The 113279-nt window shown below is 59.7% G+C and carries 112 protein-coding genes and 1 tRNA gene; 33 read left to right on the forward strand and 80 right to left on the reverse strand.

Features of this window, described 5'->3' with window-relative positions; translation table 11 throughout:
* The first annotated feature begins 123 nt into the window (after window positions 1–123).
* The 7 genes from ASE04_RS17285 to ASE04_RS17315 all read left to right on the forward strand — a co-directional run bounded on the left by ASE04_RS17285 (window position 124) and on the right by ASE04_RS17315 (window position 6434).
* Window positions 124–756, forward strand: coding sequence for a PAS domain-containing protein (locus ASE04_RS17285; protein WP_056819428.1), 633 nt, complete (start codon window positions 124–126; stop codon window positions 754–756).
* A gap of 100 nt (window positions 757–856) precedes the next feature.
* Window positions 857–1468, forward strand: coding sequence for a PilZ domain-containing protein (locus ASE04_RS17290; protein WP_056819429.1), 612 nt, complete (start codon window positions 857–859; stop codon window positions 1466–1468).
* Between the two features lie 56 nt (window positions 1469–1524).
* A complete protein-coding gene (gene pip / locus ASE04_RS17295; RefSeq protein WP_056819431.1) occupies window positions 1525–2493 on the forward strand; it encodes a prolyl aminopeptidase in 969 nt (322 codons plus the stop codon).
* A gap of 374 nt (window positions 2494–2867) precedes the next feature.
* Entirely contained in the window at window positions 2868–3473 is a 606-nt protein-coding gene (locus ASE04_RS17300) for a transglutaminase-like cysteine peptidase (protein WP_056819433.1), read from the forward strand.
* A 184-nt stretch (window positions 3474–3657) separates the two neighbouring features.
* Entirely contained in the window at window positions 3658–4449 is a 792-nt protein-coding gene (locus ASE04_RS17305) for a hypothetical protein (protein WP_056819434.1), read from the forward strand.
* Between the two features lie 115 nt (window positions 4450–4564).
* On the forward strand, window positions 4565–6043 hold the full coding sequence (locus ASE04_RS17310) for a D-alanyl-D-alanine carboxypeptidase (protein ID WP_200960739.1): 1479 nt from the start codon (window positions 4565–4567) through the stop codon (window positions 6041–6043).
* Between the two features lie 112 nt (window positions 6044–6155).
* Window positions 6156–6434, forward strand: a complete 279-nt coding sequence (locus ASE04_RS17315; RefSeq protein WP_056819436.1) for a hypothetical protein — start codon at window positions 6156–6158, stop codon at window positions 6432–6434.
* An 8-nt stretch (window positions 6435–6442) separates the two neighbouring features.
* Here ASE04_RS17315 and ASE04_RS17320 read toward each other — a convergent pair whose 3' ends face one another.
* Complete coding sequence (locus tag ASE04_RS17320; protein WP_056819438.1) at window positions 6443–6880, reverse strand: DUF1489 family protein; 438 nt, start codon at window positions 6878–6880, stop codon at window positions 6443–6445.
* A 93-nt stretch (window positions 6881–6973) separates the two neighbouring features.
* The gene (locus ASE04_RS17325; RefSeq protein ID WP_056819440.1) at window positions 6974–8380 is read right to left on the reverse strand and encodes an L-serine ammonia-lyase; all 1407 of its coding nucleotides are present in this window, start codon (window positions 8378–8380) and stop codon (window positions 6974–6976) included.
* A 190-nt stretch (window positions 8381–8570) separates the two neighbouring features.
* Here ASE04_RS17325 and ASE04_RS17330 point away from each other — a divergent pair, with 190 nt between their 5' ends.
* On the forward strand, window positions 8571–9335 hold the full coding sequence (locus tag ASE04_RS17330; RefSeq protein ID WP_056819442.1) for a DUF599 domain-containing protein: 765 nt from the start codon (window positions 8571–8573) through the stop codon (window positions 9333–9335).
* On the forward strand, window positions 9336–10319 hold the full coding sequence (locus ASE04_RS17335) for a heparan-alpha-glucosaminide N-acetyltransferase (protein WP_056819448.1): 984 nt from the start codon (window positions 9336–9338) through the stop codon (window positions 10317–10319). It begins immediately after the preceding gene.
* On the opposite strand, the gene ASE04_RS17340 is transcribed toward ASE04_RS17335, so the two are convergent.
* Window positions 10320–10712, reverse strand: a complete 393-nt coding sequence (locus ASE04_RS17340) for a MerR family transcriptional regulator (RefSeq protein WP_056819451.1) — start codon at window positions 10710–10712, stop codon at window positions 10320–10322.
* A 77-nt stretch (window positions 10713–10789) separates the two neighbouring features.
* Window positions 10790–12202, reverse strand: coding sequence for a magnesium transporter (gene mgtE / locus ASE04_RS17345; protein ID WP_056819453.1), 1413 nt, complete (start codon window positions 12200–12202; stop codon window positions 10790–10792).
* A 163-nt stretch (window positions 12203–12365) separates the two neighbouring features.
* Here mgtE and ASE04_RS17350 point away from each other — a divergent pair, with 163 nt between their 5' ends.
* Window positions 12366–12860: a peptide deformylase gene (locus ASE04_RS17350; protein ID WP_056819455.1), complete on the forward strand. Its 495-nt coding sequence runs from the start codon at window positions 12366–12368 to the stop codon at window positions 12858–12860.
* 9 nt (window positions 12861–12869) lie between these two features.
* Here the strand turns inward: ASE04_RS17350 and ASE04_RS17355 are convergent, their stop codons facing one another.
* The 14 genes from ASE04_RS17355 to pcsA form a co-directional block, all read right to left on the reverse strand.
* Window positions 12870–13574: a DUF502 domain-containing protein gene (locus ASE04_RS17355; protein ID WP_056819457.1), complete on the reverse strand. Its 705-nt coding sequence runs from the start codon at window positions 13572–13574 to the stop codon at window positions 12870–12872.
* Between the two features lie 115 nt (window positions 13575–13689).
* Window positions 13690–15516 carry a glutamine--fructose-6-phosphate transaminase (isomerizing) gene (gene glmS / locus ASE04_RS17360; RefSeq protein ID WP_056819459.1) on the reverse strand — a complete coding sequence of 609 codons (1827 nt, stop codon included), beginning with the start codon at window positions 15514–15516 and terminating at the stop codon, window positions 13690–13692.
* 105 nt (window positions 15517–15621) lie between these two features.
* Entirely contained in the window at window positions 15622–16983 is a 1362-nt protein-coding gene (gene glmU / locus ASE04_RS17365; RefSeq protein WP_056819461.1) for a bifunctional UDP-N-acetylglucosamine diphosphorylase/glucosamine-1-phosphate N-acetyltransferase GlmU, read from the reverse strand.
* Between the two features lie 82 nt (window positions 16984–17065).
* Window positions 17066–17806 carry a FadR/GntR family transcriptional regulator gene (locus ASE04_RS17370; RefSeq protein ID WP_443216882.1) on the reverse strand — a complete coding sequence of 247 codons (741 nt, stop codon included), beginning with the start codon at window positions 17804–17806 and terminating at the stop codon, window positions 17066–17068.
* A 26-nt stretch (window positions 17807–17832) separates the two neighbouring features.
* Window positions 17833–18801 (reverse strand): galactofuranose ABC transporter, permease protein YjfF, encoded by a 969-nt coding sequence (yjfF, locus tag ASE04_RS17375; protein WP_056819465.1) that lies wholly within the window; start codon window positions 18799–18801, stop codon window positions 17833–17835.
* The gene (locus ASE04_RS17380) at window positions 18798–19814 is read right to left on the reverse strand and encodes an ABC transporter permease (protein WP_056819468.1); all 1017 of its coding nucleotides are present in this window, start codon (window positions 19812–19814) and stop codon (window positions 18798–18800) included. The genes yjfF and ASE04_RS17380 overlap by 4 nt, the downstream gene beginning before the upstream one ends.
* The gene (gene ytfR, locus ASE04_RS17385) at window positions 19811–21334 is read right to left on the reverse strand and encodes a galactofuranose ABC transporter, ATP-binding protein YtfR (protein WP_056819470.1); all 1524 of its coding nucleotides are present in this window, start codon (window positions 21332–21334) and stop codon (window positions 19811–19813) included. Before ytfR ends, ASE04_RS17380 begins: the two co-directional genes overlap by 4 nt.
* 117 nt (window positions 21335–21451) lie before the next feature.
* Window positions 21452–22414 carry a galactofuranose ABC transporter, galactofuranose-binding protein YtfQ gene (ytfQ, locus tag ASE04_RS17390; protein WP_056819472.1) on the reverse strand — a complete coding sequence of 321 codons (963 nt, stop codon included), beginning with the start codon at window positions 22412–22414 and terminating at the stop codon, window positions 21452–21454.
* Between the two features lie 147 nt (window positions 22415–22561).
* Complete coding sequence (locus tag ASE04_RS17395; protein ID WP_056819474.1) at window positions 22562–23635, reverse strand: BMP family ABC transporter substrate-binding protein; 1074 nt, start codon at window positions 23633–23635, stop codon at window positions 22562–22564.
* 50 nt (window positions 23636–23685) lie between these two features.
* Complete coding sequence (locus ASE04_RS17400) at window positions 23686–24606, reverse strand: ABC transporter permease (protein ID WP_056819476.1); 921 nt, start codon at window positions 24604–24606, stop codon at window positions 23686–23688.
* A complete protein-coding gene (locus ASE04_RS17405) occupies window positions 24603–25688 on the reverse strand; it encodes an ABC transporter permease (RefSeq protein WP_056819478.1) in 1086 nt (361 codons plus the stop codon). Before ASE04_RS17405 ends, ASE04_RS17400 begins: the two co-directional genes overlap by 4 nt.
* Window positions 25678–27285 carry an ABC transporter ATP-binding protein gene (locus ASE04_RS17410; RefSeq protein ID WP_056819480.1) on the reverse strand — a complete coding sequence of 536 codons (1608 nt, stop codon included), beginning with the start codon at window positions 27283–27285 and terminating at the stop codon, window positions 25678–25680. The genes ASE04_RS17405 and ASE04_RS17410 overlap by 11 nt, the downstream gene beginning before the upstream one ends.
* Window positions 27286–27294: 9 nt before the next feature.
* Complete coding sequence (locus tag ASE04_RS17415; protein ID WP_056819482.1) at window positions 27295–28275, reverse strand: quinone oxidoreductase family protein; 981 nt, start codon at window positions 28273–28275, stop codon at window positions 27295–27297.
* 18 nt (window positions 28276–28293) lie between these two features.
* The gene (gene pcsA / locus ASE04_RS17420) at window positions 28294–29022 is read right to left on the reverse strand and encodes a phosphatidylcholine synthase (RefSeq protein ID WP_056819484.1); all 729 of its coding nucleotides are present in this window, start codon (window positions 29020–29022) and stop codon (window positions 28294–28296) included.
* 247 nt (window positions 29023–29269) lie between these two features.
* On the opposite strand from pcsA, the gene ASE04_RS17425 reads away from it, so the two are divergent.
* Entirely contained in the window at window positions 29270–30082 is an 813-nt protein-coding gene (locus ASE04_RS17425; RefSeq protein ID WP_056819486.1) for a ferredoxin--NADP reductase, read from the forward strand.
* Between the two features lie 34 nt (window positions 30083–30116).
* Here ASE04_RS17425 and ASE04_RS17430 read toward each other — a convergent pair whose 3' ends face one another.
* From ASE04_RS17430 to ASE04_RS17450, 5 genes are all read right to left on the reverse strand, one after another.
* Window positions 30117–30731, reverse strand: a complete 615-nt coding sequence (locus ASE04_RS17430; RefSeq protein WP_056819488.1) for a GntR family transcriptional regulator — start codon at window positions 30729–30731, stop codon at window positions 30117–30119.
* Between the two features lie 93 nt (window positions 30732–30824).
* Complete coding sequence (locus tag ASE04_RS17435) at window positions 30825–32033, reverse strand: ABC transporter permease (RefSeq protein WP_056819490.1); 1209 nt, start codon at window positions 32031–32033, stop codon at window positions 30825–30827.
* Window positions 32023–32739: an ABC transporter ATP-binding protein gene (locus ASE04_RS17440; RefSeq protein ID WP_056819492.1), complete on the reverse strand. Its 717-nt coding sequence runs from the start codon at window positions 32737–32739 to the stop codon at window positions 32023–32025. The genes ASE04_RS17435 and ASE04_RS17440 overlap by 11 nt, the downstream gene beginning before the upstream one ends.
* Before the next feature lie 10 nt (window positions 32740–32749).
* Window positions 32750–34048, reverse strand: coding sequence for an efflux RND transporter periplasmic adaptor subunit (locus ASE04_RS17445; RefSeq protein WP_056819494.1), 1299 nt, complete (start codon window positions 34046–34048; stop codon window positions 32750–32752).
* 231 nt (window positions 34049–34279) lie between these two features.
* Window positions 34280–34486, reverse strand: a complete 207-nt coding sequence (locus ASE04_RS17450; RefSeq protein ID WP_056819496.1) for a hypothetical protein — start codon at window positions 34484–34486, stop codon at window positions 34280–34282.
* Window positions 34487–34820: 334 nt separating this feature from the next.
* On the opposite strand from ASE04_RS17450, the gene ASE04_RS17455 reads away from it, so the two are divergent.
* Window positions 34821–34896: transfer RNA gene (locus ASE04_RS17455), tRNA-Lys, on the forward strand.
* Window positions 34897–34977: 81 nt separating this feature from the next.
* Here ASE04_RS17455 and ASE04_RS17460 read toward each other — a convergent pair.
* Both ASE04_RS17460 and ASE04_RS17465 read right to left on the reverse strand, forming a co-directional pair.
* Window positions 34978–35331, reverse strand: a complete 354-nt coding sequence (locus ASE04_RS17460) for a hypothetical protein (RefSeq protein ID WP_056819503.1) — start codon at window positions 35329–35331, stop codon at window positions 34978–34980.
* 160 nt (window positions 35332–35491) lie between these two features.
* The gene (locus tag ASE04_RS17465; protein ID WP_056819505.1) at window positions 35492–36085 is read right to left on the reverse strand and encodes an NUDIX domain-containing protein; all 594 of its coding nucleotides are present in this window, start codon (window positions 36083–36085) and stop codon (window positions 35492–35494) included.
* A 171-nt stretch (window positions 36086–36256) separates the two neighbouring features.
* Here ASE04_RS17465 and ASE04_RS17470 point away from each other — a divergent pair, with 171 nt between their 5' ends.
* The gene (locus ASE04_RS17470) at window positions 36257–36589 is read left to right on the forward strand and encodes a DUF6665 family protein (RefSeq protein WP_056819508.1); all 333 of its coding nucleotides are present in this window, start codon (window positions 36257–36259) and stop codon (window positions 36587–36589) included.
* A 12-nt stretch (window positions 36590–36601) separates the two neighbouring features.
* On the opposite strand, the gene ASE04_RS17475 is transcribed toward ASE04_RS17470, so the two are convergent.
* Entirely contained in the window at window positions 36602–38407 is a 1806-nt protein-coding gene (locus tag ASE04_RS17475) for a diguanylate cyclase (RefSeq protein WP_056819509.1), read from the reverse strand.
* A 154-nt stretch (window positions 38408–38561) separates the two neighbouring features.
* Here ASE04_RS17475 and ASE04_RS17480 point away from each other — a divergent pair, with 154 nt between their 5' ends.
* Together ASE04_RS17480 and ASE04_RS17485 are read left to right on the forward strand one after the other, a co-directional pair.
* On the forward strand, window positions 38562–39311 hold the full coding sequence (locus ASE04_RS17480; protein ID WP_056819524.1) for a cytochrome c biogenesis CcdA family protein: 750 nt from the start codon (window positions 38562–38564) through the stop codon (window positions 39309–39311).
* A gap of 37 nt (window positions 39312–39348) precedes the next feature.
* A complete protein-coding gene (locus ASE04_RS17485; RefSeq protein ID WP_056819528.1) occupies window positions 39349–40299 on the forward strand; it encodes an AEC family transporter in 951 nt (316 codons plus the stop codon).
* Here the strand turns inward: ASE04_RS17485 and ASE04_RS17490 are convergent.
* From ASE04_RS17490 to cysG, 5 genes are read right to left on the reverse strand one after another with little or no spacing between them, the layout of a single operon-like run.
* Window positions 40279–41490, reverse strand: coding sequence for a UbiH/UbiF family hydroxylase (locus ASE04_RS17490; RefSeq protein WP_056819531.1), 1212 nt, complete (start codon window positions 41488–41490; stop codon window positions 40279–40281). The two genes, ASE04_RS17485 and ASE04_RS17490, sit on opposite strands and share 21 nt — an antisense overlap.
* A 39-nt stretch (window positions 41491–41529) precedes the next feature.
* A complete protein-coding gene (locus tag ASE04_RS17495; RefSeq protein ID WP_056819533.1) occupies window positions 41530–42042 on the reverse strand; it encodes a DUF934 domain-containing protein in 513 nt (170 codons plus the stop codon).
* Between the two features lie 10 nt (window positions 42043–42052).
* Window positions 42053–43723, reverse strand: a complete 1671-nt coding sequence (locus ASE04_RS17500) for a nitrite/sulfite reductase (protein ID WP_056819537.1) — start codon at window positions 43721–43723, stop codon at window positions 42053–42055.
* A gap of 8 nt (window positions 43724–43731) precedes the next feature.
* Window positions 43732–44046 (reverse strand): DUF2849 domain-containing protein, encoded by a 315-nt coding sequence (locus tag ASE04_RS17505; protein ID WP_056819540.1) that lies wholly within the window; start codon window positions 44044–44046, stop codon window positions 43732–43734.
* Between the two features lie 2 nt (window positions 44047–44048).
* Entirely contained in the window at window positions 44049–45485 is a 1437-nt protein-coding gene (gene cysG, locus ASE04_RS17510; RefSeq protein ID WP_056820418.1) for a siroheme synthase CysG, read from the reverse strand.
* Window positions 45486–45746: 261 nt separating this feature from the next.
* Between cysG and ASE04_RS17515 the strand changes: the two genes are divergently transcribed.
* Genes ASE04_RS17515 through ASE04_RS17525 form a run of 3 tightly spaced genes read left to right on the forward strand, consistent with a single transcriptional unit; the run spans window position 45747 to window position 48407 of the window.
* A complete protein-coding gene (locus ASE04_RS17515; RefSeq protein WP_056819543.1) occupies window positions 45747–46334 on the forward strand; it encodes a deaminase in 588 nt (195 codons plus the stop codon).
* 6 nt (window positions 46335–46340) lie between these two features.
* Complete coding sequence (gene mazG / locus ASE04_RS17520) at window positions 46341–47174, forward strand: nucleoside triphosphate pyrophosphohydrolase (RefSeq protein WP_056819546.1); 834 nt, start codon at window positions 46341–46343, stop codon at window positions 47172–47174.
* 9 nt (window positions 47175–47183) lie between these two features.
* The gene (locus ASE04_RS17525) at window positions 47184–48407 is read left to right on the forward strand and encodes an FAD-dependent oxidoreductase (protein ID WP_056819550.1); all 1224 of its coding nucleotides are present in this window, start codon (window positions 47184–47186) and stop codon (window positions 48405–48407) included.
* A 45-nt stretch (window positions 48408–48452) separates the two neighbouring features.
* Here ASE04_RS17525 and hflX read toward each other — a convergent pair whose 3' ends face one another.
* From hflX to dusB, 8 genes are all read right to left on the reverse strand, one after another.
* Window positions 48453–49787: a GTPase HflX gene (hflX, locus tag ASE04_RS17530; RefSeq protein WP_056819553.1), complete on the reverse strand. Its 1335-nt coding sequence runs from the start codon at window positions 49785–49787 to the stop codon at window positions 48453–48455.
* 77 nt (window positions 49788–49864) lie between these two features.
* Complete coding sequence (hfq, locus tag ASE04_RS17535) at window positions 49865–50107, reverse strand: RNA chaperone Hfq (protein WP_003539403.1); 243 nt, start codon at window positions 50105–50107, stop codon at window positions 49865–49867.
* A 110-nt stretch (window positions 50108–50217) separates the two neighbouring features.
* A complete protein-coding gene (locus ASE04_RS17540) occupies window positions 50218–51081 on the reverse strand; it encodes a D-amino-acid transaminase (protein WP_056819556.1) in 864 nt (287 codons plus the stop codon).
* Window positions 51082–51145: 64 nt separating this feature from the next.
* The gene (ntrX, locus tag ASE04_RS17545) at window positions 51146–52510 is read right to left on the reverse strand and encodes a nitrogen assimilation response regulator NtrX (RefSeq protein ID WP_056819558.1); all 1365 of its coding nucleotides are present in this window, start codon (window positions 52508–52510) and stop codon (window positions 51146–51148) included.
* Window positions 52500–54764: a sensor histidine kinase NtrY-like gene (locus ASE04_RS17550; RefSeq protein WP_056819563.1), complete on the reverse strand. Its 2265-nt coding sequence runs from the start codon at window positions 54762–54764 to the stop codon at window positions 52500–52502. Before ASE04_RS17550 ends, ntrX begins: the two co-directional genes overlap by 11 nt.
* 190 nt (window positions 54765–54954) lie before the next feature.
* A complete protein-coding gene (gene ntrC / locus ASE04_RS17555; protein WP_056819565.1) occupies window positions 54955–56406 on the reverse strand; it encodes a nitrogen regulation protein NR(I) in 1452 nt (483 codons plus the stop codon).
* On the reverse strand, window positions 56403–57557 hold the full coding sequence (locus ASE04_RS17560; RefSeq protein WP_056819568.1) for a two-component system sensor histidine kinase NtrB: 1155 nt from the start codon (window positions 57555–57557) through the stop codon (window positions 56403–56405). The genes ntrC and ASE04_RS17560 overlap by 4 nt, the downstream gene beginning before the upstream one ends.
* Window positions 57554–58579, reverse strand: coding sequence for a tRNA dihydrouridine synthase DusB (dusB, locus tag ASE04_RS17565; RefSeq protein WP_056819571.1), 1026 nt, complete (start codon window positions 58577–58579; stop codon window positions 57554–57556). The genes ASE04_RS17560 and dusB overlap by 4 nt, the downstream gene beginning before the upstream one ends.
* Window positions 58580–58721: 142 nt before the next feature.
* Between dusB and ASE04_RS17570 the strand changes: the two genes are divergently transcribed.
* Window positions 58722–59936, forward strand: a complete 1215-nt coding sequence (locus tag ASE04_RS17570) for a bifunctional 2-C-methyl-D-erythritol 4-phosphate cytidylyltransferase/2-C-methyl-D-erythritol 2,4-cyclodiphosphate synthase (protein WP_056819575.1) — start codon at window positions 58722–58724, stop codon at window positions 59934–59936.
* 1 nt (window position 59937) lies between these two features.
* Window positions 59938–60438, forward strand: a complete 501-nt coding sequence (locus ASE04_RS17575) for a CinA family protein (protein WP_056819578.1) — start codon at window positions 59938–59940, stop codon at window positions 60436–60438.
* Here the strand turns inward: ASE04_RS17575 and ASE04_RS17580 are convergent.
* The 15 genes from ASE04_RS17580 to ASE04_RS17650 form a co-directional block, all read right to left on the reverse strand.
* Window positions 60429–60872 carry a type II toxin-antitoxin system RatA family toxin gene (locus ASE04_RS17580; RefSeq protein ID WP_056819583.1) on the reverse strand — a complete coding sequence of 148 codons (444 nt, stop codon included), beginning with the start codon at window positions 60870–60872 and terminating at the stop codon, window positions 60429–60431. The two genes, ASE04_RS17575 and ASE04_RS17580, sit on opposite strands and share 10 nt — an antisense overlap.
* Before the next feature lie 9 nt (window positions 60873–60881).
* Window positions 60882–61454, reverse strand: a complete 573-nt coding sequence (locus ASE04_RS17585; protein WP_056819586.1) for an AAA family ATPase — start codon at window positions 61452–61454, stop codon at window positions 60882–60884.
* 73 nt (window positions 61455–61527) lie between these two features.
* Window positions 61528–62502: a lipoyl synthase gene (gene lipA, locus ASE04_RS17590; RefSeq protein ID WP_056819589.1), complete on the reverse strand. Its 975-nt coding sequence runs from the start codon at window positions 62500–62502 to the stop codon at window positions 61528–61530.
* 40 nt (window positions 62503–62542) lie between these two features.
* Window positions 62543–62791, reverse strand: coding sequence for a GlsB/YeaQ/YmgE family stress response membrane protein (locus ASE04_RS17595; RefSeq protein WP_056819592.1), 249 nt, complete (start codon window positions 62789–62791; stop codon window positions 62543–62545).
* A 14-nt stretch (window positions 62792–62805) separates the two neighbouring features.
* On the reverse strand, window positions 62806–63060 hold the full coding sequence (locus ASE04_RS17600; protein ID WP_056819595.1) for a GlsB/YeaQ/YmgE family stress response membrane protein: 255 nt from the start codon (window positions 63058–63060) through the stop codon (window positions 62806–62808).
* A 76-nt stretch (window positions 63061–63136) separates the two neighbouring features.
* Window positions 63137–64582: a dihydrolipoyl dehydrogenase gene (lpdA, locus tag ASE04_RS17605; RefSeq protein WP_056819598.1), complete on the reverse strand. Its 1446-nt coding sequence runs from the start codon at window positions 64580–64582 to the stop codon at window positions 63137–63139.
* A gap of 15 nt (window positions 64583–64597) precedes the next feature.
* Window positions 64598–65179 (reverse strand): GNAT family N-acetyltransferase, encoded by a 582-nt coding sequence (locus ASE04_RS17610; RefSeq protein WP_056819601.1) that lies wholly within the window; start codon window positions 65177–65179, stop codon window positions 64598–64600.
* A gap of 2 nt (window positions 65180–65181) precedes the next feature.
* Window positions 65182–65823, reverse strand: a complete 642-nt coding sequence (locus ASE04_RS17615; protein ID WP_056819604.1) for an SGNH/GDSL hydrolase family protein — start codon at window positions 65821–65823, stop codon at window positions 65182–65184.
* Between the two features lie 19 nt (window positions 65824–65842).
* The gene (locus ASE04_RS17620; protein ID WP_056819607.1) at window positions 65843–67183 is read right to left on the reverse strand and encodes a pyruvate dehydrogenase complex dihydrolipoamide acetyltransferase; all 1341 of its coding nucleotides are present in this window, start codon (window positions 67181–67183) and stop codon (window positions 65843–65845) included.
* Between the two features lie 18 nt (window positions 67184–67201).
* Window positions 67202–68584 carry a pyruvate dehydrogenase complex E1 component subunit beta gene (locus ASE04_RS17625; RefSeq protein WP_056819610.1) on the reverse strand — a complete coding sequence of 461 codons (1383 nt, stop codon included), beginning with the start codon at window positions 68582–68584 and terminating at the stop codon, window positions 67202–67204.
* A 17-nt stretch (window positions 68585–68601) separates the two neighbouring features.
* Entirely contained in the window at window positions 68602–69648 is a 1047-nt protein-coding gene (pdhA, locus tag ASE04_RS17630; RefSeq protein WP_056819613.1) for a pyruvate dehydrogenase (acetyl-transferring) E1 component subunit alpha, read from the reverse strand.
* Between the two features lie 146 nt (window positions 69649–69794).
* Complete coding sequence (locus ASE04_RS17635) at window positions 69795–70115, reverse strand: FtsB family cell division protein (RefSeq protein ID WP_056819615.1); 321 nt, start codon at window positions 70113–70115, stop codon at window positions 69795–69797.
* Between the two features lie 139 nt (window positions 70116–70254).
* Window positions 70255–71529 (reverse strand): phosphopyruvate hydratase, encoded by a 1275-nt coding sequence (gene eno, locus ASE04_RS17640; protein ID WP_056819618.1) that lies wholly within the window; start codon window positions 71527–71529, stop codon window positions 70255–70257.
* Between the two features lie 141 nt (window positions 71530–71670).
* Window positions 71671–72513: a 3-deoxy-8-phosphooctulonate synthase gene (gene kdsA, locus ASE04_RS17645; protein WP_056819621.1), complete on the reverse strand. Its 843-nt coding sequence runs from the start codon at window positions 72511–72513 to the stop codon at window positions 71671–71673.
* Window positions 72510–73394 carry a VOC family protein gene (locus ASE04_RS17650; protein ID WP_056819624.1) on the reverse strand — a complete coding sequence of 295 codons (885 nt, stop codon included), beginning with the start codon at window positions 73392–73394 and terminating at the stop codon, window positions 72510–72512. Before ASE04_RS17650 ends, kdsA begins: the two co-directional genes overlap by 4 nt.
* Window positions 73395–73595: 201 nt before the next feature.
* Here ASE04_RS17650 and lexA point away from each other — a divergent pair, with 201 nt between their 5' ends.
* Complete coding sequence (gene lexA, locus ASE04_RS17655) at window positions 73596–74312, forward strand: transcriptional repressor LexA (protein WP_056819628.1); 717 nt, start codon at window positions 73596–73598, stop codon at window positions 74310–74312.
* Here lexA and ASE04_RS17660 read toward each other — a convergent pair.
* Entirely contained in the window at window positions 74293–76719 is a 2427-nt protein-coding gene (locus ASE04_RS17660) for a ComEC/Rec2 family competence protein (RefSeq protein ID WP_056819632.1), read from the reverse strand. The genes lexA and ASE04_RS17660 overlap by 20 nt on opposite strands.
* A gap of 293 nt (window positions 76720–77012) precedes the next feature.
* Here ASE04_RS17660 and gltA point away from each other — a divergent pair, with 293 nt between their 5' ends.
* A complete protein-coding gene (gene gltA, locus ASE04_RS17665; protein ID WP_056819635.1) occupies window positions 77013–78302 on the forward strand; it encodes a citrate synthase in 1290 nt (429 codons plus the stop codon).
* Between the two features lie 30 nt (window positions 78303–78332).
* On the opposite strand, the gene lpxB is transcribed toward gltA, so the two are convergent.
* The 15 genes from lpxB to ASE04_RS17740 form a co-directional block, all read right to left on the reverse strand.
* Window positions 78333–79514, reverse strand: a complete 1182-nt coding sequence (lpxB, locus tag ASE04_RS17670) for a lipid-A-disaccharide synthase (RefSeq protein ID WP_056819638.1) — start codon at window positions 79512–79514, stop codon at window positions 78333–78335.
* On the reverse strand, window positions 79511–80392 hold the full coding sequence (locus ASE04_RS17675) for an LpxI family protein (RefSeq protein ID WP_056819640.1): 882 nt from the start codon (window positions 80390–80392) through the stop codon (window positions 79511–79513). Before ASE04_RS17675 ends, lpxB begins: the two co-directional genes overlap by 4 nt.
* 3 nt (window positions 80393–80395) lie before the next feature.
* Window positions 80396–81214: an acyl-ACP--UDP-N-acetylglucosamine O-acyltransferase gene (lpxA, locus tag ASE04_RS17680; protein ID WP_056819644.1), complete on the reverse strand. Its 819-nt coding sequence runs from the start codon at window positions 81212–81214 to the stop codon at window positions 80396–80398.
* Complete coding sequence (fabZ, locus tag ASE04_RS17685) at window positions 81211–81678, reverse strand: 3-hydroxyacyl-ACP dehydratase FabZ (protein ID WP_056819647.1); 468 nt, start codon at window positions 81676–81678, stop codon at window positions 81211–81213. The genes lpxA and fabZ overlap by 4 nt, the downstream gene beginning before the upstream one ends.
* Entirely contained in the window at window positions 81671–82732 is a 1062-nt protein-coding gene (lpxD, locus tag ASE04_RS17690; RefSeq protein WP_056819652.1) for a UDP-3-O-(3-hydroxymyristoyl)glucosamine N-acyltransferase, read from the reverse strand. Before lpxD ends, fabZ begins: the two co-directional genes overlap by 8 nt.
* Window positions 82733–82782: 50 nt before the next feature.
* Window positions 82783–85122, reverse strand: a complete 2340-nt coding sequence (bamA, locus tag ASE04_RS17695; protein ID WP_056820422.1) for an outer membrane protein assembly factor BamA — start codon at window positions 85120–85122, stop codon at window positions 82783–82785.
* 195 nt (window positions 85123–85317) lie between these two features.
* Entirely contained in the window at window positions 85318–86451 is a 1134-nt protein-coding gene (gene rseP, locus ASE04_RS17700; protein WP_056819655.1) for an RIP metalloprotease RseP, read from the reverse strand.
* A gap of 28 nt (window positions 86452–86479) precedes the next feature.
* A complete protein-coding gene (locus tag ASE04_RS17705) occupies window positions 86480–87313 on the reverse strand; it encodes a phosphatidate cytidylyltransferase (RefSeq protein WP_056819658.1) in 834 nt (277 codons plus the stop codon).
* Window positions 87313–88059 carry an isoprenyl transferase gene (locus ASE04_RS17710; RefSeq protein WP_056819661.1) on the reverse strand — a complete coding sequence of 249 codons (747 nt, stop codon included), beginning with the start codon at window positions 88057–88059 and terminating at the stop codon, window positions 87313–87315. Before ASE04_RS17710 ends, ASE04_RS17705 begins: the two co-directional genes overlap by 1 nt.
* A gap of 44 nt (window positions 88060–88103) precedes the next feature.
* On the reverse strand, window positions 88104–88664 hold the full coding sequence (frr, locus tag ASE04_RS17715) for a ribosome recycling factor (RefSeq protein WP_056819664.1): 561 nt from the start codon (window positions 88662–88664) through the stop codon (window positions 88104–88106).
* A gap of 51 nt (window positions 88665–88715) precedes the next feature.
* Window positions 88716–89438, reverse strand: a complete 723-nt coding sequence (gene pyrH, locus ASE04_RS17720) for a UMP kinase (protein ID WP_056819667.1) — start codon at window positions 89436–89438, stop codon at window positions 88716–88718.
* 93 nt (window positions 89439–89531) lie between these two features.
* On the reverse strand, window positions 89532–90458 hold the full coding sequence (tsf, locus tag ASE04_RS17725) for a translation elongation factor Ts (RefSeq protein WP_056819670.1): 927 nt from the start codon (window positions 90456–90458) through the stop codon (window positions 89532–89534).
* A 241-nt stretch (window positions 90459–90699) separates the two neighbouring features.
* The gene (gene rpsB, locus ASE04_RS17730) at window positions 90700–91461 is read right to left on the reverse strand and encodes a 30S ribosomal protein S2 (RefSeq protein WP_056819676.1); all 762 of its coding nucleotides are present in this window, start codon (window positions 91459–91461) and stop codon (window positions 90700–90702) included.
* A 198-nt stretch (window positions 91462–91659) separates the two neighbouring features.
* Window positions 91660–92364: a pentapeptide repeat-containing protein gene (locus ASE04_RS17735; RefSeq protein ID WP_443216880.1), complete on the reverse strand. Its 705-nt coding sequence runs from the start codon at window positions 92362–92364 to the stop codon at window positions 91660–91662.
* Window positions 92365–92464: 100 nt separating this feature from the next.
* A complete protein-coding gene (locus tag ASE04_RS17740) occupies window positions 92465–93301 on the reverse strand; it encodes a cell envelope integrity EipB family protein (protein WP_056819679.1) in 837 nt (278 codons plus the stop codon).
* A 136-nt stretch (window positions 93302–93437) separates the two neighbouring features.
* Between ASE04_RS17740 and ASE04_RS17745 the strand changes: the two genes are divergently transcribed.
* The 4 genes from ASE04_RS17745 to ASE04_RS17760 all read left to right on the forward strand — a co-directional run bounded on the left by ASE04_RS17745 (window position 93438) and on the right by ASE04_RS17760 (window position 96371).
* Entirely contained in the window at window positions 93438–93905 is a 468-nt protein-coding gene (locus ASE04_RS17745; RefSeq protein WP_056819684.1) for a RidA family protein, read from the forward strand.
* On the forward strand, window positions 93905–94624 hold the full coding sequence (locus ASE04_RS17750; RefSeq protein WP_056819688.1) for a glycerophosphodiester phosphodiesterase: 720 nt from the start codon (window positions 93905–93907) through the stop codon (window positions 94622–94624). Before ASE04_RS17745 ends, ASE04_RS17750 begins: the two co-directional genes overlap by 1 nt.
* A gap of 78 nt (window positions 94625–94702) precedes the next feature.
* Window positions 94703–95893: a GNAT family N-acetyltransferase gene (locus ASE04_RS17755; RefSeq protein ID WP_056819690.1), complete on the forward strand. Its 1191-nt coding sequence runs from the start codon at window positions 94703–94705 to the stop codon at window positions 95891–95893.
* A gap of 52 nt (window positions 95894–95945) precedes the next feature.
* Window positions 95946–96371, forward strand: coding sequence for an HIT family protein (locus tag ASE04_RS17760; RefSeq protein WP_056819693.1), 426 nt, complete (start codon window positions 95946–95948; stop codon window positions 96369–96371).
* Here ASE04_RS17760 and ASE04_RS17765 read toward each other — a convergent pair.
* From ASE04_RS17765 to ASE04_RS17800, 8 genes are all read right to left on the reverse strand, one after another.
* On the reverse strand, window positions 96355–97290 hold the full coding sequence (locus tag ASE04_RS17765) for a phosphatase PAP2 family protein (protein WP_056819696.1): 936 nt from the start codon (window positions 97288–97290) through the stop codon (window positions 96355–96357). The two genes, ASE04_RS17760 and ASE04_RS17765, sit on opposite strands and share 17 nt — an antisense overlap.
* A gap of 134 nt (window positions 97291–97424) precedes the next feature.
* On the reverse strand, window positions 97425–99926 hold the full coding sequence (clpA, locus tag ASE04_RS17770; RefSeq protein WP_056819699.1) for an ATP-dependent Clp protease ATP-binding subunit ClpA: 2502 nt from the start codon (window positions 99924–99926) through the stop codon (window positions 97425–97427).
* Window positions 99927–99936: 10 nt separating this feature from the next.
* Entirely contained in the window at window positions 99937–100290 is a 354-nt protein-coding gene (gene clpS, locus ASE04_RS17775; protein WP_056820428.1) for an ATP-dependent Clp protease adapter ClpS, read from the reverse strand.
* Window positions 100291–100550: 260 nt separating this feature from the next.
* Window positions 100551–100922 (reverse strand): phasin family protein, encoded by a 372-nt coding sequence (locus tag ASE04_RS17780; RefSeq protein WP_056819701.1) that lies wholly within the window; start codon window positions 100920–100922, stop codon window positions 100551–100553.
* Window positions 100923–101138: 216 nt separating this feature from the next.
* On the reverse strand, window positions 101139–101567 hold the full coding sequence (locus tag ASE04_RS17785) for a DUF3597 domain-containing protein (RefSeq protein ID WP_056819703.1): 429 nt from the start codon (window positions 101565–101567) through the stop codon (window positions 101139–101141).
* A gap of 201 nt (window positions 101568–101768) precedes the next feature.
* The gene (locus ASE04_RS17790) at window positions 101769–101972 is read right to left on the reverse strand and encodes a DUF3126 family protein (RefSeq protein WP_018900022.1); all 204 of its coding nucleotides are present in this window, start codon (window positions 101970–101972) and stop codon (window positions 101769–101771) included.
* A 124-nt stretch (window positions 101973–102096) separates the two neighbouring features.
* The gene (gene cysE / locus ASE04_RS17795; RefSeq protein WP_056819706.1) at window positions 102097–102930 is read right to left on the reverse strand and encodes a serine O-acetyltransferase; all 834 of its coding nucleotides are present in this window, start codon (window positions 102928–102930) and stop codon (window positions 102097–102099) included.
* 121 nt (window positions 102931–103051) lie between these two features.
* The gene (locus tag ASE04_RS17800) at window positions 103052–103837 is read right to left on the reverse strand and encodes an alpha/beta fold hydrolase (protein ID WP_056819708.1); all 786 of its coding nucleotides are present in this window, start codon (window positions 103835–103837) and stop codon (window positions 103052–103054) included.
* Between the two features lie 159 nt (window positions 103838–103996).
* On the opposite strand from ASE04_RS17800, the gene ASE04_RS17805 reads away from it, so the two are divergent.
* Window positions 103997–104242: a zinc-finger domain-containing protein gene (locus ASE04_RS17805; protein ID WP_056819710.1), complete on the forward strand. Its 246-nt coding sequence runs from the start codon at window positions 103997–103999 to the stop codon at window positions 104240–104242.
* A gap of 22 nt (window positions 104243–104264) precedes the next feature.
* Window positions 104265–105416: an FAD-dependent monooxygenase gene (locus ASE04_RS17810; RefSeq protein WP_056819713.1), complete on the forward strand. Its 1152-nt coding sequence runs from the start codon at window positions 104265–104267 to the stop codon at window positions 105414–105416.
* Here ASE04_RS17810 and ASE04_RS17815 read toward each other — a convergent pair whose 3' ends face one another.
* Window positions 105417–106607 (reverse strand): cystathionine beta-lyase, encoded by a 1191-nt coding sequence (locus ASE04_RS17815; protein WP_056819716.1) that lies wholly within the window; start codon window positions 106605–106607, stop codon window positions 105417–105419.
* Window positions 106608–106976: 369 nt separating this feature from the next.
* Here ASE04_RS17815 and ASE04_RS17820 point away from each other — a divergent pair, with 369 nt between their 5' ends.
* From ASE04_RS17820 to ASE04_RS17835, 4 genes are all read left to right on the forward strand, one after another.
* A complete protein-coding gene (locus ASE04_RS17820; RefSeq protein WP_056819719.1) occupies window positions 106977–108002 on the forward strand; it encodes an amino acid ABC transporter substrate-binding protein in 1026 nt (341 codons plus the stop codon).
* A 97-nt stretch (window positions 108003–108099) separates the two neighbouring features.
* The gene (locus tag ASE04_RS17825) at window positions 108100–109302 is read left to right on the forward strand and encodes an amino acid ABC transporter permease (protein ID WP_056819722.1); all 1203 of its coding nucleotides are present in this window, start codon (window positions 108100–108102) and stop codon (window positions 109300–109302) included.
* 1 nt (window position 109303) lies between these two features.
* Window positions 109304–110458: an amino acid ABC transporter permease gene (locus tag ASE04_RS17830; protein ID WP_056819725.1), complete on the forward strand. Its 1155-nt coding sequence runs from the start codon at window positions 109304–109306 to the stop codon at window positions 110456–110458.
* 17 nt (window positions 110459–110475) lie between these two features.
* The gene (locus ASE04_RS17835; RefSeq protein WP_056819728.1) at window positions 110476–111249 is read left to right on the forward strand and encodes an amino acid ABC transporter ATP-binding protein; all 774 of its coding nucleotides are present in this window, start codon (window positions 110476–110478) and stop codon (window positions 111247–111249) included.
* Between the two features lie 119 nt (window positions 111250–111368).
* Here ASE04_RS17835 and ASE04_RS17840 read toward each other — a convergent pair whose 3' ends face one another.
* A complete protein-coding gene (locus ASE04_RS17840) occupies window positions 111369–111803 on the reverse strand; it encodes a hypothetical protein (protein WP_056820431.1) in 435 nt (144 codons plus the stop codon).
* Between the two features lie 222 nt (window positions 111804–112025).
* Between ASE04_RS17840 and ASE04_RS17845 the strand changes: the two genes are divergently transcribed.
* Entirely contained in the window at window positions 112026–113087 is a 1062-nt protein-coding gene (locus ASE04_RS17845) for a class I SAM-dependent methyltransferase (RefSeq protein ID WP_056819731.1), read from the forward strand.
* Window positions 113088–113279 lie beyond the last annotated feature (192 nt).

Genomic DNA, 113279 nt, shown 5'->3' on the forward strand with positions numbered 1-113279 from the left:
CGCTCAACCGTAACCACTTCTTAACCTTAACCGCCGCGATCTGGCATGAAAAACGCATCGGACCTCTTATCGACGGCCATGAGGGCCGTGTTTTGAACCGGAATGAAACAGATCGGCCAATCCATGCGTCTCAGGGCAACCATCGACATTTTTGAGTATTGGAACCGCATTCGCGGCACGGAACTGGCGCCCTTGCGGTCTCAGATAGAGCCTCGGGAAGTCCGCCACATCCTCGCAAATCTCTTCATGCTGGAGAAGACGGAGGCCGGGCGGATCGTCTTCAGGCTGGCCGGAACGAAGATCTGCGACCTTTTCGGTCGGGACCTTGGAGGTGGTGGCCTCGCCGAGCTCTGGGCACATGGCCAGGAAGACATCGAGAGCACGGCCGCCGGAATTATGGACCATGGCATACCGGCCCTGCTGAACGCCACGGGCTACAGCACCGCAGGACACCGTGCGACGTTCGAGATCATTCTCCTCCCGCTGCGTTCGGCAGACGGCGGCAACGACAAGCTACTGGGCGCAATCGCACCTGCAACCGCCGCGAGCTGGCTCGAGGTGGTGCCGCTGCAGTTCCTGGCCCTTGACCGCAGCCGACTGCTTCACGAACCGCTGGCCCGCCAACTCGATACCCTGCAACCGCCTGCCCCGGCTCCGGCCACGCGCCCCGCGTCGATCTCGGCAACGCTGCAGCGTTTGATGTCTGGACTCCTGCACCGTCCGTCGGACGGAGATGTGCCATTTCGGCACTACTGATTGTGCCGCACCGAACGTGCATCCGTCGGGTTGGAACAACCTTCTGTTAATGGATTGCGGATAAAGATCGCGTATAAGTTATTTGCAAAGAAGCCCTTTAATGCACGCGTTCCAGCAAGCTCAGACGCAACGGCCTGCGCCTCGCCCTGAACAAGGTGCTTTTCAGCGCGTCCCTATCAATATGCAGGGACGCTTGATGCTGGCCAATTACGAAGAATATGAGTGCCTCGTGATCGACATGTCACCGGGCGATATGTACGTCACCTGCCAGGGACGTCCGCGCGCCGGTGAACGTGTGATTGCCTATATCGATCACCTCGGCCGCGTCGAAGGCTATGTCCAGACCATCGACGGACGCGGCTTTACGATGTCGATCAACGCTACGGAGCGTAAGCGCGAGAAGCTTGCCGCTCAGTTGACCTGGCTCGCGAACAAGCACGAACTGGGCCTTCCGGAAGATCGCCGCCACGACCGATTGACGCCGAGAGAGACGAAGACCGAAATCACGCTCGAGGACGGCACCAAGTATCTGGGCCGCATCATGGACCTTTCCTTGTCCGGCGCTGCTGTCGATGTCGAAGTGCGGCCGGCGATCGGGACGCCCGTTCGGCTTGGCAACATGCGCGGCCGCGTCGTGCGCCACTTCGTGGAAGGCGTCGCCATCGAATTCCTTTCTGTGCAGTCGCGCGAAACGCTCCGCGAGTTTCTCTAAGCCACGTCATCCCACTGTCATGAAGCGACGCCATCAAGGCCGCCGAAAGGTGACCGATGACATTTCTTTATCCTGAGGCGACGCCCTACGACAGCGGCCTCCTCCCCGTGGGCGACGGACAGCAGATCTATTGGGAGACTTACGGCAATCCTGATGGTGTGCCGGCGGTCTATCTCCATGGGGGGCCGGGGTCCGGCTCGACACCTTCGGCTACGCGATACTTCGATCCTTCCTTCTATCGCATCATTCTCTTCGATCAGCGAAACTGCGGCCGCAGCTTGCCGAACGCAGCGGCAATGACGACCGATCTCGCGGCCAATACGACCTGGCATCTGGTCGATGACATGGAGCGCTTGCGCGTCCACCTTGGAATACAAGGCTGGTTGCTCTTCGGAACCTCGTGGGGATCCACACTGGCGTTGGCGTATGCGCAGACCCATCCGGCCGCCGTGACGGGCGTGATCCTCGGCGGGGTGACGACGACCCGCCGCTCCGAAATCGACTGGCTGACGCGCGGCCTGGCACATCTTTTTCCGGCTGAATGGCACCGGCTCGTCCAGGCGCTTCCAGAGGATCTGCGGACCATCGACGTGGTCGACGCCTATCGCCAGCTGCTCAATGCCCCTGATATCGCGACGCGACTGCAGGCCGCGCGGGACTGGCACGAATGGGAATCGGCTTCGATCCTGCACGCCAATCCGCAAGGATTGCCTCGGCGCTGGAAGGACCCGCTCTATCTCCTGACGCGGGCGCGTATCATCGCTCACTACTTCAGCCACAATGCCTGGCTCGAAGACGGTCAGCTTCTCAGCAGCGCGTGGAGACTCGATGGCATTCCCGGCACGCTGGTTCAGGGGCGCCTTGACCTAGAAGCGCCGCTTGTCACCGCCTGGGAGCTCTCGCGCGCCTGGAAGGACAGCGAGCTGATCGTGATCGAGAATGCCGCACATTCGACTGATCACCACGACATGGCGACAGCGATCGTTGAATCCGCCAATCGTTTTCGTGAAAAAATCAAAAAATAATTTTTGGCGCGATGGCCGATTATTCTGCTGAATCTCGAGTTTGGGCGCCAAACGCCTGTCCAAACGGGCCATCACTGCGCTGTCCAGCCAGGATGGAGAAGGTTAATCCATTGCTACCAGAAGGCCGCTCGCAGTCCGCCACGTTAATACTTCGCGCCGAAATGATGCATTTTCGATCTTGGCCGCTTTCCCCGGACGCTAAAATTTGAATCAAATTTATCGCAAAAGCCGTTCGAATTTTATTCGAATTAAGCGCGTGTTTTAGTCTAATTCGCCTCACGTTTGAATCAACTAAGCCTTTATTTTTACTTCGCAATTTTGCGGCGGATAAAAACGTCTGTGCGAATGTCTCCTCACGAACGGGGAGACGACAAATGACAATAACAACTTTCATCAAGGGCGGTGTGGCCGCCGGAATGATGTTGATGGGCATGACGGGCGTTGGACAGAGCGCCTATCTGAGCATGACGGTTGTGGGCAATGCGAGCCCGCCGATCGGCGCCTATCAGTTCTGCAAGGAAATTCCCGCCGATTGCAACAATCCTGCCGGCGACCAGGGACCGCTTCTCCTCACCGAGGAGCGCTGGAAAGCCATTCTAAAGATCAACTACGACGTAAACTCCTCAATCACGCCAATGACCGACATGGAAGTATACGGCGTGGAGGAACGCTGGGCCTATCCACGCACCGCAGGTGATTGTGAAGACTACGCGCTGCTCAAGCGCAAGAAGCTGATCGACGCCGGCTTCTCGCCGTCGGACCTCCTCATGACGGTCGTGCTACAACCGAATGGCGACGGTCATGCCGTCCTGACCATCCGGACCGATCGCGGCGACTTCGTTCTCGACAACATGCGTAACAAGGTCATGCTCTGGGCCGATACCGAGTACACCTTCCTGAAGCGCCAATCCGCTGACGATCCGGCGCGCTGGGTCAAGCTCCAGGACGGCCGCGCGGTCGCCGTCGGCAGCGTCAAGTAATTCTTCGCCGGACCATTCCGGCGACCACGTCCAAGCGACCGGTCTGTCCCCGCATCCCCGTCCCGACCGGCGCCTGAGAGCCGCTCCTGCTGTCCCAGGAGCGGCTCATCTTTTATGGTGGCTTTACTGTTATTTAACCACACCAAACGGATCATTGCGGCAACAGAATCCCTGCCGGCGGCTCTTGTTCTTCGTGCCTCGGTCGTTCTCTCCGAGGACCGCAATGCATCACTCCGCCGACACCGCACAGCCGCTTCATGAAACACCGCTGCTTTCGATGAGCCTGCTCTTCCGCGCCATGGCCGTCATTGCGACGCTGGCAGCATTGACCCTGGCGATCAGCATAGGCGGCCGCTGGATCGGTGAACGCATTTCGCTCGCCGGCAACACGGACAGCGTCGCACCGGTAACGCTCACAATCGGTCGCGACACGCTTGAGGTCCCCGCAAACACAATCCGCTTTTCCAGCCAGCGCAAGGACGGTGTCGCGGAGCGTGCGGATCTCTATCTCACCTGGCCGCAAATGCAGGGCTATACGAAGGATAGCAGGGACCGTTTCGACGACATCGGCCAGTCCTCCGGCCTGATCTTCATGCAGATCACGCAAAGCACGATGTCGCGTGACATGTCCGGCAGGCTGGAGCCGATCTACAACCACCTGGTGGATGGTCAATCCGAAACCTTCGGCGCAGGCATGACGCTGCATCATTTTCGCGCGGATGCCGGCTATCCGAGCGAAGTGCTGCTGACGGCGCCGCGCGTCAGCGCGGACGATTATGTCGTTCGCTGCATGTTGCCTGCTGCGGCGGAAGCGGCAACCAGCGGCGACTGCCAAAGGGATATCAAGGTCGGACGTGATTTAAGTGTGCTTTACCGTTTCTCGAGTCGGCATTTGCCCGACTGGGACCATATTGATGCCGCTATTCGCCACTTTGTGGAGGCGCGGCTTGTGACCCGTTCCGAGGCGAGCCGCTAGAATGCCGGGAAACGCCGAAACAAACGATTAATCATAAACCGATTGGTAACCCTGCGCCGCTATCTTCAGCCGAGCTGATCGTGCGGGAGGGTGCGCGGTCCCGAGAAAATCTGAACTGCAAGCAAAGAGTGAAATAGTGTCAAGGTCAATTTCCTCCGTATTTCCGATCCGTTCGAGAAGCTTCCTGGTCAAGGCGATCGCTGCCTTCTCGATAGCATTCGGAATCGTAACGGCTGACTCGATTAATGCGGAGGCAGAGGCCGCCAATTCCAGATATGCCGGGATTGTCGTCGACGCCAACAGCGGAAACGTCCTCTATAGTGAGAATGCGGATCGCTTGCAGTATCCCGCATCGCTGACCAAGATGATGACGCTTTACCTTACGTTCGAAGCCTTGGAACAGGGTCGTATTCGCCTCGATTCGGCGGTTCCCTTCTCGGCTCACGCTTCGGCACAAGCGCCGACCAAGCTTGGCGTTCGCCCAGGCGCAACGATCTCCGTCGAGCAGGCCATCCTTGGTCTCGTCACTCTCTCCGCCAATGATGCGTCGACCGCGCTTGGCGAGTTGCTCGGAGGCACCGAAGATCGCTTTGCCCAGATCATGACGGCAAAGGCTCATGCTCTCGGCATGACCCGCACGACCTACAGAAATGCCAACGGCCTGCCGAACACGGCCCAGATGACCACGGCTCGCGATCAGGCTCGCCTTGGAATCGCGCTACGCCAGCATTTTCCGCAGTATTACGGTTATTTCTCCACGCAGAGCTTCAAGTTCGGCAACCGCATCATCCGAAGCCATAACCGCCTGGTCGGCTCGGTCCGCGGCGTCGACGGCATCAAGACCGGTTACACCCGCGCTGCCGGCTTCAATCTCGTCAGTTCCGTCCAGGTTGATGGCAAGTCGATCGTGGGCGTCGTCCTTGGCGGCGCGTCCACTCCTGCGCGTGACACCCAGATGCGCAACCTGATCGCCAGCTACCTGCCGAAGGCTTCCACGCGCGGCGGTTCAGCCAATCTCGTTGCGCAGGCGCCGAAAATCTCGGCCGAACCGGTTATTCCGGTTACCGCTGCCAAGAGCGAAGTTGCCTCCGTCGGCGGCGTTGACCTGCCGCATAGCGGCCCGACACCCGACAGCCGCCAACAGGCTGCTTCGACACAGGTCGCCTACACGGCAACGTCTTCGACAAAATCCGACAATCCACTGCTGCAGGAGATGCCTGCTCCGACCAAGGTGAAGACCCAGCCGATCAAGCAGGCCGCGGTTGCTTCCGTCGCGCCGACGCAGGCCTATGTTCCGCCGGAGCAGGGTGACACTTCGATCGACACTCTGACGACCGCCTCGACCTCTTCCCCGCATCTGAGCGGCTGGGTCGTCCAGATCGGCGTATCGTCGACCAAGGACGGCGCCATGGACCTTCTTGACGGTGCCAAGACCAAGGGCGGCAAGGCATTGCGTTCGGCCAAGCCTCTCGCCGTCGCCTATTCCGGCGGCTACCGCGCTCGCTTCGGCGGTTTCGACGAACAGCGCGATGCCGTCAATGCCTGCAACGCCCTGAAGCGTTCCGGCGTAAAGTGCTGGGCTTCGGCTCAGTAATGCCAATGGCTTGCCGCCCATCTGTTTCAGGCGGCTGCCGGACAAGGCGTGGATCGGTGTTTGCGATCCCGCCTAGTGACCTACTCGATGTGTATTGCGTACGGGGATGACAATGGCGATCAATGAGAACACTCCAGAGTTTCCGCCTCATGGCAGATTGACGGGAAAGAATCCCCGTTCCGGACTGCACCCTCTGCACGAGGCGGCACTTCGCCTCGCCGAGATCGGCGTTCAACGGCAAAAGCCTAAGACGGCCAAGACCAAGGATCTGATCAACCTTCTGCTTTGCCACGGCGCACGCGCATGGCGCTATTCGCAGCCAGAGGCGATGATCCATCTGCACGTGACCTGCTCGGACGGCAGATCGCCGGTGACGCTCCGACTGCGCTGAGGCGCTCCCTAAAGAAGCCCCAACTCCGAGAGCTCGCGGCGAAGGTCCGCGGGCATATCGGCTACGCCTTCTCCAAGGCTATGGAGATCGCGCGGAATGTCTTCATGAGGGTAGTAGCGCCAGCCCTGAAATGCGCGCTTCGGCTGCACGGCCGTCTCGATCACCTCCGGCCCGAGGATCAGTTGGCAGCGTGAGATGCCTTCACCATCGGTGAATGTCTGGATGTCGAGAAGGTTCTGCCGCGCCTGGACCTGCCCCTTGATCACCCAATAAAGCGAACCGCCATCGAGGAGTTCTTCGAGGCGTTTAGGGACCATCCTCGTGGTATGGATCGAGTGAGGTTCAAGGCCGGCAGCGATGGCGCTCATCGCGCGCTGCGCCACCCATTCACGCAGATCGTCGATCGAGTCCGCGCCAACACATAACTTGATAAGATGCAATGCCATGCCGCCGTTGAAATCCTTTTGCGCGGCAGCGTCAAGCAGCGAATTGCGCGGCAGGTCGCCGCGCTGGAAATTTCGCCTTGGAGGTTGACGGTATCAACATTCGACCACGTTGACGGCCAAGCCGCCCGTCGATGTTTCCTTGTACTTCTCACTCATATCGTGGCCCGTCTGCCGCATCGTCTCGATACAGGCGTCAAGCGGTACGAAATGTTTGCCATCGCCCTTGATCGCCAAAGATGCCGCAGTCACCGCCTTGACTGCGCCAAGCGCGTTTCGCTCGATGCAGGGAACCTGAACGAGGCCGGCCACCGGGTCACAGCTCATGCCGAGATGATGTTCGAGGGCGATTTCGGCTGCATTTTCGATCTGTTCCGGGTTGCCGCCCATGACAGCGGCAAGGCCCGCAGCGGCCATCGCGGCGGCCGAGCCGACCTCGCCCTGACAGCCCACTTCGGCACCCGATATCGAAGCATTGTGCTTGATGATCCCGCCAACGGCGGCGGCGGTCAGGAGATAGTCCCTGATGCCGTTCTGGTCCCAATCGTCGTGGAAGTGCTCGTAGTAGCGGATGGTCGCCGGGATGACGCCAGCCGCTCCGTTTGTCGGCGCAGTGACGACCCGGCCGCCGGCGGCGTTCTCCTCGTTCACAGCCATCGCGTAAACACTCAGCCAGTCGTTGGCGAGCAGCGGGTTGATGCGGTTGCTGCGCCATTCCTCCTGAAGCTTGTCATGGATCGAACGGGCGCGACGGCGGACGTTGAGGCCGCCTGGCATGATGCCATCGACCTTCAGGCCTCGTTCGATACAGGAGCGCATAGCTTCCCATATGCGATCGAGCCCCTCGTCAAGCTCCTCCCGGCTTCTCTGGCTTTCCTCGTTGGCGCGCTTCATTTGCGCGATGGACAATCCGGAACGAGCCGCCATGTCGAGCATCTGCTTCGCTGTCGAAAACGGATACGGAACCTTGGCAGACTCAGCGGACGCTTTCTTCTTCGAGCGCATTGCCTCGAGTTCGGTGTCCGTCACGACGAAGCCGCCACCGACCGAGTAATAGATGCGCCTCACCAGCATGCGGCCGTCCTTGTCGAAGGCAGAGAACGACATGCCGTTCGCGTGCCCCGGCAGCGGCTGCTTCTTGTCGAAGACGAGATCGGTCTTCGGCTGGAACTGGTAGGCAGGATGTCCATCAGGGGTGATGCGGCCGGACCGTTCGACACGATCGATGATCGCATCCATCGCGTCGGGATCGACGCTATCAGGCTGCTCGCCCATAAGCCCGAGGACAACCGCCCTGCCCGTGCCATGGCCGATGCCGGTGTGGGCAAGAGAACCATGCAGACTGACCTTGATCGACGCCACCTGGCTGCCCGACGTTGGGCGTGGCCATTCATTCGACAGCAACAGGTCGAGAAAGCGGTTGGCGGCCGTCATCGGCCCCATTGTGTGAGAGCTCGAAGGGCCAACACCGATCTTGAACACGTCGAATACGGAAAGGAACATGCGGATGTCCTGATTTGAGTTTGTCAGGAAAGCTACGCAAAAACGCGGCGCAATCCCTTCGATGTACCGACATAGCATTTCACGCAAGCGACATCATCAAAAGCAAGCATCACCGCGTCACCAGTCATTGCAGCATACGCGGGCATCTGTAGAGTGGCCGCGCATGCATCGGGATTGAATCAATATAGTGATGACGACAGCAGATTACATCGCACTGGTCTTTTTCGCCGTCGTCTGGTTCGGCTACTCGCGGCTGTTGCGGGGTTCGAGCCTGTTCGGCAGAACGAGCCTCACCCACGCCATGGTCGAACGTCGGCGGGAATGGATCTACAATTCCATGCGCCGCGATCTGAAGATGATCGACACGCAGATCATGTCCGGGCTTCAGAACGGCACGGCCTTCTTCGCATCCACCTCGATCTTCGCGATCGGCAGCTGCTTTGCCCTGCTCGGCGCGACGGAGAAGGTCGACGCGGTGTTCGCGGATCTGCCGTTCGTCTTTCACAGCGGTCACGCGGTCTTCGAAATGAAGGTCGGCGGCCTTGCGGCGCTCTTTGGCTATGCCTTCTTCAAGTTCGGCTGGTCGTATCGGCTTTTCAACTATTGCACGATCCTGTTCGGCTCGATCCCGATGATGCGTGACGCCGAACTCGATGTGGTTGCTGCGGAGCGGGCAGCCGAGCGGGTCATCCGCATGAACATCATCGCCGGATCGCATTTCAACGAAGGGCTTCGGGCGATCTTTCTCTCCATCGGTTACCTGGGCTGGTTCATCAACCCCTATGTCTTCATGATGACGACGACCATCGTGATTGTCGTGCTCACGCGCCGTCAATTCTTTTCTGAAGCGAGGCTGGCGATCCTGGACGCCGGCCCGCCATCAAATCTCCACCTTTCTCCTATTCCCCGCGACGGTCCGCCAAACGGCGGAAACGACTCATCCGGGGGATTGTGAATGACGCTCACCGCGACAAGTGCAGACCAGAGCACGAAGCCACCTCGCATCGGCCTGCTCGATACCGTGCGCGGCGCTGCGTTGATCGCCATGGCGACCTATCACTTCAGTTGGGACATGGAGTTCATGGGCTACCTGACGCCCGGAACGGCGGAGACCGGCTGGCTCAAACTCTACGCAAGGGCCATCGCGTCGACATTCCTGTTTATAGTCGGCTTGAGCCTCGTACTCGCGAGCAGCCCCAACATCCGCTGGCGGTCCTTCTGGAAACGGCTGGCGATGATCGTCGCCGCGGCAACCCTGATCTCGGTCGCGACTCTCTATTTCACGCCGGGCGAATGGATATTCTTCGGCATTCTGCACGCCATTGCGGTGCTGAGCCTCGTGGGCGTGCTGGTGTTGCGGCTTCCGTTGGCGGTGACGATTGCATTGACAATCGGCGTTGCGGTAGCGTGGTGCGTCGATACGTGGATCTCGCCAGGTATCCTGCGTTCGCCGCTGTTCAATCCGCGCTATCTTGCCTGGACCGGGTTCGCGGAGATGCCCGAGCGGTCAAATGACTTCGTTCCCGTCTTCCCCTGGGCGCTGCCTTTTCTCGCCGGTTTGACGACAGCGCTGATCGCGCTCCGAAACGGTGTTCTGGCAAAGCTCGCAACGTTCGGGGCCGGATCGACGCTGATTGCCAAGGCTGGCCGCCATAGCCTGGCTTTCTACCTTATCCACCAGCCGGTGCTGATCTCGATCGCCTACGGCCTATCGATCGTCGTGCCGCCCGCAAAGCCGGATCCGGTGGAAAGCTATCTGAAACAGTGCAACGTCGCCTGCATGCAGCAGGAAGGCGAAGCTCTCTGCCGGAGCTTCTGCCAATGCACACTTGATAAGTTGCAGACGCAAAACCTGTTCACGCCGTTTCAGGCTGGCACGATCAAGGCCGACGACGACCGTATCCTGACACTCGCCAGCGAATGCAGTAGTAGCCAGTAATCAGGTGCCAACGCCGATTTCGGCGAGACGTCCAAGGCAGGCTTCCTCGATGTTGTCGAGTTCCGTCAGTGTGTCGTCGATATCCTTGCGCTTCTGGCGCAACTCGTCCCGCTTCTCGTCGACGCGCTTCATGAGAAGCTTCAGCTGGCCGAGTTCGCCCGGCGGCTCCTTGTAGACCTGAATGATCTCGCGGATTTCGGCGATCGTGAAACCAATTCGACGACCGCGCAAGATCTCCTGAATGAGTCGGCGGTCGGTCGGCCTGAATAGACGCGTACGGCCGCGGCGCTCGGGATGGATCAATCCCTCGTCTTCATAGAAACGCAACGTGCGTGTCGATACACCGAATTCGCGCGTCAATTCCGTTATGCTATAGTATTTGCTAACCGGCATGTGTCCCCCACAGTCGAAAACCGATAATATTGACTTTTACGTAATAGTCAATTTCCGACGAATATTCTTGCAGCCGGCTAAATGCCGAACCACCATGTCGCGATCCCGAGGAAGGCGAAAAAGCCTGTGCAATCAGTCACGGTGGTCACAAAAACCGACGAGGCGATTGCAGGATCCGCTCCCACCTTGTCAAGCAGCAACGGAAGAAGAATTCCGGCGAGCGCCGCGGCGAACAGATTGATGATCATTGCAGCACCGATGACGAAACCGAGCTGGTAGTTGTGAAACCAGGCGGCTGCAATACAGCCCATGATAACCGAGAACAGCGCGCCGTTGGCGATGCCAACCCCCGCTTCTCTTCGGATGATCCGCCCGGCATTGTAGATATCGATATCGCCGGTCGCCAAGGCGCGCACGGTGACCGTCATCGTCTGTGTCCCGGCGTTCCCGCCCATCGAGGCGACGATCGGCATCAGGACGGCTAGGGCGATCATCTTCTCGATCGACCCGTCGAACAGGCCAATGACGCTCGCGGACAGCAAGGCGGTGCCGAGGTTGATCGCCAGCCACAGAAAACGGGAGCGCACGGTCGAGAAAACGCTGTCCGACAGTTCTTCGTCACCAACACCGCCGAGGCGCTTGATGTCCTCGTCAGCCTCCTCGTGAATAACGTCAACGACGTCATCGATGGTCAGCACGCCGACAAGGCGATCGTTCTCATCGACCACGGCGGCGGACAGCAAGTCGTACTGCTCGAAGAGCTGCGCCGCATCTTCCTGGTCCATCTCGGCGGGAATCGGATGGTTCGTTTCCCGCATGATGGTTTCGATCTTGGCCGAGCGCTTCGTCCGGAGAATCTTGTCCAGATCGACGGCACCCAATAGCTTGAACGTCGGGTCGATCACGAAGATCTGCGTGAACGAGTAAGGCAGATCCTCCTCCTCGCGCATGTAGTCGATCGTCTGGCCAACGGTCCAGAACGGCGGCACCGCAACGAACTCCGTCTGCATGCGGCGACCGGCCGAACTCTCCGGATAGTCGAGCGCACGGCGCAGACGGACGCGTTCGGTGAACGGTAGCTGCGCGAGGATTTCTTCCCGGTCTTCCTTGTCGAGGTCTTCAAGAATGTAGACGGCGTCATCAGAGTCGAGCTCCCCGATCGCCGCGGCGATCTGCTCGTTCGGCATCTGGTCAACGATCTCGCGGCGCACAGCCTCGTCGACTTCCGTCAACGCGGTCATGTCGAATTCGTCGCCGAGCAGACGGACGAGCGCAACGCGCTGATCCGGCTGGAGCGATTCCAGCAAGTCGCCTATTTCGGATTCGTGCAGCCGCGTAACGTTCTGGCGCAGGAAGATGGTGTCGCGGTCGGCGATCGCAGCGCCCACCAGAGCAAGGAAATCGCCGCGAACGTTGCCGTTCTCGTCGTAGATGTCGGTATCATCGCTGCCCGGACGTGTGCGGACGAGCTCTTCTGCGTCGTTCGTCATCCTCTGCCGCCCTCATCTGATTCGAAGCCTGGACTTCGCCGCAATTGTGTCCGTGCTAGCTGAAAGGCGCTATCGCGTCCAGCCGCAAGCCGGCAACGCTGATGACAATTCCTCGCGCCGCAGATAGTTTCCGGCGCATCGAGAATCGGGAGATATTTCCGCAGTGCCCGTCCGCCCTATCCTGCGCTTCCCCCATATCGGCCTCCGGACCACGTGCGCGCCTGTTGCCGAATTCAACGACGATCTCAGCGCCCTTTCAACGGATCTGCTCGACACGATGCGCGCGGCTCCAGGCGTCGGCATTACCGCGGCGCACATCGGCGTCTTTCAGCGACTGACGGTCATCGAGCTCAGCCGCGAAGCCGGAATACGCATATACGCCAACCCTGAGATCCTCTGGTCTTCCGAGGAGACCGTCCGGCAAACCGAAGGCAGCGTATCCATGCCGGGCGCGACCGAAGAGGTCATTCGACCAAGGTCGATCCGGTTTCGCTATCAGGATCTTTTGGGCGCTGCGCACGAAGGGACCGCCGAGGGCTTTCTTTCCGTCTGTATCCAGCACGAGTTAGACCAGCTCGATGGAATATTCTGGCTTCAGCGCTTGTCCAAGCTGAAGCGCGATCGGCTTATCAAAAAGTGGGAAAAGTCCGGCGACTGAGGCTGACCGCTACATCTCTATCGGCGCAGGGCGCGGTGCGCGCGGCTTGTCGCTCTTGGATATTCGAGACGCAAGTTCTTCCGGCGTCACAAGCCCGCCCGAAATCAAGAGCTTTGCGGCGTCTTCTGGAGACATGTCGAGAAAGACGATCTTTTCACGCGGCACAAAGATCAGGAAGCCCGCAGTCGGCACCGGTGTCGGCGGAAGGAACACGCTGACCATGTCATGGCCCATCGCGTTGAACTTCGACGCGATTTCGCCCTTGGCATCCGTTGCGACGAATACCAGAGACCAGAGACCCGCGCTCGGGTACTCGATCAGCCCGACCTTTTTGAACGAGTTGCTGCGTTCTTTCAGGACCGTTTCAAAGATCTGCTTCAGGCTCTTGTAGATGACGCGCACCAAAGGAACGCGTCTTACGAGGGACTCGCTGAACTGGACGATCGACTGACCGATCAGATTCTTTCCGAGGAAACCGATCAGGGTGATGATCACCAATGCGATCAGCAACCCGGATCCCGGAACCGCGAAGTTCAGATAGTTGTCGGGGTCATAGCGCGCGGGAAGATAGGGCTTTACCCAGCTATCCGCCCAACGAACGACCGACCATGTAAGCCAAAGGGTAATGGCGATCGGCGCGCAGATGATCAGGCCGGCCAGAAAGTTGTTTCTGATGCGAGTGGCGATGGACAATCGAGGCATTTTTTCCGTCATTTCTTACTGACGAACTCCTTAGAGCCTAACGGCAAATCGGAAATCAGTGCCTCCGGTGCTTTCCTCTGTGAGGCTGCCAGAATTCGCCGCCTCACACAAGACCGCATACTTATCCTCACTCGACCGTGACCGACTTCGCCAGATTGCGCGGCTGATCGACGTCCGTGCCCATGAAAACCGCCGTGTGATAGGCGAGCAACTGGATGGGCAGCGAGAAGATCATCGGGGCGATGATCTCATCGACATTTGGAAGGACGATCGTTGCCATGGTCGGCAACTTCGAGGCGGCGGCGCCTGCCTCATCCGTTATGAAGATGATCCGCCCGCCGCGCGCGGCGACCTCCTGCATGTTTGATACCGTCTTCTCGAAGAAGCGGTCGTACGGCGCGATCACGATAACGGGCATATTCTCGTCGATCAGAGCGATCGGCCCGTGCTTGAGTTCTCCCGCAGCGTAGCCTTCGGCATGAATGTAAGAGATTTCCTTGAGCTTCAACGCCCCTTCCATTGCGAGCGGGAAGCTCGTTCCGCGACCGAGATAGAGAACGTCGCGGCATTTCGAAAGCTCTCTCGACAGGCTTTCCATCTGCGGCTGGATCGCGTTGAGCACGCGGCTCATGATGCGCGGCATCTCCGCCAGATGGCGGACGAATTCCTTTTCCTGCGCGGTATCGATCAAGCCCCTCGCCTTGCCGGCGCCGAGTGCCAGCGATGCAAGCACGGCAAGCTGGCATGTGAACGCCTTGGTGGACGCCACGCCAATCTCCGGTCCGGCCATGATCGGGAAAATGGCGTCGGATTCGCGCGCTATCGTCGATTCCCTGACGTTGACTACCGCTCCGATCTTCAGGCCGTTGTCCTTGCAATAGCGGAGCGAAGCCAGAGTGTCGGCAGTCTCGCCGGACTGGGAGATGAAAAGTGCGGCCTGCGTCGGCGACAGCGGCATCTCGCGGTAGCGGAATTCCGAGGCGACGTCGATCTCGACAGGCAAGCGTGCATAGCGCTCGAACCAGTATTTCCCGACCAGACCGGCGAGATAGGCCGTACCGCAGGCGGAAATCGCCAGGCCGGTGGCGGCCTTGAAGTCGATCGCTGCCGCATTGGCGCTGATCGTATTGCTTGCGAAGTCCACATAGTGGCTCAGCGCATGCGAGATCACTTCCGGCTGTTCGTAGATCTCCTTCTCCATGAAATGGCGATGGTTGCCCTTGTCGACGACGTAAGCCGTCGTCTGGGAGATCTGCCGCGGCCGGACAACGTCGTTGCCCGCGAAATCCAGAATGGAGACGCTGTCCCGGGTGATCACAGCCCAATCGCCGTCCACGAGATAGGTGATCTCGTTGGTGAACGGCGAAAGTGCGATCGCATCCGAACCAAGGAACATCTCGCCCTTGCCATAACCAACAGCCAGCGGCGGCCCCGAGCGGGCGGCCATGATCGTGCCGGGATCATTCTGCAGCATGACGGCCAGTGCGTAGGCACCGGTGACCCGGTTCAGCATCTTCTGCATGGCATCGCGCGGCGCCAATCCCTCACGCAGATATTTCGCCATCAGATGGGCGACGACTTCGGTGTCGGTCTGCGTTTCGAAGGCAGCGCCTTCCGCCGTCAGCTCGTCGCGGAGTTCGGAAAAGTTCTCGATGATGCCGTTGTGAACGACGGCAACACCCTGCACGAAATGCGGATGCGCGTTCGTTTCGTTCGGCACGCCATGCGTCGCCCAGCGCGTGTGGGCAATGCCGATCGTACCAGGCAGCGGCTCGGTATCGAGGCGCTTTTCGAGATTGAACAGCTTGCCTTCCGCACGGCGGCGATCCATGCGGCCATCGTGAATTGTGGCAACGCCAGCGGAATCATAGCCCCGATATTCTAGCCGCTTCAACGCATCGACAAGACGCGCCGCGACCGGGCTATTTCCAACGATTCCAACTATTCCGCACATGCGAACCCCCAGAGCCTTCCGTTTCGGACGGCAGTCGTAACAATTTTCTCTTTTTTCTCAATTGGCTTGGCGGTCACTTTGAGTTTCCACCCGTTATGAAAGACGTCAGCTTTTCGTCTTTCTCGCAGCCTTGAGCGCAAGCGCCCGTTCGCGCAGCACAGTTGCCCGTCCGGGTTTCACTTCCTGACGAGCACGTCCCAAGGCCAGCGCGTCGGCCGGAACGTCGGCGGTGATGACGCTGCCGGAAGCGACATAGGCGTTATCGCCGACGCTGACAGGCGCCACCAGAGACGAGTTGGAGCCGATAAACGCATTGGCTCCAATCAGCGTTTCGCTCTTGTTGACGCCGTCGTAGTTGCAGGTGACAGTGCCCGCGCCGATGTTCGCGCCGGCTCCGATCTTCGCGTCACCGATGTAAGTCAGATGGTTGACCTTGGCGCCAGCGCCGATCTCACCGTTCTTGACCTCGCAGAAATTGCCGACCTTGGAGCCTTCCGCCAGATTTGCGCCTGGCCGCAGGCGCGCGAACGGACCGACAGTGGCGCCGGCGCTGACATGCGCTCCCTCGATATGGCTGAAGGGGTGAATGACGGCGCCACCGTCGATGACGACGCCGGGGCCAAAAACGACATTCGGCTCGATCAGGGCATCCTGACCGATAACGGTATCGTAGGACAGGAACACGGTTTCGGGAGCGATCATGCTCACACCTGATATCATCAGCTCTTGGCGACGGCGCTCCTGCCAGAACCGCTCGATGACAGCAAGCTCGGCGCGGTTATTGCATCCAGTCATCTCGATCTCGGGCGCATCCACCGCCGTAACGCGTCCACCCAGCGAACGGGCGATTTCCACGAGATCGGTCAGATAATACTCGCCCTTGGCATTGCTGTTGCCGATGCGAGAAAGAAGATCCAGAGCCTTGCGGCCATTGATGGCCATCAGGCCGCTATTGCACCAGGTCACCGCGCGCTCGGCGTCGGTTGCATCCTTTTCCTCGCGGATGGCGATCAGCTCGCCATCCTTGACCAGGAGGCGTCCGTAGCCTGTCGGGCGGTTCGTGTTGAAGCCTATGACAACGACATCGCTGCCTTCGGCCAGATGCCGGCGGGCAGCCTTCAACGGGCCGTCGGTCTGCAGCGGCACGTCCCCGTAGGTAACGACGATATCATCATAACCACGTGCAATTGCATCGCGGGCGGCAAGGACCGCATGGCCGGTCCCCAAGCGCTCCTTCTGCAGATAGGCTTCGATCGCGACGCCATCGATGCTTGCAGCATTCACAACTTCGTCGGCGTTCCGGCCCACGACCAGTGCTACCGACGAAATATCGCTCTTTGCCACCGCATCGACGACATGGGCGATCATCGGTCGGTTCGCGACCGGGTGAAGCACCTTCGACTTCGACGATTTCATTCGCGTGCTGTCACCGGCAGCGAGAATGACGGCAAGGCAAGTGCGTTCCATGGTCCGGCTCCAAGAATCCGTTTCGGCTAGGTTCCTGCCTCATAGCAGCAAGACCAATTCCGAACAAAGATCAAAATGGATGTCAGGCAGAGACCGTATCATCAAGCGCATATGCCTCGCGCACGTGATCGCGCCCGTCGACGATGACGGCTTCCATCGCTTCACGCGCACCGTGCACATCGCCACCGCCGATCGCGTTGACAATCTGCATATGGGTTTCCGCGATATTCGAGAACCCGTTCTCGGACGGCGGCGTGCTGATGCGGAACATGCCGACAAGGGCCGCTTCGATCAGGCTGCCAAGCGTGTGCATGAAGGGATTGTGCGCGGCATCGGCGATCGCCAGGTGGAAGCGAAGGTCGGCCAGAGCGAGGCTTTCGGATGTATGCCCCGGCGCCGCCATTTCCAGAGCGAGCTTCTCGAGGCCCACGATCTCGCTTCGGCTAGCACGTTCTGCCGCAAGCCCTGCAGCGAAAGGTTCGACAGCCAGTCGGATGTCGTAGAGCTGCAGCAAGAATTCCTCAGTGACGCCGTTGTCGAAGTGCCAGGCGATCACCTCGCTATCGAACATATTCCACTGATTCTTCTCGGTAACCCGGGTACCGACACGCGCCTTGGCGACGATCATGCCCTTCGCGGCAAGCGTCTTCATGGTCTCGCGCAAAACGGTTCGCGAAACCTTGAACCGCTGCGCAAGCTCGGCATCTCCGGGAAGAATGGTCCCTACGGAATATATTCCTCCGACGATCGCCCGGCCCAGTTCGTCCACAACCTGCGCATGGCTGGTACGCGATCGTCGCGCTAACTTGCCCGTATCAAGCATCCGGTTACGCAAACACTACCTCCCCCTCAGGCGTACCTCTTGTTGGACCCAGACAGAAACAGGATGCCCTTCTGCATAAGAATGAATGCAAAAAGCAGAAAGCCGATCAGTATCTTGGTCCACCAGCTCGACAGCGTGCCGTCGAAGGTGATGTACGTCTGAATAAGCCCCTGAATCAGAAGTCCGACGAAAGTCCCCGCCACAAATCCCGCGCCTCCCGTCAGCAGTGTTCCCCCGATCACCACCGCAGCAATGGCGTCAAGCTCGACACCAACCGCCGCCAGAGAATAGCCGGCGGACGTATAGAGAGAAAAAACGATTCCCGATAGACCGGCCAGGAAACCGGAAAGCGCGTAGATCTGGATCGTGGTCCGTGCAACCGGAACTCCCATCAACTGCGCCGTCTGCACCCCGCCACCAAGCGCATAGACGTTCGTTCCGAAGCGCGTGCGATGAGCAATGAAAATACCGGCGGCAAAGACAAGGATCATGACCCCGCCGATCAACGTCAACCGACCGCCGCCGGGCAGCTTGTAATAGAGGCCTGACAGCGTGTTGTAATAATCGTGGTTGATCGGAATGCTGTCGATCGAGAGCACGAAGGCCATGCCGCGCGCCAGAAACATGCCCGCCAGCGTCACGATGAAGGCCGGCATCTGTAGATAGTGGATCACCGCACCCATTGCCGCGCCAAAGGCCGTCGTGATGATCAACACCAGGACGAATGCGACAAGCGGGTGGATCGTGGTGTTCTGCAAGATGACAGCGAGGAAAACGCCGGTGAAAGCGATCACCGAACCAATCGAGAGATCAATGCCTCCCGAGATGATTACGAATGTCATCCCTACCGCAGCGATGCCCAGAAAGGCATTGTCCGTCAGCAGATTGCCGATGACGCGGGTGGATAGCATGTTCGGGTATTGCAGAGTGCAGACAGCATAGGACAGCACAAATATGACGATCGTCGCCATCAGCGGCAGATACTTCGAATTCATTTCTGCAGCTCCTCCCGGAGGCTCGGTCGACGCCGCAGGAAGACCGCGGCCGATTGGACTGCCGGCGACTGGATCACCAGAATGACAAGGACGATCACCGCCTTGATGATAAGATTGAACTCAGGCGGGAAGCCGGAGAGCAGAATGCCCGTGTTCACCGCCTGAATGATCATCGCACCAATCAGCGACCCGACGATGCTGAACCGTCCGCCGAGCAGCGAGTTGCCGCCGACGACCACGGCGAGGATCGCATCCAGTTCCAGCCAGAGCCCGGCATTGTTGGCATCGGCGCCCTTGATGTCGGCGGCAACGATGATCCCGGCGATCGCGGCACACAGACCGCTGACCACGTAAACAGCCATAAGCAGTACCGGCGTTCTTACGCCAGACAGCCGACTTGCCCGCCGATTGATGCCGGTCGCCTCGATCAGCATGCCAAGCGCCGTACGACGCACCAGCAGCGTCAGCAGAACGCCGACGACGAGCCAGATGACAACAGGCGTCGGCATGAATGCGAACGAACCGCTTCCGAAGAAGATCAGACCGTCGTCGTTGAAGGTCATGATCACGCCCTCGGTGATCAACTGCGCGATGCCGCGTCCGGCAACCATCAGAACAAGCGTCGCGATGATCGGCTGGATGTTGAGAATGGCAACAAGAAAGCCGTTCCACGCACCACAGGCGAGACCGACCAGCAACGTCACGATCAGTGTCCAGGCCAGCGAATTGCCCGATACGATGGACGAGGCCGCAACCGCACCGCAGATGGCGATCACCGCGCCGACGGACAGGTCGATGCCTTTGGTCGCGATGACCAGCGTCATTCCGATCGCCAGCAAAGCAACCGGCGCACCGCGGTTCAGCACGTCGATCAGACTGCCGTACAGCCGGCCATTCTGAATCGTGACATTAAAAAACTGCGGGAACATTATGAAATTCAACAGAAGAATAACGGCAAGCGCGATCAACTGCGGGGCAAGGCGTATCAAGAGGGCGTTGTGAGACGAGGTCATGCGTCCTCCGTCTTCTTATCGGCCGCGGCGATCGCCTGCACGATTCCCGCGGTCGTCACCTTCTCCCCGGCCAGTTCAGCTACATGTTCGCGGTCACGAAGTACCAAAACACGTGAACTGTAAGCGACAAGCTCTTCTAATTCCGATGAAATCACGATCAGCGACATGCCCTTTTCACAAAGTTGCTCGATCAGGCGGATGATCTCCGCGTGCGCACCGACGTCGATGCCGCGCGTGGGTTCGTCCAAGATCAGGAAATCCGGATTGGTCGCCAGCCAGCGTGCAAGGATGGCCTTCTGCTGGTTGCCTCCGGACAGAAGCCGGATCGGCTTCTCGCGGTCCGTCGTGCGAATATCCAGGGCCTTTATATAGCGGTCGGCAAGCTGGTTCTGCTCACTGCGGGACAGAGGCCGCGCCCATCCGCGCCGGGCCTGTAGCGCCAATGCGATGTTTTCCCGTATCGACAGATCGCCGATGATGCCGTCCGTCTTCCGGTCCTCCGGGCAGAACCCGAAACCACTACGGATGGCGGCTCTTGGGCTCGACAGCGATACGGTCTTGCCATCGATCTTGGCAGTGCCGCTATCGGCGCTGTCTATCCCGAACATCAGTTCGGCCGTCTCGGTGCGGCCGGAGCCGAGAAGGCCCGCAACGCCGACCACTTCGCCGACACGCACATCGAGATCGAAGGGCCTGACCTTGCCGCGTTTGCCATAACCCTCGAAACTGTATTTTACCGGGCCGGCAGCGATTGTCCTCTCCTTGGCGGCGGCCTCGGCATGAGCCAGCTCATGGCCAAGCATCATCTCGATCAGACTTTGCCGCGGCAGATCGGCGGTGGCGCGCGTTCCGACCAGGCGACCGTTGCGCAGCACCGTTATTCGATCGCTGATCTCGTAGACCTGCTCTATGAAATGCGTAATAAAAACAATTCCTAATCCGCGCTTCCTCAAGTCATTAACGATGCGAAACAGCATCACTACCTCATGGGTATCGAGGCTGGCGGTCGGCTCGTCCAGAATGAGAACCTTGCCGGAGAGATCCACGGCTCGCGCAATCGCGACGACCTGCTGGACCGCGACCGAGAAGCGGTCGAGTTGCGCCGAGACATCGATGTCGAGGCCGTATTCTTCCAGAAGCGTGCGCGCCTGCCGGTTCATCGCTCCGGTATTGATCATCCCGAAGCGCCGCGGCTGGCGGCCAAGGAAGAGATTTTCGGCAACGCTGAGATTGGGAAGGAGGTTCACCTCCTGATAGACCGTGCCGATACCGAGCTTCTGGGCAGCGAGCGTATTGCTCGGATCGATCTCCGCGCCATCAAGCATGAGGCTGCCCTCATCGCGATGGTAGGCACCGGTAATGCACTTGATCAGTGTCGATTTGCCCGCGCCGTTCTCGCCGAGCAGGGCATGCACCTCACCCTTCCGGAGAGCGAAGTCGACCTTGTTTAGAGCGACAGCGCCGGGGAAGAATTTGGACATCCCGGACGCCACGAGCACGTTCTCAAAATCGTGAATCATGAAGGCGGCTTTTCCTGATAATGACTGTCTTGTCGCGTAGCTGTCGGACATGATGCCCGGCCTTGCGCGGCAGTTCCGCACCGGCCCATGACGGACCGGTGCGGTTCCTGTGTCAGATCAGTAGCCGAGGCCCTTCTTCGACTCATAGACCTTCTTCGGGTCATCAGCCTGGGTGTAGAGCTTCGATTCCGTCTGGATCCACTTCGGCGGCGCCTTCTTGTCCTTCAGATAGGCATCGAGGACGTCGAATGCCGGGCCAGCCATGTTCGGCGTCAGCTCGACCGTGGCATTGGCCTCACCGGCTTCCATTGCCTTGAAGATATCAGGAACGGAGTCGATCGAGACGACGAGGATGTCCTTGCCTGGCTTCAGACCAGCTTCCTTGATCGCCTGGATGCCGCCGACAGCCATGTCGTCGTTATGGGCGTAAAGGGCGCAGATGTCCTTACCGCCGTTCTCGGCCTTCAGGAAGCTTTCCATGACTTCCTTGCCCTTGGTGCGGGTGAAGTCGCCGGTCTGGCTGCGGACGATCTTGAAGTTCGACTTGCCGGCGATGGCTTCCTCGAAGCCCTTCTTGCGGGCGATAGCCGGGGACGAACCGGTCGTGCCCTGAAGCTCGACGACGTTGCATGCCTTGTCGCCGACCGTCTTCACGAGCCAGTCGCCGGCAACCTTGCCTTCATGCACCTGATCCGACGTTACAGCGGTGAGGTAGAGATCCTCAGGCGCCTTGATCGTGCGGTCGAGCAAGATAACCGGAATATTGGCTTCCTTGGCTTCCTTCAGAACCGCATCCCAGCCGGTTTCGACGACGGGAGCGAGCAGGATCGCATTGACGCCCTGTGCGATGAAGGAACGGATCGCCTTGATCTGGTTTTCCTGCTTCTGCTGGGCATCGGCAAACTTCAGGTCGATGCCGCGCTTCTTGGCCTCTTCCTTGGTGACCGTCGTTTCGGCAGCACGCCAGCCGGATTCAGAACCGATCTGCGAGAAGCCGACGACGAGTTCGGCAGCCGACGCTGAACCGAACATGCAGGCAGCAAGGATCGTGGCACTCAAGAGTGCAGTCTTCAATTTCATGATTTCCTCCCAAAGCCGCCTCCTCGCGGCACACACAAGGAAAATCATATAGTATTACTTTTGTAAATGCACTTTATGGCATGCATCGCAACAAAAAAGGCGCCCGAGACGGGCGCCTTTTCGCACTTGCGAATAAACCTCAGCAGCTCACTTCGGCAGCTTGTCGTCAACGCCTTCGACGTAGAAGTTCATGCCGAGAAGTGTCTTGTCGTCAGACTTCTCGCCAGCCTTCAGCCACGGCGTTCCGTCCTGCTTGTTGATCGGGCCGGTGAACGGATGCAGTTCGCCCGACTTGATCTTGGCTTCGGTGTCCTGCGCCATCTTCTTCAAGTCGTCTGGCATGTTTGTGTAGTCGGCCATCTTGAGGATGCCGTCCTTCAAGCCGTCCCAGCTCTGCTCGGACTTCCAGGTACCGTCCAGGAGTGCGTGTACGCGCTTGGAGTAGTAGTTGCCCCAGGTATCGACAATCGCCGTCAGCTGAGCCTTGGGGCCCGCTGCGATCATGTCGGATGCCTGACCGAACGCGTGAATGCCGCGCTCTTCGGCAACCTGCATCGGCGCCGTCGTGTCGGTGTGCTGCGTCAGAACGTCCACGCCCTGGTCAACCATCGCCTTGGCGGCATCGGCTTCCTTGCCTGGGTCGAACCAGGTGTTGACCCAGATGACCTTGAGCTTGAAGCTCGGATCGATCGACTTGGCGCCCTGCTCGAACGCGTTGATGCCCATCACAACTTCCGGAATCGGGAAGGATGCGATGTAGGCAGCGCCGTGGTTCTTCGAAGTCTTGGCAGCGATCTGGCCGAGGATGTAGCGGCCTTCGTAGAAGCGCGAGTTATAGGTCGCGAGGTTCGGGCCGGACTTGTAGCCGGTGCCGTGCTCGAACTTCACCTTCGGGAACTTCGCAGCGACCTTCACGGTCGCGTCCATGAAGCCGAACGAGGTGGAGAAGATCAGCTTGCAGCCCGAGCGAGCGAGACGCTCGATGGCGCGCTCGGCGTCAGGGCCTTCAGGAACGTTTTCGAGGTAGGACGTCTCGATCTTGTCGCCGAACTCTTCCTGGATCTGCAGGCGTCCGCGGTCGTGAGCCTGCGAGTAGCCGCCGTCCGTGTGGGATCCGACGTAAACGAAACAGACCTTCGTCTTGTCGGCTGCCTGCGCGGGAGCGCTTACGCTGAGCAGCGCGGCGGCCGAGGCAGCAAATGCAAGTGCGAGTTTTTTCATGATAGCCCCTGTTGGTTTGAAATGTCTGGAAGCGCTTTCATTTCTTTTACTTAGCGCTCCGGTACGAACGGCTTTCCCAGCGACGCCGGCGTATTGATCAACGTCGTGCGGCGATTATGAGAAATGATGACGAGAACCACAATAGTCGCCGCGTAAGGCAGCATCGACAGAAACTGGGCCGGGATGCCGACGCCAAACGCCTGTGCATGCAGTTGCAGGATCGTGACGGCTCCGAACAAATAGCCGCCGGCAAAGACGCGCCACGGGCGCCATGATGCAAAGACGACGAGCGCCAAGGTAATCCAGCCGCGCCCGGACGACATGTTCTCCACCCATTGCGGCGTGTAGACGAGGGAGAGCTGGGCACCGGCCAGACCGGCGCAGCCGCCTCCGAACATCACGGCCAGATAGCGGGTCCGAATGACGTTGATGCCAAGCGCATGCGCGGAGCCGTGGCTGTCGCCGATGGCGCGAAGCTTCAAGCCGGCGCGGCTACGGAACAGGAACCAGCTGACGCCGAACAAAAGCGCGAGCGACAGATAGAATGTGAGGTCCTGGCGGAAGAGCACGGAGCCGATCAGCGGAATATCCGACAGGTAGGGCACCACGATGGGCGTCAGGCGGACACCGGGAACGCTGACATAACCCTCGCCGAGCATGCCGGAAACGCCGAGCCCGAGAATGGTAAGGGCAAGACCGGTGGCCACCTGGTTGGCGACCAGCGTCAAGGTCAGGAAACCGAAGAGCAGCGAGAAAAGCGCCCCCATGGCGATGCCTGCCAGAATTCCGACGTAGGGTGAGCCGCTGAGCTGCGCGCCGGCGAACGCAGCCACCGCTCCCATGATCATCATTCCCTCGACACCGAGGTTCAATACGCCCGAACGCTCTGCAACGAGCTCTCCGAGTGCTGCGATAACCAGCGGCGTGGATGCCGTGATGACGGTGAGAAGAATGGCTTCGAAGATGCTCATACCGCGCCTCCGCGAATGCGCGACCAGACGATGCGAATCTTGTAGTAGATCAGCGTATCGCAGGAGAGGACAAAGAACAGCAGCAGCCCCTGGAACACGCGCGTGACCTTATCCGATACGCCGATCGAAAGCTGAGCCGCCTCGCCGCCGAGATAGGTCAGCGCCAGCACCAGCCCCGACGCGACGATGCCCAGCGGGTTCAAGCGGGCGAGAAAGGCCACGATGATCGCGGTAAAGCCGTAGCCGGGCGAAATCGCGGGCTGCAAGTGACCGATGGAACCGGAAACCTCAGAAATGCCGGCGAGACCCGCCAGTGCACCCGAGAAAAGAAAGCTGAACCAGATCATCTTCTTGGACGAGAAGCCCGCGAAGCGCCCTGCCCGCTCGGACTGGCCAAGCACGACGATCTCAAATCCGCGCAGCGTATATTTCAGCATGAACCAGGCGAGGATGGCAGCGACGATCGCGAAGACAAATGCCCAGTGGGCGCGCCCGGACTCTTCCCAGATTGCCGGCAAGGTCGCTTCCGGACCAAAGGGAACGCTTTCCGGGAAGTTGAACCCTTCCGGATTTCGCCATGCGCCACGGATAAGCCAGTCGAGAAACAGCTGTGCGATGTAGACAAGCATCAAGCTCGTCAGGATTTCGTTGGTGTTGAAGTGCGCCTTGAGCAGAGCTGGTATTGCCGCGAAAAGCGCCCCACCGATAGCACCCATGATCAACATCAGCGGCAACACCATCGGCGAATGCCACTCGGTGAAGAGGATCGGCAGAATGGAGCCGGTTATCGCGCCGACGGTAAACTGGCCCTCGGCGCCTATATTCCAATTGTTCGAGCGATAGCAGACTGCGAGACCGACGCCGATCATGATCAGCGGCGCGGCCTTCACCGCGAGCTCATGCAACGACCAGACCTCCAGCAAAGGTTCCAGGAAGAACGCGTCAAGCGCCTCCACGGGGTCCTTGCCGAGGATGACGAACATGATCGCGCCGGCTGCGAGCGTCAGCACCAACGCCAGCAGCGGCGAAACAAATCCATAGAGCTTGGAGGCCTGCGGACGCCGTTCGAGTTCAATGCGCATTGGCCGCCTCCGATGCGGTCTTGCTTTCATGCAGGCCACCCATCAGGAGGCCGATCTTTTCACGGGAAAGTTCGCCCGATGCAAACGGCTGCGACAGGCGGCCTTCCGATATGACTGCGATCTCGGTTGCGACCTCGAATATCTCATCGAGGTCCTGGCTGATGACGACCACCGCAGATCCTCTGCGTGCGAGATCCACGAGAGCCTGGCGGATGCGGCTTGCCGCTCCGGCGTCGACGCCCCAGGTCGGCTGGTTGACGACAAGCACCGCCGGTTCGCGGTCGAGCTCGCGCCCGACGATGAATTTCTGCAGGTTGCCGCCGGACAGTGAGCCCGCGGCCGGATCTTCGCCGCTCTTGCGGACATCCATTTCTTCCGAAATGCGCTTCGTCGCATTCTTGACGGCGCCGCGGCGAATGATCTTGAGGAAGCCGCCGCCCAGGAACGCCTTCCGATCCGACTGGCTGCGCGCCAGCACCAGATTATCAGACAGCTTCATGGCGGACACGGCGGCGTGCCCATGCCGTTCCTCAGGCACGAAGCCGGCACCAATCAGGCGGCGTGCGGTGATGCCCTGCGTGCCGACGGACTTATTGCGGATCTTGACTGCATCAGGGTTCGAAACCGGATACTCGCCCGACAGGGCATCAAAAAGCTCGCCCTGGCCGTTTCCGGCAACACCAGCGATCGCCAGGATTTCCCCTGCGCACACCGCAAGCGACACGTCTTTCAACGGCATCGCAAAGGGCGTGCGCGGCGCCACGGAAAGATTCGATACAACGAGCTGGACGTCGCCCTTATTGCCGCGATCCGGATGGGTAACAGTTGCAACGTCGCTTCCGACCATCATACGGGCAAGCGAGGCCGGCGTTTCCTGGCGCGGGTCACAAGCGCCCGTGACCTTGCCGTGTCGAAGCACCGTGGCGCGATCGCAGATGCGCTGAACTTCTTCGAGCCGGTGGCTGATGTAGAGCACCGAGCGGCCTTCGGACTTCAGCTTGAACAGCGTTTCGAAGAGCCTGTCGGCCTCCTGTGGCGTCAATACCGAGGTCGGCTCGTCGAGAATGATGAGCTTCGGGTTCTGCAGGAGCACCCGGACGATCTCTATACGCTGTCGTTCCCCGACCGAAAGGTCGGCGACATGTGCATGCGGGTCGAGCGGCAGGCCGTAGGCCCGCGACAGCGACTTGGCTTCCTCGGCAATCCTGCTGATCGGAATGCTGTCGTCGAGCGAAAGGGCGATATTCTCGGCCACCGTCAGCGCTTCAAAGAGCGAGAAGTGCTGGAAAACCATGCCGATCCCAAGCTTGCGGGCATTTCCCGGCGATCCGATCGACACCGGGTGTCCATCCCAAAGGATCTGGCCTTCGGTCGGTTCGAGAACCCCGAAAAGCATCTTCACCAAGGTGGATTTACCAGCGCCGTTCTCGCCAAGGAGAGCATGAATTTCGCCGGGTGCGATATCAAGGTCGATCTGGTTACAGGCAGCAAAGCTGCCAAACAGCTTTGTCAGCTTCTGGACCGAAAGTAACGCACCGGAAGCCGGCACATTCGATGACGACACGTTCCCCTCATTTCCCCCTGCCGACCTGCCCATTCAGGATCTTTATGGGATCAGCAGTGTAGTTCCGGTAGTTTTTCTGGACTCCAGATCCGTGTGGGCTCGCCCAACCTCACGTAACGGATAGGTTTGATTGATATTGATACGCACTTTGTTGCTCAAAACAACATCAAATAACATGTTTGCACAATCAGTTAGCTCTTCCCGCGTCGCGATGTAGCTGAAAAGCGTGGGTCTCGTCGCGAAGAGCGAACCTTTTTGCGCCAGCATGGAGAGAGTGAAGTTCTCGATCGGTCCTGAGGACTGCCCGAAAGATACGAACATTCCCAAGCGTTTCAGACAGTCGAGAGATTGCGGAAACGTGTCGCGGCCGATGGAATCGTACACGACGTCCACACCCGTGCCACCGGTAATGTCTTTGACCCGATCGACGAAGTTTTCACTATTGTAATCAATGACGTGATCGTAGCCGTGTTTCAGAGCAAGGCTTACCTTGCTGCTCGATCCCGCGGTCCCGATCACGGTCGCGCCGATGGCCTTTGCCCATTGCCCCGCGATGAGACCGACGCCGCCGGCCGCGGCGTGGAACAGGATGGTTGTTCCGGGCCCGACCTTGAAGGTGCGCCGCAGGAGATATTCGGCGGTCATGCCCTTCAGCATCATCGACGCGGCGGTTTCAAGCGAGATACCATCGGGCACCTTCACGAGATGCTTGGTTTCGACGTTGCGCTCGACGCTGTAGGCACCGTCGGAACCGGCATAGGCAACCCGATCGCCGACCTTGAAGTCTTCGACACCTGGCCCGACGATGGTTACCGTTCCGGCGGCCTCCTTGCCTGTTATGAACGGCATGTGAGGCGCCTTGTAGAGACCGGTCCGGAAATAAACGTCGATAAAGTTCAGACCGATCGCGGCGTGGCGGATCTGCACTTCTCCGGCAGAGGGCGGCGGCAAGTCGACATCCGCATATTCGAGAACCTCCGGACCGCCGGTCCTGTTCATCACCACCGCCTGCGTCTTGGCCATCCTACCTCCTCCTTCATTCTATCCCTTGCGTCCAAGCGCCGGTACAAGCTGCAGCACGGCGCCAACGCAATAGAGATAGATGCCGCTCACGATGAACAGGACAAGCGCCCATTGCGGCATATCGAAATGCATCAGCAGGGAATACATTCCGAGAGCGGACCAGAGAAAGAAGACGGCGAGATTGACCGGCCTCAGGCGCTCTACGCGGACTGGATGCAGGAAGTTGATAGGCAGGAACGTCAGCACGACCGACACAAGAACGACCGCGAGCGCCGTGGCAGCGCTGGCGTGCATGACGAAAAGCGTGAACACGATCATGTTCCAGACAACGGGGAAGCCGGAGAAGAAATATTCGTCGGTCTTCATGCCCATGTCGGCATAGTAGATGGCACTGGAAACGACGATCATACCTGCCGCTACGAAGGACCAGGGTTCTCCGATCATGCCGCTTTGATAGAGCGCGAAGGCCGGCAGGAGCACGTAGGTCACATAGTCGATGATATTATCGAGCGTATCGCCCGACCAGTTTGGCAGAACTTCCTTGACGCGCACCTTTCGTGCGATCGGCCCATCGATACCATCGACGAGGAGCGCGAGGCCCAGCCACCAGAACATATCGATAAATCGGTGTTCTGCCGCCGCAACGACGCCAAGAAACGCAAGGAATGAACCGGAGGCCGTCAAAATATGGACGGAAAAGGCGCGCATTTCCGCGTAAGGTACGCGCTTGTAATTGAAAATCTTCATGTTTCCCCGAACAGCCTACTGGCATCCGCGCCCGGCAGGCGCGGTTTTTGCCTAATATGCATCCTTTGGATCGCTTCGCCAGCGCAAAAGCGAATGATGCCATGGCGCAGGTCGAATCCTGACAATGACACGCATATTTCGCCCAAACAGGCAGAGAAAGAATGGAATACCTTTAATCCAATGCCTATTTGTAATATCTCGCTCGCATCGAAAAGATCATCCGACGAAATACGGGATCCGACAGCGCATGAACGCCCCTGCAAAGACCGAAGAATTCGCCTCTCCCATTCCCGCCGGCGTGTACGCCGAGACGGTATTGAGCGTAACGCATTATACGGATCGCCTCTTCCGCTTCACGATGACGCGTCCGCAGGGTTTCCGTTTCCGGTCCGGTGAGTTCGCGATGATCGGCCTGATGGTCGAAGGCAAACCGATTTTCCGCGCCTATTCGATCGCAAGCCCGTCCTGGGCGGAAGAACTCGAGTTCTTCTCGATCAAGGTTCCTGATGGCCCGCTCACCTCGCACCTCCAGGCGATCAAGCCCGGCGATCAGGTTCTGATGCGCAAAAAGCCAACAGGCACGCTTGTCCTCGACGCACTCACTCCCGGCCGCCGCCTCTACATGTTCTCGACCGGAACCGGCATCGCGCCGTTCGCCAGCCTCATCCGCGATCCGGACACTTACGAGCAGTATGAGGAAGTCATTCTGACCCATACGACGCGTGATATTGCCGAACTGAAGTACGGTTTCGACCTCGTGCACGAAATCCAGAACGACGAGATCCTGAAGGAAGTTGTCGGCGACAAGTTGCGTCACTACGCGACCGTCACGCGTGAGGATTTCGAATATCGCGGCCGCATCACCGATCTGATGGCGTCAGGCAAGCTGTTCACCGACCTCGGCGTTCCGCCTCTCGATCCGGCGATCGATCGCGGCATGATCTGCGGCTCGTCCGCGATGCTGAAGGACACGAAAGAACTTCTGGAGAAGGCTGGCCTCGAGGAGGGTGCGAATAGCAAACCCGCCGAGTTCGTCATCGAACGAGCCTTCGTCGGCTGACCCAAGCTTCGCGGCCCCGGAAACGGGGCCGTTTTCATTTGCCGCTCAGATATCCGATCAGGACCGCCATCGTTCTATGTGCTTCGGCCACGTCGCCGCGATGAATAGCGCGAATGGCGTCCGTATGAAGCGAGATCGACTGATCCATTCGATCTGAATTTGCCGTCGAGTACCACAGGCGCCGCGAGTGGGTCTGTACCGGCGCCAGAGCGGACGTGATGAAGACATTCGGACAGGCGTCTTCCAGAATTTCGTCGAATGCCTTGTCGGCCGCGAAGAACACTTCGAGATCGCGGCTCACCGTACAGCTTTCCATCTTCGCCGCGCAACTGGCCAGCTGCTGGCGCTGCTCGTCATCTGCGTGCTCGGCAACAAGGGCGGCGGCGATCGGCTCAAGCTCGCCGCGCACCTGCATGACGTGGCCGTGATCGCCAGGCCGAATTTCCGCAACCTGGAGACCGACCCTCGGCTTGACCATGATCAGCCGCTGCCACGCCAGTTTCTGCACGGCCTCGCGGACGGGGGTACGGCCATGGCCCGCGAGCTCTATCAGCTCTTTTTCCGTGACGTAGGCACCCGGCGGCAAAGCCAACGTGACGATCGCATGCTCAAGCGCAAGATATGCAAGATGGCTCTGTGAATTCTGCATCAAATCTCTGATCCGGCCCCTGATATATCATAATCGCGATCAAGGGGAATGCAATGGCAGGTTGCTCGCGTCCACACGATCGAGGCCGCCCGGCTATTCGTGCCGCAACGCTTCGATCGGGTTCAACTGCGCGGCTCTTCGCGCCGGGAAATAGCCGAACACCATGCCTATGGCAGCCGAAAAGGCGAAGGCTACCCCGATCATCATGGGGCTGACGACGAAAGGCACCTTCAAAAGCGTAACCGCAGTGAAGCCAAGCCCGAGGCCCAGCAAAATTCCGGCCATTCCTCCGAAGACGGACAGTGCCACCGCTTCCACGAGAAATTGCATCAGCACCTGCTTCTCGAGTGCGCCGATTGCCAGTCTTATGCCGATTTCACGCGTTCGTTCGGTCACCGAGACAAGCATGATGTTCATGATCCCGATGCCGCCCACGAGCAAGCTGATCGCAGCAACCGCTCCGAGCAGGCCTGTCAGCAGCGTCGTGGTCCCCGTCATCGCCTCGGCGATCTGCGTCATGTCATTGACGTTGAAATCATCCTCGCGGCCGGGAATGATCTTGCGCCGCTCGCGCAGCAGATTCTCGGTTTCGTCCTGTATCTTCGAGGTCGAAACGCCGTCGCGCGCCGAGATGACGATCATCTGGACGTTGGCATTGGCCTTGCCGCCTATGCGTCGCTGATAGACCTTCACCGGCATCAGAACCACGTCGTCCTGATCATTGCCCATGCCGGATTGGCCGCGCTTGGCAAGAACTCCGATGACGCCGCATGAGACCTTGCCGACGCGGATCTGTTGTCCGGTTGGGTCGGCCGCTCCAAAAAGCTGCGAGCGCACGGTTTCACCGACAATGCAGCGCGCGCGTCCACGTTCTTCGGCGGCATCGAAGCTGCGGCCGAGAGCCATGTCCCAATCCTGCGCCACCAGATAGTCGTTCGTCGTGCCCATCACCGTCGTGGAGTGGCTCTGGCCGCCATAGATCGCCGTTGCCGTCGTCTGGTTCAGGGGAGCGACAGCGCGCAGTCCGCCGACCTGATCGCGGATCGCATCCACATCCGCGATCGTGAACCGACGGGCCTCCGAGCTGGCCCGGCCCGGCCCGAACTGCCCGGGTCGCGCAAACAGCATGTTGGTCCCGAGCCGGGAGAGTTCCGACGTGACCTGGGCTGTCGTTCCGTTGCCGATCGTGACGAGTGCGATGACGGCCGCAACGCCGATGACGACGCCGAGCACGGTCAAGAAGGAGCGCAGCATATTCCGGCGGATCGCGCGCAGGGCGAGCTTGAGGGTCTCAAAGAACATGTTCGGCCCTCGCCTCGTCCGCAGGACCGACCTCAAGCTTGCCGTCGACGAAGCGCAGCAGACGCTCGGCATAGGCTGCGATATCCGGCTCATGCGTAACCATGACGATCGTGATTCCCTCCTCACGATTCAGCCGCGTCATCAGGTCCATGATTTCGATGCTGGTCTTCGTATCGAGGTTTCCGGTCGGCTCGTCCGCAAGCAGCAGCGAGGGTTGGGTGACGATCGCGCGAGCAATCGCCACGCGCTGCTGCTGACCACCGGACAATTCCTGCGTCTTGTGATGTTCGCGCCCGGAAAGACCGACGAGCCCCAGCGCTTCCTTGGCGCGGCGATGCCGTTCGCCTGCCTGCATTCCGCGATAGATCAACGGCAGCTCGACATTCTCGACGGCAGATGTGCGAGACAAGAGGTTGAAGCCCTGGAACACGAACCCCAGCATGTGACGGCGCAGCATCGTGAGCTGGGAGCGATCAAATCCCCGCGTCGAAATGCCCTGAAACAGGTAGTCGCCGCTCGTTGGAACATCGAGGCAACCGAGAATGTTCATGGCCGTCGACTTGCCGGAGCCCGACGGCCCCATGATCGCGACGAACTCATGGGTATTGATCGAAAGGTCGACGTGGTCGAGGGCGCGGATGGCGGCCTCGCCGTTCCCGTAGATCTTGCTGACCTTCTGGAATTCGATGAGTGGCGGACGGGTCATCGACGGCCCCCTATTTCGCCTGCTCGGTCGCGTCTGTAATCACGGCATCGCCTTCCTTGAGATCCCCGGATGCCACTTGGGTGAACTGACCGTCCGATGATCCAACCTGGATGACGACAGGCGCCGGCTTGCCCGCCTTCAAAATCCAGACGCGACGCTTCGCGCCCGTCAGTGCCTCGCCGCCCTGGCCGCCGGTGCGCGGCCCCATGCGTGGCGGACGGAGCAGGCCGAAGATGCCGCGGCCGCGCGAGCCTTCGGCAGCCGCCGGCGCGTAGCGGAGAGCAGCGTTCGGCACCATCACTGTATTCTTGACCGCCTCGACGGTCACATCGGCTGTCGCCGTCATGCCGGGGCGAAGAAGGAGCGCGGCATTGTCCACCGACAGAATGGCCTTGTAGGTCACCACATTGTTCGTGGTCTCGGAGGCGAAGCGGATCTGCTTGATCTCCGCCGGGAAGGTCCGGTCGGGATAGGCGTCCACGGTAAAGGTCGCCGTCTGCCCAACTGCGATCTGGCCGACATCCGCCTCGTCCACGTCGACCTGAAGCTCCATCCTCTTCAGATCGCCGGCGATCACGAAGAGGATAGGAGCGGATAGAGACGCCGCGACGGTCGCGCCTGGATCGACGGACCGTGTCAGAATCACGCCATCGATCGGCGAGACGATCTTCGCCTTGGAGAGATTGACTTCGGCCAGTTGGAGATCGGCTTCCGCGGAAAGAACCGCGGCCTCGTTGATGTCCTTGGTCGCCAAGGCCGAATCGACCTTGTAGCGCGAATCTTCCAGACTCTGCTGCGTGGAGACGTTGCTTTGAACCAGATTGCGCAGGCGCTCGTACGAGCTGCGCGCCGATTCGAGATCAGCATTGGCCTTCGCCACGTTCGCCTTGGCCGAATCAAGTTTGGCGCGGGTGCTTTTCACATCGGCTTCAAGCTTGTTCGTATCGAGCAGCGCAAGCACTTCGCCCGACTTCACGTCGCTGTTGTAGTCGACATTCACGTCGCGGACCGTGCCCGAAAGTTCGCTGGAGATATCGACCTGCTCCGTCGGCTGCACCGATCCGGTCGCTGTGACGAGAACCGTCAGATCGCCACGCTTGACCGGCTGCGTCGTATAGGAAACGACATTGCCGCCCGGCCGGGCATAGAGATAAGCCGCACCGCCGACCACGGCGGCGACGATGACGAGCCCAAGCAGGCGCTTGCCCCAGCGATTGCTACGCTGCCGTCCGGAAGCCGCAAGCACGGCCGCCAGGTCGGAATTGCCTGGTTCTGTAGTCTGTTCGCGTGTGGTCACTCTGTCGTTCATCCGGGCCTCTTGGAACTCAGCCTGCTCGTCTTTCATTTCCGCTTACCAAGACGAAGCTGAACGCACGATTAGCATCACGCCCGAATGACACGAGCGACCATGAAAATGAAATTAAATCTTGGAAAGAAAACTCCGGTTTTGGTCTGATGCCCGCGATTTTCGAAAATCTCGGACAGCAAAAAGGCGGGCTTTGGCCTGCCCGCCTCACCTTCGCTGACATCCCTCTGAAAGCTAAGCACCCAGCTCCGCGATAGAGACTGGAGGCCGGCGCTTGGCGGCCATCAGTAGGTCGAGTTCCGTCGCTGAAGGTCCGAACTTGTCGAAGAGACGCGTCGCTTCGTCCTTGTCCAGTCGATACCTGCGCGCGAACTCAGCAAGGCTGTAAGGACGGCCGCGCAAGACCTTGCGCGTTGTGGGGTGCTCGATCACGTTGGTCATTAATTCATCCTTTCGATAGAATACCAACTAGCGCGCCACACCTCATTGTGAAGTACAGAAAACCAAAGAAGCAATTGATTTATTTAAATATTTTTCGGAACCTTTCCTCCGTTCATGCATTAGAAGCTCTTCCGCCGCGCACCGATTATCACAAGGATTCCGCAATCGCACAGGCAAGCGGAAACGCGCAGCCGACATCACCGTACGGCGATCGCGCAAGAAATGTGCCTGATACACAGGAAAGGGAGATTTTTCAGTTGACCACAATGGGTCGGCTGCATATGTTCCGCGCACTTCCAGCGGGGGCGTGCACCGAGCGCCTTTTCCGACGCGGGAGAGCGTAGCTCAGCCGGTAGAGCAACTGACTTTTAATCAGTAGGTCTCGGGTTCGAACCCCGACGCTCTCACCACTATTTTCAAACACTTAGCTTTATTTTGGAATGCGCTGTTCACGGTTCACCGTCGTCGCGATGTTGACCACTCGCCGGAGTTTACTTCGGCTGGCAGTTTTCCGCGATCTGCTGGTCCAGGATGATTGCGGTCATGCTGTCGGTCGCATTCTCCCTGATCGTCTGAAGCTGACGTGTCCGTTCGTTTCCGGCGTCACCGCGATCTCGGATCAGGTTTTCCAGCTGGACGCGAAGATCTGTGCATTTCCCGAAAACACCGGGAACGATCTCAGAGACGTCGCGGCAGAGCTTTGCGCCGTAATACCTGGCGGCATCCATCAGGCAGACCTCATAGGACGACCGTACCACGTCCATCTTCTGGGTGAGCTCTTCGAAAGTGGCGGCGTGGGCGCCGACCGGCGCCAGCAGAAGTGTGAAGACTAGAACGCTTTTCATTGATGCCCCATCGGTGTGGAAATGAGAGCCAACAACCACCGCCTCAACCCCTCTTGGGAGCCGGCGCGCAGCTATGAACTGCGACGTCTTCTTCCGCAATTAGCGGATCGCAGGCCGCTCCACAACTTCGCCATTGATGTGAAGCGCTTACTTCCGATGGCTAGTCTCGCCTCGCCTGTGAAGTCGCTCGCATGCGTTCAATCATCATATGCTGCAGCAGAATGATTGTTTTCATGTCGACAATGTCGCCCGAGGCAATCATGTCGAACGCGGCTTGAAACGGCACCTCCACGACCTCGATATCCTCGCCTTCATGCGCAAGACCGCCGCCGGCGGACCTGTCGTCCTCGCTGTAGCTGCCAACGAACATGCTGACGACCTCGGTCAGTCCTGCAGGATTGCCATAAGCGGCCGCGACGAACTTGAGGTCTTTGACCACGACGCCCGCCTCCTCCATCGCTTCCCGTCTCACGCATTGCTCCGGCTCGTCTCCTTCGAGGATGCCAGCGCAAGCTTCCAGCATATAGGGGTCGTCGCCGTTGGCCATCGGAGCCGGCCGAAACTGGCGCACGAGAACAACCGTGTCGCTGGACGGATTATGGAGAAGCACCGAAGCCGCATCCCCACGGTCATAGACCTCGCGCGACATCTCTGCTGCGGTACCGTCGACGCGACGATAGCGAAAGACATGCTGGGTGAGGCTTCCCCAACCCTGGTAAAGTAGAGTTGAAGAAGTGATTGCAGTTGACGTCAACGACCGTCTCCCTTTCATTCGCAGCATCAGGTCCGCCAGCAGACGGACCGCAGGCGACGCGCTTCTTTACGCTCGGATCCACGGCTTGTAGAGTCGGATCGCCGACATGCCTCCGATAGGCGTTCCTAGCCGTCGGACGACTTGGGCCGCAACAGAACGGAGTTTGTACTCATGAGCGTTCGTCCACCGCAATCATTGATGCGACCGTTCTCTGTCGAAAGCGGGTTCAACGTTCTCGAATACGAGCTGGCGGCTGAGCGGGCTAACGCCCTTGGTCGGCACGGCAGGACAGTTGAAACCGCCCTGGCAGACCTGAAAACCGCCGACGCTAAGGGTCAAAAGGACGATCTTCATCAGCAGGCCCTACTGCAGAAGGCGTCGGACGCCGTCTGGTCCTTCATGGTTCAACGGGAAATCTGCGGGCTGCGGAACAGCCGGGATGTCATCCAGCGCTATGAAATACCAGAGGAAGTGCTTGCGCGGCTGGGATCCTCGCCGCGCTGACGAAGGCAACGGCTATCCGGAGCCGCGCTTGTGGCGATCGCTGTCGCTGGGAAAGGCCGCGATGGTGATGTTTCGCCCGCCCGCCTTTGCTTCCAGTAGAGCGGCATCGGCACGCCACAGCAGCATTGCCGCCTCGGAGGCTTCCTCCGAATAAGCCATGCCGATCGAGACAGAGACGGCGCCGAGAATACGGCCTCTGTGCGACAGAGCCGTACCACGAATGTTTGTTCTGACCCGCTCCGCAAGGCTGAAGGCTTCGTCCGCTTCCGTCCCCGGTAAAAACACCGCGAACTCTTCGCCGCCAAATCGATAGGCTCGGCCGGCGTCATCGATCGTATCCACAATGATCTGCGAGACATAGCGCATGACTTCGTCGCCAGCGTCGTGGCCGAACTCATCGTTGAACCGCTTGAAATGATCGATGTCGATCATCATGCAGGCAAGCGGATCACGGGAGGCATCACGCGTATAGCGATTGACGTCCTCGTCGAGCGATCGGCGGTTATGAAGGCCGGTCAAGGGATCGCGAACCGACAGGTTGGTCAGTTTGTCCCGCAATTGAAGGTTTGCGACGGCCAGGCCGACATTCTCGGCAATGAGCTCCAGGTACAGACGCGATGCGTCCGCGGCCATCTGACGATCCGGTCGTTCCTCGAAATAGAGCAGACCGATTGCGTCGCCCTGCGCCGTCAGCGGCACACAGAGACCGGCAGCGTCGTCTTCATTCAGGTGCTGACAGCCTATGTCGCCGTGGTCAGGGGCGCTGACATGCGGCCTGCCGCGCCGCAGAGCCCAGCAGGCGGTTGCCGGGAACGAATACTCGGAGCGATGCGGTTCGCGCCAGGACGCCACAGACGTCAACCCGCTCCGCGCTTCGTTCATCACATACAGTTGCCCTGCGAGATCAGGGAAGATTTGCGGCGCGAACAAAGCCACGACCTCGGCCAGTTCCTCCTGCTTCTGGCATGCCTGAAGCCGGTGCATCATCTGCAGGATCAAATCCTTCGTCTTCAGGTCTTGCCGTCTTTCGGAGTCCAGCCGATCGCGCTCAATTCCGTTCTCGCGGAATATATGGATCGCTTCGTTCATTTCGCCGATCTCGTCACGTCGGCGATCGAGCGGAACGTCTACTTCGTAATCCTGTTTCGCCAACCGGCTGACAATACCGGTCATGCGCACGAGCGGCATCGCCACGCGACGCCTGAGGATGAAGTACAGGACACCGAGAAAGAGAGCTGCGTTCAGCGACAGCAGGATCTTGGCAGCAAGGCTCCACCAATCGGCACGCCATCGCGCATCGGCCAGCGCTGCTTCGGTGCGCGCGCCGGTCAACTCTCGAAAACGCGTGACCGAGGCGAGCAGTTGCGTCTGAAGACGATCATGTTCGGGGCCGAAAAGCATCTGCCGGGCACCCGTCTGATCGCTACTGCCATAGGCAGCAACCGCATCCACCTCGATCTTGTCGAGCGCTTCCGCCTCGCGCGCGATATCATCAAGCGCAGTCAACTCGGCCTGCGATGCCCCGAGCTCGCGAACGCGCTTGATTGCCGTCTCACGCTGCCTCTCCTCGCCTTCCTTGCCATGGAAAGCGTCCAGGTGGCGGATATCTCCCCTGATGACGTAGAGACGCGCCTCATCGGTCCGCTCCTCGGCGCCCAGCGCCAGATCCTCGCCGAGCTCATCGAGGGCCAGATGCTCCTCGACGGCAACGCGTTCCCGGGTGGCACTGTGGGCGGAAAAAATAAACGCACTCGCAGACAGGGCCGTCAAAGCGACCGTGACGCCGTAAGCCCAGTTCGTGATTTCACTTATTCTCATATAGAGATATTACCGATTCCAGATTGCCAGAGAATTAACTCTACACCTACGTACGATTGTATCCCTAGAGAGAAACGCGCAAAAAGGTGATTGGCTCAAACCTGCTCCGTGCGATAGGAGTTCGCGGATGATTGCCCGCCGCCGGAGTGCCTAAGTGTCGATTGCCGATATTTCCCTGTTGAGCGCCCTGCTTGCCGGCGCGCTGTCGTTTCTCTCCCCGTGCGTGCTGCCCCTCGTTCCGCCCTATCTCTGCTACATGGCCGGTATCTCGGTCGAGCAATTCCGTGGCGGTGGGCCAGTTACCGTCGCCCCCGACGTGCGGCGCGGCGTGTTGTTGTCGGCGCTCTTCTTCACGCTTGGCTTTGCGACCGTGTTCGTCGCGCTTGGCGCCGGCGCTTCCAGCATCGGCATGGCGCTTCGCCAGCACCTCGATCTCCTGGCCAAGATCGGCGGCCTGATCATCATCGTCATGGGATTGAACTTCCTCGGAGCCTTCAGGATCGGACTGCTCGCACGCGAGGCTCGCTTTCAGGGTGGCGGCAAACCGGCAACATTGACCGGTGCTTATGTGATGGGCCTGGCCTTCGCCTTCGGCTGGACGCCGTGCATCGGTCCTGTGCTTGGTGCGATCCTCGGTGTCGCAGCATCGCGGGAAACCGTCGGCTCCGGCGCGGGCCTGCTTGCCGTCTATTCCCTTGGCCTTGCCATCCCGTTCTGGATCGCGGCCGGTTTTTCCGGCGCCTTCATGGCCTTCCTGACGCGTTTCCGGAAACACCTCGGAACGGTCGAGAAGTTCATGGGCGTGTTCCTTATCCTGACCGGCCTAGCCTTCATGTTCGGCTTCGTCAGCAACGTTGCAATCTGGTTCCAGCAGACCTTTCCAATCCTGACGCAAATCGGCTAAGCCGGTGTCGCCTCTGGAATCTGCATTGGGATAGACATTGTCCGACATCGTCAGCCTGCTTCTGCCGTTCTTCGGCCTGATCCTTATCGGCTATATCGCGGCGAAGGTGACGAAGCAGCCGGCAGACGCCTTGGGCTGGATGAACACGTTCATCATCTACGCCGCCATTCCAGCGCTGTTCTTCAAGCTGGTCTCGCGGACACCCTTCGAAGATCTCACGCGTATCGATTTCATCGCCACCGACCTGGCTGCGACCTATTCGATCTTCATCGTGCTGTTTGCGATCGGTCGCTTGGTCCGGAAAAACTCGCTGGCCGACTGCACGATACAGTCCTTTGCCGGTGCCTACGGCAACATCGGCTATATGGGCCCTGGCCTCTCTCTGCTGGCGCTCGGCGAACGCGCAGCCGTTCCCGTAGCGCTGATCGTCTGCCTTGAGAACGCGCTGCATTTCGTTGTCGCACCGGCACTCATGGCGGTGGCGGGCGACGACCGGCGATCGACCGGCCGACTGGCGATCGATATCGTGAGAAAGGTGGCTTTCCACCCCTTCATCCTGTCGACGGCGCTCGGATTCGTTGCCGCCGGTCTGCAGATCGACCAACCGCCCGCCCTGCAGCGCTTCATAGACTATCTCTCGCAGGCGGCCGCGCCGTGCGCCCTGTTCGCGATGGGGGTAACGCTGGCACTTCGGCCGTTGAAGCGCGTACCTGTCGAGATCGGCTACATCGTTCCGGCCAAGCTCATCATCCACCCGATCGTCGTCTATCTTGCCCTGACCACGGTCGGCGGCTTCGATCCGATCTGGGTCTATGCGGCAGTGCTGCTCGCCGCGTTGCCAACGGCCACCAACGTCTTTGTCATCGGGCAGCAATACGGCGTCTGGCAGGAACGTGCCTCGGCGACGATCCTGATCACGACCACACTGTCGGTCGTGACCGTCTCGGCGGTCCTGATCGCGATCAAATCAGGCTTTCTTCCGGCTTAATCTTTCCCTGATGGCCCCAGGAATGTCGCGAAAACCGCGTCCGGGCTCGATGCCTTCACGCATGACGATACTGCGCAGCGGCGGCAACGCCGACAGGATGTGCAGGCCGGCCGCACGCAACATCTGAACAGGCAGGAAATCGGACAGGAGCGAGCGGTTGAGAAGATCGACGCTTGCCGTGCGGGTCATGATATCGGCGCGACGCTTGCGATCGAACTGGTCGCCGGCATCGGCGGCGATCGGCAGCTCCGGCCGCGTACACAGAATGTCCGACAGCGCCAGCACATCGCGCAGGCTGAGATTGAGCCCCTGTGCGCCGATCGGTGGGAAAACGTGCGAGGCTTCGCCGATCAGGGCAATGCGCCCCTTGCCAGAGCGATGGGCCATCATGCCTGACAGAGGCCAGAGCTGCACGCCCTCCTCGACAGTCACCTTGCCGAGCAACGACTGCATGCGCTCCTCGACGACATTGCTCAGTTCGACGAGCGAGAGTTCATTGCGGGCCACGGCATCCGACGGGTTCTGGACCCAGACGAGGCTGGAGCGATTGCCCGGCAGCGGTACCTGAGTGAAGGGGCCGCTTTCGGTGTGGAACTCCGTCGAGATATTCTCATGCGGCAATGAATGCTCGAAGTTCAACACCATGGCCGATTGCGGATAGGACCAGGTTTTCACGTCTATGCCGGCAGTCTCGCGCAGCTTCGACTTGCGCCCATCGGCGCCTACGGCGAACGACGCGGACAGCACCTCGCCATCGGCGAGCGTGATGGTCACCGAATCGGCGCCGATATCGATCAGGTCGGCAAAAGAGTTGAAGCGCGTGATGTTGCCTTCAGCGGCAATCGCGGCCTCCAGCACCTCCATCAGCGCCCTGTTCGGGAAATTGTAGCCGAAGGCCTCGAGATCGAGTTCGACGGAACGGAAGGTGGTGATCGGCGCCCGCAGCAGGCGATTCGTGCCGTCGATGATCCGCATCGTCGAAAGCGGAGCAGCCGCCGGCCGGAGCTTTTCCCACAAGGTCAACCTGTCCAGCAAACGGATCGACTGATCCATGAGCGCGGTCGTGCGCCGATCCCGGTTTGATGACGGCGGAGCAACGAGAGCAACGTTGCGTCCGCCGCGAGCCAGAGCGATAGCAGCGATCATGCCGGCAAGGCCGCCACCGATCACTGCGATTTCAAAAGTCTTCATTGCACCGTTCCGTCAAATTCCTTGACGGCGATCCGGTGCTTACGCAGCCGGTTTCGCCTGACGGCGCCAACTATAGCCCTTGCCGGCGTCCGCGTCACGCACAGCTGGTTGATAATGATGCGGAATCCCCGGCAGACGATGTTCGGTGAGACGCTTTATCGCAGTCTCGTTGGTGACAGCAAAGCTGTCGATCCCGACGCGCTGCATCAGCGGAATCTGGTCGATCAGCACGTCACCGACGGCGCGCAGTTCGTTGGTGTAACCTAGGCGGTCACGCAACAGGGAAGCGTGGCTGAAGGCCCGGCCGTCGTTGAACGCCGGAAAAGCAACAGCGACCATCTCCAAGCGATAGAGATAGGGCTCAAGCTTGCGCACGTCGTCCGCCGGCTTGATCAGCACACCGAAGCCGACCTCATTGCTCTCGTCGGCCTTGGCAATCAGCTCATCTAGGGTGAGAAGAGGCTTCTGCCCCTCGCCTGCCTTGGCCTCTTCCGTCTCGATCACCCAGGGATCGTTCTCGACGAAACCGGTTTCTCTCCAGATCTTGGTCATCGTCCCCTCCTTACGCCGCTTCTGCGGCTGAACCATACAGCGCGTCCTTGAACGGCTGCGGACCCACGCGACGATAGGTTTCGAGGAAGATTTCCGACGGCTCCTTGCGGATTGTCAGGTAGGTGTTGACGATCGTTTCGATCGCGTCGGTCACCTTGTCCGGCTCGAAGCCGCGGCCGATGATCTCGCCGATCGACGTATGCTCGTCGCCCGAACCGCCGAGCGTGACCTGGTAGAGCTCTGCGCCCTTCTTTTCGACGCCAAGCAGGCCGATATGGCCGACATGGTGATGGCCGCAGGCATTGATGCAGCCGGAGATCTTGATCTTCAGCTCGCCGATTTCAGCCTGGCGATCCGGATCGCCGAAGCGCCGGGAGATTTCCTGCGCGAGAGGGATGGAGCGCGCATTGGCGAGCGCGCAGTAGTCCAACCCGGGACAGGCAATGATATCAGTGATGAGACCGGCGTTGGCTTCGGCAAGGCCGATGGCAACCAGACCGCGATAGACAGCCTCAAGATCAGCAAGCGCCACATGCGGCAGGATCAGGTTCTGTTCATGGCTGACGCGAACTTCGTCGAAGGCGTATTCCTCGGCGAGGTCGGCCACGGCGTCCATCTGGCTATCGGAAGCATCGCCCGGAATGCCGCCGATCGGCTTGAGCGAGATCGTCACCATGCCGTAATCAGGATGCTTGTGTGGTTGCACGTTCTGCTGAACCCAACGGGCGAAGGCCGGGTCGGCCTTCTTCCAGCGAGCGAGGTTTTCCCACCCTTCGGCACGGTTCGGCAGAGCCGGCGGCGCGAAATATGTAGCAATCGCTTCGACATCTGTTTCCGGCAGCTTCAGCTCGGAGTCCTTCAGTTCAGCGAACTCGGCCTCGATCTGACGCGTCAGCTCTTCCGTGCCCGTTTCGTGCACGAGGATCTTGATGCGAGCCTTGTACTTGTTGTCGCGACGGCCGTTGAGGTTATAAACGCGGACGATCGCGGTCGTGTAGGACAGCAGGTCCTCTTCCGGCAGGAAGTCACGGATCAGCTTGGCGATCATCGGCGTGCGGCCCTGGCCACCACCGACATAAACGGCAAAGCCGATTTCGCCCTTGTCGTTCTTCTTCAGATGCAGCCCGATGTCGTGGACCTGAATCGCGGCACGGTCACGCTCGGCGCCCGTGACGGCGATCTTGAACTTGCGCGGCAGGAACGAGAATTCCGGATGAACCGACGACCACTGGCGCAGAATTTCGGCATAGGGACGCGGATCGGCGACTTCGTCGGCCGCGGCACCGGCGAAATGGTCGGCGGTGACGTTGCGAATGCAGTTGCCCGATGTCTGCAAGGCGTGCATTTCGACGGAAGCGAGCTCGGCCAAAGCATCCGGGATTTCGGACAATTTCGGCCAGTTGAACTGCAGGTTCTGGCGGGTCGTGAAATGGCCATAGCCACGGTCATACTTGCGCGCGATATGCGCGAGCATGCGGACCTGGCGCGAGCTCAACGTTCCATAGGGAATGGCGATGCGCAGCATGTAGGCGTGAAGCTGCAGATAGACGCCGTTCATCAGGCGCAGCGGCTTGAACGCATCCTCGGCAAGCTCGCCGGAAAGGCGGCGCTGGACCTGGTCGCGAAACTGCTCGACGCGCTCGGCGACAAAAGCGTGGTCAAATTCGTCGTAACGATACATCTGCTTCCTCAGACTGCGATGAATGCGGGGTCGGCGGGCTGGTAGCCCGGCGCGTATTCCATGGTCGGACCCTGGGCGCGAATGCGCTCGCGAAGACGCAACGGCCAGAGCACGCCATCAGTTTCCTGAACGTCGACAACGGCGACGTCCACCACCTGGTTGTCAGCATAGGACTTCTTGCCGATCGCTTCCAGCGCCGCGACGGCCTCGGCATGACGGGCCACAAGGGCTTCCTGCAGAGAGACGACCCATTCGCCATTGGCGTTCAGCCAGACGGCGATGCCGTCCGTCAATCTGTTGGCGGTGAGAACCTTGTCTGCCATCTTCAGCTCCTTGCAAATTCTTCGGACCGGGCGCGTTCGCGCACAAGCGGTTCCGACAGTTCGAAATTGGCGCCTGCGACCGCATCGCCGATAATGACCATCACCGGGCCGGTCAACTCGTCACGGTGCTGCAGGTCCGGAAGATCCCGCAGAATACCATGCAGCAGGCGTCGATCGGAACGGCTGGCGTTCTCGATGACGGCAACGGTCGTTTCCGCAGGCAGCCCGGCTTGCATCAGGCGTTCAGCCACGGATGCCGCGACGGTGCGGCCCATATAGACGGCGATCGTTGCGCCCGAGACCGCAAGGCTCGCCCAATCCGGCAAGACGTCGCCCGTCAAATCGTGGCCGGTCGTGAAAACTAGCGACGAGGCAACGCCCCGCAACGTCAGCGGCAGTTCGAAATCGGCGGCAGCGGCGAAGGCCGAGGTGATGCCGGGCACTACTTCATAGGAAATGCCCCCGGCCCGCAGCGCGGCCATCTCTTCGCCTGCCCGGCCGTACACGAGCGGATCGCCGGACTTCAGACGAACCACGCGCTTGCCGTCGCGACCGAGGTGCACAAGCAGATCGTTGATCTCTTCCTGGGACTTCGAATGGCATCCCTTGCGCTTGCCGACAGACAAACGCTCGGCGTCACGGCGGCCCATATCGACGATTTCCTGCGGCACCAGTGCGTCGAAGACGATGACATCGGCTTCCATCATCACGCGCTGGGCGCGCAGCGTCAGCAGATCCGCGGCACCGGGACCGGCGCCGACGAGCCAGACGTGGCCCTCAATCTCCTCGGCGGACTGCAACAAACCATTGGCCGCGCGACGCGCCTGCGGCAGGTTCTCGTTGGCGACAGCATCCGCGACGGCGCCGGAGAAAAAGCGGCGCCAGAAAAGGCGACGGGCGGCGCCCTTGGGGACAATCTGCTCGACGGCCTTGCGGTAACCGATTGCGAGATCGGCAAGACGACCGAGCGACGGGGCGAGCAATTGGTCAATCTGGGCACGGATCATCTGCGCCAGAACCGGGCCGGCACCTTCCGTGCCGATCGCGACGGCCACCGGCGCGCGATTGACAAGTGCTGGCGTGAAGAAGTCGCAGTAGTCGGGCTGATCGACGGCGTTGGCCGGCACCTTTTCGGCGCGCGCAGCCTCTACGATGGCGCGATCCTGCGCAGCATCTCCGGTCGCCGCGAAGACGAGCGTTGCCCCGACGATCTGCTCGGCCGCAAAGCCCGACCGTACGGTCTCGATGCGGTTAGAGATCAGAAAGGCGTGGTAGTCGGCCTCGGGGCGATCCGTATAGGCAACAATCCGCGCCTGCGTATTGAGGAGCAGGCGAACCTTGGCAAAGGCCTCGCCGCCATTGCCGAAGACAGCCGCGATCTTGCCTTCAACGCGGAAGAAGGCAGGAAATACCGACAGTTGTTCAGTCTTGGGAGGCATCATCAATCCATTTCGAAGTTGCCGGAATATGCACGCTACGCCAAGCCAATTGAAGAAACAGAAATTCCAAAGCCCGCTTGGGCGCGTATTCTTTTACTCGCTCCCCCGATGATTTGAGTAAAAGTCACCGATGCGATGCGGCAAGCACACTTAGACCTGTCGCATCGCAGCAGAAAGCCTGTGACAAATCAACAGGACGCGCCGATCGGGATTTGCCTTCAATGCCGCTGGCGCTAGAGTGCTGCTCACAAGGAGAAATTCATGCCAGACAAGACCATAGCCGCCCGCCTGCTCAACGTCATGGAACAGGACATCTTGCCGATGACCGAGCGCGGCGTCGCAGCCGGCAACAAGGTCTTTGGCGCCGCCATCCTGCGCAAATCCGACCTCTCGCTTGTCATAGCCGAGACCAACAACGAGCTTGAGAACCCGCTGTGGCACGGTGAAGTGCACACTCTGAAGCGGTTTTACGAATTGGGCGAAAAGCCGGCGACGAAGGACCTGATCTTTCTCTCCACTCACGAACCCTGCACCATGTGCATGTCGGCCATCACCTGGGCCGGCTTCGACAATTTCTACTATTTTTTCAGCCACGAAGATTCGCGCGATGCCTTCGCGATTCCCCACGATTTGAAGATCCTCAAGGAAGTCTTTGGCCTGGAACCGGGCGGCTACCGACGCAGCAATGCGTTCTGGAACAGCTTTGCGATCGCCGATCTGGTCGAGACCGAAAACGATGGCCTGAAGGCCGAGTTAAAGTCGCAGACGGCGCGCATCAAGGCGCGTTACGATTCGCTCTCGAACAGCTACCAGGCATCGAAGACCGACAACGACATTCCGCTGAACTGAGTGACGATGGAAGCCTCCAAAGACATTTCGCGCCTGATCGAAATCATGGCCGCGCTGCGCAATCCGGAAACAGGGTGCCCCTGGGACATTGTCCAGACGTTCGAGACGATCAAGCCCTATACGATCGAGGAGGCTTACGAAGTCTCCGACGCGATCGAGCGCAACGACATGGATGACCTCTGCGAGGAACTCGGCGACCTCCTGCTGCAGGTCGTCTTCCATGCTCGGATGGCCGAGGAAGCAGGTGATTTCTCCTTCGGCGACGTCGTCGAAGCCATCACCCGCAAGATGATCCGCCGCCATCCTCATGTCTTCGCCCGCTCCGATGCCGACACGCCCGACGCCGTCAAGAAGCAGTGGGACGAGATCAAGCAGGCGGAAAAACGCGAGCGCGCCGAACGGAGAGCCAAGCGCGGCATAACCGAGGATTTCAAGGCCGGCTTCCTGGGGTCCGTGCAGCGGAGCTTCCCTGCGCTGACCGAAGCGCTGAAGCTGCAGGAGCGCGCCGCAAAGGTCGGTTTCGACTGGTCCGCTCCCGAACCGATCCTCGACAAGATCGAGGAAGAGATTGGCGAACTGCGTGTCGCCTTGTCAGAGGGCGATCAGGCGAAGGTGAGCGACGAGCTCGGCGACCTGATCTTCGCGGTGGTCAATATCGGCCGGCATGTGAAGGCCGATCCCGAGGATGCTTTGCGCGGAACAAATACAAAGTTTCGGCGCCGTTTCAGCCATATAGAGACAATTCTTGATGCGGAAGGTGAGACGCTTGAGGCCGCTAGCCTGGAACGGATGGAGGAAATCTGGCAGGCCGCGAAAGCGATCGAACGGCAACTGGGCTGATACCGACAGATGAACCTCACGTCGCTCGAAGTCTCAATCGCAGGCGCAGGGATTGGCGGATTGTCACTCGCCACACTGCTGGCGCGCCAAGGTGCTGCTGTCACCATCTACGACCAGATGGCGGCACCACAGCCAGTAGGTTCGGGTTTCGTCATTCAGCCAACCGGCGCTGCGGTGCTCTCGCACATGGAATTACTCGATCAGGTCTTGGCTCGCGGTTCGCGCATCCGTCGGATGCATGGCCGCTTGTCAAGCAACGGGCGCACGGTCCTCGACGTCAGCTATGCGAAGGGCGGGCACGGGATCGCCATTCAGCGTGTCGCCCTGTTCGATCTGCTGCTCGACGCGGCCGTTCGCGCCGGCGTCGGCTTCGAGACCTCGTCACGCGTAACGGCGGTAGAGGATGGCAGCCGTCCGCGCGTCGTACTCGATGGGCGAAACGGGTCTCCCGCCGATCTGGTCGTCGATGCCATGGGTGCAAGCTCTCCGCTTGATCGAAAATCAGCAACAGAACTGAGCTACGGCGCCCTCTGGGCAACGGTTCCCTGGCCGAAGGGCGGGCCATTTGCCGAGGATGAGCTGCAACAACGCTATCACAGGGCCAGCCAGATGGCCGGCGTCCTGCCGGTGGGAACCGCGCATGACGGCGCGGCACCAATGGCGACGTTCTTCTGGAGCATTCGAAATGCGGATGTCGCCGCATGGCGCAATGCGGGACGGGCGGCCTGGATCAACGAGGTGGGTGCATTCTGGCCAGATGTGGTGGACTTAGCCGAAATCGCGGAGCCGGTTCATGCGCGCTACCGTCATCATACGCGACAGCCGCTGGCGGGCCGCAACGTGATCAGAATCGGCGATGCCTGGCATGCGACAAGCCCACAACTTGGTCAGGGAGCGAACATGGCGTTGCTCGATGCCGCTTCGCTCTGTTCGGCCCTTGCCAGCCAGCCGACGATTGCCGATGGCCTGACCCAGCATTTGCACCAACGGCAGATGCATATCCGGTTCTACCAGCTCCTGAGCAGCATACTCACGCCCTTCTACCAGTCGGACAGCCGCATCCTTCATTTCAGCCGGGATCTGCTGATCGGTCCGGTGACGAAGTTTCCGTTGCTGCGCGGTTTGATCACGACGCTTGTGACCGGCGAACTGCTCAGCCCGGTCGCGCGAATTGCGTTTGACCGTATCGCGTTGGATAGCGGTGAACAGGATGCGCTCGGTCAGCCGGCATAGCCGGATCTGCTTCGCTCCGCCGTTGACACGAAAAAGGAGCGGTGATTACCGCTCCCAATCTTCCTTGGCAGACTTGGCGCCATTGCCAAGACGGCGCTCGAGCTCGACCGCCTCCGCTTCCGACAGACGCACATCGAGCGTGATAGAGCCGTCCTCGTTGTCTTCGCGGCTATCGACGATCGCGTGATCGTAGAGCCACGGAAGCAGCGCGAGCTTGTCGACAGGCAGGCGAACGGTCGCCTCAGTCAGCACGCCTGACAGCCTGCGGCTGATCTCGTCCATCAACGCATCGACACCCTCGCCGCTGACAGCAGAGAGAGCCACGACGTTTTCGGAACCGCTTGCCTTGTTCACGATCGCATCATGATCTTCCGGCTCGAGGCGATCGATCTTGTTCCATACTTCGATAATCCGCTTGTCGCCCTCTTCCTCGTCGATGCCGAGGTCCTTCAGGATGCGGAGCACGTCCGCGCTCTGCGCCTGATTGTCGACATCGGCCATGTCGCGAACGTGCAGGATGAGGTCTGCTTCGAGCACCTCTTCCAGAGTGGCGCGGAAAGCGGCGACGAGATGGGTCGGAAGGTTCGAAATGAACCCGACAGTATCTGAGAGGATCACCGTGCGGCCATGCGGCAGCTTCATCCGGCGCAGCGTCGGGTCGAGCGTGGCGAAGAGCATGTCTTCGGCCAGCACGCCGGCGCCGGTGATACGGTTGAACAGTGTCGACTTACCGGCATTGGTGTAGCCGACCAGCGCCACGATCGGATGCGGCACCTTGCGGCGCTTGGCGCGATGAAGCTGTCGGGTGCGGACCACCTGCTCCAGCTCGCGCTCGAGCTTGATGATACGGTCCTGCAACATGCGACGGTCGGCTTCGATCTGAGTTTCGCCCGGACCGCCCATGAACCCACCGCCACCGCGCTGACGTTCAAGGTGGGTCCAGCTTCGGACCAGGCGGCCCTTCTGATAGTTGAGATGCGCCAGGTCGACCTGCAGCGTGCCTTCCTTGGTGGAAGCACGGCGGCCGAAGATCTCGAGAATGAGGCCCGTGCGGTCGATGACCTTGGCGTTCCATTCCTTCTCGAGATTGCGCTGCTGCACAGGGGTCAGCGGGTGGTCGACGATAACCAGACCGGAGTCGTTGACATCGAGCGTCGCCTTGATCTCTTCGATCTTGCCGGTGCCCATCAGCGTCGCCGGACGCGGATCATTGACCGGAACGATGGCGCCATGGACGACATCCAAATCAATCGCCTGAGCGAGACCGGTCGCCTCTTCTAGGCGGCTTTCGGGGGTGCGGGTTGCGACCGGTGCAGCATCGCTGGCGCTACGTCCGCCACGCGCCTGCTTGAGGACGGGTACGATAACGGTCGCGCGCATGTCATCCCGGTGCTTGGCAGCTTCCGGGATGATCGAATCGTTCTTGGTATCACGTGTCGAGATAATTGATGGTCCTGTTAGGAAGCAGCTTCTTCGCTTTCGAACATCTGCATCGGCTGGCCGGGCATGATGGTCGAGATCGCGTGCTTATACACGAGTTGCGAATGGCCGTCACGGCGAAGCAGAACGCAGAAATTGTCGAATGAGGTGACAACTCCGGTCAGCTTAACACCATTAATCAAGAAAATTGTCAGTGAAATCTTTTGTTTGCGAACAGTATTGAGAAATAAGTCCTGCAGATTCTGAGAACGTTCCGCCATCGCGCCGCTTCTTTCTTTATTGCCGGCTTCGTTTCGCCGGTGAAATACTAATCAACCTCGCCTGCAGGCAGCCGACAACCCTCATCCCATCTGCCCAGAAAGTCTTGGTATCAAATCGCAATCTTTTCCGCAACGTCGAAAAAAGCCTCCCGAATTTTCTGGGAGACGCTGCCTGGATGGCCGTTTGCAATTGTCTGGCTATCGATCGAGACCACCGGAAAGCAGATGCTGGTGGCAGCGGTAATGAAGACTTCGCGCGCCGCGAGCATTTCGGCGACCGAGAATTTTCGCTCCTCGATCTCCAGCCCGAGCTTGGCGCCGATATCGATCAGAGTCGTGCGCGTGATGCCGCGCAGGATGCCGTGTTCGGCGGGGCGCGTCACCAGCGTCCCGTCACGATCGACGATCCAGACATTGGTCGCCGCGCCTTCCTTCACCATGCCTTCGGCATCGACATAGATTGCTTCCTGGGCTCCCGCTTCCTTCGCCTGCTGACGCGCCATGGCATTCGGCAGGAGACCAACGGACTTGATATCGACCCGGTCCCAGCGATTGTCGGGAACGGTGATCGCCTTGATGCCGGTCGCATTCTTTCTGGCGATGATCGACGGATCCGTGCTCTTGGCGGTGATAACAAGCGAAGGCGGGGTCCCTTCGGCCGGGAAGACATGGTCGCGACGCGCGACACCTCGCGTGACCTGCAGATAGAAGAGGCCATTGCGGACCCGATTGCGTCGGACCGTTTCGCGGATAACGCCGGCCAGCGCCTTGCGGCTCATCGGCCATGCGATGCGCAGCTCGCCCAACGACCGCTCCAACCTGTTCAGATGCCGTGTCAGGTCAACGATATAGCCGTGCCTGATCTCGCAGACCTCGTAGACGCCATCGGCGAACTGATAGCCGCGGTCCTCGATGTGGACCATCGCGTTGGAGTGCGTGACATAGCGGCCGTTCACATAGGCTATTCGAGGCATTGCAGACCTGTATGTGGAGATGGAAGCGAGGAATGGAGAGCGGCGCGCAAACGCCGCCTCTGTATCAGACGCCGAGCGACTTCAGCTTGCGGTGAAGGGCCGAGCGCTCCATGCCGACGAACTCCGCCGTGCGCGAGATGTTGCCGCCGAAGCGGTTGATCTGCGCAATCAGATAGTCCTTCTCGAACATCTCGCGCGCTTCGCGAAGCGGCAGCGTCATGATGTGGTAGTCGTTCTTGGCCGAAACCTTCGGCAGCATATCGCCGAGGTCGGTCGGCAGCATATCGGCGGTAATCGGCGCATCCGGGCCATCGGACCGAGCAAGAATCATCAGCCGCTCGATGTTGTTGCGCAGCTGGCGAATGTTACCCGGCCAATCATGGGCCTGCAGGACGGCCATCGCGTCGTCGCCGATCCGGCGTGGACGGATACCGGCCTGTTCGGAGATCTGCCGCATCAGCTGATCGACCAGGAACGGGATGTCTTCGCGGCGCTCGGCCAGCGCCGGCACCTTGACCGGCACTACGGCGAGGCGATGATAGAGATCTTCGCGGAACCAGCCCTCCGCAATGCGGCTCTCGAGATTGTAGGCTGTCGACGACACGATGCGGACATCGACCTTCACCCGCTTGGAGCCGCCAACGCGCTCGAACTGCTGGTCAACGAGAACCCGCAGGATCTTGTTCTGTGTCTCGCGCGGCATTTCGCCGACTTCGTCGAGGTAGAGAATGCCTCGATGCGCCTCTTCCAGCGCGCCGATCTTACGCGCCTGACCAGGTCCGCCTTCTGTACCGAACAGCGCGATCTCCATCCGGTCAGGCGTGATGTTGGCGGCGTTCAACGCCACGAAGGGCCCGTTCGCACGCGTCGACTTCTTGTGAATCATGCGGGCGACGAGTTCCTTGCCGGAGCCCGACGAGCCGAAGATCATGATGCGGCTGTTGGTGGGAGATACCTTCTCGATCGTCTGACGCAGTTGCGAGACCGCCACCGACGTACCGATGAGTTCGACGGGGTCGCCGGCCTTGCGCTTCAGTTCGGACACTTCGCGTTTCAGCTTCGAGTTCTCAAGCGCACGTTCGGCGATCAGGATCAGCCGATCGGCCTTGAACGGCTTCTCGATGAAATCGAACGCGCCCCGCTTGATGGCGGAAACGGCAGTCTCGATGTTGCCGTGACCCGATATCATCACGATCGGAATATCCGGATGGCGTGTCTTGATCTCGTCCAGCAACGACAAGCCATCGAGCTTGCTGCCCTGCATCCAGATATCGAGAAAGATCAGCCGCGGCGCACGGTCGGAGATCGCCGCGAGAGCGCTATCGCTATCATGTGCGGTCCGGGTTTCATGCCCTTCATCGGAGAGAATGCCGGAGACAATCTCGCGGATGTCGTGCTCGTCATCGACGACCAGAATATCAGAGGCCATAAACACTTTCCTTGTCACTTGCGACCTGGGCCGAAGATGCGGTTTCCTGACGTGGCAGATGCACGCGGATCATCGCCCCTCGTCCCTGGTCGAAATCGGCGGGCGCATCGTGCAACTCGAGCTGCCCGCCATGTTCCTCAATAATCTTCTTCACGATCGCCAGACCGAGCCCTGTGCCCTTCTCGCGCATCGTCATATACGGTTCCAGAATGCCGTGACGGTTCTCGACCGGCAGGCCGCGACCGTTATCGACGACATCGACGGTAAAGCGGTCGCGCGCCTGATCGAGCGAGGCGCGGACGAGAATCTTTCGCTCGTCGCGTTCACCGCTCGGCACGGCTTCAATCGCTTCCACCGCATTCTTGATCAGATTGCCGAACGCCTGACCGAGCATCCGGCTGTCAAACTGCCCTTCCAGCGGCTGCTCGCCCAATTCCTGCAGGAAGGTAACGTGGCTGTTGCCCATCTCCCGCAGGAATACCGCGTCGTGCAGGATCTTGCGCAGGTCGCTCGGCTCCTTGATCGGCTTCGGCATCCGGGCGAAGGATGAGAACTCGTCCACCATGCGGCCGATGTCACCGACCTGCCGAACGATGGTTTCGGTGCATTGATCGAAAACGCTGCGGTCATCCTGATTGATCTGCTTGCCATAGCGGCGCTGGATGCGCTCTGCCGACAGCTGGATCGGGGTCAGCGGGTTCTTGATCTCGTGAGCAATACGGCGGGCGACATCGCCCCATGCCGTCGAGCGCTGGGCGATCACGAGATCGGTGATGTCATCGAGCGTGATGACATAGGACTCGCTCATGTCGCGAACTTCCTCGCGCGTCACCTGAACGCTCAGCGTCCGGACGGTACCGGCCCTGACAAGAGCGATCTGCTTGCGGAAGTCGCCGCGGTAGCGAGCGGCAGCTTCCGTCAGCACCTGATCAACCTCCGGCGCGATTTCGGAAAGCTGCATGCCAAGCATTTTCGACGCCGGCAGTGCCATCAGCGCCTCGGCGGAACTGTTGACGATGGTGATCCGGCGGTCGTGTTCGACACCGATGACCGAGGCGGTCACACCTGACAGCACCGCTTCGATAAAGCGGCGGCGGTCGTCCACCTCGTCCTTGGCTTCCAGGATCTCGTCACGCTGCGTGCGAATTTCGGAGATCATCTTGTTGAAGGTGCGCGACAGATTGGCGACGTCGCCATCGACGGCATGAACAGGAACGACGATGTCCATATTGCCGGAGGCGACACTGTCTGCCGCTGTGATCAGCAACCGGATCGGGCGTACGATACGGTCAGCCACGGCGATGGCCGTCCAGATGGCGGCGAGCAGAACGATCAGAGCAAAGCCGATGTAGAGAACCGCGAATGCGATCTGCAGTGAGAAGCGGCCCGCCTCCATGGATTTATATTCGGTGGCGTTCTCCTCCATCATCCGCATGGCGGTCATGACTTTGGGGTCAACAGCTCTCACCGTGTAGAGGAAAGCGCCGTCGATCGCCTCAAGCTTGATGATGGCACCGACGAGGTTCGTAACGCCCGGTGGAATGAGCGTCGGCTGGCCGGCAGAGGCCTTGTTCAGCGCATCCTGAGGTATGGCAGGCAGCGGTTTTTCCGTCTTGATATCAGCCTGGGTGATGACCGATCCATCCGACTTCACCAGGAAGGCGCCCAGAAGGCCGCGACCCCGCGCCTGGCGCGTCATCATGTCGGCAAAGCCGGTCCTGTCTAGGCTGAAGAGCTGGCGGTTACGCTCGAGGTCGTTCGCCATCGAGACGGTCTGACCCTGCAGGTAGCTGGCGTTCTCCATCATGTAGGCCTGCCCGATATTGCGGGACGAACTGATGATGGACTGGGTGCGCAGGGCGAACCAGCGGTCGAGGCCGGCGTTCAACGTGATACTGGCGAAAATCGCCACGAGGATCGCCGGCGTGATGGCGACGATCGAGAACAGGACAACGATACGGATATGGAGCCGCGCTGCCGCGCGGCCACGTCTGCGCGCCTTCAACAGCCGTGACACCTCACGGCCGATTAGCGCGATCAGGCCAAGCACGAAGAACGAGTTGATGACAACGGACGTGATGACAACCGGCGATGTCGGCGCGATTGGCGTGAGGCCGAGAAGGACGAATAGCGTCAGCGTGGCGCAGAGCAGCGCGCCGCCGGCCAGAACGAGACCCGGAAGAGCAAACAGCGCGCGACGATCGGTTACGGTCGTCACCGACTCGTCTTCCGACGGTACCGCTTCCTGTTTCATTGACCCATCTCCTAACGGCGGATCAACCGCCGCACCCCGCAAAGTGGGATCGGGCAACTGCACAGCCTCCTCGGCTCAAAGCAATTTTGAGCGAGAACCTCGGAGGCCGGACTAGTCGCAGGAACGCAACCCCTTGCGTGACTTATAAGCAACGCAATGTGGCGAAAATGCAACGCAGCTTGTCACATTGTCAAGCGCCACGGGAGCTTCTGTAGACGGAAACGCCAAGCTCCCGGATCTTCTTTCGCAGCGTATTGCGATTTAGACCGAGCAGATCGGCAGCCTTGATCTGGTTGCCACGCGTCGCGGTCAGCGCAGCCAGAATCAGCGGATACTCCATTTCCGTGAGAACTCGTTCATAAAGGCCGGGAGGCGGCAAATTCTCGCCGAAGCCTGCGAAATAAGTTCGCATGTTCTCTTCCACCGCCTGGGAGATGGTCATGTTGCCGTTCGGGATCGGGCCCTTCTCGATGGGGCTGTCGGGCACGTCGGAGCGAAGTTCCGCCTCGATGATTTCGCGGGAGATGACGTCCTGTGGATAAAGTGCCATCAAACGACGAATAAGGTTCTCAAGCTCGCGAACGTTACCCGGCCAAGCATATGCCTTCATGAGATCCAGCGCTTCCTGATCGAAACGCTTCGAGCCCAACCCTTCTTTTTCCGCCTGCTGGATGAAGTGGCGGACGAGGTCCGGAATATCCTCGGCGCGGTCGCGAAGAGGCGGCAAGCGAAGGGGCACTACGTTGAGGCGGTAATAGAGATCCTCGCGGAATAGCCCCTGGTTGATGGCCTGCTTCAGATCCTTGTTGGTGGCGGCAACGATGCGGACATCGGTACGGATCGGCGTGCGACCGCCGACGGTCGTGTATTCGCCCTGCTGCAGAACGCGCAGAAGGCGTGTCTGGGCGTCCATCGGCATGTCGCCGATTTCGTCCAGGAACAATGTGCCGCCCTCGGCCTGCTCGAAGCGACCCGTCGAGCGCGTCTGCGCGCCGGTAAAGGCGCCCTTCTCATGGCCGAAAAGCTCCGACTCGATCAGATCGCGCGGAATTGCCGCCATGTTGATGGCAACGAACGGGCCATTGCGCCGCTTGCCGTAATCATGGAGTGCGCGCGCAACCAGCTCCTTGCCGGTACCGGACTCGCCGGTAATCATCAGCGTCAGGTCGGTCTGCATGAGGCGCGCAAGAACGCGATAGATTTCCTGCATGGCGGCAGAGCGACCGACCAGTGGCATGCCATCCTGCATGTCTTCATCAAGCTTCGCCGGCTTGCGCTTTGGCTCAGCCAGCGCCCGGCCGATGATGCCGATCAGCTCCGTCAGGTCGAACGGCTTGGGGAGATAGTCATAAGCGCCTTTTTCCGAGGCCTTGATCGCCGTCATGAACGTGTTCTGCGCGCTCATCACCAGCACCGGCAGATCCGGCCTCGCCTTCTTGATGCGCGGCAAGAGATCGAAAGCATTTTCATCAGGCATCACGACATCGGTGACGACGAGGTCGCCCTCGCCCGCCGACACCCAACGCCACAGCGTCGCTGCATTCGAAGTAATGCGTACGTCATAGCCGGCACGGCTCAAGGCCTGATTAAGCACGGTACGAATTGCCGCATCATCATCTGCGACGAGGATCGTTGCTGTCATCTAGAAGGTCCTGTGGGAGTTTTGATTGTTGCGTCTTCAAACGACGCATCTTTGGAAGCAGGCATGAGAACACGGAACGTCGTGCGGTTGTTCTGGCTGTCGCACTCGATAATGCCGCCATGGTCACCAATGATCTTGGCGACAAGGGCGAGGCCCAGACCGCTGCCGTTGGTCTTCGTGGTAATAAATGGATCGAACAGGTGCGGCAGAAGATCGGACGGAACACCCGGGCCGTTGTCCTGCACGCAGAATTCCAGCGGCAACGAGATCTTCTCGCGCGTGCCTGCTACCGAGAGACGTATGCCTGGACGATAAGCCGTCGTCAGGACGATCTCACCGTCCGGCCGGTCGCCGATCGCTTCTGCGGCGTTCTTGACGAGATTGAGAAACACTTGGACGAGCTGATCGCGATTCGCATAAACGGAGGGCAGCGAAGGATCGTAGTTTTCTGTGATGCGCAAATGACGGGCAAACCCAGCCCTTGCCACAGCTTTCACATGATCGAGTACCGAATGAATGTTTACCGGCAACCGGTCGACGGGGCGCTCGTCCGAGAAAACTTCCATCCGGTCGACCAGCGAAACAATTCTGTCGGTTTCGTCGCAGATCAACCGTGTGAGCGCCCGGTCGTCATCGGCCGCCGACTGCTCGAGAAGCTGGGCCGCGCCGCGAATGCCTGACAGCGGGTTCTTGATTTCGTGCGCAAGCATGGAGGCAAGCCCGGTTACCGAACGAGCAGCCGCACGATGCGTCAGCTGACGGTCGATCTTGTCGGCCATCGAGCGCTCCTGGAAGACGATCACCACGCAGCCTGGCTCGCTGATAACAGGCGCGACGTAGATGTCGACCAGCTTGTCCTGCCCCAGGCGCGGCGAACTGAGGTCGACGCGATACTCGCTGATCGGCGCACGACGCTCGCGGACCTGGTCGATCAACGCAAGAAGCGGGCTTCCGAACGGAATGAAGGTTGAAATCTTGTAGCGGGCAAGATGCGAAGCGCTGGCGCCGAAGAAGGCCTCCGCTTCCCAGTTCGCAAAGGAAACAAGGCCTGCCTCGTTGACCATCACCACGGGGTTCTGAATGGCGTTTAGCACGGCCATGGCAACGGAACCGCTGCCCTGATCGGCAGAGAACGGCACATCGGACGTCATGCAGCCTCCTGCGTTCTTGTGTTCGATGCCGTGCGTGCGAAGGCATGTTCCAGACGGCCAATGACCTCTTTCTGGTCGCGCGCGGTCATGATCGCCGCCTTCTCATCCCCAGGCAGCCCCGGCGCAAATCGGTCTAGGTACCAGCCGAGATGCTTGCGTGCGTGCCTGACGGCAACCGCTTCGCCGTAGAACTCGATCATCATCCGGTAATGCTCGATGACGATCGCGGGAATGTCGGCCGCTGCCGGCGGTTTCGCGCCCGCGATGGCGCCGACGTGCCAGGCACGCCCCTGGCTGCCGCGTCCGATCATCACCGCGTCCGCTCCCGAGCGGCGCAATATTTCCTGCGCGTCCTGCACGGTTTCGACGTCGCCATTGGCAACGAGCGGCACGGAAGTAACGTCTCGAACGGCACGGATCGCGTCCCAATCGGCACGCCCCTCATAAAACTGCATACGTGTCCGACCATGGATGGTGATCAGCTGAACGCCGGCGTCTTCGGCACGCTTGGCGATATCAGGCGCATTCATCGAGTTCTCGTCCCAGCCCAGCCGCATCTTCAGCGTCACCGGCACGTCGACCGCCTTTACGGTCGCTTCGATCAGCTGAAGCGCATGGTCGGGGTCACGCATCAAGGCCGAGCCGGAATAGCCGCCGATGACCTTTTTAGCCGGGCATCCCATGTTGATGTCGATGATATCCGCGCCATGATCGGCAGCGATCTTTGCCGCCTCCGCCATCCAATGCGCCTCGCGCCCGGCAAGCTGGACCATGTGAGGCCGAAAACCTGCAGCCTCCAGCCGCGCCCATGATTCCGACGTGCTGTTGACGAGTTCGCGACTTGCCACCATCTCGGTCACGACGAGGCCGGCACCGTAGCGCCACGCCAGCTGGCGGAATGGCATATCCGTAACGCCGGACATGGGTGCCAGGACGACGCGATTACGAATACCTACATTTCCGATCCGCAGAGGGGATGCGAGGTCTATGTCAGACAATTGATTATCTTTCAGGCACGCCAAGTGGGTGCATTATTTTTAGACAGGTTTGAGAGGCTTGCCAAGAGGGGTGCGCTCGAATTGACATTTTTCGGGCAGATGCTGGAAATCGGTGCGCCAAGCCGTTAGAGCACCTTTGCAAAGCATTCCATTTTTCTGGGGATTTATGCCGCAAATGCATCAAAAGCAACCGATATCGGCGGGCATTGTCGTGGTTGCCGCCGGCCGTGGCGAGCGTGCAGGCGCGTCCGCTGAGGGCCCCAAACAATATCGTTCGATTGGCGGAAGGCCGGTCATCGCTCATACGCTCGACGTATTCCGGCGCTGGCCTTCGACCACCCACATCGTGGTGGTCATTCATCCCGACGACGAGATTCTGTTCGCAAACTCCTTGGACTTTGTGAAGGACGGGTCGGCTATCTCTACTGTTCATGGCGGGGCGACCCGCCAGCAGTCGGTGCTGGCGGGCTTGCGTGCCCTGAAGGACAAGGATGTGACCGACGTTCTCATCCACGATGCCGTCAGGCCGTTCGTTGACCTCGCTTTGCTAGAGCGGATTGCAGAGGCGCTTTCGGCCGGGACACCTGCCGTGCTACCGGCGATTCCTGTTGCGGATACGTTGAAGCGGTCGGACGAGAACGGCACCGTCGTTGACACCGTTCCGCGAACACGACTTTACGCGGCGCAGACACCCCAGTCCTTCAAGTACGGTACGATCCTCGCAGCCCACGAAGACGCGGCAGCGGCGGGGAAGACGGACTTTACCGATGACGCCGCAATCGCGGAGTGGGCCGGAATTCCGGTCAGAATCGTCGACGGCAGCGTCGACAATGTGAAACTCACAGTGAAGCGTGACATTGCAATGGCTGACGAACGACTTTCCATCACCGCCCTTCCGGATGTGCGCACCGGCAACGGTTACGACGTCCACCAGCTCGAACCTGGCGACGGCGTGACGCTCTGCGGCGTCTTCATTCCGCACGACCAGCAGCTGAAAGGTCACTCCGACGCGGACGTGGCCCTGCACGCATTGACGGACGCGCTGCTTGCGACCTGCGGCGCAGGCGACATCGGCGATCATTTTCCGCCATCGGATCCGCAGTGGAAGGGCGCGCCGTCACGCATCTTCATCGAGCATGCGGCAAAGATCGTACGCGACCGCGGCGGCACGATCATGAATGCCGACGTATCGCTGATCGCCGAGGCGCCGAAGGTCGGGCCGCATCGCGACGAGATGCGCGCCAAGCTGTCGGAGTTTCTCGGCATCACCATCGACCGCTGCTCGGTGAAGGCAACGACGAACGAGACGATCGGCTTCGTCGGTCGGCGCGAAGGTATCGCGGCGATCGCCACCGCAACGGTCGTTTATCGGAGCTTCTGAGATGAGCATCTTCCCCGACGACATCATCGCGCAGGCAGAGGCGATCATTCGCGACTTCGCAGCCGCAGGCGTGATGGTCTCGACGGCGGAATCCTGTACCGGCGGGCTGATTGCCGGCGCGTTGACCGAAATTTCAGGATCGTCTGCGGTCGTTGACCGAGGTTTCGTGACCTACACGAACACCGCCAAGATGGAGATGCTTGGCGTGCAGGAGGAAACGCTGATCCGGTTCGGCGCAGTCTCGGAAGAGACGGCGCGACAGATGGTGCATGGCGCCCTCTTCCGCTCCCGCGCGGCCGTCGCGGTCGCCGTCACCGGTATCGCAGGGCCTGGCGGTGGATCGGCGGAAAAGCCGGTCGGCCTCGTCCACCTCGCCGCGAAGTCTCGCGCGGGTGGGCTTATTCATCGGAAGATGCTCTATGGCGATATCGGTCGCGCTGAAGTGCGGCTTGCAACGATTAGAACCGCGCTCGGCATGATCCGGGAACTGGCTCAGCCGTAGATTTTCGTCGCCCGCGTTTCGAAGGCTTCCGAGAACATGCGGAAGGCGCGATCGAACATCGAGCCCATGACCGCGCCCAGGATGCGGCTCTTGAACTCGTAGTCGATGAAAAAGTGAACGTTGGAGCCTGTCGCCGTGTCCTCGAAACGCCAGCGATTATCGAGATAGCGGAACGGCCCGTCGATATACTTGACCTCGATGACGCGCTCCGCCCGGTTCAACAGTACCTGCGTCGCGAAGGTCTCGCGGATCGCCTTGTAGCCGACCGTCATGTCGGCGATCAGCAGAACCTTGCCGTCACGTTCCTTGCGGCTGCGAATGCTCAGCGCCTCGCAGAGCGGAAGGAATTGCGGGTAGCGCTCGACGTCGGCGACGAGGTCGAACATCTGATCGGCGGAATGCGGGACGGGGCGATGCGTTTCGAACTGAGGCATGACCGGCAGTTAAGTGGGAGCGCCGAGAAGATCAAGAAGATGGTGCACCTGCCGCCGGCTTTTCAGCTGAAAAACGGGGACATCAGGCGCGTGCTTGTCTAACCCGGCGATTACAAGCGGCGCAGACCGCTTCTCGAACGTCCAGATGTACGTCAGGAACTCGCGGTCAGGCAGGCGCTCCAGGCATCCGGGCGCCATGTCCGGCCGCGTTCTGCCGAAATGGAAGAATGCGCGCTTGCTGATACCCCACAGGCAGAGCCAGCGCGGCATGCGCACCCAGACAACGAACTCTACGCGCGGGACGCGAAGATCGAAGGTCGACGGACCGGTCCCGTCCATCAGCCAACGTTCGCCGGCGACAACCTCGGTGATCAGGCGACGCTCTTCTTCCTTAGAGCGCTTGACCCATCCCGGCAGCCAGAAGAACTCCTTGTCCATGGAGAAGTAAGGAAGATCGAGCCTGCGGCTGATCTTTCGCGACAAGGTGCTCTTGCCGCCGCCGGAGCAGCCGATGATCATGATCCGCGTGGACTGCCTGAGCAGGCCGGCGGCTTTCCGCGTATCCTCGATGTAAGCCGGCATTTCTCGTCGCCTCCGCAAACAAAAAGCCGCGGGAAAATCGCCGCGGCTTTCGAAAAATGCAAGCGCTCGTTGATTATTCAGCCGCGATAAGTTGCTTTTTCTCGCGCGCTGCCTTCAGACGCGCGAAATCGTCGCCGGCGTGGTGCGACGAACGGGTCAGCGGGCTCGAAGCCACCATCAGGAATCCCTTGGTGTAGGCAACAGTCTCGTAGGACTTGAATTCGTCAGGCGTGACGAAGCTCATGACCTTGTGATGCTTGCGGGTCGGCTGCAGGTACTGGCCGATGGTCAAGAAGTCGACGTCGGCGGTCCGCAGGTCGTCCATCAACTGCAGCACCTCGTTGCGCTCTTCACCGAGGCCAACCATGATGCCCGACTTGGTGAACATGGTGGGGTCCAGTTCCTTCACGCGCTGCAGCAGGCGGATGGAGTGGAAATAGCGGGCGCCCGGGCGAACGGTCAGGTAGTTGCCCGGCACGGTTTCCATGTTGTGGTTGAAGACGTCAGGCTTGGCCGCAACGACGCGCTCCAAGGCACCGGGCTTCTTGAGGAAGTCAGGTGTCAGGATCTCGATGGTGGTCGCGGGCGACGCAGCGCGGATCGCCCAGATGACCTTCTCGAAATGCTCGGCACCGCCGTCTTCCAGGTCGTCGCGGTCGACCGACGTAATGACCACGTGGCTGAGGCCCATTTGCTTGACGGCCTTGGCGACGTTCTCAGGCTCGGCCATATCGAGCGCATTCGGCTTGCCTGTCGAGACATTGCAGAATGCACAGGCGCGCGTACAGATCTCACCCATGATCATGAAGGTCGCGTGCTTCTTGTCCCAGCACTCGCCGATGTTGGGGCAGCCGGCTTCCTCGCAGACGGTGACGAGCTTGTGCTCCTTCACGATCGAGCGCGTCTCCGCATATCCCTTGGAGTTCGGCGCCTTGACGCGGATCCAATCCGGCTTGCGCATGACTTCCTGATCGGGCCGATGGGCCTTTTCCGGGTGCCGTACGCGCTTTTCAGCGTCTGGATTGATCCTGTCGAGAATAGTTACCATCAATAACCTGCCTTCAAACCGCCGGAAGCGGCCTCTTTCGTCAGCGTCTGACGAGTTTTGCCAGAAATAGCAAGATACAAGAGCCGATGAAACCCGTGACAAGGTAACCCAGCCAACCGCTGGCGACATAGATGTCTGCGCGGGCAAAGATCGCGCTGGCGATGACGGCGCCCACGATGCCGATGACAATGTTCATCAGAACGCCGAAGCGTATGCCTATCAGAATGCCCGCGAGCCACCCCGCCAAGCCGCCGACGATAATCGCCGTAATCCAGCCCACACCTTCCATCCCGTCCTATCCCCTCAAGCTATCGCCCTTGCGATCAACACCACGATAATGGCTCCGACCGTCGCGTGAATAATCTGCACCACGATCGCGCTGTCTATGCCCAGGTTGATCCCCAGCGCGTTGAAGAGGAAGCCTCCGACGAACGCGCCGATGATGCCGCTGAGCAGGCACCGTATCAATCCGCCTCCTCCGACGACCAGGCTGGCGAGGAACCCCGCCGCCAGGCCGATCAGGAGAAAGATAAGCAGTGCCTGCGTACCCATAGACATGATGATTTCCTTTCGCTTTTTCCAGTCCGGGATCGGATGGTATCCAATCCGTCATAGAGAGCGGCAAAGAAAATTATCAAGCGTTCAGGACGCGACCATAGGCATCCAGAACCGCTTCCTTCATGGTCTCGGAAACCGTCGGATGCGGGAAGATGGTGTGCATCAGTTCTTCTTCGGTCGTTTCCAGGTTCATGGCGACCACGAAGCCCTGGATGAGCTCGGTGACTTCAGCGCCGACCATGTGGGCGCCGAGCAGTTCGCCGGTCTTCTTGTCGAAGATCACCTTGCAGAGACCCTGGTCCTCACCGAGCGCAATCGCCTTGCCGTTGGCGGCAAAAGAGAAGCGGCCGACGCGGATGTCGCGACCGGATTCCTTGGCCTTGGCTTCCGTCAGACCAACAGAGGCGACCTGCGGGTTGCAATAGGTGCAGCCCGGGACCTTGCCCTTGTCGGTAGCGTGAACGTTCGGCAGGCCGGCGATCTTTTCGACGCAGACGACGCCTTCGTGCTCGGCCTTGTGGGCGAGCATCGGCGGGCCGGCGACGTCGCCGATGGCGTAGATGCCTGCAATATTGGTCTTGCCGTAGCCGTCGATGACGACGCAGCCGCGGTCAGTCTTGACGCCGACAGCTTCGAGGCCGAGGTTTTCGATGTTGCCCTGGACGCCGACGGCCGAGATCATGCGGTCGGCGACGATCTGCTGGACCTTGCCGTCAGCTGTCTCGACATGCGCGGTGATGCTGTCGGCGGCCTTCTCGACCTTGGTGATCTTGGCGCTGGTGATGATCTTCATGCCGCGCTTCTCGAGCTGCTTGCGCGCGATCGCGGTGACTTCGACGTCCTCGACCGGCATGATCGTCGCCATGACTTCGACGACGGTGACGTCAACGCCCATCGAGCGGTAGAAGCTCGCGAACTCGATGCCGATGGCGCCCGAGCCCATGACGATCAGCGACTTCGGCAGGGCTGCCGGCTTCATCGCCTCGAAATAGGTCCAGATCAGCTTGCCATCCGGCTCGATGCCCGGTAGCGCGCGCGGGCGGGCACCCGTCGCGATGATGATGTGCTTGGCGGTGTAGGTGCCCTCGCCCTTGACGTTCTTCGGAACCGGGTTCTGCGGCTCGACGACGGGCTTGGAGGACTTGCCAACGACGATTTCGCCCGGCTTGGTGATCTTGGCCTCGCCCCAGATCACATCGACCTTGTTCTTCTTCATCAGGAAGCCGACGCCGCCGTTGAGGCGAGCCGAGACGCCGCGTGAGCGGGCGACGACTGCCGTAACGTCAGGCTTGACGGTGCCTTCAAGAACGAGGCCGAAATCCTTGAAATGATTGGCGTGGTCGAGCACTTCTGCCGAACGCAGCAGCGCCTTGGTCGGGATGCAGCCCCAGTTCAGGCAGATGCCGCCCAGATGCTCGCGCTCGACGATCGCGGTCTTCAGACCGAGCTGGCTGGCGCGCACCGCGGCCACATAGCCGCCGGGACCGGAGCCGATGATGATGACGTCGTAATTCTCAGCCATGTTTTCCTGCCTTTGTTATCGGGCGTCGCGGGTGAGAAGCACCCACTCGTGTTTCCTGCCGTTTTCGAAAAAGGCCACGGCATCCGCGCGCGCCGCCTCCGAAAATCCATTCTTCTTGTAAAGCGCCAAAGCCGCTTCGTTGTACCCTGCGGTGATCAAGCTGACCGGCGCATTCTCAGCGCGCTCAATCTGATCCTCCAGAAGCCGTCGACCGATCCCGATGCCGCGCAAATGGCTATAGACACCGAGCGTTGCGATAAACCAGCTTCCCACCACCGTCTTCTGCAGATCGATCACCGGCTTCAGCGCCAGGCGATCCGCTTCGATATTCCGTATGCCTTCGCCAAGAGCATAGCCGATAGCGGTTCCCGCGATCTCGCCATAGGCCTCGGCAATCACCGCGTCGCTCCAGTTGCCTTGCCCCTGATCGCCGCGCAGCTTCTGCCGTCCTCGCTCCATCGGCGTATCGCCGCCACCGTTTCCGAGCTCCGAGAGCCATAGCCAGGAGGCGAAACCATGCGATGCGATGTCCGTGAGCAAAGCCAACTCCGTCGCATCTTCCCGCGTCGCGGAACGAAGCGAAACGAAGGATCCCATCCTCAAAGCCCCAGCATCATCCGCACAGTCGATTCCATGCCGCGCCCGAGAGCGCGGGTATTGTCCGCGTCGAGATGGATGCCATCGACCGGTGTCGTCTTCGCTACCGAGTTGCCGTCGAAGAAGCCGCAGCCGAGCTCGTCCGCGAGATCGCGATAGAGGGTCGCAAGCTTCGCCGACTCCTCGATGCCACCGACGAACGACGCCGCAAACGGCACATTCGCCGTCTCGCGGATTTTCGGCGGCGCGACGATCAGAATGTCCGGCCCGTCGAATTCGAAGGGCCAGGCATGATTGCGGATCAGGCGCACCAGCCGCGCAATGCCCTGGCAAGCGGCGAATGCCGATCCGGCCACGACATTCTTCATGTCGTTGGTGCCGAGCAGGAGAATGACGAGATCGAGCGGCGCATGCGTCTGCAGGATGGTCGGCAGGATGCGTGCACCGTTGCGGTCGCAATCGGCGAGATGGTCGTCGAAAGCGGTGGTCCGACCGTTCAACCCTTCAACGATCATCCTGACATCGTTGCCAAGTGCCGCCTGAAGCGCACTTGGCCAACGATCCTTGTAGGCATGACGTCCGATCGTATCGGCGTCATAGCCCCAAGTCAGCGAGTCACCATAGCAAAGAACGGTCTTCGTCATTTCCGCCTCCGCTCCGGTCTCAGACGAGCATGCCCATCGGATTTTCGATGTAGCCCTTGAACGCCTGCAGCAGTTCCGCACCAAGCGCGCCGTCGACGCAGCGATGGTCGGTCGACAGCGTGACGCTCATCACGGTGGCGATGACCATTTCGCCCTTGCGGACGATGACACGCTGCTCGCCTGCGCCGACCGCGAGGATCGTCGCATGCGGCGGATTGATGACGGCGGCGAAGTTCTTCACGCCCATCATGCCCATGTTCGAGACCGACGTGGTACCGCCCTGGAACTCTTCCGGCTTCAGCTTGCGATCCTTGGCACGCTTGCCGAGGTCGCGCATCTCGTTGGAGATGACCGACAGGGTCTTTTCCTCAGCCTTGCGGACGATCGGGGTGATCAGGCCGCCAGGAATCGAGACAGCAACGCCGACATCGGCGTGCTTGTGCTTGACCATGTTGGCTTCGGTCCAGGAGACGTTGGCATCCGGAACATCGCGCAGCGCCAGTGCCATGGCCTTGATGACCATGTCGTTGACGGAGATCTTGTAGGCAGCGCCACCATCCTTGCGGGGTGCGGCGTCGTTGAGCTGCGCGCGCAGGGCCATCAGCGCATCGAGTTCGCAATCGACGGTGACGTAGAAGTGCGGCACGGTCTGCTTGGATTCGACGAGGCGCTTGGCGATGATCTTGCGCATGCCGTCATGCGGCACGAGTTCGTAGGAGCCCTGTTCGAACAGCTTGAGAACAGACTCGTCGGAAGCGCCCTTAGGTGCAGCGGCCGGAGCCTGTGCTGCGGCCTGCGGTGCAGCCGCAGCCGGGGCGGCCTTGGTGCCACCACCAGCGACGGCGGCTTCGACGTCGCTCTTGACGACGCGACCATGCGGGCCGGAGCCGGCGACAGCTGCGAGATCGATACCGGCTTCCTTCGCCAGACGACGCGCGAGCGGCGAGGAGAAGGTGCGGTTTCCGCCCGTTGAAGCAGCAGCAGGCGCTGCAGCCGGTGCCGGAGCAGCCTCCGCAGCCGGAGCGGCTTCAGTCTTTGCCTCGGCCTTCGGCGCTTCGGCAGCCTTCGGCGCCGGAGCGGCAGAGACCGCGCTGCTTGCGGCAGCGGAAACATCTTCGCCTTCGGCAGCAAGTACGGCGATCAAGGCATTGACCTTGACGCCTTCCGTACCAGCCGGAACGACGAGCTTGGCAACGGTGCCCTCATCGACGGCTTCGACTTCCATCGTCGCCTTGTCGGTTTCGATTTCCGCAATGATGTCGCCTGACTTGACCGTGTCGCCTTCCTTGACGAGCCACTTGGCCAGGTTGCCTTCTTCCATCGTCGGAGAGAGGGCAGGCATCGTGATGTTGATAGGCATCGAAATACCCTCCCCTTGTTACTTGTAGCAAACGGCCTTCACGGCATCGACGACTTCGGCAACACTCGGAAGCGCAAGCTTTTCGAGGTTTGCGGCGTAAGGCATCGGAACGTCCTTGCCGGCGATCGTAAGAACCGGCGCGTCGAGATAGTCGAAGGCCTGCTGCATGACGCGGGTGGCAATTTCGGTGCCGACCGAGTTCTGCGGGTAGCCTTCCTCGACGGTGACGAGGCGGCCGGTCTTCTTGACCGATTCGATTACGGTCGGAAGATCCATCGGACGCAGCGTACGCAGGTCGATCAACTCGGCATCGATGCCGATCTTCTCGAGTTCGGCGACAGCCTTGGTGGCATAGGTCATGCCGATGCCGAAGGAGACGATCGTGACATCCTTGCCCGGACGGTGGATACGGGCCTTGCCGATCGGCAGAACGAAATTATCCAGCTTCGGCACATCGAAGTGCTGACCGTAGAGGATTTCGTTTTCGAGGAAGACGACCGGGTTCGGATCGCGGATCGCGGCCTTGAGCAGGCCCTTGGCGTCGGATGCCGTGTAGGGCATGACGACCTTGAGACCCGGGATCTGGCTATACCAAGCCGAGTAGTCCTGGCTGTGCTGAGCGCCGACGCGGGCAGCGGCGCCGTTCGGGCCGCGGAACACGATCGGAGCGCCCATCTGGCCGCCGGACATATAGAGCGTCTTGGCAGCGGAGTTGATGATCTGGTCGATCGCCTGCATGGCGAAGTTGAAGGTCATGAACTCGACGATCGGCTTCAGACCGGACATGGCAGCACCGACGCCGACGCCGGCAAAACCGTGCTCGGTGATCGGGGTGTCGATGACGCGGCGGGCGCCGAATTCCTGCAGCAGACCCTGGGTGACCTTGTAGGCGCCCTGGTATTCGGCCACTTCCTCGCCCATGACGAAGACGTTGTCGTCGGCGCGCATTTCCTCGGCCATGGCGTCGCGAAGCGCTTCGCGAACGGTCATGGAGACCATTTCGGTGCCGGCCGGGATTTCAGGATCGTTCGGAACCTGAGCCTTGGGCTCGGCCGGAACACGAGCGGCGGCAGCGGCTGGCGCTTCGGCAGCCTTCGGCGCTTCGGCGGCGGCCGGTGCGGTAGCGGCAGGTGCAGCCGAGATGTCGGATGCGGATTCGCCGTCCTGCAGGAGAACAGCGATCTTGGCGTTCACCTTGACGCCTTCGGTTCCAGCCGGAACCAGAAGCTTGCCGATGACGCCTTCGTCGACGGCTTCGACTTCCATCGTCGCCTTGTCGGTTTCGATTTCAGCAATGATGTCGCCGGAGGTGACCTTGTCGCCCTCCTGCTTGAGCCACTTGGACAGCGTGCCTTCTTCCATCGTCGGAGAGAGGGCGGGCATGAGAATATCGATTGGCATGGGTCTACCCTCCCCGATTACAGAAGAATGTCGGTGTAGAGCTCGGATGCATCCGGCTCCGGTGCGGCCTGGGCGAAGTCGGCGCTATCGGCGACGATGTCGCGAACGTCCTTGTCGACCGCCTTGAGATCGTCCTCGCTGGCCCAGCCCTTTTCGATGAGGCGTGCCTTGACCTGCTCGATCGGATCCTGCTCGGAGCGCATCTTCTGCACTTCTTCCTTGGAGCGATACTTAGCCGGGTCGGACATGGAGTGACCGCGATACCGATAGGTCAGCATTTCGAGAATGATCGGGCCCTTGCCGGAACGGCAATGCTCGAGTGCCTCGTCGGCAGCAGCCTTGACAGCGCGAACATCCATGCCGTCGACTTGGACGCCGGGAATGCCGAAGCCGGAACCGCGCAGCGAGTAATTCGACTGCGCCGTGGCGCGGGCCGTGGACGYGCCCATGGCGTAACGGTTGTTCTCGATGATGTAGATGATCGGGAGCTTCCAGAGAGCCGCCATGTTGAAGCTCTCGTAGACCTGGCCCTGGTTTGCAGCACCGTCGCCGAAATAGGCGATCGAGACGCTGTCATTGCCACGGTAGCGGTTTGCGAAGGCAAGACCGGTGCCTAGCGACACCTGGGCGCCGACGATGCCGTGACCGCCGTAGAAATGCTTCTCCTTGGAGAACATGTGCATCGAGCCGCCCTTGCCACGCGAGTAGCCGTCAATGCGGCCGGTCAGCTCGGCCATGACGCCGCGGGCGCTCATGCCGGTTGCCAGCATGTGACCGTGGTCGCGGTAAGCGGTGATGACCTGGTCGCCTTCCTTCTGCGCCATCTGCATGCCGACGACGACAGCTTCCTGGCCAATGTAGAGGTGACAGAAACCACCGATGAAACCCATGCCGTAAAGCTGGCCGGCCTTCTCCTCGAAGCGGCGGATAAGCAGCATCTCGCGATAGGCCTTCAGCTCCTCGTCGCGATCGAAATCGGCGACGGGGCCGCCATTCGATGCCTTAGCTGCTGGTTTCGCGCTGGTCTTGCGGCTGGAAACGGTCGCGTTTTTTCGCGGCGCCATTCAACCCTCCCTATGGGTTTATCGGTTCTTAGGTGGCGCGTACCATAGGGAAGAAATTTCGCCACAGCAATGCCATAAATGCATGGCTCGTATTCGGCGTTAAGTCACTGATAAATATACGATTATTTCGATTAACTGAATTTCGGTTAATTTGAATAGTGATTGAATATGACGACTTCATCGGGACGAGAAACATTGAGCTGAAGACGCGCTTTTTCGTCCAGCATATCCCTGTCCATCGAACCGTCGCTCAGCAACGCAACCTGCTTTTCAAGATGCTCGCGCTTGCCTTTCAGAACCGCCAACTCCCTTTCACGCGCAATCCGCTGGCGCTCGAACCCTTCGGTTGCCCGCAGACCGTAATCGCCATGAATGCAATGATAGCCGAAGTAGGAAAGAAAGGCGACCGTCATGGCTGGAACCACGAAACGACCGATCTTTTTCTTCTTGTGATGCTTTGTCCACATAAACGCACGCTCGAACGCATTACCTCGATGCATGCAAGAGTAGCGGGTAGAGATTAACTGTCCGTTGACTATGAAAAATCAGGCACAAAAAACCCGCGCCTTCAAAAGACGCGGGTCCAAGCGTTGAAATCAGGCGCGATTAGCCGCGAAGGATGGAGCGGCCGGCGTACTGGGCCTGCGGGCCGAGGCCCTCCTCGATGCGGATCAGCTGGTTGTACTTGGCAAGACGATCCGAGCGCGACAACGAGCCGGTCTTGATCTGACCGCAGTTGGTCGCGACAGCGAGATCGGCGATCGTCGAATCTTCGGTTTCACCCGAACGGTGCGACATGACGGCGGTGTAGGCTGCCTTGTGCGCAGTGTTGACGGCATCAAGCGTTTCCGTCAGCGAGCCGATCTGGTTGACCTTGATGAGGATCGAGTTGGCGACACCCATCTTGATACCATCGCGCAGGCGAGCCGAGTTGGTGACGAAGAGATCGTCGCCGACCAGCTGAACCTTCTTGCCGGCCAGATCGGTGAGAGCCTTCCAGCCATCCCAATCGTCTTCAGCCATGCCGTCTTCGATCGAGATGATCGGGTACTGGGCAGCGAGCTGCGCCAGATATTCAGCCATGGCGCCCGGCTCCAGCGTGCGGCCTTCGCCTTCGAGAACGTACTTGCCGTCCTTGAAGAATTCGGTCGAGGCGCAGTCGAGGCCGAGGTGGATGTCTTCGCCGGGCTTGTAGCCGGCTTTCTCGATCGACTTCATGATGAAGTCGAGGGCTTCAGGGGCGCTCTTCAGGCCGGGTGCGAAACCGCCTTCGTCGCCGACGTTGGTGTTGTGACCCTGAGCCGACAGTTCCTTCTTAAGGACGTGGAAAACTTCCGAGCCCATGCGAACGGCTTCGCGGATGGAATCAGCCCCAACCGGCAGGATCATGAATTCCTGGAAGTCGATCGGGTTATCGGCGTGCGCGCCGCCGTTGATAATGTTCATCATCGGGACCGGCAGCAGGTGAGCGGAAGCGCCACCGACGTAGCGGTAGAGCGGCAGGCCGGCAGCCTGGGCGGCAGCCTTGGCAACAGCAAGCGATACGCCGAGGATGGCGTTGGCGCCGAGGCGCGACTTGTTCGGCGTGCCGTCCAATTCGATCATGATGTTGTCGATCTGGATCTGGTTTTCAGCATCGATGCCGCCGATGGCGTCGAAGATTTCCGTGTTGGCGGCTTCGACAGCCTTTTCGACACCCTTGCCGAGGTAGCGCTTGCCACCGTCGCGGAGTTCGACGGCTTCATGCGCGCCTGTCGACGCGCCCGACGGAACCGCCGCGCGGCCCATGCTGCCATCTTCCAGATAGACATCGACTTCGACGGTGGGGTTGCCACGGCTGTCGAGAATCTCGCGGGCGATAATGTCGGTAATTGCGGTCATCGGCTTTTCCTGCTTGAGGGTGGATAAATCGTTTGAAATCCGTCTTAGTCGAAGATGCGCAAATTACAATGGCGCTTTGCGCTTGCTTCGCAGCGATATGAGTGCGTGGCCTATTACACGAACATGTCAGTCTTTTGAACGTCAGCCTTTCGCGATCGCGTCGAAGGCCAGGAGCTTTTCGAGAAGCCTCGGCATATCCTTGAGATAGACCATGTTCGGACCGTCGGACGGCGCGTTGTCAGGATCTTCGTGCGTCTCGACGAACACACCGGCGACGCCGACGGCAACGGCCGCGCGCGCCAGCGTCTCGACGTATTCGCGCTGACCACCGCTCGACCCGCCCTGCCCGCCCGGCTGCTGCACCGAATGGGTGGCATCGAACACTACAGGAGCGCCAAGGCCCGCCATGATCGGCAGCGAACGCATATCCGATACCAGCGTGTTATAGCCGAAGGAGGCGCCGCGCTCGCAAAGCAGGATGTTCGGGTTGCCGCTGTCGTTGAGCTTGGCAAGCACGTTCTTCATGTCCCAGGGAGCCAGGAACTGGCCCTTCTTGACGTTGATGGTGCGGCCGGTCTTGGCGGCAGCGACCAACAGGTCGGTTTGACGGCTGAGGAAGGCCGGAATCTGCAGGATGTCGACGACAGTCGCCACCTCGGCACACTGCTCTTCGGTGTGAATGTCAGTCAAAACGGGAAAGCCGTATTCCTTCTTGAGATCGGCGAAGACTTCAAGCGCAGTCTCCAGGCCGATGCCGCGCTGGGCGGAGAGCGACGTGCGGTTCGCCTTGTCGAAGGACGACTTGTAGACGAGGCCGATGCCGAGCTTGTCGCAGAGTTCCTTCAGCACGCCGGCGATCATGAACGCATGCTCGCGGCTTTCCATCTGGCAAGGCCCAGCGATCAGGGATAGCTTGCCGGCATTGGAAAAGGAGACGTGGCCGGCGCCTTCGCCAACCACGACTTCGGAATTTGTCTGGCTCATCGTTTCTCCTCGAAGGCGAAGAGCGCGCCCTGCCCGGGCGCAGCCTTCACCAGAATTCGATTGTTCTTGCGCGTGTAGGTCATCCCGTTAGCAGCCAAATGCGCTTCTGTCACGGCGAGATCGCCAACCGTGAAGACGACCGCAACGCCCCGCAGGCCCCGATCGGCGGCGGGAGCATCAAGATCGAAATAGGCGTCGAGCCCATCCGGCGAAAGAATGCAAACCCGAGCGCTCGGCGCCATCACACTGATCCCGAACGCGTCTTCGCGCGCGGCGCCGCAGCCCGACACATGTCGCATGAAGAGCGAAAACGCCTTCGGATCGGGCGCCGTCAACACAATATCGGCAATGCCTGTGACACCGTTACCGTGCGTTTCCAACGTCTTGCGGTCGGCGGGCAAGGGGTTCACCCGCTGGCAGGTAAACAGGAAGAAATCCGGCGCCCGCAAATCGGCGGCAAAGGCAAGGCGGAAGGCAGCAGTCGTTTCGGTACCATCCGGCATCTTCATCGGACGAGAGAACTGGAGCATGTCGCCGCCGCTGATCTTGTCGGCGAGAAACCGGGCATGATCGCGGTCCGCATCGGGCGTACCGAGAACGACAGCGGACATGCCCTCATCGCCGCAGCGAAAACGGAATGCGCGATCACGAGACGTGAAGACATTCCCCTTCTTCAGCGAGGTCTCGTAAATATCGGTATCCCCAATACCGAGTGGTTCGAGATATGTTTTGTCGGCGAAGAAAACGCAGGCGTTTTCCGTCCCGAACGGATGGCTGGCATCCGCCGCCACGGTAAAACCAAGTTTACCAAGGCGTTCACGGGCGAGATCGATATTGGCCACCGGCAGGACGATGTGATCGAGAGGATGGGCTTCACTCACAGGCAGATCCTCCTTCTAAGACCAGCGTCGGTGTGCGCCTGATGGCAAAACAATGCAACAGGCTTCGATGTCCCGCAAATGAAATGAAAAAACACGACAAGTCCGACGCAAGTTTTACGAAAATTTAGGCACTTGCGGAACACATATGGAACATATAGTGTCCGTTCTGGCTTTGTTTCACGACTCTGGGGTTCGACTTCGATGCTGACACGCAAGCAACAGGAGCTTCTTCTCTTCATTCACGAGCGAATGAAGGAGTCCGGCGTTCCCCCGTCCTTCGACGAGATGAAGGATGCACTCGACCTCGCTTCGAAGTCGGGCATTCACCGGCTGATCACCGCTCTCGAGGAACGCGGCTTCATTCGTCGACTTCCGAACCGGGCACGCGCACTTGAGGTCATCAAGCTGCCGGAGGCCTATAGCCCCAGCATCCAGCCTCGCCGCGGCTTTTCGCCGAGCGTGATCGAAGGCAGTCTTGGCAAGCCACAACCTGCCCCGGCGCCGAAGCCCACGCCTAGCGCCGACAACGGTAATTCCGTCTCCGTGCCCGTCATGGGACGCATTGCGGCAGGCGTTCCGATTTCGGCAATCCAGAACAACACCCATGATATTTCCGTGCCAGCCGACATGCTTGCTTCCGGTGAGCATTACGCGCTCGAGGTCAAGGGCGACTCAATGATCGAGGCCGGCATTTTCGATGGCGATACGGTTATCATTCGCAATGGCAGCACAGCCAACCCCGGCGACATCGTCGTGGCGCTGGTCGATGACGAGGAAGCGACCTTGAAGCGCTTCCGCCGCAAGGGCGCATCGATCGCGCTGGAAGCCGCCAATCCGGCTTACGAAACGCGCATTTTCGGCCCCGACCGCGTCAAGGTGCAAGGTAAACTTGTTGGGCTCATCCGCCGTTATCACTAGGCGGCGGCACGGTTTCCGCATAGGTGCCGGTGCGCCAATCATAGGCTCGCTGCCGCATCCAGGGGCGATCCAGTCCGGTGTAGGCTGCGCCGATCACCGGTGCCCCCTGATCGTCTATGCGTATTTCCAGCGCGCCGGTGCGACGAAGGCTCTCGCCGGTGAACAACAGCGATCCGGACCTGCATTCCTTAAGCCGAACCCGCGCGGGCGTTATGACGATATCTGCGACGTCGCATGCCGAGCCGAGATAGGCGAGATTGTCGACAACGACGACCAGATAGCCGCTTTTGAGAGTGACGGCGCACCAGGCCGATTTCGCGCAGGAAAATTGTCCCGTTTCCGTCGAACGACGCATGAGATCGGTCGCAATGCGCCGCTCGTTCGCAGTCAGGACCACACGCTCGTGGTCCCGCTTCCGTGGCGGCGGCGGAGCATCCGCGAGTATCAGCGGCGGCACTTGCGGCTCGATCGCCAGCGCCCGCTGCCATTGATTGAAAATGAAATTCCCGGGCTTTGGTTTGTTGGTCGCAAGCACGTCGTCGTCAATGACTGCGACCAGCGAGCCGTCATCCGATACGAGCAACTCCGGTGAAGGCGATGCCGGCAGAAGCTTGAGGCAGGCGGTCGCGACCAGCATGACTGCGAAGCCGAGATACTTGAGACGGGTGAAAAGCAGCGTCTGCAGCAGGAAAGCCAGTGAGGCGACGAGAAAATACCATGCCGGAAGGCGGCCGATGTCGACGGTGCCTCCCCAGCCCGACACGGTCTTGGCTATGTCTATGACGATATCCAGACCGAAGCCCGCTATCCTCCAGGGCAGGACATCAAGGCCGAGCGGCGTCAGCAGCATCGCCAGCATGCCCATCGGCATGACGATGAACGAGATAACCGGCATTGCCATCAGGTTCGCAGGCAAACCATAGGCACTCAGGCGGTGAAAATGCTCGATCGAGAAGAGTGCGGTCGAGAAACCACCAATCATCGACGTCAGGGCAATGCCGGCGAAGAAGCGGAGCACGAACCCGATCGGCTTGAAAGCGGGGTGAACGAATAGCGCCTTGCCAGGCATGGCGCCGCTTATCCAGCCCACATAGCCCGATACCAGGGCCAGCGTGGCGGCAAACGACATCTGAAAGCTTGGTCCGAGCACCGCGGACGGCGATGTCAGGATGATCAGCAGCGCCGAGAGGGCGATATTGCGGAGGCTGATCGAGGGACGGTCGAAAAGTGCCGCGACCAGCATCACCGCCATCATGATATAGGCTCGTTCGGCCGAGACCGCGAAGCCGGATATGAGATAATAGGCGGTGAGTGCCGCCAACGCGCCGGCTGCGGCAATCTTTTTGGTCGGATAGGCCTGCGCGAAGGCAGGGAAAAGACCGAAGATGCACCGTAGACCAATGAAAAAAATCCCGGCCGATAGCGCCATGTTCAGCCCCGAGATGGCGACGATATGGGCAAGACCGGATTGACGCAACGCCTCGGTCGTCTCGTCCGAGATTGCCCGGCGCTCATCGGTGACAAGCGATGCGGCAAAGGCGCCGGTATCTCCGGGCAGTATCGAGCGAATACGTTCGCCAATGCTGCTTCTCAACCGATACAGGCCTTCGACGACCGTGTCCGATACCGAACGTTGCGGCGACAGAAGATCCGGAGCGACCTCGGCCGGTTCGCCATAGGCAAAGCCATTTGCGCCGACGCCGGCGAAATAGGCATCGAAGGCGAAATCGTTCAACCCCGGCAAAGCCGGACCGGCCGGAGGGGTGAAACGGGCACGAACTTCTATCCAACTGCCGATCGGAATTGGCGCATCCCCACGCGCCAACAGAGACACACGTGCTGGCATGCGCTTCAGCACCGGTGACGCGGTGCGCTCCACGGCGAGGATGTACCGCCATCGGCCTTTGTCATCGCCCTCGCGGCGTTCGACACGACCGGTCATTGTCGTCGTGACGGCGGAGTCGAGAATGATCGTCCCTGCCCGCCATGTCTCGATCTGCGCTGCCAACATGCCGCCGACACATAGGAGACCGGCAAGTGCGGCGCGCCTCGGCAGCGGTCTGCCGGCGCCTGCCGCAACAAACACCAGCGCCAAGAAGGCAATCCATGCGCCAAGCCTGAACAACGAGGTATCGGTGTCGAACTCGAACCAGGCAACGGCACCGGCGCCGGCGAGCACGGGCGCGCAAAGAAACAGACGTCCATGATCCAGTTCCGCGGCTACCGCCAGCCTGCCGGCAGACCAGTGCCGCCCCGCCTGCCGGGCGATTTTCGAGGGCCACCGTGATGACGTTTGCGTGAATGTCGGCGATGCGGGACGTACGATCACAACCTGTGCGGAGGCGGTTACGCTTGACGTCGCAAGCGATGCGCCCGAGTCGGCCTCGATCGTCTTCAACTCCGGCATGCATTCCTGCCCGCAACGACCCCATTCTACAACCAGAATGCAAGCTATCGGGCCCTCAGGCAACAATAATCGATTGAATTAAAGAGAGAATTTCGAACACCGAAAAGCCAAGGATTATCATTAGCTTCCGCTATGCAAGAACGGCATCTCTGCGCTGCTTAAATGTTGATACTGCGATGCACAAAATGGCTTCACGGTAACTTGGCATTAGGGCCGCGATCATATAGCTATCGTCGACGACGCTTAACCCTATGGCGCTTTTATGGCGCCACCCGCCAGTTTGGAGGATCAGAATGACGGAACAAAGCGCAACACTGAAAATCGGTGACAAATCAGTCGACCTCGCCGTCAAGAGCGGCACGATCGGCCCTGACGTCATCGATATCGGCGCCCTGTACAAGAACACGGCTTCCTTCACGTACGATCCTGGTTTCACCTCGACCGCATCCTGTGAATCGAAAATCACCTATATCGACGGCGACGAAGGCGTTCTTCTGCACCGCGGTTATCCGATCGAGCAGCTCGCCGAGCACGGCGACTTCCTCGAAGTCTGCTATCTGCTTCTCTACGGCGAACTGCCGACCGCAGCACAGAAGAAGGACTTCGACTATCGCGTAACGCACCACACCATGGTGCACGAGCAGATGAGCCGCTTCTTCACGGGCTTCCGCCGCGACGCTCACCCGATGGCCGTCATGTGCGGCTGTGTCGGCGCCCTGTCTGCCTTCTATCATGACTCGACCGACATCACCGATCCGCACCAGCGCATGGTCGCAAGCCTGCGCATGATCGCCAAGATGCCGACGATCGCCGCGATGGCCTACAAGTATCATATCGGCCAGCCCTTCGTTTACCCGAAGAACGATCTCGACTACGCGTCGAACTTCCTGCGTATGTGCTTTGCCGTTCCTTGCGAGGAATATGTGGTCAATCCGGTGCTGTCGCGCGCCATGGACCGCATCTTCATCCTGCATGCCGACCACGAGCAGAACGCATCGACCTCGACCGTTCGTCTCGCCGGCTCCTCGGGTGCCAACCCGTTTGCCTGCATCGCGGCCGGCATCGCCTGCCTCTGGGGCCCCGCTCACGGCGGCGCCAACGAAGCGGCTCTCAACATGCTGCAGGAAATCGGCAGCGTTGACCGCATCCCTGAGTACGTCGCCCGCGCCAAGGACAAGAACGATCCGTTCCGCCTGATGGGCTTTGGTCATCGCGTCTACAAGAACTACGACCCGCGCGCCAAGATCATGCAGAAGACGACGCATGAAGTCCTCGGCGAACTCGGCATCAAGGACGACCCGCTGCTGGAAGTAGCAATGGAACTCGAGCGCATCGCGCTGACGGACGAGTACTTCATCGAGAAGAAGCTCTATCCGAACATCGACTTCTATTCCGGAATCACGCTGAAGGCTCTCGGCTTCCCCACGACCATGTTCACGGTGCTCTTTGCCCTGGCGCGTACCGTCGGTTGGATCGCTCAATGGAACGAGATGATCGAAGATCCGCAGCAGCGTATCGGACGTCCGCGTCAGCTCTACATCGGCGAGCCGAAGCGCGACTACAATCCGGTTTCCAAGCGTTAAGCCGAAACCGCAAAAATAGAAAAAGCCCGGTCAGAAATGGCCGGGCTTTTTCTTTTGGAGGACATCAAGCACGATTTCGGCGGCGTGCTCGCCTGGTGGCTTTTCGGTGCGCATGCGCTCCCACACAAGGTCGTATCCCTCGACCATTGCGCGGCGTGGCAGGGTATCGACGGAGAGTTTCTCCATCCAGCGCGCCAGGCTCGCTCCGCGAACAACCTCGTTTATATACTCAGGCACGACCGCATAGTCGGCGATGAGATTGGGGATGGCCCCCGTCCACGTCTTGATGCGCTTCGTCATCAGCTTGATGATCCAATCGGTCTGATAAGCCGATACACATGGAACGCCGGTGAGTGCGAGTTCGAGAATGACGGTGCCAGATGCCGCCATCGCAGCATCCGCCTCCGCGAATGCCCGCCACTTTGCGTCAGCTCCGACAGCGAAATCCGGCTTTACCGTCCAGCCTGCCATGATTTCGCGTATCATTGTCTCCCTGCGCGCCAGGGTTGGCAGCACGAAGCGCAGATTGGCGTTGCGAGCGGAAAGCTCCTGCACCGCCTCGCCAAAGTGCGGGAGTAGCTTGGAGATCTCCGAACCACGCGATCCGGGCAGAAGCATGATCGTCCGGCGATCCGTCGCTTGGCGCGGCGTTGTTTCGGCGCGCAACTGGCGCGCCGCGAGCAACGACCGATCAGCCGTCAGGCGGTGTCCGACATAGGTCGTCGGCGGGCCGCCCAATTTCTTCATGATCTCCGGTTCGAACGGCAGCACGGCCAAGACATGGTCGACATAGCCGAGCATTTTTTGGGCTCGGTATTCCTTCCATGCCCAGACGCTCGGACAGACATAGTTCACGATGGGGCAATGCGGCAAAGCAGCGCGCACGCGCTTAGCGACGCGATGCGTGAAATCCGGGCTGTCGACGATGACAAGGACATCCGGCTTTGCAGCAATCACCGCCTCGGCGGTCTGCCGAATACGACGAACCAGATTGGGCAACCGGGCGATCACCTGCGTGATGCCCATGATCGACAACTCGGAAAAATCGAAGAGCGATCGCAAGCCCTGAGCTTCCAGAGCTTCTCCACCGACACCGACCAATTCGATGGGACCAGGGTGCCGATCCTTCAGGGCAGCAACAAGATCCGCGGCGAGAAGATCTCCCGAGACCTCACCGGCTATAATCGCGACGCTCAGAGTTTCCCTGCTCATTCCAATCCCCACGATGGCAAACCGCGATCGATGCCGCAGATAAAGAGGCCGGCATCATTCGCCGCCTTAATCGCAGCGTCTCTCTCCAACACAAGCGCTCGGCCGGCTTCCACGGCGACGCCACCAAGCCCCGCCTTCCTTGCGTTCTCGACGGTCGATATTCCCATCGAAGGCAGGTCGGCACGAATGTCCTGCTGCGGCTTGCAGAGTTTTACGAGCACACCCTTGCGGCGCGCCGAGATCCGTCCGGCGGCGCGCAGGCCTGCAACGCGCTCAAGCATGCTATCCGTGCCCTCGACGCCTTCCAAAGCCACGATCCGACCGCCGACGGCGACGGCGCCCTGCCCGATGTCAAGCCGACCGAGAGCGTCCGCTGCCTCCACCGCCTTGGCAATGTCTCTCAAATCATCCGCATTCGGCGCCACCGCGCCCAAGGGGCCCACCATCGCCAGCAAATCCGGCGCGATCTCCTGGGCGCCGACAACCCGCCGACCGTTCTCCTCCAGCAGCTTGATCACCATGCGAAGAACGGTATCGTCGCCACCTGACAGCAGCGTACGGATTGTTCCGGGAATCTTTGTCAGCGTTTTCCAGGTCGGACGAACCTCGCGCCAATCCGGGCGGCGCTTCACGCCCCCCGACATCACGACGCGGTCTACGCCATTCGTATCCAGCAGGCGGCTCAGCGCCGCAAGATCGCCGACGCCTATCGTCGCATGATCGAAATCCTGCCAGGAACGGTCAGCCTCGTTTTTCAACGCGATGATGAAGGGATTCTCGCCCGCGACTCGTGCTGCGTCGGCAACGTAGGAAGGAAGAAGGCCGCTGCCCGCGATAATCGCGAGCCGCCCTTTCGTCGCGTCACCGGCCGGAGACAAGCATCACCCTTTCGAGCCTCTGGTCGGCGAGGAAAGAGCACGATCACTCTCGGCCGCAATGAAATCCAGGATATGCATGACCTGCTCGCACTCAGCGTATTCCTCGCGGATCGCAGCGGCATTGTCTCGAGCAGATCCACCGCCTTCGAAGATCGCCTTGTAGGCGCGACGAACGACGTGAATTGTGGCGCGGTCGACGCCGGCGCGCGTCATACCGACCACGTTGAGTCCGCCGAGCACGCCGGGGTTCCCGTTCAGCATGCCATAGGGAATGACATCGTAGCTCACGGCCGAGAGACCACCGACGAACGCCTGGCGGCCAACGCGCGTAAACTGATGAACGGCGGAGCCACCGCCCAAAATCACGCGATCCTCGATAACGACGTGTCCTGCGAGCATCACGTTGTTCGACATGATGACGTGATCACCAACACGGCAATCATGAGCAACATGCGAATTCGCCAGGAAAAGATTGTTGTTTCCGACGATGGTCTTGCCACCGAAATCGGCCGTGCCGGTATTCATGGTGACACCCTCGCGGATGGTGCAATTGTCACCGACCGAAAGCGTGGTTTCCTCGCCGCCGTGATGGACACTTTGCGGGTCGCCGCCGATAACGGCCATTGGAAAAATACGTGTTCCCTTGCCGATCGTCGTGCGTCCGGTCACGACCGCATGCGCGAGCAACTCCACGTTGTCGCCGAGCACGACATGCGGCCCGACATGGCAAAAGGGACCAATCTTGACATTTTCGCCGATTACCGCGCCATCTTCGACGACCGTCATCGGGTGGATGCTGGCGCTGGTTGCGATCATGCTCATGCTTTTCCCTTGCGGACAATCATTGCACCGATATCGGCCTCAGCAACGAGTGCGCCATCCACCTTGGCGTCGCAGTGGAACTTCCAGATGTTGCCGCGCTGCTTTTGCTTCTTGACATGATACTCGACGCGATCGCCAGGCACCACGGGCTTCCTGAAGCGCGCGTTGTCGATCGTCATGAAGTAGACGAGGTTGCCACTCTCGCCTTCCTTCTTCGCACAGATCGCACCGGCCGTCTGAGCCATGCCTTCGACCAGAAGAACCCCAGGCATGATCGGGGACTCCGGAAAGTGCCCGGTAAAATGCGGCTCGTTCGCGGTAACGTTCTTGATGCCGATCGCGGAATCGTCGCCGTCGATCTCGATAATCCTGTCGACCAATAGGAACGGATAGCGGTGCGGCAGCAGCTTCATGATTTCGATGATATCTGCCGAAGAAAGCTGCTTCGTGACTTGCTCAGTCATTCTTTTCTCCCGGTTTCTTGGCGCCGGCCGCTCGCGTCATAACGGTTGCGACCTCGCGCAGAAAATCGTTGATCGGGCGCGCTGGCACCCCGCCATAACGCTCGCCCGCTGGAATGTCGCCCACAACACCGCTCTTGGCGGCGATCTGGACGCCCGCGCCGATCGTGATGTGGCCGTTGATACCTACCTGGCCGCCGACCTGCACCCCGTCGCACAGAACGGCGCTGCCGGCAATGCCAACCTGAGACACGATCGCACAGTGACGGCCAATGCGGACATTGTGGCCGATCTGTACCTGATTATCGATCTTCGTGCCTTCGCCGATGACCGTATCATCCATCGTGCCGCGATCAATCGTCGTGTTCGCGCCGATTTCAACGTGATCTTGAATAATAACGCGGCCGATCTGGACGATCTTGATCATTCCCCGCTGTCCGGGGGCGTAGCCGAAGCCATCCTGGCCGATCCGCGCGCCATTATGAATGATAACGCCGTTTCCGACGAGCGCACAGATCACGCTGCTCCCGGCGGCAATCGAGCAATTGCGACCGATCTTCACGCCAGGCCCGATGACGGCGCCGGCGCCGATTCTCGTGCCTTCGCCGATCTCAGCATTCGCTCCGATCACGGCAAACGGCTCGACCGCGACATTCTTCTCGAGCTTGGCGGTCGGATCGACCGCGGCGCGATCGGAGATGCCAGCCGACTGTGAGAGCGTCGGCAAGGGCTGGAGCGCCGTTGGGTACAGGAAACCGCCGGCCATCGCGAATGCCGCGTGGGCGTTTTTCGAGACCAGAACGGCGATATGAGACGGCACGATCGATTGAAGACCCGCGCTGCAGATTACAGCGGAGGCTTGGCAGGATGCGAGTTCATCCTTGCTCTTCTTGGAAATGACATAGCAAACATCTCCCTCCTTCGCCCGGCTAACCGGAGCGACGGAGTGGATAACGATGTCTGCACTTTTCGGGTTAGCAAGTTCTGCCCCAAGATACTGCGCTAGCTCTGAAAGCTTCACGCCATCATGGGGCAGAAAAAAACAAGTTTGCTCCATCGGCAAATCTCCAGAACGGAATTCGACGTTACGGTTCCGGACTGCCGATATCAGAATTGGTTGTTGATGCCAAACTTGAAGTGCTGAACCTTGTCGTAGTCTTCCTTCAGGACCGGGAAGGCGTAGTCGACGCGGAGTGCACCGAACGGCGAATTCCAGACCAGACCGATACCAACGGATGCACGCAGGGATGCGTCTTCACCGTTGACGAACTCACCACCACCGACGCTGACCTTGTTGCCAAAGAGCGTGCCGGCGTCGGCGAAGACGGCGCCGCGCAGACCGAAGTCACGCGGAACAGCAGGCAACGGGAAGGTCGCTTCCGCGGAAACCGTGAAGTAGGTGGTACCACCGAGCGGATCATCCGGACCACCGCCGACGCGAGGACCGATACCCTTATTCTCGAAGCCACGGATGTCGCCGTTCGTCAGCGTGAACTGGTCGAAGACGTGCAGATCGTCGCCGAAGCCGACAACGTAGCCTGCAGAACCTGAGACCGAGCCGATGATATCGGCGTCGTCAGCCAGCAGATGGTAGTAGCGAGCCTTGCCGTAGAGCTTGTAGAACTGCGAGTCGCCGCCAAGACCGGCAATTTCCTGCGTGGCGCTGGCATAAATACCTTCGCGCGGCAGAATCATGTCGTCCAGCGTGTTGTAGGTCAGCGTCTGAGAAACAGACGACTTCACCCAAGGGCTGTTGTTGACGAGATCCTGGTAAGGCGTCGACAGATCAGACAGCGATCCCGATGGATCATACTTCATCTGCTTGTAGTTATAGCGGAAGGTCGTCGCCAGATCTTCAGTGATCGGCGCCGTTGCACGCAATACGACGTTGTTTTCTTCGTAGTCGTAGTTGTCGTTGCTCGACGTCTCGCTGTGGTTGATGTCGAAACCGACAGCCAAACGATAACCGAGGAAGTAAGGCTCGGTGAAGTTCAGCCCGTAAGTACGCGAGCCTTCTTCGCCGCCACCTGCGCTGACCTTGATGTACTGGCCACGACCGAGGAAGTTCTTTTCTTCGACCGACGCTTCGAGCAGAAGGCCGTCGCCGCCGGCGGCATAGCCTGCGCCGATACCGAACGAACCGGTTGCCTGATCCTGTACGTCGACGACGACGACAACGCGGTCCGGCGAGCTGCCAGGCTGAGTCGAGATGTTGACCGAGGAGAAGTAGCCGAGAGCCTCGAGGCGACGCTTCGCCTTCGTGATCATCTGCTGGTTGAAGGCGTCGCCTTCGCTCATGTCGAACTCGCGACGGATGACGTAGTCGCGCGTGCGGCTGTTGCCGCGGATTTCGATACGCTCGACGTATGCGCGCTCGCCCTGGTCGACCAGATATTCAACACCGATCGTGTTGTTGTTCAGATCGCGGTTGCCACGCGGCGTGACGCGAGCGAACGGATAGCCTGCGGAAGCGACCTGATCCGAGATGGCCTCGATCGACTTCTGGACTTCCTTGGCGTTGTAGACATTGCCTTCCTGCGTGCGAACGAGGCCCTGCAGCTGCGCGCCGTCGATACCCTGGACGGTCGACTGAACCGTAACGGCGCCGAAGTCGTAACGCGGACCTTCTTCGATGTTGAAGGTCAGGGTGTATTTGTTCGTGCCTTCATCGAAGGCGGCATCGGAAGAGACGATACGGAAATCGGCGTAGCCGCGGTTGTAATAGAACTGGCGCAGCGCTTCTTCATCGGCGTGCAGCTTGTCTTCGCTGTATACGTCCTTGCGGGTCAGGAACGACAGGAAGTTGGAGCGCTTCGTGTTGATGACGGAAGCCAGACGGCCAGAGCTGTAGGCGCTATTGCCGACGAAATTGATGGCAGCGATCTTGGTACGATCACCTTCGTTGACGACATAAGCCAGGTTTACGCGGCCTTCACCAAGCGGAACCACCTGCGTCGTCACTTCGACTTCGCTACGGCCGGTCGCAGCATAGGCGTCCTTGATCGACTGAATGTCGGCCTGGACCTGCGCTTCGCTGTAAGGGCCAGCAGCGTGCGTCTTGACGACGGCAGCGAGCTTGTCGTCCTTGATCTTGCGGTTTCCGTTGAAGACAACCTGATTGACCAGCTGCGCTTCTTCAACGGTGACGACAAGCGTCCCGCCGGAAACGGAGATCTTCACATCCGAAAAGTACCCGGTGTCGTAGAGCTGCTTGACCGAGTCGTCGATGTCGGTGTTCGAGAAGCTTTTGCCGGGCGTGATCGTCAGGTTCGACCGCACGGCTTCGGCGCCAACACGGCTCGCTCCACGCACATCGACACGCTGAATGACGGCAGCCTCAGCTGAGGTAGCCGAGACGAAAACCGTTGCACCTGCCCCCGAAGCAACAACACCAGCAGACAGCGCAACCGCCGATACTGCGTTCAAAAATCTTGAACCAGCCTTCATTTCACCCATTACCTTTGTTTCTCGTCCCCGGCGTCAGGCGTCCCCCGATTCCGGCCACGTGTGTCGTTTTACCCGCTTTTGACATACAAGCAAGGTAGCAAGTTAATTTCTGTTTACTTCATTTCGAAGCGTGACGCATTCGCCACTACAGCTTTGAAACATCGTAAATAAACGGTAATTTTTTCTCGCCGCCGGCTATCCAATCAATGCGCTTATATCGTTCCAGGTGGCGAAAACCATCAGGCTCAGAACCATGGCCAGGCCGATGCGAAACGCAATCTCCTGGGCCGACGATCCCAACGGTTTTCCCCTCACCGCCTCAATCGCATAAAACATCAGATGGCCGCCATCAAGTACCGGAACCGGCATCAGGTTGAGCAAACCAATGGAAACCGACAGAACGGCAGCCAGCTGAAGCAAAGCTGCAACGCCTAGCGTCGCCATCTGGCCGGATGCCTGCGCGACGCGGATCGGCCCGCCAAGCTGGTCGGGCTTCATGTAACCGGAAACAAGATTGCCGATATATTTGAATGTGCCGGTCACGATATGCCAGGTCTGGATCGTGCCTTCCTTCAGCGCGCCAAACGGCGTGTAGGTCTGCAGCCGGAAATGGCCAACTTCTTGATTGGTGACGATGCCAATCAGTCCAATCTCGATCTTGTTGCCGAACTGATCCGTCATATCGGTGCGAACAGGCACCATCGGCACGTCGAGCTTCTCGCCATTGCGTTCGATCGTAACGAGAATCTTCTGCTGGGGGCGAATGCTGACGTAGCGACGGACGTCATCGAAGGTCTCGACCTTCTCACCGTCGATGGAAACAAGCAGGTCGCCCGGCGCAATACCCGCCTCGGCAGCAGCACTGCCGGGCTTTACCTCAGCAACAACAGGATCGGCGACCGAGCGGCCGTAGATAGAGAACAGGACCGCGAAGATGGCAATCGCGAGAATGAAGTTTGCAATCGGCCCCGCTGCCACGGTCGCCGCGCGCTTCCAGAGCTTGGCGCCGGCAAACGATGCAGCGCGCTCCTCCTCCGACATTGCCGCAAGCTTTTCTTCGTCAGGCTTGCTGGAGGCATCTTCGTCGCCGAAGAATCGGACGTAGCCGCCGAGGGGAATCGCCGAGAGCTTCCAGCGCGTTCCATGGCGGTCAGTGAAGCCAATCAATTCCGGGCCGAAGCCGATCGAAAACGCCAGAACGCGGATTCCGCTCCAGCGACCAACGAGGTAGTGCCCCATCTCGTGCACGAAGACGAGCAATGACAACACAAGGACGAACGGGACAATGTAACCCGTCAAAAACCCAAGTATTCCGGTCAAGCCAAGCATAAGATCTTTCCGCCAGCCTCTGCAGACATCAAACGCCGAACAGGGCTGCACCGAGCGACGTCACTTCACCGCCCTTTATCAGCGAAAAAAGCCCAGCTAGCAAGAACGCCGCAAAACAGGCAAAAATGAGCCCGTCAACCCGGTCCATGACGCCGCCGTGTCCCGGGATGAGATGGCTCGAATCCTTCACTCCGAAGCGACGTTTGACGAACGATTCGAAGAGATCGCCAGACTGACTGAAGACCGATAGAATAAGCGCGATCGGGGCAGCCAGCGCGACTTTTCCAGACAATGCGAAATACGCGACGAGAACGCCCGCCACGATCGCGAATACAGCCCCGCCAATCGCCCCCGACCACGTCTTGCCGGGGGATATTTTCGGAGCCAGCTTCGGTCCACCGATAGCGCGACCGACGAAATAGGCGAGAATGTCCGTTGCCCACACGACGGCGAACACGAAGAGCATCGCATGCAGGCCGGCACTGTCCGAACCGCGAATACTCGACAGCGCAATCCCGGTCAGCCCCGCATACACGACACCCGCGGGAAACCAGGCAGATGCGCGCCCGGCAAACATCAGGCCGATCGCGAGAACGAAGAATAGCGCGAGCAGGATAAGGGAATAGCCAAGCGTTCCCGCGATCACTGCTGCTGCAATTGCCGCCTGACCGATCCAACCCACGGCGTTCGCCAGCGGTCGTTCGGCCTGCAAACGCGCAATGGTCGACCATTCATAATAGATCAGCAGCCCGATCAACGCCGAAAGCACACTGAAGACCACGCCACCATAGATGGTCGCACCGAGAACGACGATCGCCAGAATGATGCCGGATATGATGCGGAGCTTGAGTTCCGGCTGCATCAGGTGCCCACTGCTGCGGCAGCCTGCGCCACGAGGCCGCCGAATCGACGATCCCTGGCGGCAAAGGTCTCCAGGGCCGAATAGAATGTCTCACGGCTGAAATCGGGCCAATAGTCCGGCAAGAAGATGAACTCGGAGTAGGCAGCCTGCCAGAGCAGGAAGTTCGACAACCGCTCCTCGCCGCTCGTGCGGATGATCAGGTCGGGATCCGGAATACCAGCGGTATCTAGGCGCGCACTGATCAACGCGGGCGTGACGTCCTGAGCCCGGAGATGGCCGCTCTCGATATCGCGAGCAAGGCTCGTCATCGCACGAGCGATCTCGTCGCGTGAGCCGTAGTTGAAGGCAATCACGAGCGTCAGCGCCGTGTTCGCCTTGGTTGTCTCTTCCGCATCGACCAGTAGGTCGAGAATATCATTCTGAAGGCTGTAGCGATCGCCAATCACCTTCACGCGCACGTTCTGGCGATGCAACTCCGCAAGATCGCGACGGATAAAAGCCTTCAGCAACCCGAGAAGATCGGACACTTCGGTTTCCGGGCGGCGCCAGTTCTCCGACGAGAAAGCAAACAGGGTAAGATATTTTATCCCGACATCGCCAGCGACCCGCACGGTCTCGCGGACAGCGTCGACGCCCTTCCTATGCCCCATCGTGCGCGGTAATCCGCGCTGCTTTGCCCATCGGCCGTTGCCATCCATGATGATGGCAACATGTTCTGGTACAGTCAAAAATGTTCTTTCCGACATTTCCCGTCCGGTTCTTCCAGCCATAGGCTCAGCTGCAGGTCCCACTAGACCTGCATGATTTCCTTTTCCTTCTCGCCAAGCAAGCGATCGACCTCAGAAATCGTCTCGTCTGTCATCTTCTGCACACGATCCGACTGTGCCCGGCTTTCGTCCTGGCCAATCACACCGTCTTTTTCGGCTTTCTTAAGGCCGTCCATGCCATCGCGGCGAACATGGCGAATCGCAACCTTGCTTTTTTCCGCATAGTCGTGAGCAACCTTGACGAGCGACTTGCGGCGCTCTTCGTTCAGTTCCGGCAGAGGAATACGGAGATTCTGGCCGTCGACGATCGGATTGAGGCCGAGGTTGGCCTCGCGGATCGCGCGATCGACGGCGTTGACCATCGACTTGTCCCAGACGGAGATGCCGAGCATGCGAGGCTCGGGCACTGTCACGTTTGCTACCTGGTTCAGCGGTACACGCGAACCATAGGCTTCGACCGTGACTGGATCGAGAATGTTGGCCGACGCACGGCCGGTGCGTAGCGATGCGATATCGCTCTTGAACGCATTGATCGCGCCATCCATGCGACGCTTGATGTCGTTGATATCTATGCCTTGGCTCATTTCAGTGCTCCCGTATCGGTAGAAGCTGCGGCAAACGCTGCCGCTACTCAATCAATTATCGGAGACGACGGTCTTCAGACCACCGCCCTTGAGGATCTCCGCAAAACCGCCCTTCTCGTGAATGGAGAAGACGATGATCGGAATGGAATTTTCGCGTGCCAGCGCCACCGCGGCAACGTCCATGACGGCCAGCCCCTTATCGAGGACTTCCTTGTGCGTCAGGTGATCGAAGCGCGTGGCATCGGGCACCTTTTTAGGATCTGCCGAATAGATACCATCGACCTGGGTTCCCTTGAAGATCGCTTGGGCGCCCATTTCAGCGGCGCGAAGCGCTGCTGCGGAGTCCGTGGTGAAGAAGGGATTGCCGGTGCCGCCAGCGAAGATCACGACACGACCGAGCGACAGGTGATAGAGCGTCGCACGCTGCGAGAAGCTCTCGCAAATCTCGGGCATCGCGATGGCTGAAAGGACCACGGTATCGATGTTGAGCTTGCGTAGCGACGTTGCCAGCGCGAGTGCGTTGATCACGGTCGCAAGCATGCCCATGTGGTCGCCGGTGACGCGGTCGCCGCCCTTGGAGGCAACAGCCACGCCACGGAAGATGTTGCCGCCGCCGACGACGACGCCGACTTCCACACCCATCTGCCTTGCTTCTGCAATGTCGGCCGCGATGCGATCGGCCACCGCTACATCGATTCCAAATCCCTGGCTGCCCATGAGGGCTTCGCCGGAAGCCTTGAGTAGAACGCGTTTGTAGACAGGCTCTGACGACATCTTGGCTCCTCGTATTTTACCGCTGAGTGCCGGATACACGAAGGGCATCGCGTTGTCACGCGATGCCCTTAGGTTTTCACATATATAGGACGATCAGCCCTTGGCGACAGCAGCCACTTCAGCTGCGAAATCGCTCTCTTCCTTCTCGACGCCTTCGCCGAGGAGAAGACGGGCCATGCCGACGACTTCGATCTTGGCGCCGGCTTCCTTGGCAGCGGCTTCAACAGCAGCGCCAACCGTCAGGTCGGGGTTGATGACGAAAGCCTGCGAGAGAAGAGCAACTTCTTCGAAGAACTTGCGCATACGGCCGTCGACCATCTTTTCGATGATGGCTTCCGGCTTGCCGGATTCGCGAGCCTGTTCGATGAAGACGTTGCGTTCGCGCTCGGCAACAGCAGCGTCGACTTCTTCAGCGCGGATCGCGAGCGGGTTGGTCGCAGCGATGTGCATGGCAACCTGGCGGCCGATCGAGGTCAGGACAGCCTTGTCGCCTTCCGACTTCAGAGCAACCAGAACGCCAAGCTTGCCGATGCCGTCGCCAGCAGCGTTGTGGATGTAGGTCGCAACAACGCCGTGCTCGACTTCGAGCTTGGCAGAGCGGCGCAGCGTCATGTTTTCGCCGATGGTTGCGATCGCGTCCTTGATGGTGTCGGCGACCGGCTTGCCGGATGCCGGGTAGGTCGCAGCCGAGATGGCTTCAACCGAACCGTCGGTGGACAGAGCGACGTTGGCAATGCCGCGAACCAGATCCTGGAAGGCGTCGTTGCGGGCAACGAAGTCGGTTTCCGAGTTGAGTTCGACGACAACAGCCTTGTGGCCGGCGCCAGCGATGGCAACCAGGCCTTCAGCGGCAGCGCGACCGGCCTTCTTGTCGGCCTTGGAGATGCCCTTGGCGCGGAGCCAGTCGATCGATGCTTCGATGTCGCCGTTGTTTTCCAGCAGCGCCTTCTTGCAGTCCATCATGCCTGCGCCGGACTTCTCGCGCAGTTCCTTCACCAGTGCAGCCGTAATCTCGGTCATAAGCTTCCTCTTGTCGGTTCAAACGGTGGCCCGCCAAAGGCGGTGCGGCACCGGATTGAGGCACGAAATGTACCTGTATGTATGACAGCGTGATGAAAGACGCCTCATACGAAACTCAAACGGCGAGAGACTGATTGCCCCCGCCTGAAACGGTCAAGGCCGCCGAACTACTGAAAGTCGCGAGCGGCCTTTCCCAATCTCTGGAAAGCATGACGGGCTATTCAGCCCGCCTGCTTCTGTCTCAGGCTTCGCCTTCGAGCGCCGGCTCGACCGGAGCTTCCATCGAAGCACCGAGGTCGCGGCCCGATGCGCCCTGCTGACGAGCGATACCGTCGATGGCAGCGCGTGCGATCAGGTCGCAGTAGAGAGCGATGGCGCGCGAAGCGTCGTCGTTACCCGGGATCGGATAGTCGATCAGGTCCGGATCGCAGTTCGAGTCGATGATTGCGACAACCGGGATGCCGAGGCGCTTGGCTTCGTCGATCGCGATCTTTTCCTTGTTGGTGTCGATGATGAACATCAGGTCAGGCGTGCCGCCCATGTCCTTGATACCACCGAGAGCCTTGTCGAGCTTTTCGCGCTCGCGCTCGAGGGTCAGGCGCTCTTTCTTGTTGTAACCGGACTGTTCCGAAGACAGGATCTCGTCGAGCTTGCGCAGGCGCTGGATCGAGTTGGAGATCGTCTTCCAGTTGGTCATCATGCCGCCGAGCCAGCGCGAGTTGACGTAGTACTGAGCGGAACGCTTGGCCGAGTCAGCGATGAGCTCGGAAGCCTGGCGCTTGGTGCCAACGAAGAGAACGCGGCCGCCACGAGCAACGGTGTCGGAGACAACCTGCAGGGCGCGCGACAGCATCGGAACTGTCTGAGCCAGATCGATGATGTGGATGTTGTTACGATCGCCGAAAATGTACGGCTTCATCTTCGGGTTCCAGCGGTGAGTCTGGTGGCCGAAGTGAACGCCTGCTTCGAGGAGCTGGCGCATAGAAAAATCGGGCAATGCCATGCCTTGTTATCCTTTTCCGGTTGAACCTCCGCAAGGCGAACAGCACCCTCTTCGAGAATGCCACCGGGCGGAACAATCCGGATTTCTCCCGGACCATCCCATGCCTTACGTGTGGAATGTGGGTGGCCTTACCCTCCCTTTCCGGGAAACGCAAGGCTTCACGTCAAAAAACTCGCCACAAACTGCGCCTGCCAAGTGTCAATCAGAGGGGCACGGCCAGCCTTTCGGCACCGACAGACCATTTGGCAGCTTTGTCTTGGCATCACCGCACGCAAGTTCGATCTGCTCCTGTTCGAGACCAGTGGCTGCGGACAGATCGAGCCCGTCGATATGGGTCAGGAACATGAACGCGCGATCAAACGAGATCGGGCCTTCAAATGTCGCGTCGCTGAGATCGGCGCGGGAGAGATTCGTCAGCGAGAAGCTTGCACCCGTCAGGACCGCCTTGTTGAAATTCGCGCGACCGAGCTCGGCCTTCTCGAAATTCACGCCGGCCAGCTTGGCGCCGCTGAAGTTGGCGCGCTGCAGCTCTGCGCCTGCGAAAGACGCCCCTTCGGCAAAGACATTCTCGAAACCTGACCGATAGGCTTCAACCTTGGCGAAATTTGCGTTTCCGAGCTTCGCTCCGGTAAACCAGGCGCGAACCAGGGTCGCCTTCTCAAGATTGGCCGATGTGAGATCCGTCCCACTGAGATTGGTCAGGGTCAAATCCGCATCTACGAGATTCGCCTTCTGGAAATCGGCGCCCTGCAGCATCAGTTGCTTCTTGTTGCAGCCGCCCCAATCGATCTCTGCCGTTGGTGTAGAGCTGCAATCGGCGGCGAAGGCCGCACTCGCGGTTGCCCCAATGGTTGCTACCGCCAACAGAAGAACGCTAATCGTCGAAACACTTCTCGCGGCCAAGCCTCACTCCATCTCGCCGTGAACTCACATAGTTTATTGGTAGCATACGAGACGGCGCCTTGGATATATCGAGAATGCACCGATCAGGAAGCGAGACCAATCACTTGCACGGTGCAGCCTTGGCGTCGAGAAGCTCGAGTTTCGAGAGCTTTCCTGACAGCACGAAGTCACCATAATCCATGGTGAGGTCACGGGTAATGCCGTTCTCGTAGAGCTTGAACGACATACGATAAACGGGAAGTGCATCCGACTTCGTATTCTCGTTGAAATAGGAGATCGTCACCGGCCAGAACGCGGCCTTGGAGAAAGCGCCGGCATTCCCGGAATCGGCTTCCTCGGCCGCCGGTACCATCTGCTTGCCCACGACTGTAGTGGTTGCCAGCGCCTTGTCTCCATCGTCGGAGCCGTCGAACACCCGTGCTTCGAAGATGCGCTTGCCCTCCTTGGCATTCTGGATCACGTCGAGCATGTGTTCGGTCGGGAAACGACTTGCAGCAAGCTGCAGTTCCTTGCTCGCCGGCTGCTTCAGGTCAACCTTGACGCCCTCGGCCAGATCTTGGGCGGCGCCGTTGACTTCCTTGTCCAGCTGGTCGTCCGTGAAGGACTTGGTGTCGAAGGTGAACTTGCGGTCGCGAAGGTTCTCGAAGGTCTTCGTCTGCTGATCGCTGACGCGGACGGCATCGCCGGTATCGATTCGCGTCACGAAACGGAAGCTTGTCGTGAAGCCCGTGCAATAATTGCCGTCGAACTCGTAGACCATGCGCCCGAACATGCCGGCGATGCCTGATCGTTCGGAGGCATCCTTCAGTTCGAGGTCGTAGACGGCCCGATGAGCGACGAGACCAGTGGCGATCGCCGCGCTGGTTGCCGGTGCCGCTGCGTAGACGCTCGACGAAACGCCCGCAAGCAAGAGTGCGGCAAGACTCGATCGGACCATTGATAATCTCCTGTTGGACTCGCCTGCGATGTTATAAGAACGCTTTCGGCCAAATCGAGGCTCGAACATGTCACAAAATGGATTCTAGCCTTGATGCATAATTTTAAATCCATTGACAACAAAAGCGGAGCGGAAAATGTCGGATCACGTCGATGTGCGTCTGAAAGAAATGGGGATATCCCTGCCTGAGGCGGCAGCGCCGGCGGCGAACTATGTTCCCTACGTCATCAGTGGCAACCTTCTCCACATTTCGGGACAGTTGCCGCTTGAAGGCGGAAAGATCGCGGTCTCCGGTCATCTCGGCAAGAACGTGGACGTGCCCGCAGGTCAGCGAGCAGCGGAACTCTGCGCGATCAATATCCTCGCCCAGGCGAAGGCGGCATTGGGCGGCGATCTCGGCCGGATCAAGCGCGTAATCAAGCTGAACGGCTTCGTTGCCTCGGCGCCCGATTTCGTCGAGCAGCATCTGGTCATCAACGGCGCGTCGAACCTGATTGCCGCGGTTCTCGGCGAAGCCGGCAAGCACGCAAGAGCTGCCGTCGGAATGGCTGCCCTGCCGATGAACGCAGCCGTCGAACTCGACGCGATCATGGAAATCGCCTGATGACTTCCGCAGCATGGCTTAAAGAGCAGCCGGTGGCTCACCGCGGCTATCATGACCTTAATAAAGACGTGTGGGAAAATACGCTTTCGGCGTTCTCGCGGGCGATCGAGGCAGGTTTTGCAATCGAATGCGATCTTCACTACGCCTCGGATGGCGTCCCGGTCGTTTTTCACGATGAGGACCTCGAGCGTCTCTGCAATCTGAAGGGCGACATCCGCGACCGTACCTCACGGGAACTCGGGTTGATCTCTGTCGGCGGCACGAACGACAAGATTCCGACACTCCGGCAGCTTCTCGACCTGGTGAAGGGACGCGTCCCGCTCGTCATCGAGTTGAAGGGCAGAGAAGCCGACGACGAAGGTTTCACGGAAGCAGTCCTCGAAGTGCTGGAAGGCTACGACGGCAAGGTGGCGCTGATGAGCTTCGACCATTGGCTGCTTCGCGACCTCAAGGCACTGCAGGCACCCTACCCCCTTGGTTTGACGGCGGGCGGGATCGTTCCGGAGGACTTCGAAACCCACGAGAAAGCAATGGCTCTCGGGCTGGATTTCATTTCCTATTTCTACGGCGATCTGCCCAATCCGTTCATTTCCGCTCAGCGTGAGAAAGGTATCGTCGTCATCACCTGGACGGTTATCGACGAGCATGGGCGAAAGCAAACTTTCGAAAATGCCGACCAGATGACCTTCGAGGGCTTTGATCCGCGCGTTTCGGTTTGATGCTCGCTTTTTGGACAAGATCATGCGCAGACTGGTGAAGAGCCCTATTTCCCTCCCAAACGGTCTCGCATTCGCTCCATGACAGACGAACTTTCAATCCGCGTCGAGCGGTCCTTCACGGCGATTTCTCCGGAAAGCTGGTCGCGGCTTTCCGGAGCGTCCAAGGCCAGCAGCGCCATCGCCTACAACCCCTTTATCTCCCACGCATTTCTGTCGTCACTCGAAGAGTCCGGCTCGGCGACGGCCGAAACCGGCTGGCTTGGCCATCATATGTTGCTGGAGACAGGCGGCGGCGAGCTCGTCGGCGCCCTGCCCGGTTACCTCAAGAACCATAGCCAGGGCGAATATGTCTTCGACCACGGCTGGGCCGATGCCTTCGAGCGAGCCGGTGGCCGCTACTATCCGAAGCTTCAGTGCTCCATTCCCTTCACGCCGGCAACCGGCCCTCGCCTCCTGGTCGCCGAAGGCTTGCAACGTCTGCCGATCCAGCACGCGATGGCCGAAAGCCTGAAGGAAGTCGTGCGTCGCCTCGGCGTGTCGTCTGGGCATGTGACATTCGTGCCGGACGACGAGATTGGCATTTTTGAAGGCGAGGAATACCTGCATCGGACCGATCAGCAGTTTCATTTCATCAATGACGGCTACGCCAACCACGAGGAGTTCTTGGAAACGCTTGCTTCTCGCAAGCGCAAGGCGCTGCGCAAGGAGCGTCGGACCGCGCTTGAGAACGGCATAAGCATTGACTGGCTGACGGGCAGCGATCTGACAGAGGACATCTGGGACCAGTTCTTCGCGTTCTATATGGACACGGGCGGCCGGAAGTGGGGGCGCCCCTATCTGACGCGTAGCTTCTATTCGCTGATCGGCGAGCGGATGCCGGATGATATCCTGCTGGTGATGGCAAAACATAACGGCCGCTATATCGCAGGCGCCATCAACTTCATCGGGTCGGAAACCCTTTACGGCCGCCACTGGGGCTGCATCGAGGATCACCCCTACCTGCACTTCGAGGTCTGCTATCATCAGGCGATCGACTTCGCGCTCGCCAAGGGGCTGAAGCGTGTCGAGGCTGGCGCCCAGGGAGAACATAAGCTGGCCCGAGGTTACCTCCCGGTGACAACACACTCGGCCCATTATGTCGCCCATGCCGGCCTGCGCCGTGCGATCGCCGATTATCTTGAGCGCGAGCGCGACGACGTCGAGCACATGAACGAGATTTTGAGCGAGCACAGCCCGTTCCGTCGCGGCGAGCGGCTGCAGGAGGATTGACGCCCTCGCCTTTCGCGGGCTACGCGAAAACCAGACCATCAGGAGATTTCAAATGACGAGTGCGGCTTACGACACCAACAATATCTTCGCCAAGATCCTGCGTGGAGAGATCCCCTCGGTTAAGGTCTACGAGGACGAGCATACGCTGGCCTTCATGGACGTGATGCCGCAGGCGCCCGGCCATGTGCTGGTCCTACCTAAGGCTGCGTCGCGCAATATTCTCGACGCCGACCCCGCTGCCCTCGCCCGGACCATCCCTGTCGTCCAGAAGATCGCCAATGCCGCCAAGGAAGCCTTTGACGCCGACGGCGTTTTCGTTTGCCAGTTCAACGAGCCGGCCGCCGGCCAGACCGTGTTCCACCTGCACTTCCACGTCATTCCGCGTCACGAAGGCGTGGCCCTGAAGCCGCATTCAGGCAAGATGGAAGATGGGGCGGTTCTGGCGGCGAATGCCGAGAAGATCAAGGCAGAGCTTTAATCGTCGAAGAGGCGGATTCCGCGTTTGCCGGACCGCGTTCACGCTGGTTCAGAGCAAGAGCCGCAAGACGGTAGGCAACGGCAAAAACTGCGAGCCCGCCGACAACATCCGCCAGATTGTGCCCGCCTTGAATGACAATGGCGGGCATCATCAATGCATTGACGACGAGAAAGATCGGGCCAAGCCAGCGAATGCGCATGATGAAAAATGCGGACATCGCGGCCATGACCGTGTGAAACGACGGAAATCCGATCACACCCAGCACGTTGTGCGGCGACAGATAGGTCGCGCCGTGACGGCCCAATTCCACTAATTCGGCGCCGTAACCGGGTCCGACCGCCAGCGGTACCGCATCGGTTACCGCCTGCGGGAGTTGATAGATCGACGATGCACCGAATGACGGAAAAAACGACCAGCAGACGATCGCCAGCAGCGCGCCGATGACACCAGTCAAAAGAAAATGATGCAATAGCCGCAGCCGTCCTGAAAAGCCCAGGACAAAAATAACGACCAGCAACTGCGGCAGGGACGTTGCATAAACTGTCTGAAGCACCATCCCGATCCGGGGGTAATGCGATGCCCATTCGACAAAGATCGGCCAATGAAAACCGAACGACGCGTCGAAGCGCGCAAGCGCTATATCGATGGGCTCACGGGCCAGAGGCAGCAAGAGATAATTGAAGATCGATCCGACGATCGTGAAGAGGATGAAGAGACCGGCTGCGGTGGCCGTTGCGGCAATCGACTGATTCCGCCTCACATGACGATAGAATTGTCCGAGCGCCATCGCGCCAAGGCCACAGCCAACCATGCCGGCATAGCCGACGACATCGACGCCGACATCCTTTGACCACAGCAAAACGCCGTCCAGCAAAGCAAGCGCCGCGACGATAGTCATGATGATGCGTTCGGCAGGCATGAATACCACGGGTCAGCCTCCTTGCTGGAAGCCGATATAACCCGCCGCTTTTAATATTCGCCTAAATCTGCGTCGCCAGGTCTCATAGCGCAGATATGAAAAAGGCGGCTCGAGGGCCGCCTTTCCTATTCGCTTTACTTCTTTGGCACCCGCGGTACGGCGCCGCTCTTTTTCGGCGTGCTCTTTACCTCAGGCTCGGCAACCGCCGCCTTTGCCTTCTTGGCCGGTACCTTCTTGGCCTTGGCCTTCGTCTTCAGCTCGCCGTCATCCTCATCGTCCACCTCTGGGTGAACAGCTTCGGCTTCCGGCTTCGGCTTGATCGGCGCCGCGTCCGACACGGCTTCGAGGATGATGCCCGGCTTCCCGTCTTCCTTCGGTCCGACCGTGACGTTGACGACGCCGCCCTTCTTCAGCTTGCCGAAGAGGATTTCGTTGGCCAGCGGCTTCTTGATGACGTCCTGGATGACGCGAGAGAGCGGGCGTGCGCCCATCTTCTCGTCGTAACCCTTGTCGGCCAGCCAGGCGATCGCATCCTCGTGCAGGTCGAAGGTGACGTTCCGTTCGGACAGCTGGGCTTCCAGCTGCATGATGAACTTCTGAACGACCTTGTGAATGACCACGGTCGGCAGCGGCGCGAACGGAATGATCGCGTCCAGACGGTTGCGGAATTCCGGCGTGAAGATCCGGTTCAGGGCTTCCTCGTCTTCGCCCGTCCGCTTGGACGATCCGAAACCGAAAGCAGCCTTGGCCATTTCAGACGCGCCCGCATTGGTCGTCATGATCAGGATGACGTTGCGGAAGTCGATCTTCTTGCCGTTGTGGTCGGTCAGCGTGCCATGGTCCATCACCTGCAGCAGAATGTTGTAGATGTCGGGATGCGCCTTTTCGATTTCGTCGAGAAGCACCACGCAATGCGGATGCTGGTCGACACCATCGGTCAGCAAGCCACCCTGGTCGAAACCGACGTAGCCGGGAGGTGCCCCAAGCAGACGCGATACCGTATGGCGCTCCATGTATTCGGACATATCGAAGCGCAGGAGTTCGACGCCAAGCGACGAAGCAAGCTGCTTCGCAACCTCTGTCTTGCCGACGCCAGTCGGGCCGGAGAACACATAGGAACCGATCGGCTTGTTCGGTTCGCGCAAGCCGGCTCGCGCCAGCTTGATCGAGGTCGACAAGGCTTCGATCGCCGTATCCTGCCCGTAAACGACCGAACGCAGTTCCTGTTCGAGATTGGCAAGAACGGCTTCGTCGTCCTTCGAGACAGTCTTCGGCGGAATGCGTGCCATCGTCGCGACGGTTGCTTCGATCTCCTTTTCGGTGATCAGCTTGCGGCGCTTCGACGGGGGTAGCAGCATCTGGGCCGCACCGGTCTCGTCGATGACGTCGATTGCCTTGTCCGGCAGCTTGCGGTCGGAGATGTAGCGCGCCGAAAGCTCGACGGCCGTCTTGATCGCTTCGTTCGAATACCGCAGATGGTGGTATTCCTCGAAGTAAGGCTTCAGACCCTTCATGATCTCGATGGCGTCATCGATGGAAGGCTCGTTAACGTCGATCTTCTGGAAGCGGCGGACGAGTGCCCGATCCTTTTCGAAGAACTGGCGATATTCCTTGTAGGTGGTCGAACCGATGCAACGGATCGCCCCCGACGACAGCGCCGGCTTCAGGAGGTTCGAGGCGTCCATGGCGCCACCGGAGGTCGCGCCGGCACCGATGACGGTGTGGATCTCGTCGATGAACAGCACGGCGCCCGGATACTCTTCGAGTTCCTTGACGACCTGCTTCAAGCGCTCTTCGAAATCACCGCGGTAACGCGTTCCGGCGAGCAGCGTGCCCATGTCCAGCGAGAAGATCGTGGCGTCCGCCAGCGCTTCCGGCACCTTGCCTTCGACAATACGCTTGGCAAGACCCTCCGCGATGGCGGTCTTGCCGACACCGGGATCACCGACATAGAGCGGGTTGTTCTTCGAACGGCGGCACAGCACCTGGATGGTGCGGTTGACCTCTGCATGGCGACCGATCAGCGGATCGATCTTGCCGCCCTTGGCCTTCTCGTTGAGGTTGACGCAATAGGCCTTCAGCGCGTCCTGCTGCTTCTTGCCTGATGTATCGTCCTCGTTGCTGCTGCGCGATGCGCTCGGCTTGCTTTCGGTTTCGTCTTCGGCGCCGCGCGGGGTGCGGCTCTCGGACGAGCCCGGCCGCTTGCCGATGCCGTGGGAAATATAGTTGACGGCGTCGTACCGCGTCATTTCCTGCTCCTGCAGGAAATAGGCGGCATGGCTTTCGCGCTCGGCGAAAATCGCGACGAGCACATTGGCGCCGGTCACTTCTTCGCGGCCGGACGACTGGACGTGGATCACGGCCCGCTGAATGACGCGCTGGAAGCCGGAGGTCGGCTTGGAGTCCTCGTCATAACCGGTGACCAGGTTGGAGAGTTCGTTATCGATATACTCGATCAGCGTCTTGCGGAGGGCGTCGAGATCGACATTGCAGGCACCCATGACAGCGGCCGCATCGGAGTCGTCGACAAGGGCGAGCAGCAGATGCTCGAGCGTCGCATATTCGTGATGCCGCTCGTTGGCAAAGGTGAGTGCCTGATGGAGCGCCTTTTCTAAGCTAGGCGAAAATGTTGGCACGTTGTGATCCTCACTTCTTTTCCATGACGCATTGCAGCGGATGCTGATGCTGCCGGGCAAAGTCCATCACCTGGCTCACCTTGGTCTCCGCTACCTCGTATGTAAATATCCCGCATTCGCCGACACCATGGTTATGGACGTGAAGCATGATGCGGGTAGCGCCTTCGCGGTCCTTCTGGAAAAACCGTTCCAGGATGTGGATGACGAACTCCATGGGCGTGTAATCGTCATTCAGGATGAGCACGCGGTAGAGATTGGGCTTCTTGGTCTTCGGCTTGGTACGCGTGATGACCGAGGTCCCGCGATTTCCGTTATCCCCGTTCCTTTCGCCATCGTTTTGCATCCGGATCGGCTTTGCGATCATTTTCATTCATTCCTCGATCAGTCCGATGGTGCACTGGGAGACTGCTTTACCCATCGAATATCTGAAACACTAACTTAGTTCATAATGCTGCGATTTTAAGCCCCTTGTTTCCGACTGCAATCACAATTCCGCAGGACTTGGCGGTAAGACACAAAAACTCGAAGGCGCGAGGGACAAGCCGGCAGAAAAATACAAAAAGGCCGGCTGCAGATGCGTAGCCGGCCTTCGTTTTTCAAGGGTTAGCGGAGTTTCCGCTGCGTTCAAGCCGCCTCGGTCGTCACCACGGTCGCCGTCTTGGCAGCTTTGACCGGAGGCGTCGCAACAGGCGCCTCGTAGGGCTTGTAGGCATTTTTGGCGAGGTCCGTGTACATTTCGCCCAGTCTTGTGGCTTCGGCAACGAAGTTCTCGTATGCCGACCGCACATAGCCGGTCTGCAATTCAAAGGCAGCTTCCACGCTACGAACGCCGGTAAGCGCTTCCATGTGCGTCACGGCGTCCTGGAAGGACTTCTTGGAATACTCGGCAGCTTCCGCCGCGATCGCCTGAAATCCTTTTGCGGTGTCAGAATAGCTCTTCAGCACGGTATCCATAGCCTCTTTGCTTTTACGCGAGGTGTCGTCGAAGTTCAGCATGCCCATCCTCCTTATGGCTGACCGGAAAAAGGTAGCTGCGCCGCACAAAGAGTCAAGCGATCTTGTGCGACGCAAAACAATCAGGGATTGCAATTGCCGATGACTGATCCTCGCTGGAAGCGGGCGCGACCCCTGCGCATTTGATTTCACTAAAATATATTAGAGGGCCGCAACCTCAGGCTTCATCCGGAATTCTTCAGAATTCGTGGCGGGGGCTTAATCGAGAAGGTCGGCGGGCACCTTGCCGCCGTTCTCCGCAAGACGCTTCATCAGTGCCTTATGAAGGAACATGTTCATCGTCGCGGTATCGTGGGTATCGCCGCCATAGCCGAGCTCGGCGGCGAGTTCCTTGCGCTCGGCAAGGCTCGCATCCATTCCGACGGCTTTCATCAGATCCACGATCGAACGACGCCAATCAAGCTTTTGTCCGCTCTTCTTTACGGCGGCATCAAGCAGAGGGACGATATCGATCGTTGCCGCGACAGTCGCTGGCGCCGACGAGGCGGGCGCGGATGTCGGGGGCGGTACAGCTGGCGCGGCGGGTTTTGCCTGGCCGGATGGAGCGGCTGCAGCAGCCGTTGTCATAGGTGCGGCCTGTGCCTCGCCCCCGAAGATGGCATGCTTGATCTTGTCGAATATTCCCATGGTCAACACCCCTGTTGGCACTCGAGCACATGCTCAAACGCAAAAATGGGGCGCACCTTTGAGAGGTCCAGACATGACAGAGATTTTAGAGGGTAGTTTTGTGAAGCACGACTTTGCCGCGCGGAGCCGGAACTGTCCGGCTGGCGGGCCGCAGTCATGCGGCCTGCCTACGGTCGCGGACAGGTCCGCGACACAGTTATGTCAGAGATCGACGTCGAGGATAGCCATCGAGAAATTATACGAGCGATCACCGTCCTCATCATCGATGTAGACGACGCCAAGAAACTCCTCGCCCATATAAACCTCAGCGGAGTCGTTCTTGCGGGGACGTGCCTTGACGATCATTTCCGGATTGAACGTACGCTTGAAATAGGCGTCGAGCTTCTTGATTTCTTCTGGTTTCACACTGCATCTCCTGAGCGGTCTCGATGGCCGCTTCTTGCACAGGAACAACGGCGCTGTAAAGGCGCGGGGTACGTCCGCGGGCTGCTATCCCCGCGGATGTCCGACCGAGTTCAGTGCCAAATCCTCATATATCCGCGCCGATTACCTGGTCCATCACACGCGACGGTTCGGAGCAGCCCGCCTCGCCGACAACCTTGGCCGGCACCCCTGCAACCGTCGTCTTCGGGGGCACAGCCTTCAACACGACGGAGCCTGCGGCGACACGCGAGCAATGACCGATTTCGATATTGCCGAGGATCTTCGCACCTGCACCGATGAGAACGCCACTGCCGATCTTCGGATGACGATCCGCCCCCTCCTTGCCGGTGCCACCAAGCGTGACGCCATGAAGGATTGAAACATTGTCGCCGATCACAGCGGTTTCGCCGACGACCAGACCGGTGGCATGATCGAGGAAAATGCCGCGGCCGATCCGCGCTGCCGGATTGATATCCGTCTGGAAAATGCTCGACGAGCGGCTCTGCAGATAGAGCGCGAGATCACGACGACCACGATTCAGCAGCCAGTGCGCGAGACGGTGGGTCTGCAAGGCATGGAAGCCCTTGAAGTAAAGAACGGCTTCCATGAACCGCAGGCAAGCAGGATCTCTGTCGTATATCGCCTGGATATCGACGCGCAGGATCGTGCCCCATTCCGGCCAATCCGCGAGCATCTGGTCGAATGTCTGGCGAAGCAGAATGGCCTGCATATCCGGATGATCCAGACGTTCACAGATGCGGTAGATGACACACTCTTCCAGCGAGCGATAGTTCAGGATCGTCGAGTAGAGAAATGCTGCCAGTACCGGATCGCTTTCAGCGGCGACGCGCGCTTCTTCCCGCAGGCTATCCCAGATGGGATCCATCACCTTGAGCGAGCTGCCCGTCTCGAAAGTACGAACGTCTGTCTTTGCGACCATGGATGGTCTCCTGAGTATTCGTCTGAAGGGCCTTATATAAGGCAAAATCCCGTAGACATAAATGGGTTAAGCGGGATCGTTTTCCATCCGCTTTCGAAGCTCTTAATAATGAGCTACCAGGTCACCGGCCGGCGACGTCGGCGTAGAACTCCAGCACCGCCTTCTTGAACACCTTGTCACCGACCGCAAGCATATGGTCACGGCCCGGGATGTCCAGCGCGATCGCGTGCGGCATCAGAGCCGCCAGCTCCTGAGGCGATCCGGCAATGTCGTCGCCGGTTCCCACGCCGATCAGCGTCGGCGCCTCGATCTTCCCCATATCGCTACGCAGGACGAGATCACGTGAGCCGCGAATACAGGCTGCCAGCGCCTCCCGGTCACTCTTCGTTTGTTCCGCGAAAGCGCGGAACATGCGGCCGCGTGCGTGGGTCACGGTGTCGATCGACGGTGCAAGCAATGCGTCGGCGATTGGATCCCAGTCGCCCACCCCGTCGGTCATGCCAATGCCAAGGCCACCGAGCACGAGAGAACGCACCCGATCCGGCCGCGCAAGTGCAGCGAAAACCGAAATCCGTGCTCCCATGGAATAGCCCATCACATTTGCTTCCGGGATTCCGAGATGATCCAGGAGAGCGATCGCATCGCCCGCCATGTGCCACGGGCGATAGGCCTCGGCATCGCGGGGCTTGTCGCTGGCGCCGTGGCCGCGATTGTCGATCGCGATCACCCGGTAGCCGGCATCGCCGAGCGTCTTCAGCCAGCCCGGATTCACCCAATTGACGCTGGCACTCGAAGCGAAACCATGGATGAGCAGCACCGGGAGGCCTGCAGGATAACCTTCATCGAAATAGGCGAGCTTCAATCCATCGTGAGAAAAATTCGAAAAGGTGGGCGTATTCAAGTTCATCGGGGCAGTCCTTTTTGCGGCGGACCATATTTTATAGGCGCGCGATCTGGAACCCCTTCAGGGTTCAAAAACAAGCGGAACTGCGTCTCTTTGGCTCTACACATTTAATGCGAAGGCCTATAAGGTCCGCGCACGTTTCAAAGCATTCGGAGATTACTTATGGCTGGTCACAACATTCCCCACTTCCAGAACGACGGCGGACACCGCGTTATCGAAGTCGGCGTGAAGGAATTCATGTGCACCGGTGCATCTTCCCCGTTCGATCACCCCCACATCTTCATCGATATGGGCGACGAGAATGAAAAAGTCTGCTCCTACTGCTCGACGCTTTATCGCCTGAACACCTCGCTGAAGGCAAACCAGACCAACCCCGCCGGCTGCGTATTCCACATCAAGGCCGCCTGAGGCGTCCGGAAGACGAGCATCGATGCCGATAGAACGTGTCGCCATCGTCGGGGCGGGAATTGCCGGCCTAACGACGGCGCTTTCACTCGCCAAACATGGCATCCGCTCGGAGATTTTCGAACAGGCGCCCGTAATGACGGAAGTCGGAGCGGGCCTGCAGATCTCACCGAATGCGTCTCTCGTTCTCGACAAGCTCGGCATCCTCGAACACCTGACGCCGCTTTGGCTGGAACCGGAAGCCATCCATCTGGTCTCCGGCTTGTCGCTGCGTCGACTTGCGTCGGTTCTATCCGGCCGTTTCGCACGAGATCGCTGGGGTTCACCCTATGGTGTACTGCACCGGGCGACGCTGCAGGCCGCCCTGCTGAAGGCGGTTCGGGAGAACGAGCATTGTACACTGCATTTCGGGACGAAGATCGGCGACGAGTCACCGATCGGTGATGCCGGTAAAGCGGATCTCCTGATCGGTGCCGACGGGGTCTGGTCGACGGTGCGCAGCCGCGTTCCCGGTGCACCCACGGCGCGTTTCTCCGGCAACATCGCGTTTCGCTTCACCGTAGCGGCCGATGCAGCGCCCGATTTCGCCGACCGCAGTTGCGTATCCGCCTTCCTTGGCCCATCCGCCCATCTCGTCTGCTATCCGCTTCGCGAGACGCAAAACTTCAACATGGTCGCGATCGTCGCGGGTAGCAGAACCTCACACGAATGGATCAACCGTCCGAGCGAGAACCAGAGCCAACATCTGCTGTCGGCGTTTTCCAAATGGAACAAGTCCATCTCGCGCTTTCTAGAGCACGCAACCGACATCGGTGTCTGGCCGCTTTACGAGGCCGCCGGGGGAACCTGGCAGAACGGCCGCGACACGGTGCTGATCGGTGACGCCGCTCATGCAATGATGCCGTTTGCGGCCCAAGGTGCTGCCATGGCGATCGAGGACGCCTATGAGCTGGCGGCCCTCGTCGCCAATCAACCGGTTCCCGATGCCCTGCAGGTGTTCGAAGCGCAGCGAATGCCGCGGATAAACCGCGTTCGGCAGCGTGGCGCGTTCAATCAGTTTGCCTACCATGCGCGCGGACCGATCAGGCTCGGCCGCAACCTCGTTCTGGCGATGAAGCCGCCGCGAAGCCTCGCGACGGATCTTGACTGGATCTACGGCTACCGCGTCCGCGATTGATCAGACAGCGTTGGCTGCCGCGAACCCGCGCTCGATATCGGCCTTTATGTCGGCGACATCCTCAAGACCGATCTGCAGCCGGATAACCGGCCCTTCCGTCGGCGCCTTTGCAACGCGACGGTCGTTGAGGCCGACGTGAACGGCAAGGCTTTCGAAACCGCCCCACGACCAGCCGAGACCGAAAATCCGCAGCGCGTCGAGGAAGGCATGCGCCTTCGGCTTGAAGCGATCGGCGCCGTCGACAGCCAGAACAAAGGAGAAGATACCGCTTGCTCCCTTGAAATCACGCTTCCAAAGCGCATGCGACGGGAAGCTCGGAAGAGCCGGGTGCAGAACACGCGCAACACCGTCCCTTCCCTCGAGCCACTTCGCGATCGTCAGCGCGCTTTCGTAGTGGCGCTCGAGCCGGACGCCCATGGTGCGGAGACCGCGCAGGATCTGGTAAGCGTCATCAGGCGCTCCACAGATACCGAGGGTGATATTTGCCTCGTGGAGCTGCTCCCAGTGCTTCGCATTTGCCGATACCGTGCCCATCAGGATATCGGAATGCCCGGACGGGTACTTGGTCGCCGCGTGGATGGAGACGTCGACGCCGTAATCCAGCGGACGGAAATAGACGGGTGTCGCCCAGGTATTGTCCATTGTAACGACAGCGCCGTGCTTGTGGGCGATCGCGGCAATCGCCGGGATGTCCTGCATCTCGAACGTGTTCGAGCCCGGAGCTTCAGTATGAACCAACCTGGTGTTCGGCTTGATCAGCGCTTCAATCCCGGCTCCGACGGCGGGATCGTAGTAATCGACATCGACACCCAGGCGCTTGAGCATCGTATCACAAAAGTTTCGTGTCGGGCCGTAGACGGAATCAACGACCAACGCGTGGTCCCCGGCAGACAGAAACGCCAGGAAAGGCACGGTGACGGCGGCGAGACCTGATGGCACTAGGATCGTCCCGGCCGATCCCTCCAGCGCATCGATCGCTTCGCACAAGGCATCCGTAGTCGGCGTGCCGCGCGTGCCATAGGTATATTTCTGCGCCCGCGTCTCCATCGCTCGCGCATTCGGGAACAGAACCGTCGATGCATGCACTACGGGCGGATTAACGAAACCATGGAATTCGGCGGGATCATTCCCGAGGTGCGAGAGGCGCGTGTTCATACCTGCGTTCTGCAGCAGGCCGTCTCTGTCTTTCATGTCGGAATTAGCCTTTTAGGGTAGGAATGAGATAGCAGACATTTGAACCCGTGATGTCGAGTGGTCAACCCTGACCCATCCGGACAAAACACAGCTGCAATGCAAATCTGTGAGATATATCAGCTACTTTTCGCGATCTTTTTCAGCATTGCAACGCCCAATCGTTGGTCGTTTGCTTATTTTACGGGCCTGAATTAGCAGTTTGCCGATTTATCACGCAATCTTTCAGCGCGACACTTGACCATAGTGACATTTGCGACTGTGATAGAACCACTCGCGCCGGGAGGGTGTCGGGTCGACTGGGGGGTCTGCATGCTTCTGCCGGCGCTCCCACAAGAAAAGATAAGACAACAGAAAAGGTTGGGAAAAATGAAGATTAAGCTTCTGTCGGCCGCGATCGGCGCAGCAGTTTTCGCACTTGGCGCATCATCGGCTTCCGCCACCACTCTCGAAGACGTGAAGGCAAAGGGCTTCGTTCAGTGCGGCGTCAACACCGGCCTGCTCGGCTTCGCTCAGCCTGACGCTTCCGGCAACTGGGCCGGTTTCGACGTGGACTTCTGCAAGGCGGTTGCTTCGGCCGTATTCGGCGATCCGACCAAGGTGAAGTACACCCCGACCAACGCGAAAGAGCGTTTCACGGCACTGCAGTCCGGTGAAATCGACGTTCTGTCGCGCAACACGACCTGGACGATCAACCGCGACACGGCGCTTGGCTTCAACTTCCGTCCGGTCACCTATTACGACGGCCAGGGCTTCATGGTTCGCAAGAGCCTGAACGTGAAGTCGGCGCTTGAGCTCTCCGGCGCGGCGATCTGCGTTCAGTCCGGCACGACCACCGAACTCAACCTCGCCGACTACTTCAAGGCAAACAACCTCCAGTACAATCCGGTGGTTTTCGAAAAGCTCGAGGAAGTCAACGCGGCTTACGATTCCGGTCGCTGCGACGTTTACACGACCGACCAGTCGGGTCTCTATTCCCTGCGTCTGACGCTCAAGAACCCCGACGAACACACGATTCTTCCCGAGATCATTTCCAAGGAGCCGCTCGGCCCGGTCGTTCGCCAGGGCGACGATCAGTGGTTCGATATCATCTCCTGGACGGCCTACGCGCTGGTCAATGCTGAAGAGTTCGGCATCACCCAGGCCAACGTCGACGAGATGAAAAACTCGCCGAACCCGGACATCAAGCGCTTCCTCGGCACGGAAGCCGACACCAAGATCGGTACGGACCTCGGCCTGACGAACGAGTGGGCCTACAACATCATCAAGGGCGTCGGAAACTACAGCGAAGTCTTTGAACGGAACATCGGTCAGGGCAGCCCGCTGAAGATTGCGCGTGGCCTGAACGCACTCTGGAACAAGGGCGGCATCCAGTACGCTCCTCCGGTTCGCTGATAAGCAAACCGCAATGCACAGTGTGGGGAGGCGAGAATCGCCTTCCCATTACCAAGAAAAAAGCCCAAAAACGGGCATAAAGGGGAATAGGCTCGGCATGACGCAAGAGGCTGTGCACACGACACCTTTGCAAGGCACCGGCCGGAATTTCCGGTCGATAATGTACGACCCCAAATATCGGGGCATCTTCTTTCAAATCCTCACCCTCATTGTTCTCGTCGCTGTCATCTGGTGGATTGCGCACAACACCGTGCAGAACCTCGCCCGCAGCAACACTGCATCGGGTTTCGCCTTCCTGCGTGGACGCGCGGGTTTCGAGATCGGTCAGTCACTTATCGGCTATTCGAGCGATTCGACCTATGGACGGGCGCTCATTGTCGGCATCCTGAACACGTTGCTCGTCGCCGTCACCGGGATCATTACGGCGACGATCATCGGGTTTTTCGTCGGTATCGGCCGGCTTTCGCACAACTGGCTCATTGCCAAGCTGTGCACTGTCTACGTCGAAGTCTTCCGTAACATCCCGCCGCTGCTCGTGATCTTCTTCTGGTATTCGGGCGTGCTTGCGGTTCTGCCGCAGCCGAAGGAATCGCTGCACCTGCCGCTCAACATGTTCCTGAACAATCGCGGCCTCGCCTTTCCGAAGCCTATTTTTGAAAGCGGAATGTGGGTCGTCGGCGTTGCGCTGGTCATCGGCATCATCGCATCCGTCGTGACCACTCGGTGGGCCCATCGCCGCCAGACAGCCACCGGCCAGCAGTTTCACACAATCTGGGTGTCGATCGCGCTGATCGTCGGCCTGCCCGTCCTGGCGTTTCTGTTGAGCGGCATCCCGCTGACATTCGACGTGCCCGTCGCAGGCAAGTTCAACCTGACTGGCGGTTCCGTCGTCGGGCCGGAATTCATGTCGCTGTTTCTGGCGCTTTCGTTCTACACGGCGTCGTTCATCGCCGAGATCGTTCGCGGTGGCATCCGCGGCGTACCGAAGGGCCAGTCGGAGGCGGCTGGTGCTCTCGGAATGCATCCGTCGGGCATTACGCGGCTAGTTGTCGTGCCGCAGGCGCTGCGCATCATCATACCGCCGCTGACCAGCCAGTATCTCAACCTGACGAAGAATTCGTCCCTGGCGATCGCGATCGGCTTTTCCGATCTGGTCGCCGTGGGCGGCACGATTCTCAATCAGACCGGCCAGGCAATCGAAGTCGTGCTCATCTGGGCGATCGTCTACCTGACGCTCAGCATTCTGACGTCGATTTTCATGAACTGGTTCAACGCCAAGATGGCTTTGGTGGAGAGATAAGATGTCGGTATCCAATCAAGCCTTCGTCAGGTCGACGATCGTACCGCCGGAGCCGGCACCGCTCGGTGAAAAGGGCGCTTTGGCCTGGGTCAAAAAGAACCTCCTCGCCACACCCAAGGATGTCGTCCTGACCGTTGTGGCGCTTGCCTTGCTCGGATGGGCAGTTCCGCACATCGTCAACTGGCTCTTCATTCAGGCAGTCTGGAGCGGACCCGACAGAACCTTCTGCGCGACGACTGTCCAAGGCGGTGTACAGCCGGATGGCTGGAGCGGCGCCTGCTGGGCGTTCGTCAACGCGAAGTTCGACCAGTTCATCTTCGGACGCTATCCCCTGGGCGAACGTTGGCGGCCGACGATCGTCGGCATCCTGTTCGTGATCCTGCTCGTGCCGATGCTGATTCCGAAGATGCCAAGGAAGGGGTTGAACGCGCTGCTGCTGTTCGTCGTCCTGCCCTTGCTGTCGTTCTGGCTGCTCTATGGCGGCTTCGGGCTGGAGGTTGTCGAAACCTCCCTCTGGGGCGGACTGATGGTAACGCTGGTGCTGTCCTTCGTCGGGATTGCCGTATCGCTGCCATTCGGCATCATCCTGGCGCTCGGCAGGCGGTCGCAGATGCCGATCATCCGGATGATCTGCGTCGCATTCATCGAGATCGTCCGCGGGATTCCGCTGATCACGGTGCTTTTCATGGCCAGCGTGATGCTGCCGCTCTTCCTGCCGACCGGATGGACGGTCGATAAGCTGCTGCGAGCCTTGATCGGCGTTTCCATCTTCGCGTCGGCCTACATGGCTGAAGTCATTCGCGGCGGCCTGCAGGCTATCCCGAAGGGACAGTTCGAAGGCGCGGATTCACTTGGCCTTGGCTATTGGCAGAAGACGCGCCTTGTCATTTTGCCGCAAGCGATCAAATTGGTTATTCCAGGTATCGTGAATACGTTCATCGGCATGTTCAAGGACACGTCGCTGGTGTCGATCATCGGCATGTTCGACCTGCTCGGTATCGTGCGATTGAACTTCACCGACTCCAACTGGGCGTCGGCGGTAACGCCACTGACGGGGCTGATCTTCGCCGGATTCGTTTTCTGGCTGTTCTGTTTCGGCATGTCGCGCTATTCAGGTTTCATGGAACGTTATCTCGATACCGGCCACAAACGATAAAAATGAGGGAATGGGCAATGGCTGAAGCTCAGCAGAAGAAGATGACCGTCTCGGCTACGGACGTAGCTGTCGACATCGTCGGCATGAACAAATGGTACGGCGATTTTCACGTACTGCGGGATATCAACCTCAAGGTCATGCGCGGCGAACGCATCGTCATCGCCGGTCCTTCTGGATCCGGCAAGTCGACGATGATCCGCTGCATCAATCGTCTCGAGGAACACCAGAAGGGCCAGATCGTCGTCGATGGCGTCGAACTGACCAACGATCTCAAGAAGATCGATGAAGTGCGCCGCGAAGTCGGCATGGTGTTCCAGCACTTCAACCTGTTTCCGCATCTGACGATCCTGGAGAACTGCACGCTCGCGCCGATCTGGGTACGCAAGATGCCGAAGAAGCAGGCCGAGGAAGTCGCCATGCATTTCCTCAAGCGCGTCAAGATTCCCGAACAGGCGAACAAGTATCCGGGCCAGCTGTCCGGCGGCCAGCAGCAGCGCGTGGCAATCGCCCGCTCTCTCTGCATGAACCCGAAGATCATGCTGTTCGACGAGCCGACATCGGCGCTCGATCCCGAAATGATCAAGGAAGTGCTCGACACAATGGTCGGCCTTGCGGAAGAAGGCATGACAATGCTCTGCGTGACCCACGAAATGGGCTTTGCCCGCCAGGTCGCCAATCGCGTCATCTTCATGGACCAGGGGCAGATCGTCGAACAGAACTCGCCGGCCGAATTCTTCGACAATCCGCAGCACGAGCGCACGAAGCTCTTCCTCAGCCAGATCCTGCACTAGGTTGAGCTGCAAAAAACATAAGCCGCCGGTTCATCGTCGGCGGCTTTTTTCGTGGTCTTCAACTAAACGCTGCAAAAAGGCGCCACGCCGAGAGGCGCCATTTCGAGATCACAGTTGGCTCAGCCCTTGAGCTTCGCGTTGCAGAGGCTGTAGTAGCCGCCGCCCTTCTGGATCCACTTCAAGCCGTTCAGCGTATTTGCGTCCTTGTTGGTGTGATAGGAATCGACGCAGGTGTGCATCCGTCCCTTGCCGGGCGTTTCCTTCGCATATTTCGGCGCGATCGCTGCTGGGAACGTTACGCCCTTCGGTGCTGCGGTCGTGGGCTTTTCGGGCTCTTCACCGCTGTTCAGCGTAACATCCGGTTCTGCCGTCGCGTCCGAACCGCACTGGGCCTTGCGGAAATCATTCCATTTCATGTCTTTGGCGGAGCCATCCGCCTGCGCGGATTTGTACTTCGCACTGCATTCTTTCATCGTGAGCGCTGCGGAGGGGCTTGCGAAGGCAAGTGCGCCCAGAAGGGAAACGGAAGCAAGAATTGTCAACTGCTTGATCATGATCATTCCTCCAACGCCTCGGTCAGGCTACTCGACTATCATTCCCGGTATTTTTCTTGTCAACGCGGCATTTTCGCAACCACGGCGGTAAATTGTCTCCAAACCGGCGATCGGGCCGATGTCTCGGCCAGACGGGCAATGCCCGTAGGTTGTTTGCATGGCTGGCTTCACGGGTGGTACAATCGCGGTGCTGGTTCTTTCCTACATTTTATGGAGGATGACATGCATCAACCCGACATGCAGAAAGTGGATGCACTCGTCGGCCGATTGATCGGCGATGTGGGTGCTGCTGTATCAGGCGCACTCGTCGTGCTTGGCGACGACGTGGGTCTCTTCAAGGCGATGGCCGACGGCAAGCCGGTCACCTCGACGGAACTCTCCCAGAAGACAGGCATGCGCGAACGCTATCTTCGCGAGTGGCTGTCGGCGCTCGCCGCCGCCGACTACGTTCACTACGACGAACGCAAGGACCGCTTCTCTCTGACGCCAGAGCAGGCGATGGTGTTTTCCGACGAGGACAGCCCGGCCTTTTTCACCGGTGCCTTTCAGGTGGTCCAGGCCCTTTGGGCAGACGAGCCCAAGGTCGCCGAGGCGTTTCGGACAGGCAAGGGTCTCGGCTGGCACGAACACAGCAACTGCCTGTTCCGCGGCACGGAGCGTTTCTTCCGGACAGGCTACAACAACAACCTGATCGCGGGCTGGATCCCTGCCCTCAATGGCGTGGAAGCCCGGCTGAAGAGCGGGGCCAAGGTTGCGGATGTCGGCTGCGGGCACGGCGCTTCAACCATCCTGATGGCGCAGGCTTATCCCGCCTCGAAGTTCTACGGCTTCGATTACCATATGCCGTCGATCGAGCGCGCGCGAGCAGCCGCCAAGGAAGCGGGTGTCGACGACCGTGTAACATTCCAGCAGGCGTCGGCCTCGAATTTCCCGGCCGACAGCTACGATCTGATCGCCATGTTCGATTGCCTTCACGACATGGGCGACCCTGTCGGAGCGGGCAAGCATGTGAGGGAATCGCTCTCGGCGGATGGAACATGGATGATTGTGGAGCCCTTCGCGCACGATTGCCTGAAGGACAATCTCAATCCTGTCGGTCGCGTATATTACGGTGCTTCGACGATGATCTGCACTCCCGCATCCATGTCGCAGGAAGTGGGTTTGGCGCTCGGGGCGCAGGCCGGTGAAACGAAGCTCCGTAAGGTTGCTCTCGACGCTGGCTTCAAGCACTTCCATCGAGCAACGGAAACGCCCTTCAACATGGTTTTCGAAGTGCGCGCTTAGCCAGATGGCATCCCTGTGCGTCCGCGGCGTGCATATTTCGTCGCAACGGACGCACAGAGATTTTGTAAATCCTCTTTTATTTTCATCAGGATAACGAGAACGGAAAATTGCGGTTGGGGAAAAAATCGCACCATCGCGATTTTTCTTCGTTTTGCCGCTTGCGGGATTCAAAAGGCCTGATTATAAGGGCGC

It is taken from the genome of Rhizobium sp. Root708 (assembly GCF_001429725.1).
Lineage (GTDB): Bacteria > Pseudomonadota > Alphaproteobacteria > Rhizobiales > Rhizobiaceae > Rhizobium.

What these genes read in the sequence shown, in the direction of transcription:
- ASE04_RS17285 (WP_056819428.1), top strand. Translation starts at nt 124, where the DNA reads ATGCGTCTCAGGGCAACCATCGACATTTTTGAGTATTGGAACCGCATT.
- ASE04_RS17290 (WP_056819429.1), top strand. Translation starts at nt 857, where the DNA reads ATGCACGCGTTCCAGCAAGCTCAGACGCAACGGCCTGCGCCTCGCCCT.
- pip (WP_056819431.1), top strand. Translation starts at nt 1,525, where the DNA reads ATGACATTTCTTTATCCTGAGGCGACGCCCTACGACAGCGGCCTCCTC.
- ASE04_RS17300 (WP_056819433.1), top strand. Translation starts at nt 2,868, where the DNA reads ATGACAATAACAACTTTCATCAAGGGCGGTGTGGCCGCCGGAATGATG.
- ASE04_RS17315 (WP_056819436.1), top strand. Translation starts at nt 6,156, where the DNA reads ATGGCGATCAATGAGAACACTCCAGAGTTTCCGCCTCATGGCAGATTG.
- ASE04_RS17320 (WP_056819438.1), bottom strand. Translation starts at nt 6,880, where the DNA reads ATGGCATTGCATCTTATCAAGTTATGTGTTGGCGCGGACTCGATCGAC.
- ASE04_RS17325 (WP_056819440.1), bottom strand. Translation starts at nt 8,380, where the DNA reads ATGTTCCTTTCCGTATTCGACGTGTTCAAGATCGGTGTTGGCCCTTCG.
- ASE04_RS17330 (WP_056819442.1), top strand. Translation starts at nt 8,571, where the DNA reads ATGACGACAGCAGATTACATCGCACTGGTCTTTTTCGCCGTCGTCTGG.
- ASE04_RS17335 (WP_056819448.1), top strand. Translation starts at nt 9,336, where the DNA reads ATGACGCTCACCGCGACAAGTGCAGACCAGAGCACGAAGCCACCTCGC.
- ASE04_RS17340 (WP_056819451.1), bottom strand. Translation starts at nt 10,712, where the DNA reads ATGCCGGTTAGCAAATACTATAGCATAACGGAATTGACGCGCGAATTC.
- mgtE (WP_056819453.1), bottom strand. Translation starts at nt 12,202, where the DNA reads ATGACGAACGACGCAGAAGAGCTCGTCCGCACACGTCCGGGCAGCGAT.
- ASE04_RS17355 (WP_056819457.1), bottom strand. Translation starts at nt 13,574, where the DNA reads ATGACGGAAAAAATGCCTCGATTGTCCATCGCCACTCGCATCAGAAAC.
- glmS (WP_056819459.1), bottom strand. Translation starts at nt 15,516, where the DNA reads ATGTGCGGAATAGTTGGAATCGTTGGAAATAGCCCGGTCGCGGCGCGT.
- glmU (WP_056819461.1), bottom strand. Translation starts at nt 16,983, where the DNA reads ATGGAACGCACTTGCCTTGCCGTCATTCTCGCTGCCGGTGACAGCACG.
- ASE04_RS17370 (WP_443216882.1), bottom strand. Translation starts at nt 17,806, where the DNA reads ATGCTTGATACGGGCAAGTTAGCGCGACGATCGCGTACCAGCCATGCG.
- yjfF (WP_056819465.1), bottom strand. Translation starts at nt 18,801, where the DNA reads ATGAATTCGAAGTATCTGCCGCTGATGGCGACGATCGTCATATTTGTG.
- ASE04_RS17380 (WP_056819468.1), bottom strand. Translation starts at nt 19,814, where the DNA reads ATGACCTCGTCTCACAACGCCCTCTTGATACGCCTTGCCCCGCAGTTG.
- ytfR (WP_056819470.1), bottom strand. Translation starts at nt 21,334, where the DNA reads ATGATTCACGATTTTGAGAACGTGCTCGTGGCGTCCGGGATGTCCAAA.
- ytfQ (WP_056819472.1), bottom strand. Translation starts at nt 22,414, where the DNA reads ATGAAATTGAAGACTGCACTCTTGAGTGCCACGATCCTTGCTGCCTGC.
- ASE04_RS17395 (WP_056819474.1), bottom strand. Translation starts at nt 23,635, where the DNA reads ATGAAAAAACTCGCACTTGCATTTGCTGCCTCGGCCGCCGCGCTGCTC.
- ASE04_RS17400 (WP_056819476.1), bottom strand. Translation starts at nt 24,606, where the DNA reads ATGAGCATCTTCGAAGCCATTCTTCTCACCGTCATCACGGCATCCACG.
- ASE04_RS17405 (WP_056819478.1), bottom strand. Translation starts at nt 25,688, where the DNA reads ATGCGCATTGAACTCGAACGGCGTCCGCAGGCCTCCAAGCTCTATGGA.
- ASE04_RS17410 (WP_056819480.1), bottom strand. Translation starts at nt 27,285, where the DNA reads ATGGGCAGGTCGGCAGGGGGAAATGAGGGGAACGTGTCGTCATCGAAT.
- ASE04_RS17415 (WP_056819482.1), bottom strand. Translation starts at nt 28,275, where the DNA reads ATGGCCAAGACGCAGGCGGTGGTGATGAACAGGACCGGCGGTCCGGAG.
- pcsA (WP_056819484.1), bottom strand. Translation starts at nt 29,022, where the DNA reads ATGAAGATTTTCAATTACAAGCGCGTACCTTACGCGGAAATGCGCGCC.
- ASE04_RS17425 (WP_056819486.1), top strand. Translation starts at nt 29,270, where the DNA reads ATGAACGCCCCTGCAAAGACCGAAGAATTCGCCTCTCCCATTCCCGCC.
- ASE04_RS17430 (WP_056819488.1), bottom strand. Translation starts at nt 30,731, where the DNA reads ATGCAGAATTCACAGAGCCATCTTGCATATCTTGCGCTTGAGCATGCG.
- ASE04_RS17435 (WP_056819490.1), bottom strand. Translation starts at nt 32,033, where the DNA reads ATGTTCTTTGAGACCCTCAAGCTCGCCCTGCGCGCGATCCGCCGGAAT.
- ASE04_RS17440 (WP_056819492.1), bottom strand. Translation starts at nt 32,739, where the DNA reads ATGACCCGTCCGCCACTCATCGAATTCCAGAAGGTCAGCAAGATCTAC.
- ASE04_RS17445 (WP_056819494.1), bottom strand. Translation starts at nt 34,048, where the DNA reads ATGAACGACAGAGTGACCACACGCGAACAGACTACAGAACCAGGCAAT.
- ASE04_RS17450 (WP_056819496.1), bottom strand. Translation starts at nt 34,486, where the DNA reads ATGACCAACGTGATCGAGCACCCCACAACGCGCAAGGTCTTGCGCGGC.
- ASE04_RS17460 (WP_056819503.1), bottom strand. Translation starts at nt 35,331, where the DNA reads ATGAAAAGCGTTCTAGTCTTCACACTTCTGCTGGCGCCGGTCGGCGCC.
- ASE04_RS17470 (WP_056819508.1), top strand. Translation starts at nt 36,257, where the DNA reads ATGAGCGTTCGTCCACCGCAATCATTGATGCGACCGTTCTCTGTCGAA.
- ASE04_RS17475 (WP_056819509.1), bottom strand. Translation starts at nt 38,407, where the DNA reads ATGAGAATAAGTGAAATCACGAACTGGGCTTACGGCGTCACGGTCGCT.
- ASE04_RS17490 (WP_056819531.1), bottom strand. Translation starts at nt 41,490, where the DNA reads ATGAAGACTTTTGAAATCGCAGTGATCGGTGGCGGCCTTGCCGGCATG.
- ASE04_RS17495 (WP_056819533.1), bottom strand. Translation starts at nt 42,042, where the DNA reads ATGACCAAGATCTGGAGAGAAACCGGTTTCGTCGAGAACGATCCCTGG.
- ASE04_RS17500 (WP_056819537.1), bottom strand. Translation starts at nt 43,723, where the DNA reads ATGTATCGTTACGACGAATTTGACCACGCTTTTGTCGCCGAGCGCGTC.
- ASE04_RS17505 (WP_056819540.1), bottom strand. Translation starts at nt 44,046, where the DNA reads ATGGCAGACAAGGTTCTCACCGCCAACAGATTGACGGACGGCATCGCC.
- cysG (WP_056820418.1), bottom strand. Translation starts at nt 45,485, where the DNA reads ATGCCTCCCAAGACTGAACAACTGTCGGTATTTCCTGCCTTCTTCCGC.
- ASE04_RS17515 (WP_056819543.1), top strand. Translation starts at nt 45,747, where the DNA reads ATGCCAGACAAGACCATAGCCGCCCGCCTGCTCAACGTCATGGAACAG.
- mazG (WP_056819546.1), top strand. Translation starts at nt 46,341, where the DNA reads ATGGAAGCCTCCAAAGACATTTCGCGCCTGATCGAAATCATGGCCGCG.
- ASE04_RS17525 (WP_056819550.1), top strand. Translation starts at nt 47,184, where the DNA reads ATGAACCTCACGTCGCTCGAAGTCTCAATCGCAGGCGCAGGGATTGGC.
- hflX (WP_056819553.1), bottom strand. Translation starts at nt 49,787, where the DNA reads ATGCGCGCGACCGTTATCGTACCCGTCCTCAAGCAGGCGCGTGGCGGA.
- hfq (WP_003539403.1), bottom strand. Translation starts at nt 50,107, where the DNA reads ATGGCGGAACGTTCTCAGAATCTGCAGGACTTATTTCTCAATACTGTT.
- ASE04_RS17540 (WP_056819556.1), bottom strand. Translation starts at nt 51,081, where the DNA reads ATGCCTCGAATAGCCTATGTGAACGGCCGCTATGTCACGCACTCCAAC.
- ntrX (WP_056819558.1), bottom strand. Translation starts at nt 52,510, where the DNA reads ATGGCCTCTGATATTCTGGTCGTCGATGACGAGCACGACATCCGCGAG.
- ASE04_RS17550 (WP_056819563.1), bottom strand. Translation starts at nt 54,764, where the DNA reads ATGAAACAGGAAGCGGTACCGTCGGAAGACGAGTCGGTGACGACCGTA.
- ntrC (WP_056819565.1), bottom strand. Translation starts at nt 56,406, where the DNA reads ATGACAGCAACGATCCTCGTCGCAGATGATGATGCGGCAATTCGTACC.
- ASE04_RS17560 (WP_056819568.1), bottom strand. Translation starts at nt 57,557, where the DNA reads ATGACGTCCGATGTGCCGTTCTCTGCCGATCAGGGCAGCGGTTCCGTT.
- ASE04_RS17570 (WP_056819575.1), top strand. Translation starts at nt 58,722, where the DNA reads ATGCCGCAAATGCATCAAAAGCAACCGATATCGGCGGGCATTGTCGTG.
- ASE04_RS17575 (WP_056819578.1), top strand. Translation starts at nt 59,938, where the DNA reads ATGAGCATCTTCCCCGACGACATCATCGCGCAGGCAGAGGCGATCATT.
- ASE04_RS17580 (WP_056819583.1), bottom strand. Translation starts at nt 60,872, where the DNA reads ATGCCTCAGTTCGAAACGCATCGCCCCGTCCCGCATTCCGCCGATCAG.
- ASE04_RS17585 (WP_056819586.1), bottom strand. Translation starts at nt 61,454, where the DNA reads ATGCCGGCTTACATCGAGGATACGCGGAAAGCCGCCGGCCTGCTCAGG.
- lipA (WP_056819589.1), bottom strand. Translation starts at nt 62,502, where the DNA reads ATGGTAACTATTCTCGACAGGATCAATCCAGACGCTGAAAAGCGCGTA.
- ASE04_RS17595 (WP_056819592.1), bottom strand. Translation starts at nt 62,791, where the DNA reads ATGGAAGGTGTGGGCTGGATTACGGCGATTATCGTCGGCGGCTTGGCG.
- ASE04_RS17600 (WP_056819595.1), bottom strand. Translation starts at nt 63,060, where the DNA reads ATGTCTATGGGTACGCAGGCACTGCTTATCTTTCTCCTGATCGGCCTG.
- lpdA (WP_056819598.1), bottom strand. Translation starts at nt 64,582, where the DNA reads ATGGCTGAGAATTACGACGTCATCATCATCGGCTCCGGTCCCGGCGGC.
- ASE04_RS17610 (WP_056819601.1), bottom strand. Translation starts at nt 65,179, where the DNA reads ATGGGATCCTTCGTTTCGCTTCGTTCCGCGACGCGGGAAGATGCGACG.
- ASE04_RS17615 (WP_056819604.1), bottom strand. Translation starts at nt 65,823, where the DNA reads ATGACGAAGACCGTTCTTTGCTATGGTGACTCGCTGACTTGGGGCTAT.
- ASE04_RS17620 (WP_056819607.1), bottom strand. Translation starts at nt 67,183, where the DNA reads ATGCCTATCAACATCACGATGCCTGCCCTCTCTCCGACGATGGAAGAA.
- ASE04_RS17625 (WP_056819610.1), bottom strand. Translation starts at nt 68,584, where the DNA reads ATGCCAATCGATATTCTCATGCCCGCCCTCTCTCCGACGATGGAAGAA.
- ASE04_RS17635 (WP_056819615.1), bottom strand. Translation starts at nt 70,115, where the DNA reads ATGTGGACAAAGCATCACAAGAAGAAAAAGATCGGTCGTTTCGTGGTT.
- eno (WP_056819618.1), bottom strand. Translation starts at nt 71,529, where the DNA reads ATGACCGCAATTACCGACATTATCGCCCGCGAGATTCTCGACAGCCGT.
- kdsA (WP_056819621.1), bottom strand. Translation starts at nt 72,513, where the DNA reads ATGAGCCAGACAAATTCCGAAGTCGTGGTTGGCGAAGGCGCCGGCCAC.
- lexA (WP_056819628.1), top strand. Translation starts at nt 73,596, where the DNA reads ATGCTGACACGCAAGCAACAGGAGCTTCTTCTCTTCATTCACGAGCGA.
- ASE04_RS17660 (WP_056819632.1), bottom strand. Translation starts at nt 76,719, where the DNA reads ATGCCGGAGTTGAAGACGATCGAGGCCGACTCGGGCGCATCGCTTGCG.
- gltA (WP_056819635.1), top strand. Translation starts at nt 77,013, where the DNA reads ATGACGGAACAAAGCGCAACACTGAAAATCGGTGACAAATCAGTCGAC.
- lpxB (WP_056819638.1), bottom strand. Translation starts at nt 79,514, where the DNA reads ATGAGCAGGGAAACTCTGAGCGTCGCGATTATAGCCGGTGAGGTCTCG.
- lpxA (WP_056819644.1), bottom strand. Translation starts at nt 81,214, where the DNA reads ATGAGCATGATCGCAACCAGCGCCAGCATCCACCCGATGACGGTCGTC.
- fabZ (WP_056819647.1), bottom strand. Translation starts at nt 81,678, where the DNA reads ATGACTGAGCAAGTCACGAAGCAGCTTTCTTCGGCAGATATCATCGAA.
- lpxD (WP_056819652.1), bottom strand. Translation starts at nt 82,732, where the DNA reads ATGGAGCAAACTTGTTTTTTTCTGCCCCATGATGGCGTGAAGCTTTCA.
- bamA (WP_056820422.1), bottom strand. Translation starts at nt 85,122, where the DNA reads ATGAAGGCTGGTTCAAGATTTTTGAACGCAGTATCGGCGGTTGCGCTG.
- rseP (WP_056819655.1), bottom strand. Translation starts at nt 86,451, where the DNA reads ATGCTTGGCTTGACCGGAATACTTGGGTTTTTGACGGGTTACATTGTC.
- ASE04_RS17705 (WP_056819658.1), bottom strand. Translation starts at nt 87,313, where the DNA reads ATGCAGCCGGAACTCAAGCTCCGCATCATATCCGGCATCATTCTGGCG.
- ASE04_RS17710 (WP_056819661.1), bottom strand. Translation starts at nt 88,059, where the DNA reads ATGTCGGAAAGAACATTTTTGACTGTACCAGAACATGTTGCCATCATC.
- frr (WP_056819664.1), bottom strand. Translation starts at nt 88,664, where the DNA reads ATGAGCCAAGGCATAGATATCAACGACATCAAGCGTCGCATGGATGGC.
- pyrH (WP_056819667.1), bottom strand. Translation starts at nt 89,438, where the DNA reads ATGTCGTCAGAGCCTGTCTACAAACGCGTTCTACTCAAGGCTTCCGGC.
- tsf (WP_056819670.1), bottom strand. Translation starts at nt 90,458, where the DNA reads ATGACCGAGATTACGGCTGCACTGGTGAAGGAACTGCGCGAGAAGTCC.
- rpsB (WP_056819676.1), bottom strand. Translation starts at nt 91,461, where the DNA reads ATGGCATTGCCCGATTTTTCTATGCGCCAGCTCCTCGAAGCAGGCGTT.
- ASE04_RS17740 (WP_056819679.1), bottom strand. Translation starts at nt 93,301, where the DNA reads ATGGTCCGATCGAGTCTTGCCGCACTCTTGCTTGCGGGCGTTTCGTCG.
- ASE04_RS17745 (WP_056819684.1), top strand. Translation starts at nt 93,438, where the DNA reads ATGTCGGATCACGTCGATGTGCGTCTGAAAGAAATGGGGATATCCCTG.
- ASE04_RS17750 (WP_056819688.1), top strand. Translation starts at nt 93,905, where the DNA reads ATGACTTCCGCAGCATGGCTTAAAGAGCAGCCGGTGGCTCACCGCGGC.
- ASE04_RS17755 (WP_056819690.1), top strand. Translation starts at nt 94,703, where the DNA reads ATGACAGACGAACTTTCAATCCGCGTCGAGCGGTCCTTCACGGCGATT.
- ASE04_RS17760 (WP_056819693.1), top strand. Translation starts at nt 95,946, where the DNA reads ATGACGAGTGCGGCTTACGACACCAACAATATCTTCGCCAAGATCCTG.
- ASE04_RS17765 (WP_056819696.1), bottom strand. Translation starts at nt 97,290, where the DNA reads ATGCCTGCCGAACGCATCATCATGACTATCGTCGCGGCGCTTGCTTTG.
- clpS (WP_056820428.1), bottom strand. Translation starts at nt 100,290, where the DNA reads ATGATCGCAAAGCCGATCCGGATGCAAAACGATGGCGAAAGGAACGGG.
- ASE04_RS17780 (WP_056819701.1), bottom strand. Translation starts at nt 100,922, where the DNA reads ATGCTGAACTTCGACGACACCTCGCGTAAAAGCAAAGAGGCTATGGAT.
- ASE04_RS17785 (WP_056819703.1), bottom strand. Translation starts at nt 101,567, where the DNA reads ATGGGAATATTCGACAAGATCAAGCATGCCATCTTCGGGGGCGAGGCA.
- cysE (WP_056819706.1), bottom strand. Translation starts at nt 102,930, where the DNA reads ATGGTCGCAAAGACAGACGTTCGTACTTTCGAGACGGGCAGCTCGCTC.
- ASE04_RS17800 (WP_056819708.1), bottom strand. Translation starts at nt 103,837, where the DNA reads ATGAACTTGAATACGCCCACCTTTTCGAATTTTTCTCACGATGGATTG.
- ASE04_RS17805 (WP_056819710.1), top strand. Translation starts at nt 103,997, where the DNA reads ATGGCTGGTCACAACATTCCCCACTTCCAGAACGACGGCGGACACCGC.
- ASE04_RS17810 (WP_056819713.1), top strand. Translation starts at nt 104,265, where the DNA reads ATGCCGATAGAACGTGTCGCCATCGTCGGGGCGGGAATTGCCGGCCTA.
- ASE04_RS17815 (WP_056819716.1), bottom strand. Translation starts at nt 106,607, where the DNA reads ATGAAAGACAGAGACGGCCTGCTGCAGAACGCAGGTATGAACACGCGC.
- ASE04_RS17820 (WP_056819719.1), top strand. Translation starts at nt 106,977, where the DNA reads ATGAAGATTAAGCTTCTGTCGGCCGCGATCGGCGCAGCAGTTTTCGCA.
- ASE04_RS17825 (WP_056819722.1), top strand. Translation starts at nt 108,100, where the DNA reads ATGACGCAAGAGGCTGTGCACACGACACCTTTGCAAGGCACCGGCCGG.
- ASE04_RS17830 (WP_056819725.1), top strand. Translation starts at nt 109,304, where the DNA reads ATGTCGGTATCCAATCAAGCCTTCGTCAGGTCGACGATCGTACCGCCG.
- ASE04_RS17835 (WP_056819728.1), top strand. Translation starts at nt 110,476, where the DNA reads ATGGCTGAAGCTCAGCAGAAGAAGATGACCGTCTCGGCTACGGACGTA.
- ASE04_RS17840 (WP_056820431.1), bottom strand. Translation starts at nt 111,803, where the DNA reads ATGATCAAGCAGTTGACAATTCTTGCTTCCGTTTCCCTTCTGGGCGCA.
- ASE04_RS17845 (WP_056819731.1), top strand. Translation starts at nt 112,026, where the DNA reads ATGCATCAACCCGACATGCAGAAAGTGGATGCACTCGTCGGCCGATTG.